This is a genomic window from Gluconobacter vitians (assembly GCF_015244565.1).
Taxonomy (GTDB): domain Bacteria; phylum Pseudomonadota; class Alphaproteobacteria; order Acetobacterales; family Acetobacteraceae; genus Gluconobacter; species Gluconobacter vitians.
The window spans coordinates 57,672-173,014 of record NZ_JABCQG010000002.1; the positions used below are offsets into that span (position 1 = coordinate 57,672).

At 60.3% G+C, this 115,343-nt stretch carries 107 protein-coding genes and 4 tRNA genes (2 of these 111 cut by a window edge); 30 read left to right on the top strand and 81 right to left on the bottom strand.

All coding sequences use genetic code 11. From position 1 onward, the window contains the following. Positions 1–134: the 3' portion of a glycosyltransferase family 2 protein gene (locus tag HKD24_RS01885; RefSeq protein WP_194258774.1), read on the top strand. It extends 736 nt beyond the left edge of the window; only the last 134 of its 870 coding nucleotides appear in the window; its start codon lies beyond the left edge, outside the window; it ends in the stop codon at positions 132–134. A 42-nt stretch (positions 135–176) separates the two neighbouring features. Here the strand turns inward: HKD24_RS01885 and HKD24_RS01890 are convergent, their stop codons facing one another. After that, positions 177–635: a DUF4167 domain-containing protein gene (locus HKD24_RS01890; RefSeq protein WP_228124118.1), complete on the bottom strand. Its 459-nt coding sequence runs from the start codon at positions 633–635 to the stop codon at positions 177–179. 264 nt (positions 636–899) lie between these two features. Next, the gene (gene prmC, locus HKD24_RS01895) at positions 900–1,745 is read right to left on the bottom strand and encodes a peptide chain release factor N(5)-glutamine methyltransferase (RefSeq protein ID WP_194258914.1); all 846 of its coding nucleotides are present in this window, start codon (positions 1,743–1,745) and stop codon (positions 900–902) included. 30 nt (positions 1,746–1,775) lie between these two features. Between prmC and HKD24_RS01900 the strand changes: the two genes are divergently transcribed. Further along, positions 1,776–2,246 carry a hypothetical protein gene (locus HKD24_RS01900; RefSeq protein ID WP_194258776.1) on the top strand — a complete coding sequence of 157 codons (471 nt, stop codon included), beginning with the start codon at positions 1,776–1,778 and terminating at the stop codon, positions 2,244–2,246. A 3-nt stretch (positions 2,247–2,249) separates the two neighbouring features. On the opposite strand, the gene prfA is transcribed toward HKD24_RS01900, so the two are convergent. The 6 genes from prfA to HKD24_RS01930 all read right to left on the bottom strand — a co-directional run bounded on the left by prfA (position 2,250) and on the right by HKD24_RS01930 (position 9,434). Next, the gene (prfA, locus tag HKD24_RS01905; RefSeq protein WP_194258777.1) at positions 2,250–3,311 is read right to left on the bottom strand and encodes a peptide chain release factor 1; all 1,062 of its coding nucleotides are present in this window, start codon (positions 3,309–3,311) and stop codon (positions 2,250–2,252) included. 4 nt (positions 3,312–3,315) lie between these two features. After that, entirely contained in the window at positions 3,316–4,563 is a 1,248-nt protein-coding gene (hisS, locus tag HKD24_RS01910; RefSeq protein ID WP_194258778.1) for a histidine--tRNA ligase, read from the bottom strand. Further along, positions 4,563–5,708: a flavodoxin-dependent (E)-4-hydroxy-3-methylbut-2-enyl-diphosphate synthase gene (gene ispG / locus HKD24_RS01915; protein ID WP_011251636.1), complete on the bottom strand. Its 1,146-nt coding sequence runs from the start codon at positions 5,706–5,708 to the stop codon at positions 4,563–4,565. Before ispG ends, hisS begins: the two co-directional genes overlap by 1 nt. A 91-nt stretch (positions 5,709–5,799) precedes the next feature. Then, positions 5,800–7,056, bottom strand: coding sequence for a helix-turn-helix domain-containing protein (locus HKD24_RS01920; protein ID WP_194258779.1), 1,257 nt, complete (start codon positions 7,054–7,056; stop codon positions 5,800–5,802). A gap of 12 nt (positions 7,057–7,068) precedes the next feature. Then, positions 7,069–8,112: an NAD(P)H-dependent flavin oxidoreductase gene (locus tag HKD24_RS01925; protein WP_194258780.1), complete on the bottom strand. Its 1,044-nt coding sequence runs from the start codon at positions 8,110–8,112 to the stop codon at positions 7,069–7,071. Then, on the bottom strand, positions 8,109–9,434 hold the full coding sequence (locus HKD24_RS01930) for an aspartate kinase (protein ID WP_194258781.1): 1,326 nt from the start codon (positions 9,432–9,434) through the stop codon (positions 8,109–8,111). The genes HKD24_RS01925 and HKD24_RS01930 overlap by 4 nt, the downstream gene beginning before the upstream one ends. 174 nt (positions 9,435–9,608) lie before the next feature. Between HKD24_RS01930 and ubiG the strand changes: the two genes are divergently transcribed. Then, positions 9,609–10,364 carry a bifunctional 2-polyprenyl-6-hydroxyphenol methylase/3-demethylubiquinol 3-O-methyltransferase UbiG gene (gene ubiG, locus HKD24_RS01935; RefSeq protein WP_194258782.1) on the top strand — a complete coding sequence of 252 codons (756 nt, stop codon included), beginning with the start codon at positions 9,609–9,611 and terminating at the stop codon, positions 10,362–10,364. 64 nt (positions 10,365–10,428) lie between these two features. On the opposite strand, the gene HKD24_RS01940 is transcribed toward ubiG, so the two are convergent. The 8 genes from HKD24_RS01940 to HKD24_RS01975 form a co-directional block, all read right to left on the bottom strand. Next, a complete protein-coding gene (locus HKD24_RS01940; RefSeq protein ID WP_194258783.1) occupies positions 10,429–11,700 on the bottom strand; it encodes a lactonase family protein in 1,272 nt (423 codons plus the stop codon). A 97-nt stretch (positions 11,701–11,797) separates the two neighbouring features. After that, positions 11,798–12,229 (bottom strand): DUF2147 domain-containing protein, encoded by a 432-nt coding sequence (locus tag HKD24_RS01945; protein ID WP_407646342.1) that lies wholly within the window; start codon positions 12,227–12,229, stop codon positions 11,798–11,800. A 39-nt stretch (positions 12,230–12,268) separates the two neighbouring features. Then, positions 12,269–12,526, bottom strand: coding sequence for a glutaredoxin 3 (gene grxC / locus HKD24_RS01950; RefSeq protein WP_194258785.1), 258 nt, complete (start codon positions 12,524–12,526; stop codon positions 12,269–12,271). A gap of 7 nt (positions 12,527–12,533) precedes the next feature. Beyond that, positions 12,534–13,304 (bottom strand): ComF family protein, encoded by a 771-nt coding sequence (locus HKD24_RS01955; RefSeq protein ID WP_228124106.1) that lies wholly within the window; start codon positions 13,302–13,304, stop codon positions 12,534–12,536. Position 13,305: 1 nt separating this feature from the next. After that, positions 13,306–13,494, bottom strand: a complete 189-nt coding sequence (locus HKD24_RS01960; RefSeq protein WP_228124120.1) for a DUF3553 domain-containing protein — start codon at positions 13,492–13,494, stop codon at positions 13,306–13,308. Between the two features lie 30 nt (positions 13,495–13,524). Then, the gene (pgmG, locus tag HKD24_RS01965) at positions 13,525–14,931 is read right to left on the bottom strand and encodes a phosphoglucomutase/phosphomannomutase PgmG (protein WP_194258787.1); all 1,407 of its coding nucleotides are present in this window, start codon (positions 14,929–14,931) and stop codon (positions 13,525–13,527) included. Further along, positions 14,931–15,815, bottom strand: coding sequence for a UTP--glucose-1-phosphate uridylyltransferase GalU (gene galU / locus HKD24_RS01970; RefSeq protein WP_194258788.1), 885 nt, complete (start codon positions 15,813–15,815; stop codon positions 14,931–14,933). The genes pgmG and galU overlap by 1 nt, the downstream gene beginning before the upstream one ends. 212 nt (positions 15,816–16,027) lie before the next feature. After that, a tRNA-Leu gene (locus HKD24_RS01975) sits at positions 16,028–16,113 on the bottom strand. 77 nt (positions 16,114–16,190) lie between these two features. Between HKD24_RS01975 and lipB the strand changes: the two genes are divergently transcribed. Beyond that, positions 16,191–16,874 (top strand): lipoyl(octanoyl) transferase LipB, encoded by a 684-nt coding sequence (gene lipB / locus HKD24_RS01980; protein ID WP_194258789.1) that lies wholly within the window; start codon positions 16,191–16,193, stop codon positions 16,872–16,874. On the opposite strand, the gene HKD24_RS01985 is transcribed toward lipB, so the two are convergent. Beyond that, positions 16,855–17,448: a LolA family protein gene (locus tag HKD24_RS01985; protein ID WP_194258790.1), complete on the bottom strand. Its 594-nt coding sequence runs from the start codon at positions 17,446–17,448 to the stop codon at positions 16,855–16,857. The genes lipB and HKD24_RS01985 overlap by 20 nt on opposite strands. Next, a complete protein-coding gene (locus HKD24_RS01990) occupies positions 17,445–17,759 on the bottom strand; it encodes a BolA family protein (RefSeq protein WP_194258791.1) in 315 nt (104 codons plus the stop codon). Before HKD24_RS01990 ends, HKD24_RS01985 begins: the two co-directional genes overlap by 4 nt. Before the next feature lie 68 nt (positions 17,760–17,827). Between HKD24_RS01990 and HKD24_RS01995 the strand changes: the two genes are divergently transcribed. From HKD24_RS01995 to HKD24_RS02005, 3 genes are all read left to right on the top strand, one after another. Then, the gene (locus tag HKD24_RS01995; RefSeq protein ID WP_194258792.1) at positions 17,828–18,448 is read left to right on the top strand and encodes a DnaJ domain-containing protein; all 621 of its coding nucleotides are present in this window, start codon (positions 17,828–17,830) and stop codon (positions 18,446–18,448) included. Between the two features lie 84 nt (positions 18,449–18,532). After that, positions 18,533–19,549 carry a cobaltochelatase subunit CobS gene (gene cobS, locus HKD24_RS02000; RefSeq protein WP_194258793.1) on the top strand — a complete coding sequence of 339 codons (1,017 nt, stop codon included), beginning with the start codon at positions 18,533–18,535 and terminating at the stop codon, positions 19,547–19,549. A gap of 4 nt (positions 19,550–19,553) precedes the next feature. Continuing rightward, complete coding sequence (locus HKD24_RS02005; RefSeq protein WP_194258794.1) at positions 19,554–21,428, top strand: cobaltochelatase CobT-related protein; 1,875 nt, start codon at positions 19,554–19,556, stop codon at positions 21,426–21,428. Here HKD24_RS02005 and HKD24_RS02010 read toward each other — a convergent pair. Both HKD24_RS02010 and HKD24_RS02015 read right to left on the bottom strand, forming a co-directional pair. Then, positions 21,382–22,809, bottom strand: a complete 1,428-nt coding sequence (locus tag HKD24_RS02010) for a pyridoxal phosphate-dependent decarboxylase family protein (protein ID WP_194258795.1) — start codon at positions 22,807–22,809, stop codon at positions 21,382–21,384. The two genes, HKD24_RS02005 and HKD24_RS02010, sit on opposite strands and share 47 nt — an antisense overlap. 76 nt (positions 22,810–22,885) lie before the next feature. Further along, positions 22,886–23,707 carry a DUF1217 domain-containing protein gene (locus HKD24_RS02015; protein WP_194258796.1) on the bottom strand — a complete coding sequence of 274 codons (822 nt, stop codon included), beginning with the start codon at positions 23,705–23,707 and terminating at the stop codon, positions 22,886–22,888. 104 nt (positions 23,708–23,811) lie between these two features. Between HKD24_RS02015 and HKD24_RS02020 the strand changes: the two genes are divergently transcribed. Continuing rightward, entirely contained in the window at positions 23,812–24,675 is an 864-nt protein-coding gene (locus HKD24_RS02020; protein WP_194258797.1) for a DUF2125 domain-containing protein, read from the top strand. Here the strand turns inward: HKD24_RS02020 and mfd are convergent. Next, complete coding sequence (gene mfd, locus HKD24_RS02025) at positions 24,664–28,185, bottom strand: transcription-repair coupling factor (RefSeq protein WP_194258798.1); 3,522 nt, start codon at positions 28,183–28,185, stop codon at positions 24,664–24,666. The genes HKD24_RS02020 and mfd overlap by 12 nt on opposite strands. 72 nt (positions 28,186–28,257) lie before the next feature. Here mfd and recG point away from each other — a divergent pair, with 72 nt between their 5' ends. Together recG and HKD24_RS02035 are read left to right on the top strand one after the other, a co-directional pair. Continuing rightward, positions 28,258–30,408 (top strand): ATP-dependent DNA helicase RecG, encoded by a 2,151-nt coding sequence (recG, locus tag HKD24_RS02030; RefSeq protein WP_194258799.1) that lies wholly within the window; start codon positions 28,258–28,260, stop codon positions 30,406–30,408. Between the two features lie 76 nt (positions 30,409–30,484). Beyond that, positions 30,485–32,179 carry a putative bifunctional diguanylate cyclase/phosphodiesterase gene (locus HKD24_RS02035; RefSeq protein ID WP_194258800.1) on the top strand — a complete coding sequence of 565 codons (1,695 nt, stop codon included), beginning with the start codon at positions 30,485–30,487 and terminating at the stop codon, positions 32,177–32,179. Positions 32,180–32,235: 56 nt separating this feature from the next. On the opposite strand, the gene HKD24_RS02040 is transcribed toward HKD24_RS02035, so the two are convergent. Next, a complete protein-coding gene (locus HKD24_RS02040; RefSeq protein ID WP_194258801.1) occupies positions 32,236–33,237 on the bottom strand; it encodes a lipid A deacylase LpxR family protein in 1,002 nt (333 codons plus the stop codon). Between the two features lie 277 nt (positions 33,238–33,514). Here HKD24_RS02040 and HKD24_RS15520 point away from each other — a divergent pair, with 277 nt between their 5' ends. Further along, on the top strand, positions 33,515–34,201 hold the full coding sequence (locus tag HKD24_RS15520) for a cold-shock protein (protein WP_011251660.1): 687 nt from the start codon (positions 33,515–33,517) through the stop codon (positions 34,199–34,201). 147 nt (positions 34,202–34,348) lie between these two features. Here HKD24_RS15520 and smpB read toward each other — a convergent pair whose 3' ends face one another. Genes smpB through HKD24_RS02065 form a run of 4 tightly spaced genes read right to left on the bottom strand, consistent with a single transcriptional unit; the run spans position 34,349 to position 37,345 of the window. Further along, positions 34,349–34,843, bottom strand: a complete 495-nt coding sequence (gene smpB, locus HKD24_RS02050) for an SsrA-binding protein SmpB (protein WP_011251661.1) — start codon at positions 34,841–34,843, stop codon at positions 34,349–34,351. 8 nt (positions 34,844–34,851) lie between these two features. Beyond that, positions 34,852–35,745, bottom strand: a complete 894-nt coding sequence (gene dapA / locus HKD24_RS02055) for a 4-hydroxy-tetrahydrodipicolinate synthase (RefSeq protein WP_194258802.1) — start codon at positions 35,743–35,745, stop codon at positions 34,852–34,854. A 38-nt stretch (positions 35,746–35,783) separates the two neighbouring features. Next, a complete protein-coding gene (locus tag HKD24_RS02060) occupies positions 35,784–36,620 on the bottom strand; it encodes a prephenate dehydratase (RefSeq protein WP_194258803.1) in 837 nt (278 codons plus the stop codon). Further along, a complete protein-coding gene (locus tag HKD24_RS02065; protein WP_194258916.1) occupies positions 36,620–37,345 on the bottom strand; it encodes a 3-deoxy-manno-octulosonate cytidylyltransferase in 726 nt (241 codons plus the stop codon). The genes HKD24_RS02060 and HKD24_RS02065 overlap by 1 nt, the downstream gene beginning before the upstream one ends. Positions 37,346–37,420: 75 nt before the next feature. On the opposite strand from HKD24_RS02065, the gene HKD24_RS02070 reads away from it, so the two are divergent. From HKD24_RS02070 to HKD24_RS02080, 3 genes are all read left to right on the top strand, one after another. After that, positions 37,421–38,209 (top strand): inositol monophosphatase family protein, encoded by a 789-nt coding sequence (locus tag HKD24_RS02070; RefSeq protein WP_194258804.1) that lies wholly within the window; start codon positions 37,421–37,423, stop codon positions 38,207–38,209. 142 nt (positions 38,210–38,351) lie between these two features. Beyond that, entirely contained in the window at positions 38,352–39,602 is a 1,251-nt protein-coding gene (gene serA, locus HKD24_RS02075; protein ID WP_194258805.1) for a phosphoglycerate dehydrogenase, read from the top strand. Between the two features lie 49 nt (positions 39,603–39,651). Next, complete coding sequence (locus HKD24_RS02080) at positions 39,652–41,154, top strand: YifB family Mg chelatase-like AAA ATPase (RefSeq protein WP_194258806.1); 1,503 nt, start codon at positions 39,652–39,654, stop codon at positions 41,152–41,154. Positions 41,155–41,157: 3 nt separating this feature from the next. Here HKD24_RS02080 and metC read toward each other — a convergent pair whose 3' ends face one another. Beyond that, positions 41,158–42,369, bottom strand: coding sequence for a cystathionine beta-lyase (gene metC, locus HKD24_RS02085; RefSeq protein WP_194258807.1), 1,212 nt, complete (start codon positions 42,367–42,369; stop codon positions 41,158–41,160). Positions 42,370–42,371: 2 nt separating this feature from the next. After that, complete coding sequence (locus HKD24_RS02090) at positions 42,372–43,268, bottom strand: sulfurtransferase (RefSeq protein ID WP_407646343.1); 897 nt, start codon at positions 43,266–43,268, stop codon at positions 42,372–42,374. Between the two features lie 69 nt (positions 43,269–43,337). On the opposite strand from HKD24_RS02090, the gene HKD24_RS02095 reads away from it, so the two are divergent. After that, positions 43,338–44,417 (top strand): AI-2E family transporter, encoded by a 1,080-nt coding sequence (locus tag HKD24_RS02095; RefSeq protein WP_194258808.1) that lies wholly within the window; start codon positions 43,338–43,340, stop codon positions 44,415–44,417. After that, positions 44,414–45,040, top strand: coding sequence for an endonuclease/exonuclease/phosphatase family protein (locus tag HKD24_RS02100; protein ID WP_194258809.1), 627 nt, complete (start codon positions 44,414–44,416; stop codon positions 45,038–45,040). Before HKD24_RS02095 ends, HKD24_RS02100 begins: the two co-directional genes overlap by 4 nt. A gap of 5 nt (positions 45,041–45,045) precedes the next feature. Here the strand turns inward: HKD24_RS02100 and cls are convergent, their stop codons facing one another. Further along, positions 45,046–46,458, bottom strand: coding sequence for a cardiolipin synthase (gene cls / locus HKD24_RS02105; RefSeq protein ID WP_194258810.1), 1,413 nt, complete (start codon positions 46,456–46,458; stop codon positions 45,046–45,048). Between the two features lie 155 nt (positions 46,459–46,613). Here cls and HKD24_RS02110 point away from each other — a divergent pair, with 155 nt between their 5' ends. After that, entirely contained in the window at positions 46,614–47,336 is a 723-nt protein-coding gene (locus tag HKD24_RS02110; protein ID WP_194258811.1) for an arginyltransferase, read from the top strand. 2 nt (positions 47,337–47,338) lie between these two features. Here the strand turns inward: HKD24_RS02110 and parC are convergent, their stop codons facing one another. Next, a complete protein-coding gene (gene parC, locus HKD24_RS02115) occupies positions 47,339–49,546 on the bottom strand; it encodes a DNA topoisomerase IV subunit A (RefSeq protein ID WP_194258812.1) in 2,208 nt (735 codons plus the stop codon). Between parC and HKD24_RS02120 the strand changes: the two genes are divergently transcribed. Beyond that, positions 49,523–49,999 (top strand): hypothetical protein, encoded by a 477-nt coding sequence (locus HKD24_RS02120; RefSeq protein ID WP_194258813.1) that lies wholly within the window; start codon positions 49,523–49,525, stop codon positions 49,997–49,999. The two genes, parC and HKD24_RS02120, sit on opposite strands and share 24 nt — an antisense overlap. Here HKD24_RS02120 and recO read toward each other — a convergent pair. The 18 genes from recO to HKD24_RS02210 all read right to left on the bottom strand — a co-directional run bounded on the left by recO (position 49,993) and on the right by HKD24_RS02210 (position 71,478). Then, positions 49,993–50,757: a DNA repair protein RecO gene (recO, locus tag HKD24_RS02125; RefSeq protein WP_194258814.1), complete on the bottom strand. Its 765-nt coding sequence runs from the start codon at positions 50,755–50,757 to the stop codon at positions 49,993–49,995. The two genes, HKD24_RS02120 and recO, sit on opposite strands and share 7 nt — an antisense overlap. 132 nt (positions 50,758–50,889) lie before the next feature. Continuing rightward, positions 50,890–51,798 (bottom strand): translation elongation factor Ts, encoded by a 909-nt coding sequence (tsf, locus tag HKD24_RS02130; protein ID WP_062502315.1) that lies wholly within the window; start codon positions 51,796–51,798, stop codon positions 50,890–50,892. 101 nt (positions 51,799–51,899) lie between these two features. Further along, positions 51,900–52,697 carry a 30S ribosomal protein S2 gene (gene rpsB, locus HKD24_RS02135; RefSeq protein ID WP_011251676.1) on the bottom strand — a complete coding sequence of 266 codons (798 nt, stop codon included), beginning with the start codon at positions 52,695–52,697 and terminating at the stop codon, positions 51,900–51,902. Positions 52,698–52,889: 192 nt separating this feature from the next. Beyond that, positions 52,890–56,312 (bottom strand): DNA polymerase III subunit alpha, encoded by a 3,423-nt coding sequence (gene dnaE / locus HKD24_RS02140; RefSeq protein ID WP_194258815.1) that lies wholly within the window; start codon positions 56,310–56,312, stop codon positions 52,890–52,892. Between the two features lie 68 nt (positions 56,313–56,380). Further along, positions 56,381–57,076 (bottom strand): ABC transporter ATP-binding protein, encoded by a 696-nt coding sequence (locus HKD24_RS02145; RefSeq protein WP_194258816.1) that lies wholly within the window; start codon positions 57,074–57,076, stop codon positions 56,381–56,383. Then, positions 57,069–58,319, bottom strand: a complete 1,251-nt coding sequence (locus HKD24_RS02150) for a lipoprotein-releasing ABC transporter permease subunit (protein WP_194258817.1) — start codon at positions 58,317–58,319, stop codon at positions 57,069–57,071. The genes HKD24_RS02145 and HKD24_RS02150 overlap by 8 nt, the downstream gene beginning before the upstream one ends. Beyond that, entirely contained in the window at positions 58,319–59,635 is a 1,317-nt protein-coding gene (gene proS, locus HKD24_RS02155; protein ID WP_194258818.1) for a proline--tRNA ligase, read from the bottom strand. The genes HKD24_RS02150 and proS overlap by 1 nt, the downstream gene beginning before the upstream one ends. An 11-nt stretch (positions 59,636–59,646) precedes the next feature. Beyond that, complete coding sequence (locus tag HKD24_RS02160) at positions 59,647–61,305, bottom strand: ribonuclease J (protein WP_194258819.1); 1,659 nt, start codon at positions 61,303–61,305, stop codon at positions 59,647–59,649. 40 nt (positions 61,306–61,345) lie between these two features. After that, entirely contained in the window at positions 61,346–62,158 is an 813-nt protein-coding gene (locus HKD24_RS02165; RefSeq protein ID WP_194258820.1) for a type III pantothenate kinase, read from the bottom strand. A gap of 16 nt (positions 62,159–62,174) precedes the next feature. Continuing rightward, positions 62,175–62,906 carry a biotin--[acetyl-CoA-carboxylase] ligase gene (locus HKD24_RS02170; protein WP_194258821.1) on the bottom strand — a complete coding sequence of 244 codons (732 nt, stop codon included), beginning with the start codon at positions 62,904–62,906 and terminating at the stop codon, positions 62,175–62,177. 19 nt (positions 62,907–62,925) lie between these two features. Next, positions 62,926–63,000: transfer RNA gene (locus HKD24_RS02175), tRNA-Val, on the bottom strand. A 75-nt stretch (positions 63,001–63,075) separates the two neighbouring features. After that, entirely contained in the window at positions 63,076–63,360 is a 285-nt protein-coding gene (locus HKD24_RS02180) for an HU family DNA-binding protein (protein WP_011251684.1), read from the bottom strand. A gap of 141 nt (positions 63,361–63,501) precedes the next feature. Next, positions 63,502–66,066, bottom strand: coding sequence for an endopeptidase La (lon, locus tag HKD24_RS02185; RefSeq protein ID WP_194258822.1), 2,565 nt, complete (start codon positions 66,064–66,066; stop codon positions 63,502–63,504). A 153-nt stretch (positions 66,067–66,219) separates the two neighbouring features. After that, positions 66,220–67,485, bottom strand: coding sequence for an ATP-dependent Clp protease ATP-binding subunit ClpX (gene clpX, locus HKD24_RS02190; protein ID WP_194258823.1), 1,266 nt, complete (start codon positions 67,483–67,485; stop codon positions 66,220–66,222). Positions 67,486–67,682: 197 nt separating this feature from the next. After that, positions 67,683–68,330, bottom strand: a complete 648-nt coding sequence (locus tag HKD24_RS02195; RefSeq protein ID WP_011251687.1) for an ATP-dependent Clp protease proteolytic subunit — start codon at positions 68,328–68,330, stop codon at positions 67,683–67,685. A gap of 134 nt (positions 68,331–68,464) precedes the next feature. Beyond that, complete coding sequence (gene tig / locus HKD24_RS02200) at positions 68,465–69,796, bottom strand: trigger factor (protein ID WP_194258824.1); 1,332 nt, start codon at positions 69,794–69,796, stop codon at positions 68,465–68,467. Positions 69,797–69,855: 59 nt separating this feature from the next. After that, positions 69,856–69,940: transfer RNA gene (locus HKD24_RS02205), tRNA-Leu, on the bottom strand. A 68-nt stretch (positions 69,941–70,008) separates the two neighbouring features. Next, positions 70,009–71,478 carry an NAD(P)H-hydrate dehydratase gene (locus HKD24_RS02210; protein WP_194258825.1) on the bottom strand — a complete coding sequence of 490 codons (1,470 nt, stop codon included), beginning with the start codon at positions 71,476–71,478 and terminating at the stop codon, positions 70,009–70,011. A gap of 191 nt (positions 71,479–71,669) precedes the next feature. Between HKD24_RS02210 and HKD24_RS02215 the strand changes: the two genes are divergently transcribed. The 3 genes from HKD24_RS02215 (at position 71,670) to HKD24_RS02225 (ending at position 75,933) form a co-directional block, all read left to right on the top strand. Next, positions 71,670–72,122: a hypothetical protein gene (locus HKD24_RS02215; protein WP_194258826.1), complete on the top strand. Its 453-nt coding sequence runs from the start codon at positions 71,670–71,672 to the stop codon at positions 72,120–72,122. 156 nt (positions 72,123–72,278) lie between these two features. After that, the gene (locus HKD24_RS02220; RefSeq protein ID WP_228124107.1) at positions 72,279–74,615 is read left to right on the top strand and encodes a DEAD/DEAH box helicase; all 2,337 of its coding nucleotides are present in this window, start codon (positions 72,279–72,281) and stop codon (positions 74,613–74,615) included. Further along, entirely contained in the window at positions 74,608–75,933 is a 1,326-nt protein-coding gene (locus HKD24_RS02225; RefSeq protein WP_228124108.1) for a class I SAM-dependent RNA methyltransferase, read from the top strand. The genes HKD24_RS02220 and HKD24_RS02225 overlap by 8 nt, the downstream gene beginning before the upstream one ends. On the opposite strand, the gene HKD24_RS02230 is transcribed toward HKD24_RS02225, so the two are convergent. The 8 genes from HKD24_RS02230 to HKD24_RS02265 all read right to left on the bottom strand — a co-directional run bounded on the left by HKD24_RS02230 (position 75,878) and on the right by HKD24_RS02265 (position 83,193). Beyond that, positions 75,878–76,234, bottom strand: coding sequence for a HesB/IscA family protein (locus tag HKD24_RS02230; protein ID WP_062510147.1), 357 nt, complete (start codon positions 76,232–76,234; stop codon positions 75,878–75,880). The genes HKD24_RS02225 and HKD24_RS02230 overlap by 56 nt on opposite strands. 16 nt (positions 76,235–76,250) lie before the next feature. After that, a complete protein-coding gene (locus HKD24_RS02235; RefSeq protein WP_371857384.1) occupies positions 76,251–76,607 on the bottom strand; it encodes an SUF system Fe-S cluster assembly protein in 357 nt (118 codons plus the stop codon). An 8-nt stretch (positions 76,608–76,615) separates the two neighbouring features. After that, on the bottom strand, positions 76,616–77,857 hold the full coding sequence (locus HKD24_RS02240; RefSeq protein WP_322783264.1) for an aminotransferase class V-fold PLP-dependent enzyme: 1,242 nt from the start codon (positions 77,855–77,857) through the stop codon (positions 76,616–76,618). After that, a complete protein-coding gene (gene sufD / locus HKD24_RS02245) occupies positions 77,854–79,050 on the bottom strand; it encodes a Fe-S cluster assembly protein SufD (RefSeq protein WP_322783265.1) in 1,197 nt (398 codons plus the stop codon). The genes HKD24_RS02240 and sufD overlap by 4 nt, the downstream gene beginning before the upstream one ends. After that, complete coding sequence (sufC, locus tag HKD24_RS02250) at positions 79,047–79,817, bottom strand: Fe-S cluster assembly ATPase SufC (protein WP_011251696.1); 771 nt, start codon at positions 79,815–79,817, stop codon at positions 79,047–79,049. The genes sufD and sufC overlap by 4 nt, the downstream gene beginning before the upstream one ends. Position 79,818: 1 nt before the next feature. Further along, positions 79,819–81,300 (bottom strand): Fe-S cluster assembly protein SufB, encoded by a 1,482-nt coding sequence (gene sufB, locus HKD24_RS02255; protein ID WP_194258827.1) that lies wholly within the window; start codon positions 81,298–81,300, stop codon positions 79,819–79,821. A 12-nt stretch (positions 81,301–81,312) separates the two neighbouring features. Beyond that, positions 81,313–81,795 (bottom strand): SUF system Fe-S cluster assembly regulator, encoded by a 483-nt coding sequence (locus HKD24_RS02260; protein WP_194258828.1) that lies wholly within the window; start codon positions 81,793–81,795, stop codon positions 81,313–81,315. Between the two features lie 120 nt (positions 81,796–81,915). After that, complete coding sequence (locus tag HKD24_RS02265) at positions 81,916–83,193, bottom strand: DUF445 domain-containing protein (RefSeq protein ID WP_228124109.1); 1,278 nt, start codon at positions 83,191–83,193, stop codon at positions 81,916–81,918. A 146-nt stretch (positions 83,194–83,339) separates the two neighbouring features. Here HKD24_RS02265 and HKD24_RS02270 point away from each other — a divergent pair, with 146 nt between their 5' ends. Both HKD24_RS02270 and HKD24_RS02275 read left to right on the top strand, forming a co-directional pair. Continuing rightward, positions 83,340–86,117 (top strand): phosphoenolpyruvate carboxylase, encoded by a 2,778-nt coding sequence (locus HKD24_RS02270; RefSeq protein WP_194258830.1) that lies wholly within the window; start codon positions 83,340–83,342, stop codon positions 86,115–86,117. 88 nt (positions 86,118–86,205) lie between these two features. Continuing rightward, a complete protein-coding gene (locus HKD24_RS02275; protein ID WP_194258831.1) occupies positions 86,206–87,789 on the top strand; it encodes a S10 family peptidase in 1,584 nt (527 codons plus the stop codon). A 76-nt stretch (positions 87,790–87,865) separates the two neighbouring features. Here the strand turns inward: HKD24_RS02275 and HKD24_RS02280 are convergent, their stop codons facing one another. From HKD24_RS02280 to HKD24_RS02295, 4 genes are all read right to left on the bottom strand, one after another. Continuing rightward, positions 87,866–88,237 carry a VOC family protein gene (locus HKD24_RS02280; RefSeq protein ID WP_194258832.1) on the bottom strand — a complete coding sequence of 124 codons (372 nt, stop codon included), beginning with the start codon at positions 88,235–88,237 and terminating at the stop codon, positions 87,866–87,868. Positions 88,238–88,322: 85 nt separating this feature from the next. After that, positions 88,323–90,425 (bottom strand): elongation factor G, encoded by a 2,103-nt coding sequence (gene fusA, locus HKD24_RS02285; protein ID WP_194258833.1) that lies wholly within the window; start codon positions 90,423–90,425, stop codon positions 88,323–88,325. Positions 90,426–90,596: 171 nt separating this feature from the next. After that, positions 90,597–90,899 (bottom strand): 50S ribosomal protein L28, encoded by a 303-nt coding sequence (gene rpmB / locus HKD24_RS02290; RefSeq protein WP_062510124.1) that lies wholly within the window; start codon positions 90,897–90,899, stop codon positions 90,597–90,599. Between the two features lie 96 nt (positions 90,900–90,995). Then, on the bottom strand, positions 90,996–92,798 hold the full coding sequence (locus tag HKD24_RS02295) for an ABCB family ABC transporter ATP-binding protein/permease (protein ID WP_194258834.1): 1,803 nt from the start codon (positions 92,796–92,798) through the stop codon (positions 90,996–90,998). Between the two features lie 65 nt (positions 92,799–92,863). Between HKD24_RS02295 and HKD24_RS02300 the strand changes: the two genes are divergently transcribed. The 3 genes from HKD24_RS02300 (at position 92,864) to HKD24_RS02310 (ending at position 95,395) form a co-directional block, all read left to right on the top strand. Further along, entirely contained in the window at positions 92,864–93,706 is an 843-nt protein-coding gene (locus HKD24_RS02300; RefSeq protein ID WP_322783266.1) for an NUDIX hydrolase, read from the top strand. Beyond that, on the top strand, positions 93,703–94,149 hold the full coding sequence (locus HKD24_RS02305) for a DUF3574 domain-containing protein (RefSeq protein ID WP_194258835.1): 447 nt from the start codon (positions 93,703–93,705) through the stop codon (positions 94,147–94,149). Before HKD24_RS02300 ends, HKD24_RS02305 begins: the two co-directional genes overlap by 4 nt. Before the next feature lie 121 nt (positions 94,150–94,270). Further along, positions 94,271–95,395: an AI-2E family transporter gene (locus HKD24_RS02310; RefSeq protein WP_194258836.1), complete on the top strand. Its 1,125-nt coding sequence runs from the start codon at positions 94,271–94,273 to the stop codon at positions 95,393–95,395. 23 nt (positions 95,396–95,418) lie between these two features. Here HKD24_RS02310 and HKD24_RS02315 read toward each other — a convergent pair. The 7 genes from HKD24_RS02315 to HKD24_RS02345 all read right to left on the bottom strand — a co-directional run bounded on the left by HKD24_RS02315 (position 95,419) and on the right by HKD24_RS02345 (position 99,939). Next, a tRNA-Pro gene (locus tag HKD24_RS02315) sits at positions 95,419–95,495 on the bottom strand. Positions 95,496–95,555: 60 nt separating this feature from the next. Next, positions 95,556–96,437: a MerR family transcriptional regulator gene (locus HKD24_RS02320; RefSeq protein WP_194258837.1), complete on the bottom strand. Its 882-nt coding sequence runs from the start codon at positions 96,435–96,437 to the stop codon at positions 95,556–95,558. Continuing rightward, positions 96,427–96,753: an integration host factor subunit alpha gene (locus HKD24_RS02325; RefSeq protein WP_062510114.1), complete on the bottom strand. Its 327-nt coding sequence runs from the start codon at positions 96,751–96,753 to the stop codon at positions 96,427–96,429. The genes HKD24_RS02320 and HKD24_RS02325 overlap by 11 nt, the downstream gene beginning before the upstream one ends. Before the next feature lie 74 nt (positions 96,754–96,827). Then, on the bottom strand, positions 96,828–97,802 hold the full coding sequence (locus tag HKD24_RS02330) for a beta-ketoacyl-ACP synthase III (protein WP_194258838.1): 975 nt from the start codon (positions 97,800–97,802) through the stop codon (positions 96,828–96,830). A gap of 6 nt (positions 97,803–97,808) precedes the next feature. Next, complete coding sequence (plsX, locus tag HKD24_RS02335) at positions 97,809–98,918, bottom strand: phosphate acyltransferase PlsX (protein ID WP_194258839.1); 1,110 nt, start codon at positions 98,916–98,918, stop codon at positions 97,809–97,811. A 72-nt stretch (positions 98,919–98,990) separates the two neighbouring features. Then, positions 98,991–99,203, bottom strand: coding sequence for a 50S ribosomal protein L32 (gene rpmF / locus HKD24_RS02340; protein WP_062510111.1), 213 nt, complete (start codon positions 99,201–99,203; stop codon positions 98,991–98,993). 154 nt (positions 99,204–99,357) lie between these two features. Then, complete coding sequence (locus HKD24_RS02345) at positions 99,358–99,939, bottom strand: DUF177 domain-containing protein (RefSeq protein WP_194258840.1); 582 nt, start codon at positions 99,937–99,939, stop codon at positions 99,358–99,360. 107 nt (positions 99,940–100,046) lie between these two features. Between HKD24_RS02345 and HKD24_RS02350 the strand changes: the two genes are divergently transcribed. Then, positions 100,047–100,619: an outer membrane protein assembly factor BamE gene (locus HKD24_RS02350; RefSeq protein WP_062510109.1), complete on the top strand. Its 573-nt coding sequence runs from the start codon at positions 100,047–100,049 to the stop codon at positions 100,617–100,619. A 16-nt stretch (positions 100,620–100,635) separates the two neighbouring features. Here HKD24_RS02350 and HKD24_RS02355 read toward each other — a convergent pair whose 3' ends face one another. The 4 genes from HKD24_RS02355 to def are packed head-to-tail and all read right to left on the bottom strand — an operon-like array spanning position 100,636 to position 103,697. After that, entirely contained in the window at positions 100,636–102,027 is a 1,392-nt protein-coding gene (locus tag HKD24_RS02355) for an ATP-binding protein (protein ID WP_194258841.1), read from the bottom strand. Beyond that, positions 102,005–102,703 (bottom strand): response regulator, encoded by a 699-nt coding sequence (locus HKD24_RS02360; protein ID WP_062510107.1) that lies wholly within the window; start codon positions 102,701–102,703, stop codon positions 102,005–102,007. The genes HKD24_RS02355 and HKD24_RS02360 overlap by 23 nt, the downstream gene beginning before the upstream one ends. Beyond that, positions 102,700–103,188: a MarR family winged helix-turn-helix transcriptional regulator gene (locus HKD24_RS02365; protein ID WP_194258842.1), complete on the bottom strand. Its 489-nt coding sequence runs from the start codon at positions 103,186–103,188 to the stop codon at positions 102,700–102,702. Before HKD24_RS02365 ends, HKD24_RS02360 begins: the two co-directional genes overlap by 4 nt. After that, positions 103,185–103,697 carry a peptide deformylase gene (gene def / locus HKD24_RS02370; RefSeq protein ID WP_194258843.1) on the bottom strand — a complete coding sequence of 171 codons (513 nt, stop codon included), beginning with the start codon at positions 103,695–103,697 and terminating at the stop codon, positions 103,185–103,187. The genes HKD24_RS02365 and def overlap by 4 nt, the downstream gene beginning before the upstream one ends. A gap of 188 nt (positions 103,698–103,885) precedes the next feature. On the opposite strand from def, the gene rpsU reads away from it, so the two are divergent. Next, positions 103,886–104,089, top strand: a complete 204-nt coding sequence (gene rpsU, locus HKD24_RS02375; protein ID WP_011251722.1) for a 30S ribosomal protein S21 — start codon at positions 103,886–103,888, stop codon at positions 104,087–104,089. A gap of 115 nt (positions 104,090–104,204) precedes the next feature. Here rpsU and HKD24_RS02380 read toward each other — a convergent pair whose 3' ends face one another. The 6 genes from HKD24_RS02380 to HKD24_RS02405 are packed head-to-tail and all read right to left on the bottom strand — an operon-like array spanning position 104,205 to position 111,264. Beyond that, a complete protein-coding gene (locus HKD24_RS02380; protein ID WP_194258844.1) occupies positions 104,205–106,322 on the bottom strand; it encodes a prolyl oligopeptidase family serine peptidase in 2,118 nt (705 codons plus the stop codon). Between the two features lie 52 nt (positions 106,323–106,374). Continuing rightward, positions 106,375–107,241 carry a flagellar motor stator protein MotA gene (motA, locus tag HKD24_RS02385; protein ID WP_194258845.1) on the bottom strand — a complete coding sequence of 289 codons (867 nt, stop codon included), beginning with the start codon at positions 107,239–107,241 and terminating at the stop codon, positions 106,375–106,377. A gap of 26 nt (positions 107,242–107,267) precedes the next feature. Beyond that, positions 107,268–108,203, bottom strand: coding sequence for a flagellar motor protein MotB (locus tag HKD24_RS02390; protein ID WP_194258846.1), 936 nt, complete (start codon positions 108,201–108,203; stop codon positions 107,268–107,270). Between the two features lie 49 nt (positions 108,204–108,252). After that, a complete protein-coding gene (locus tag HKD24_RS02395) occupies positions 108,253–109,659 on the bottom strand; it encodes an ArnT family glycosyltransferase (protein WP_322783267.1) in 1,407 nt (468 codons plus the stop codon). 4 nt (positions 109,660–109,663) lie between these two features. Then, a complete protein-coding gene (locus tag HKD24_RS02400) occupies positions 109,664–110,770 on the bottom strand; it encodes a glycosyltransferase (RefSeq protein ID WP_194258848.1) in 1,107 nt (368 codons plus the stop codon). Between the two features lie 11 nt (positions 110,771–110,781). Next, the gene (locus HKD24_RS02405) at positions 110,782–111,264 is read right to left on the bottom strand and encodes an Lrp/AsnC family transcriptional regulator (RefSeq protein WP_011251728.1); all 483 of its coding nucleotides are present in this window, start codon (positions 111,262–111,264) and stop codon (positions 110,782–110,784) included. Between the two features lie 98 nt (positions 111,265–111,362). Here HKD24_RS02405 and trxB point away from each other — a divergent pair, with 98 nt between their 5' ends. Both trxB and HKD24_RS02415 read left to right on the top strand, forming a co-directional pair. Next, positions 111,363–112,337, top strand: coding sequence for a thioredoxin-disulfide reductase (trxB, locus tag HKD24_RS02410; RefSeq protein WP_194258849.1), 975 nt, complete (start codon positions 111,363–111,365; stop codon positions 112,335–112,337). A 118-nt stretch (positions 112,338–112,455) separates the two neighbouring features. Beyond that, positions 112,456–113,355, top strand: coding sequence for a LysR family transcriptional regulator (locus tag HKD24_RS02415; protein WP_194258923.1), 900 nt, complete (start codon positions 112,456–112,458; stop codon positions 113,353–113,355). 21 nt (positions 113,356–113,376) lie between these two features. Here the strand turns inward: HKD24_RS02415 and HKD24_RS02420 are convergent, their stop codons facing one another. The 4 genes from HKD24_RS02420 to HKD24_RS02435 all read right to left on the bottom strand — a co-directional run. After that, positions 113,377–113,703: a hypothetical protein gene (locus tag HKD24_RS02420; RefSeq protein ID WP_194258925.1), complete on the bottom strand. Its 327-nt coding sequence runs from the start codon at positions 113,701–113,703 to the stop codon at positions 113,377–113,379. Between the two features lie 97 nt (positions 113,704–113,800). Beyond that, on the bottom strand, positions 113,801–114,106 hold the full coding sequence (locus HKD24_RS02425) for an integration host factor subunit beta (RefSeq protein WP_194258850.1): 306 nt from the start codon (positions 114,104–114,106) through the stop codon (positions 113,801–113,803). A gap of 40 nt (positions 114,107–114,146) precedes the next feature. Then, the gene (gene sppA / locus HKD24_RS02430) at positions 114,147–115,037 is read right to left on the bottom strand and encodes a signal peptide peptidase SppA (RefSeq protein ID WP_194258851.1); all 891 of its coding nucleotides are present in this window, start codon (positions 115,035–115,037) and stop codon (positions 114,147–114,149) included. Between the two features lie 143 nt (positions 115,038–115,180). Next, positions 115,181–115,343, bottom strand: partial view of a MucR family transcriptional regulator gene (locus tag HKD24_RS02435; protein WP_194258852.1) — the end only. It continues 305 nt past the right edge of the window; 163 of the gene's 468 nt are visible here — the last part of the coding sequence; its start codon lies off the right edge, out of view — the gene reads right to left on this strand; its stop codon occupies positions 115,181–115,183.

The window sequence follows — 115,343 nt, forward strand, 5'->3', positions numbered from 1 at the left end:
AACGCCTGACCCAGTGGCGCCAGCAGGTGGAAGACAGCGCCCAGTCACGCCTGCACGACCGCTATCGCCTCGACCTGCATTTGAGCGGAACCGAACTCTGGCGCCTGCCCGACCGCTTCGTGGGGCGTGTCTGAGGCATAAAAAAACCGGCTCCTTATAGAGCCGGTTTTTTCGTTTCAGTCCGCTTCGGCTTCAGCCGTGCGACGGTCCTGATCTTCATCCGAAGACCGCTCGGACCCGTATTCCGCGTCCTGTTCCTGTGAGGGCTGCTCGTCCTCATTCCGCTCGCCACGCGGCTCCCTGCGATCTTCATAGGCGCGCTGACGCTGCTGCTGGCGCTCGTTGCGTTCCTGCTGGCTCTTCTCGGCAGCCTGGTTCATGGCGTTGAGAATACGGAAGTAGTGCTCCGCATGCTGAAAATACGCTTCTGCAAGAATGCGGTCGCCAGTTCCGGTCGCGTCGCGGCCGAGCTGGAGATACTTCTCGAACAGCTGCTGCGCCGTACCGCGGACCCGCAGATCGGGTCCGTTACTGTCAAACACATGGTTGCGGTTCAGAGGTGTCTGGGCATTGCTGCTGCGTGATGGCCCACTGCCCGCACGATGATGCCGGCCTCTTATGCGCTTCATATTCATCGACCCGTGATGCACTTTCATGATGACGTGGACCGTTCTGCAACCGCAGAAAGTTCCGACCGCCGCTGTCGAAAAAGACGTCTGTCTGTTCCGCTATGGCTGAACCCGGCTCAGCCAGTCTTCCATCGTCAGTGCATGATGACATGAACGATGGGCAAAGATACGCCTGACAGTGCTGATAAAACACCCTCAAATCGCATGCATTGGCTTTAGCAATACCAAGTTCCGTCAGTCAAGCCAACGGTTTTTCGCCACGATCCGCCCTCACCCGTCCGATTGCAGGACCAGGGCCCTGTCCACGCCACCCAGATCAGCCCTGCGCGCGACTTTCCGCAATCCATTTTCCGCCCCAAGCGTGGACACCGCATCAATCTGGCCAATGCCCATTTCCAGGATCGCGTGACCACGCGGCACCAAAAGGTCTGGCAGAGCCCTGCACAGGATACGGTAGGCTTCCAGCCCGTCCGTGCCACCATCCAGAGCCCTAGCGGGCTCGTACTGCACGACTTCCGGCATCAGCCCGGCCAGATCCCCGGTCTCGATGTAAGGGGGATTGGACAGAACGACGTCAAATCGGGCGTTCAGCGCATCCGCCCAGCTTCCGGCCAGAAAGGCACTGCGCTTCTCCAGTCCTGTGCGAATGGAATTACGCCGTGCCAGTGCCGCCGCCTGCGGAGACAGATCCACGCCGATACCCCTCGCCTGCGGATATTCGGACAGGGCCGCCAGCAGCAGGCAGCCTGTTCCGGTTCCAAGATCGAGAATGGAGAGCGGCGCGCTGCGATCCGGACAGACATCCAGCAGGGCTTCGATCAGGGCTTCACTGTCGGCACGGGGAATGAGCGTGTCACGCCCCGTCTCCAGATCCAGGGTCCAGAAGCCCGTCTCTCCGGTAATGAATGCCAACGGCTCCCGTTTCAAACGCCGCTTCAGAGCCTCTGCGAATCGCGATTCCTGTGCAGGTTTTACACCATCCAGAGACAGCAGACCGCCCAGATCCCGCCCTGTCGCCCAGCACAGCAGAAGCCGGGCTTCACGGCGCGCATCATCGATCCCGGCCTGCTCCAGCGCCTGTGAGGCCTCGCGCAAAAGATCATCTTTGGCCATCATCATTCAAGCGAACCTGTTATAGTTGGTGTCATGAAGCCCAAACGCGCCTTCCTCTATTCCGCCCTGCTGCTTGGCTGCACGCTCAATCCTGTTCACGCCCAGTCGGAACTGTCCACGGAGCTGCCCCCGTCCTTTACAGTGACGGACGAGCGCGCGCCCGAAGAAATTTCGGAAGTCTCACGCCTCTATCTGGACGGCAATCTGGTTGCGACCTTCAGGCTGGGCCTGTCCAAGGCGCACGAGACGCAGACGATCCCGCTTCCAGTCGGCCGCTTCGATGTCGATTATGCCCTGTGTGGCGAAATCACCATCGTCCATAACGGTCATCAGGAAACCCATCAGGTCAGCAGCGAAGGCCAGCTCCACCATCCCGAAGGCCATTCGCTCGACGCCGTGGGGACCAACAACTTCACTGATTTCTTTCTGGTCGATTACGACGATGCCGCTGTCGCCACACACCGGCATGGCCGTGCCGCCGTCTGCGCGACACCGAATACCTGAGGCTCAGAACCCTTCGGCGGCGAGCAGTTCCGTCTGCTCTTCGCGGGTTAGAGCATCGATGATCTCGTCGAACTCGCCGCCCATGATCCGGTCGATCTTGTAGAGCGTCAGGTTGATCCGATGATCCGTCACGCGCCCCTGCGGGAAATTATACGTCCGGATGCGCTCCGAACGATCGCCCGTCCCGACCTGTGATTTCCGGTCAGCAGCCCGGGTGGCATGAAGCTGCGCGAGTTCCCGCTCATAGAGCCGGGCCCGCAGGATCTTCATGGCCTTGGCCTTGTTCTTGTGCTGGCTTTTCTCTTCCTGCATCGCCACGACAATGCCACTGGGCATATGTGTGATGCGGACCGCACTCTCCGTCTTGTTGACATGCTGGCCGCCCGCGCCAGAAGCCCGGTAGACGTCGATCCGCAGATCATCGTCATTGACCGTCACATCGACTTCTTCGGCTTCAGGCAGTACGGCCACGGTCACGGTCGAGGTATGAATCCGTCCCTGACTTTCCGTCGCCGGAACACGCTGCACCCGGTGCACACCGGATTCGTATTTCAGCCGCGCGAAAACAGATCGGCCGGAAATGGTCGCCATGCCTTCCTTGAGGCCGGCTACCTCGTTCTCGGCATATTCCATGACTTCAAAACGCCAGCCATTCTGCTCGGAAAAGCGGCGATAGGCATCGAACAGTTCCGCTGCGAACAGGCCTGCCTCATCGCCACCCGCTGCGGGACGGATTTCAAGAATGGCGCTGCGTTCATCTGCCGCATCTTTCGGCAGAAGCGCAAGCCGCAGGGCATGCTGAAGATCGGGCAGCGTCGCCTCGATCTCCGCCAGCTCCATCTGGGCGAGTTCACGCATTTCCGGGTCATCAAGCAGGGCCTGCGCCCCGGCTTTCTGTTCCTCAGCGCTTTTCCACGCCTGAATGGATGCGACCACAGGCTCCAGCTCGGCATATTCCTGCGACAGACGGGTGAAATCCTCACCCGTCAGCTCGCCGGAAGACATCAAGGCCTGGACTTCCTCCGAACGCGCGACAATCCGCTCAAGCCTGTCGTCAAAGGCCATCTGTTCAGGCGCGTCCTGCGCTCAGAATCCGCGCCAGATCCGCAACCGGCACTTCCTGCTGCTCGCGGCTGGAGAGGTCACGAAGCTGCACGATATTCTTGGCGATTTCCTTATCGCCCAGAACAATCGCATGGGATGCACCGGACTTCACCACACGCTCCATGCGCTTCTTCATGTTGCCGCGGGTCTCGATCTCCGCTCGCAGACCAGCAGAGCGCAGAGCGCGAGCAATGGACGCGGCTTTGAGGACGGCTTCATCTCCCATCGGAACCAGCGCAATACCGGCCGGAAGTTCGGGAACGGAATCCAGCAGCATCGCCAGACGCTCGATCCCGCCAGCCCAGCCGATCGCCGGAATAGCCGGACCACCCATCTGTTCTACAAGACCTTCATACCGGCCACCGGCCAGCACCGTGCCCTGAGCGCCAAGCTTCGAGGTCACGAACTCGAACGCCGTGTGGCTGTAATAATCAAGGCCACGAACGATGCGCGGGTTTTCCACGAAATCCACGCCAAACGCCTGGAGGCTGGAGCGCAACCCGTCCCAGAACTGGCGGGAGGCGTCGTTCAGATAGTCTGCAAATGCCGGAGCATCGTCGAGCAATTTGCGGTCCTGTTCAGACTTGCTGTCCAGAATCCGTAGCGGATTGGCTTCGAGACGGACACGGCTTTCTTCCGACAGCGCATCCGCATGATCGCGGAAATACGCCACCAGAGCCTCACGCCAGGCCTGACGGCTGGCCAGATCGCCAAGCGTGTTGAGCTCCAGCGTAACGTGATCGCCCAGACCCAGCTCGCGCAGAATGTCCTGCGCCATGGCAATCGTCTCGGCGTCCCGCAGAGGGCTCTCTGCACCGATCAGTTCCGCACCAATCTGATGGAACTGCCGGTAACGCCCCTTCTGCGGACGCTCGTAGCGGAACATCGGCCCGTGATAGAACACCTTCTGCGGCAGGGACTGCGTCAGGCCATTCGTAACCAGTGCCCGGCAGATCGCCGCCGTGCCTTCGGGGCGCAGAGTGATGCTCTCACCGCCGCGATCCTCGAACGTGTACATCTCCTTGGACACGACATCGGACGTCTCACCGAGCGTGCGCGAAAAGACGCGCGTATCCTCGAAGATCGGTGTGCTCCATTCCTCGAAACCATAGGTCCGCAGCACCCTGCGGGCCGTCTCCACGACATGGTGGTGACGACGCATGGTCTCGCCGATGAGGTCATGGGTGCCGCGTGGGGGCTGAAGTCCTGACATCAGCTGGCTGCCGGGTCCATCTGCTTGGCCGTGGAGGCCTCGACCTTGCCTGCCTCGATGTCCGAAACCTTCTTTTCCACCAGTTCGACGATATGCTCGATCATGTCGCCAGCCGGCATCGTGTGGTCCTGACGGCCCGCGGCATAGACCATGTGACGGCCATTGCCGCCGCCGGTCACACCGATATCGGTCATCAGAGCCTCACCGGGGCCATTCACCACGCAGCCGATGATGGACAGCGTCAGCGGCGTCTTGATGTGCTGCAGGCGGTCTTCCAGCGTCTGCACTGTCTCGACGACGTTGAAGCCCTGACGCGCACAGGACGGGCAGGAAATAATCTTCACGCCACGATGACGCAGGCCAAGGGACTTCAGGATGTCCCAGCCAACCAGCACTTCTTCTTCCGGAGCGGCGGAAAGCGAAACACGCATCGTATCGCCCACACCGGCCCAGAGCAAATTGCCCAGACCAATGGAGGACTTCACGGTGCCCGCACGCTTGGAGCCGGCTTCGGTGATGCCGATATGCAGCGGATGATCACAGCAATCCGCAAGCTGCTGATAGGCTGCGACCGCCATAAACACGTCGGAGGCCTTCACACTAATCTTGAACTCATGGAAGTCGTGATCCTCGAGGATCTTCGCGTGTTCCAGAGCGCTTTCGACCAGAGCTTCCGGGTTGGGCTCACCGTATTTTTCGAGCAGGTGCTTTTCGAGCGAGCCGGCATTCACGCCGATCCGGATGGAGCAGCCATAATCCCTGGCGGCGTTGACGACTTCACGCACACGCTCGGCGCTGCCGATATTGCCCGGGTTGATACGCAGGCAGGCCGCACCGGCCTTCGCGGCTTCGATGGCGCGCTTGTAGTGGAAGTGAATGTCCGCGACGATCGGAACATTCACCTCACGCACGATTTCTTCCAGAGCAGCCGTGCTGGCTTCGTCAGGGCACGATACGCGCACGATGTCCACGCCCGCCAGTTCGGCGCGGCGGATCTGCTCGATCGTGGCCTGCGCATCGGATGTCAAGGTGTTGGTCATGGTCTGCACGGAGATCGGGGCATCACCACCGACCGCAACCTTGCCGACATGGATCTGGCGCGACTTGCGACGCTCGATGTGCTGATAGGGACGGTAGCTGCTCATGATTTACCTCTTCGTGCCCGGAAAGGACCGGGAGCTCTGACCCAGTGGGCTCTATTCAGGGGCATTGAGCCCCCCTGACTGATATAAGGGTTTAATGCGATGGCGACGATTGTTCCAGCGGCTGATGTTCAAGCTGCCGGGCATTCAGGTCATCTGCCGAAACATCATGTGACGGCGGCGATATTTTCCGCGGAGCCGGAGGCGGTTTCACAGTCACAGGGGCTGGCGGTCCAGCCTGCGGTGCAGGACCAGCCGGTGCGGGAGACGGCGTGCTGGGCTGAACCGGCAGAGCGACCCCTGATCCGAACATACCAGACCGGATGGCGTCCGCCGTCACCTCAACATTGCGGCGGACCTGCCCTTCCCGGCCGAGCGGCGCACTGGTCGCCCCGGCCGTGGTGAGGACAACACCGCCGGCATTGCCGAAAGACATTTTGAACGGTGCACCAGCAGGATCGCCCTGCCAGCTCTCACCAGGCTGCATCACGCGCGACATCAGGACGTGACCATCCCGGTCCCGGATCTGCGTCCAGACGGGTGACAGCGTCCTGACAACAACAGCTCCTTCGGGAACCGCAGGCGGCAGATCCGTTGCAGGTTCGCCGTTTGGCGTGTTCTGCGCAGACGCGGCCGTATCCGCTGGAGGCGCTTCTGCATTGTCATCTGCCCCGGATGCAGGAGTCTCCGGAGCCTGATTCGGAACCGGCGCGGATGGCGACGTCTGGGTCGTTTCCGGCGCAGGCGATGTAGGTGCTGGAACCGGCACGGCTGTGGGGGCAACCGGAGCTGGCGTTACGACCGCGGGAGCATGAGGCTCCGGCGTCGGCGCACGCCCCGGCATCACGGAGGCAACCTGCGGTGATGTGGTGGCCGGCGTTGCGGCGCCCGGCATCAGTTCTGCTACCGCTGGCACCTGCCGCTGTGCCGGCGTGTCATGATCCGTAAAGCGGTACCAGCCCACATAGGCCGCTGCCACAACCACGAGCCCTGCCCCGACCAGAACACCGATCGGCAGCCCCCGGTCGCCTTCCGGCTGGGGAAACACCAGATCCGGTTTGCGGGTGACAGCACCGCGCGTGTCGCGGCGGAAACGCTCGACCAGCGCATCTGCATCAAGCTGCATGGCATGAGCATAGGTCCGCAGGAAACCCACGGCATAGGCTACGCCCGGAAGCCGTGCCAGGTCATCGGCTTCAAGTGCGGCCAGAAGCTTCGGCCGGATCCGCAGCCATTCCGCCACGTCTTCAAGCCTCCAACCCAGTTCCTCGCGGCGCTCACGCAGCACCGTTCCGACACTTGGCTGGTCGGAAGGCTGCGAAAACGGGCGATTTGAGGATGGAGGAGACATGACCGAAATCCGTTAGCCTGGAGCGTGGATACGGGTTTCGCGCTGTTTGATGGCATCCACAGCCTGTTCAACCAGCGTTGCAATGATTTCGGCGACCGGACGGACTTCCTTGACCATGCCTACGGACTGCCCGGCCATGACCGAACCTGTTTCCACGTCACCCTCGATGACCGCACGACGCAGGGCACCGGCCCAGTAATGTTCGATCGAAAGCTGGGCTTCTTCCTTCGTCAGCTCACCGCTCTGGAACTTCTGGAGCGCTTCGCCCTGAAGCCGCGCATACCGGCGCCCGCCTTCGTTCGAAAGACCCCGCACCGGGATGACGGGGAACAGCTCGTCGAGCTGTACGGTCGTCACGGCATCACGGGCATTGGCACGCAGGAAGGCCTTCTTGAAGTTCTCATGCGCGATGCTCTCCTCAGACGCAGCAAAGAGCGTTCCAAGCTGAGCACCAGCTGCACCCTGCTCCAGATAAGACAGGATCGCGTCGCCACGGCCCAGACCACCCGCAACGAAAACGGGAACATCACGGATATGCGGCAGGATTTCCTGCGCCAGCACCGTCAGGGAGACCGGGCCGACATGGCCGCCCGCTTCCGAGCCTTCAATGATCAGGGCCTCAATCCCCATCCGCACCAGACGCTTGCCCAGAGCCAGCGCCGGGGCAAAGCCGATCGCCCGCGCCCCGCCATCGCGCACCTTGCGGATCGTGGCACTGTTCGGAACGCCGCCTGCGAGCACAATATGCGAGACATCATGCGCCAGACAGACATCCACCAGCCGGTCCAGTTCGGGGTGCATGGTGATGAGATTCACGCCAAACGGGCGCTTCGTCATTGCCTGCGTGGCAACGATTTCTTCTTCCAAACGCTCGGGTGACATCGCACCACAAGCGATGACGCCGAATCCACCGGCATTGGAAATCGCGGAAACCAGATGCCGCTCGCTGACCCAGGACATAGCGCCCCCGAGGATGGCGACTTCGCTCCCGAGGAAATCACAGCCCGGCTTCCACAGCCGGTCCAGCGTCGCGCGGGCGTTCAGGGTTTCGCTCACGCGTCGGCTCCTTCTTTGGCATCAAGGCCATAAGCCGTATGCAGTGCGCGCATGGCCAGTTCGGTATATTCGGAATCAATCAGCACGGAGATCTTGATCTCGCTCGTGGAGATGACCTGCACGTTGATGCCACGATCGGCCAGCGTGCGGAACATTCGCGCGGCCAGACCGGCATTCGAGCGCATGCCGATACCCACAACACTGATCTTCACCACGTTGTGGGACGTGATCAGTTCGCCATACTGGATATATTCGCGGGCCTTCTCCAGCACGGCGCGGGCCGCGGCTTCGTCAGACTTGCTGACCGTGAAGGTCATGTTCGTCATGTTATCCACGCCGACGCTCTGGACGATCATGTCAACATTGATGTTCGCGGCTGCCAGCGGGTCGAAAATCGCAGCGGCGATGCCCGGACGGTCCGGAATGTTCCGCACGGAGATTTTCGCTTCGTCATGCGAGTTGGCAATCCCCGCAACCAGTTCCTTCTCCATGATCTCGTCCTCATCAACCACAATCGAACCGCTGTCGTCATCCGTCTCGGCGAATGATGACAGCACCCGCACCCGGACGCCCTCGCGCATGGCGAGACCGACACTGCGGGTCTGAAGTACCTTGGCGCCTACGGAAGCCAGTTCAAGCATCTCCTCATAGGTGATGCGATCCAGCTTCTTGGCGCGTTTCACGATGCGCGGATCGGTCGTGTAGATCCCGTCCACATCGGTATAGATATCACACTGATCGGCATTGATGGCAGCCGCGACGGCCACGGCGGACGTATCCGATCCTCCGCGTCCCAGAGTCGCAATGCGACCATCGGGGCCGACACCCTGGAAGCCGGCCACAACGGGCACGACATCATCATCCAGACAGGCCAGCAGCGCCGTGCCGTCCACGCTCTCGATGGCGGCCTTGCCATGCGCGTCATCCGTCACGAGCGGGATCTGCCAGCCCTGGAACGACCGTGCCTTCACGCCGAGCGCCTGAAGCGCGATGGACACAAGCCCGCTCGTCACCTGCTCGCCGGCGGCGACAACGGCATCATATTCTTTCGGATCGGCCAGCGGATCCAGTTCGGCACAGTAGCCGACCATCCGGTTCGTAACACCGGCCATGGCGGACACCACGACCGCAACCCGGCGCCCGCGGTCATGTTCTGCTTTCACGCGTTTCGCAACGTTCCGGATACGCTCGATATTTCCGACGGATGTCCCGCCGAATTTCATGACAACCGTCTTCCGTTTCCCGTTTTCGCCCTGGACGGCGGCATGGGGATCGGCACGACCGGAAAGCTGGTCGCGGACGGGAGTATCGGGCATGGACATCGCGGATTGGGCTCCAGTACGTGTCTGGCGTTGCGCGCTCGGGTCTGGCATCGGGTAGGGCAACGACATGCAAACCGCCCGGCACCTGAACAGACTCTGCCGGTCCACATACTCGTCTCGCTCCGTCACGTCCAGATGACGCGCAGCAGACAGGCACACAGAAGGACAGTTCCGATGCCTACAGATACGTCTTCAGGACAGGATTCCAGACGCTCCTCCGTCTCTGAATCCGAAATCGCCCATTTCAGCGCCCTGGCCGAAGACTGGTGGAATCCACGCGGCCCCATGGCCCCGCTTCACGCCATGAACCCCCTGCGTACCGAATGGGTCAGCCGCCATGTGGCTCCGCTGCGCAAAACATCCGAGCAGCCCCTGACCCTGCTCGATATCGGCTGTGGCGCCGGTCTGGCCAGCGAGGCCTATGCCAAGCTTGGCTTTGACACGATTGGAATCGACGCCAGCGCTGCGGGCATCCTCGCAGCAGAAACCCATCTGGCCGAGCATCCCCTTCCGTCAGAGGCAGCTTTGCTGTCCTACCGCAATGGCAGCGCGGAAGACCTTGTGGCGGAGGGCGCGCAGTTTGATGTCGTCAACGCCCTTGAGGTCATCGAGCACGTCAACGATCCGCAGGACTTCCTGATCATGCTGGCCACGCTGACGAAGCCGGGTGGCATGGTCGCGGTGTCCACCCTGAACCGGACCCCGCGCTCCTTTGCCGTCGCCAAGCTTGGTGCGGAGTACCTTCTGCGGATGCTGCCTGTGGGTACGCATGACTGGAAGAAATTCATCAAGCCTGACGAACTGGCTGCCATGGCCCGTCGTGCAGGCCTGCGCATGCTGGACATCGCGGGGATGAGCTATGTGCCGTTCGAATGGCGTGAAACCCGCGACACTGGCATCAATTACATCGCGATCTTCCGCAAGGACTGAACAAAAAAGGACGGTTGCAGCGAAATGTCCCGCTGCAACCGCCCTTTCCCGGAACAGTGCTCGATCAGACCTGCGTGTTCATGAACGCAAAGGTCGTCGGGCTGCCGACGGGCGTGAAATTGTTCGTAAACGCAATTTCGCCCGTCTTCTTGTCCACTTTGAAAGACGTGACCGCATCCGAGCGCTGGTTGGCGCAGAACAGGAACGCGCCGGACGGATCGAACATCAGCGCGCGGCCGTAATCCGCGTGCATCCAGACCTCGTCCTGAAGCGTCAGGGTTCCGTCCGTCCCGATGGCGAACACGGCCAGCGAATCACCCAGGCGGTTGGAGACGTAAACGAACTTGCCACTGGCGGAGATCAGGATTTCTGCTGCCAGCGTCGAGCCGCGGAAATGCGACGTGACGGTGCTGACGGTCTGGATATCGTCTATTGCGCCTGTTGCCGGATCGAAATTGGAAACGACCACCTTCGAATCCTGCTCGCACAGATTGTACAGGATGCGGCCGGAATGATTGAACTGGAAGTGGCGCGGCGCCGAACCCGGTTCCATATCGTAATAGGGCGTCTTGGCCGGGATCAGCTTGCCGGTATCGATATTCAGCGTCCAGACATACACCCGGTCCAGCCCTGCATCATCCGACAGCACGAACTTGCCGCTCGGGTCAGAATGGATCATATGCGGATGCGAGCCCGAATGGTCGGACACGGCAAAATTGCCCTGTGGATTGTCCGAAGCCCGCTCCGGCTGGCGCGGTCCCGTGTTGTGCACGACGTCTGACGCCTCACCCAGCGACCCGTCAGAGCGGATCGGCAGAACGGCAACACAGCCACCAACATAGTTGGCCACCAGCACATAGCGACCCGAATGATGGATGCTCAGATGCGCCGGAACAGCGCCTTTCGAGCTGACAACGTTCAGCTTGCGCAGCGAACCCGTCTTGGGATCGATCGCAAACGCCGTGACGGACCCGTCACCATCCTTGTTGAAATCGTCGATCTCGCTGAGCGCATACAGGAAGCGCTGGTCCTTCGAGATGGCAAGGAAGGAGGGGCTTGCGATGTCGGTGAACGTCGTGATCGGTGTCAGAACACCCGTATCCCGATCCATGTCGAAGACGGAGATGCCCTGCCCGTTTCCGGCCCCGCCTCCTGGCGGCCCGTGTTTCGTATATCCGCCGACAAAGCAGATCGTCCTGGACACAGGCTTCGGTGGGGGCGGAGGCGTCGGGACGGTCTTTTCAGGGTCAGCGGCGCCGGCAACGCCGGTACCGGCTGCAGCAACGCCTGCAACCAGCCCGACCGCAAAGCTGCGACGGGAAACAGGGTGGGACATGATGGGTCTGCATTCCTTTCGGTGTGGCGGAGTTAAAACGCCGCTGCCAGGGTAAAGGCGCATTCCCGACCCGGACGCCGTTTTCCCGGTGACAGACTCAGTGAGCATCCTTCGGCAGTTTGCATTGTGGCCCAACGGGCGGACCATTATAGCGGCTCCAGGTCTGGGTTTCACCCAGAAGAGGCATCCCCAGAACGAATCCGCGCAGTTTCAGAATATTGGGCTGGGATACCCATATCCGCGCCTGATAGACTCGTCCGGTCCGCGGATCAAGAATATGGCCCTGCCACTTGCGGTCCTCAATTGGGACAAAGTCTGTCAGCATGCGGATTCCACACTGTGACCGTCCCCAGACGTCCTTGGGAACCGCGCCGTCATACGCCATGCCAATCAATTGTCCGCAGAGCATGTGACCACAGGGCTCAATGGAAAAGAGACCGTCATGCTCTTCGGACAGCCACAGACCTTCTTCCGGAATATCGGACGGAGGTGGAGCGGACTGGGCGTACGCACCGGTGAGAGATGTCACAGCCAGCAGGACAGCTGCAAAAAAGCCTGCTCCCCGCATTCAGACCTTGCCCAGCAGGGCATCAAGGCGCCCCGCACGATCAAGTGCCATCAGATCGTCACACCCCCCCAGACCCTTACCGTCCACAAATGTCTGCGGCACGGTCCGGCTGCCGGAGCGGCGAATGGAGTCTTCTCGCTCGACTGATCCATGTGGCGCGTTGATTTCCTGAAACGCCACACCCTTGGAGCGAAGCAGGCTCACGGCATGCACACAATACGGACATCCAGGCTGGGTAAAAATCTCGATTTTCGGCATAGGATCCTCATTCCTGGACAAAGCGCGGGTTCTGTTCATCCACTCTCCCGGTCCGTGCTGCAACCAAAATATCCACGCTCGCCGCACCAGCCTTCATCAAAGCCGCCGTGCAGGCCGTTGCGGTAGAGCCTGTCGTCAGCACATCATCAACCAGCAGAACGGCCTGGCCCTGTATCCGAACGTCACGGCCTTTCCGCATCCGGACCGCCTGTTCCATCTCCTGCTCACGTTCACCGGCGGGCAACCGGGCCAGTGCCCTTGTGGGCCGGACACGCTGCAGAGCATCCACCACACAGGGCAGACCCGCAAGCCGGGAAATGGCCTGCGCCATCAATGCAGCCTGATTGTAGCGCCGCTTCCACAATCGGGTGCGATACAGAGGCACAGGCACAACCACCGTGGCGTTCTTCAGCAGTTCTGCGCCTGAAGCGGCCATCTGACGGGCCAGCACTGCGGCATTTTCAGTATGATCGGAATATTTGAGTGGGAGGATCAGGCGGCGTGACCAGGCATCATAGACGAAGGCCGCCCTCGCCGAGCGCCATAATGGCGGATGGGCCTGACAGGCCGCGCAGCAGTTCTGCGCCCCTCCCAGCCCTTCGTTTTCCAGCGGAACACTGCACCGGTGACAGCATGGCGCAACAATCCGCCGTGCCGCCTGAAAGCACGTCCCGCAGAACGCCCCTTCCGTCATGACTTCCGTACCGCAGGCGGCGCAGGTCGGAGGCAGGAGCGTATTCAGAACAAGACGCGCGCCGCGGGTCAGAAGCTTTGGCATCCTATCGCGGCAGCAGCCTGAGCGTGACAAGGGATGCGTCGATCAGGACCTTGCCCTGATGCTGGAAATTGACGGTTACCCGCTCTCCCACAGCAGACTGCACCTGCCCCCAGCCCCATTCGGGATAATCGGGATGTTCAACGATCTGGCCGGGCTCGAGGAAAGACTGGAACGGTCCGGTCACTGGCAAACCTGCCAACTGACCGGAGCCGATCCCGTTTCAGTGCCCTGCATTCTCGCCAGAGAAATCAGGAGCTTCAAGGCCGGATGCTTCAAGCTGGGACGCCAGAGCGCTTTTCAGGCGATCCAGCCCTGCTTCGTCGCGGGCCTCGGCGCGCGCCACCAGCACCGCCTGCGTGTTGGACGCCCGAAGCAGCCACCAGCCATCCTGCGTCTTGACGCGAACGCCGTCGATCTCGGACACATCAGCGCCTTCGGTGCGCAGACGTGCGGCCACTTCCCTGATGACCTCGAACTTACGCGTATCATCGCAGTTAAAGCGCAGTTCAGGCGTCGTGACCGTCACCGGCAGGCTGTCACGGAAGTCCGAGAGCGGTCCCGGCAGACGTGAGACGATCCCAAGTACCCGTACGGCGGCATAAAGCGCATCATCAAAGCCGTACCATTTGTCGGCAAAGAAGATATGGCCGGACATCTCACCTGCAAGCGGAGAGCCGGTTTCAGCCATCTTGGTCTTGATGAGAGAATGGCCGGTCTTCCACATCAGCGGCTGACCACCGGCCTTTGCGACTTCATCGAACAGGATCTGGCTGGCTTTCACATCCGCGATGATCGTCGCACCCGGATGACGGCTCAGAACATCCTGCGCCAGAAGAACCAGCATCTGGTCGCCCCAGAAGATCTGCCCCCGGTTATCGACAATACCGATCCGGTCCGCATCACCATCAAAAGCGATCCCCAGATCAGCCTGCTTTTCGTCAACAGTCCGGATCAGGTCCTGCAGGTTTTTCTCAACCGTCGGATCCGGATGATGGTTGGGGAAATGCCCATCAATATCCCCGAAAAGAATGGTATGCTCTCCGGGCAGACGCTCGACCAGACGTTTCAGGACATCGCCCGCTGCCGAATTGCCATTATCCCAGACAACCCGCAGCGGCCTGACACCGTCATAATCCTGCACAAGACGATCAATATACCGGGCAGAAATATCAACGAAGGCAGACGATCCTTCCGTTTCCGGCAGAACATCACCCGAAGCGGACAGGCGGCCCAGTTCACGGATCTGATCACCGTAGAAGGGCTTGCCGCCCATCATCATCTTGAAGCCGTTGTAATCGGGCGGATTATGGCTGCCCGTGACCATGACGGCGCCATCAGCATCATCAACTACGGATGCGAAATAGAGCATGGGCGTTGGCCCACACCCGATCCGTGTAACCTCTGCTCCGGACTCGACAGCGCCGCGAACCAGCGCCTCTTCCAGAGCCGGTGAAGACAGGCGCCCGTCATATCCAACCACGATCCGCTTCCCACCGGCGCGGATCACCATGCTCGCGAATGTGCGACCAATGGCAAAGGCGTCGGCGGGATGCAGCGTCTTGCCGACGATCCCGCGGATGTCATATTCCCGCAGGCTCGTCGGATCAAAATCATGCCGAAATGGCATCAGGCGGCGTCCACGTACTGTTTGTACTTCTTGAGGAAGGACTTCACGGAAGCGCCAAGATCCTCGCGATCGATCGAGAACGCGATCTGAGCTTCAAGGAAGCCTGCCTTGTCACCGCAGTCATAGCGCGTGCCTTCGTAGCGCAGACCATGGAACGGTACTTCACCGATCGTCTTGGCCATTGCATCCGTAAGCTGCACTTCATTGCCTGCGCCACGTTCCAGCTTCGCCAGATACTTCATGACGTCGGGTGTCAGCACATAGCGGCCGATGATGGACAGGTTCGACGGTGCGTCTTCCGGAGCAGGCTTCTCGACCAGTCCCTTGACCTCGACGAGCTTGCCGTCATCGCTGCCGACATCGAGGATACCGTAGCGGTTTGTATGCTCGGGCGGGACTTCCGTCACGGCCACGACGTTACCACCGGTCTTGTTGTATGCCTCAACCAGCTGACCAATGCAGCTGCGGCCCTTGACGATATCGTCCGGCAGCAGGATGGCGAACGGGTCATCCCCGATGAAAGAGCGCGCACACCAGATGGCATGCCCCAGGCCCAGCGGTTCCTGCTGACGCACGGCCACGAGGGAGCCCGCTTCCACACTGCTGGGTGCAAGCGCTTCAAGTGCACTTTTCTTGCCGCGCTCCTTGAGCGTTGCCTCAAGCTCATAGGCAATATCGAAATAATCGATCAGGCTGTCCTTGCCCCGCCCGGTGACCAGGCAGAACTCTTCAATTCCTGCTTCGCGCGCTTCATCGATCGCATACTGGATCAGCGGCTTGTCGACAACAGGAAGCATCTCCTTCGGCATGGCCTTGGTCGCGGGCAGAAACCGCGTTCCGAGACCGGCAACAGGAAGAACAGCTTTTTTCAGTGGCTTGATCACGAAACCTCACACATCAGCCGAAAATGACGCCCGACCGCCGAACCGGAAGTCCAGACGCTCTCAAGGACGCAACGAGGAATAACTCTGTCTCAGTAGTCTGGCAACAAGATGGCACAGACCAGAGAACTGCTTAGCAACTTTTCAGTCCTTAACAGGGTTTAATTTTTATGATGTGTGATTTGTACTGGGATACACTGACATCAAAATGTCAGTGGTGCGGCCGAGAAGACTCGAACTTCCACGGGGTTGCCCCCACAAGCACCTCAAGCTTGCGCGTCTACCATTCCGCCACGGCCGCCCCGTGACAAACGGTCCTGCGTGGTGCATGACCGTCCGGTGTGGGAGGGGCTATAGCCGATGCCGGAAACGAGGGCAATGACCCGGAATGAGATTTGTGAAGAAATTTTGTGGAAATCCACGCCGGGGCTGACGCCCTATCCCGAAGCGCTCGCCTTCATGGAAGCGCGCGCAAAGGAGATCCATCAGGAAACGTCAGCACCCCTGGTCTGGCTGCTGGAGCACCCGCCTGTCTTTACAGCCGGCACGTCCGCCAAAGATGCTGATCTCTATAATCCGCATGGATACCCGACTTACGCGGCCGGGCGCGGAGGCCAGTGGACCTATCATGGGCCGGGACAGCGCCTTGGCTATGTCATGCTGGACCTGACGCACCAGAACGGTACCGTCCCTCCCCGCGATTTGCGGGCTTTCGTGGCGGGACTGGAAGGATGGATGATCGATTCACTTGCCCGGCTGGGCGTTGAAGCGTTTACGCGGGAAGGACGAATCGGTGTCTGGACGATTGATCCCCTCACCGGCCTGGAAGCCAAGATCGGCGCACTGGGCATCCGTGTCAGCCGCTGGGTGAGCTGGCATGGCGTTTCGATCAATGTCAGTCCGGATCTGAACGACTTTGACGGCATCGTTCCCTGCGGCATCCGCGAATTCGGCGTCACCAGTCTCCAGCGATTCGACAGCAGCCTGACGATGAAGGATCTCGATGACGCCTTGGCGGCGTCATGGCTGGAGCGCTTTGGCTCTATCCCGCGGGCGGCGTAAAGACGGAGGGTACGATCATCACGCCCTGCCGTACGTCGGAGAGCAGGACACCGAAATGATGTTGCCGGGCATCCACACCCTGTAATCCGATCAGGCTGAGCTGGCCGTTCACGTCCGAAAACTGGATCGTCAGCAGTCCCTGGGACGGATTATCCGCCTGCGCCACGGAAACCTGAAGCGATCCGTTTCCGTGGCGGACATCCGTCACCTGAACGTCGCCATCAAATCGGATCGGATATTTCAGCAGCAGCCCGAGCGGATTATGCCTCAGCGACAGATGCGTCACAGCACCTGTTCCCTGATCGGCCAGCACGAGATGTCCCTCTCCGGCCACCAGCTCCATCGGGTGTGGCACGATGTAATCCAGCCTCAGATGCCCCGGAACATACGAAAACCGCCCTTCGCTCTGTCCGGCATCCGGCCCACGCTGCACGAAAGCGGCTTGCAGTCCCCGGATGCCGTTCAGATAGGCCTCGATGCGACGCACATCGCTTTGTTCCGACTGAGGCAGGTTCCCATAACCGCTCGTCGCACAGCCAGACAGCAGCAGAAGAGCCAGCAGGGCGCGTTTCATGGTGTTTTCTCTCCGTGCAGGACCAGTGACAGTGCATGAAGGCCCGAACTGAACTCTCCGGCCAGAAGTCCATTGACCAGCCGGTGACGGGCCACCCGGTTCAGGCCATCGAAACGGGCGCTCGTGATGGCAACATTGAAATGCGTCTCTCCGCCACCGCCAAGCGCCTTTGCACCGGCATGATGGGCGTGCCGTGCACTGTCATCATGAATTTCGAGCTTGCTCGGTGCAAGTTCACGCTGAAGGATTTCCGTGATCCGGTCCCGTCGGCTGCCCGGCTGGGTAGAGGAACGTGAAGCTGTTTCAGACATAGTAAAATCGTCCGGCTTGAGGAATGCCCGCTTGCATAGGGCCACTGTGATTGCCCATATCAGACACCATGCAGCGCAAATCCACCAGACACCGGGCTTTCGATCCCGATCCTGACGCGCCGGAACAGGTCTGTGACCATCCGGGCTGCAATGAACCTGCCGGCTATCGGGCGCCGCGCGGACGCGATGCCCTGCGCTCTTATTTCTGGTTCTGCCTCGACCATGTCCGCGAATACAACTCCCGCTGGGATTTCTATCGCGGCATGACGCCAGGCCAGATTGAGGCGCATCTGCGGGCAGACGTGTCCTGGCAGCGGCCGTCATGGAAGCTTGGCACGGGAACAGCCAACAAGGCGGAGTTCAACGAGGAGGACATCCTTGATCCGCTGGACATTCTCGGGGCGACCCGTCACAGCCGCGCCGAACGTGCGAAAGATGCCGCGCGCCAGCGTGCATCCGCCCAGGCCGCCGGGATACCCGAGCCCCTGCGCCAGCCTCTGGCAACGCTGGATCTGACATGGCCGGTCTCGTTCGATGAGGTAAAGAGCCGTTACCGCGCCCTCGCCCGCCAGCATCATCCGGATGCCAATATCGGCGATGCGAAATCCGAAGAGCGGTTCAAGGCCATCGGATCGGCCTATGCGGTTCTGAAAGTTCATTTCACGCGTCAGGACGATTTCGTTTCCTGAATTTTTAGACTGGAACAGAGACCGCCAAGGCTCCATCTTCTCCAGAACGTCCTGATCCAAAGCCAGAGAAAGCCTAAGAGCACCATGAGCGATTTCGCAACGATCGAAACCCCGGAAGCCGTGACCACCGCTGAAAACGCTGCCGTCCCGACCAGCGTTCTTGGGGCTCCGGACCGCATGGTGTCGTCGGCCGAGGTTTTCGGTATCCGCACGGACATGCAGGTTCCGGCCTATTCGGTCCGCACCGAGCATGTTCCTGACATCGACCCGTCCTACAAGTTCGACGAAGACACGACCCGCGCCATCCTCGCAGGCTTTGCTTTCAACCGTCGCGTCATGATCCAAGGCTTTCACGGCACCGGCAAATCGTCCCATATCGAACAGATCGCTGCCCGCCTGAACTGGCCCTGCGTCCGGATCAACCTCGACAGCCATGTCTCGCGGATCGATCTGATCGGCAAGGATGCGATCGTGCTCAAGGACGGCAAGCAGGTTACCGAATTCCGCGAGGGCCTGTTGCCCTGGTGCCTCCAGCATCCCTGCGCCCTGATCTTTGATGAATATGACGCGGGACGCCCGGATGTGATGTTCGTGATCCAGCGTGTGCTCGAAGCCGAGGGGCATCTGACGCTTCTGGACCAGAACCGCGTGATCCGGCCCAACCCTGCTTTCCGCCTGTTTGCTACTGCGAATACGGTCGGTCTGGGCGATACGACAGGTCTGTATCACGGCACCCAGCAGATCAATCAGGGCCAGATGGACCGCTGGAATATCGTCGCCACCCTGAATTACCTGCCGCTGGAACAGGAAGTCAGCATCGTGACGTCCAAGCTGAAGATTCCGGCAGAAGATAAGGATGCCACGACATTGGTCGAGCATATGGTCGCTCTGGCGAACCTGACGCGTGCGGGATTCATGGCCGGTGACATCTCCACCGTCATGTCCCCGCGTTCCGTCATTGCCTGGGCCGAAAACAACCGTATTTTCAATGACGTGGCGTTTTCTTTCCGGCTGACCTTCCTCAATAAGTGCGATGAAGCCGAGCGTGGCATTGTGGCTGAGTACTATCAGCGCTGCTTCAACGCCTCGCCGCTGGCCTGATCCCTTGTCCGCTCCCAAGAATCCCCTGACTGACGAACAAAAGCAGGAACGCTTCCGGCAGGCGACTGTCGCCACCCTGCGCGCCATAGGTGGGGCGCCGGAACAGGGTGTGGATTTCCAGGGCGCCGTCAAAGGAAGCCAGCAGAACCAGTCCGGCGCCGACAGCGTGGAACTTCCGCATCTGTCGCGCCACATGCACGACTGGGAAATCCGCAAGATCCGTGGGGCTGCGGATGCTGCTGCGCTGCGGATGCGGTACCACGCTGAAAAAACTGCCAGCGCGCCGTCAGAGCCTCTGGCCCGACAGGCTTTCGATACGCTCGAACAGGCCCGTTGCGAGGTCTATGGGTCACGCCACATGGCCGGTGTTCGTGCCAATCTGGAACAGCGCGTCGCCCAGCATTGTGCCGAAATGGGCTGCAATCGCATGAAAACGCGCGAGGACATGCCGGCTCCTGTTGCGCTCGATCTCCTTGCCCGCGAGGCCATGAGCGGCCATCCCATGCCGGTGCAGGCCGGTCCGGCGCTGGATGAATGGCGTGCTTCCCTGACCCCGGCCGCCAAGGCCGCTCTGGAAGACATGGCCCGTACCCAGAGCGATCAGGCTGCGTTTGCGCGTGCGACAACCCGCTTCCTCGGTGCCTGCCATCTGACCAGCGTGCCCGATGAGGACGAGGAGCAGATGGCACCGTCTGATCTGCCGTCTGACGAAGAGGAAACAACGGACAGCGACGCTCCCGAAGCGGATGGTCAGGACCAACAGGCTCCTGCTGCAACGGAAGAGGAAGAAGAAGGCTATCAGCCTGAGAGTGGCGAAACCGGTCTGTCAGGCGAAAGCGACGCCAGTGAAGCCGCCGAGATGTCCGAAGATGGCACCGAGGAAGCGGCAGGCCCTTCGGATCAGCAGGCCGATGCTGGCCCGTCGGAAGTCCTCAACAGCTACAAAGCCTATACGACTGATTTTGACGAAGAGGTCAGCGCCTCGGATCTGTGCGATCCGGACGAACTGGAGCGTCTGCGCCAGAAGCTTGACCAGCAGATGTCCCAGTTGCACGGTCTCGTCTCCCGTCTGGCGCACCGGCTGCAGCGCCGCCTCATGGCCCAGCAGCAGCGTCGGTGGGAGTTCGATCAGGAAGAAGGCATCATTGACGCCGGGCGCCTGTCCCGTGTCGTGACCAACCCGACGATGCCACTGTCCTGCAAGCATGAATGCGAGACAGAGTTCCGCGATACGGTCGTCACCCTTCTGATCGACAATTCCGGCTCCATGCGTGGGCGGCCGATCGGCACGGCGGCCATCTGCGGCGACATTCTGGCCCGTACGCTTGAGCGTTGTGGCGTGAAGGTCGAAGTTCTGGGCTTCACGACCCGCCAGTGGAAAGGTGGCCAGAGCCGTGAGCGCTGGCTGAAGGCCGGTCGACCGGCTGAACCGGGACGACTGAATGATCTGCGCCATATCATCTACAAGGATGCGGATACGCCCTTACGGCGCGCCCGGCGTAATCTGGGCCTGATGCTACGCGATGGTCTGCTCAAGGAAAACATCGACGGCGAAGCCCTGCTCTGGGCCTGGAAACGCCTGCGCCGTCGCTCGGAGCATCGCCATATTCTGATGGTGATTTCCGATGGTGCGCCTGTGGATGACAGTACGTTCTCCGCCAATCCGCACAACTATCTGGAAGACCATCTCCGGCAGGTGATCGCCCGGATCGAAGCGGACCAGAGCACGGAACTGCTGGCCATCGGCATCGGCCATGACGTGACGCGCTATTACCGCAACAGCGTCACCATCAGTTCCGCCGAAGATCTCGGCGGAACCATGATGTCCCAGCTCAGCGCACTGTTCGCGCCCGCAGGCGCTCGTCGCGCAACGCGATAACCGCTTCCAGCATCCGGTTGGTATGGACGGTTGTGGTCCGGTGATTGACGATCGCCGCCCGCACCGCCAACTGGCCGTTGATTCGTGTCGTGGACGGTGCAGCGATCCCGCTTTCGTGCAGGTCCTGCACCAGTTCCGAGACTTCGGCATCATCAAGCCCATCAAGACCAAAGCAGACGATATTCAGCGTGACAGGGGCCAGCAGGACTAGTCCTTCCGTCCGCTCAACCCGCTCGGCCAGATCCGCCGCGACATCGCAGCATGTCTCGACCATCTGCCCCATGCGCTCCGATCCGTAGTGCCCGAGCGTCATCCAGACCTTGAGCGCCCGGAACCCGCGGGACAGATCCGGCCCGAAATCACAGAACCAAGGCGCGCCGGCAGCCAGCCCGCGTTCCTCGCGCGTCAGGTAATCCAGAGACTGCGCAAAGGCCGCCGCGTGTTTATGGCTGTCACGCACAAGCACACAGCCCGCGTCATAGGGAACCTGCGCCCATTTGTGGAAGTCGAACGCCAGACTATCCGCTTTCTCAATTCCGGAAAGCCGAGCCTGAAACCGGTCTGACAGGCAGGCCAGCGCGCCGAAAGCCGCATCGACATGAAACCAGAGGCCAGCCTCGCGGGCGACGGCCTCGATTGCCGCCAGATCATCAATCGCGCCACAATCAACCGTCCCGGCCGTGCCGGCCACCATGAATGGCACCAGACCAGCTTCACGGTCAGCCGCGATCATATCCCGCAGGGCCAAGACATCCATGCAATGATCCGCCAGAACCGGAACGCGGCGAAGTGCATCGCTACCCAGCCCTGCGAGATCAAAGGCGCGCGGCAGGCATCCATGAGCAGTCGTCGCAGCATAGCCCACAAAGCCACGGCCACCGACACCTTCCCGCCGCATGGACAGATCCTGCGCCCGGCTTGCGGTAATCACGCTGATGAAATTGGCCATGGACGATCCGGTCACCAGACAGCCAGACCCGTCCCGCGGCATTCCGACCATTTGGAGCGCCCAGCGGATCACCTCACGCTCGACCTCAATCGGTGCATGATCCCGACCGCCGCAATTGGCGTTCAGTCCGCCCGCCAGCATTTCAGCCAGCATCCCGACCGGCGTACCCGCGCCATGTACCCATCCCATGAAACCGGGATGCGTGTTTCCCACGCCATAAGGTACGACCAGTTCAAGGTATCGCCCATACAGTTCATCGAGCGAATGTCCCTTTTCTGGAAGACCTTCCTTCATGGCCTGACGCGCATCAGGCGGCATGGGACGCCAGACCGGTCCCTCGCCCACATGTTCCATGCGGTCGAAAACCTCATCCAGCATCCGGTGCCCGATCTCCCGGATACCGCGCCAGTCGGTGGGGTCCAGTCCGGCCATGATTATCCCTTCACCTGAAATCCATCAGGTGTTTGCGATACAGGGCCATTCCCGCAATGTCACGTCAGCAAAAGGCTTAGAGCAGAGCGGAATACAGCGAGGAACTGCTGTCACTGCTTGAGTTTCCCGTGAAGAGGGAAAGAATATCGGTCGTGGATCCGTCCCCACCATACAGGGTCAGCATGCTTGCGGGTGTTGTGGTCGCCGTGGGATGGATCTGCAGCAAAGCAAGATACTGCTGCGCAAACTGCTGGATCCCCTTGGTGGTGCTGAGCTTGGACATATCCAGCTTCGATCCCAGCAGACGGACCTGCTGGTCGTAATCCAATGCACCGAACTGCGTGGTATCAAAACCGGAGACAACCTCGGCCACCTTCAGGAGCTTCGGATCCGACATGACATTGGCAAGAGTCATGTCCGTCGTGGCTGTACGGGTGAAATACAGCGCATCCCCAAGGCCCGGCGTCTCTGTCTGCAGGCTGTCTTCATAGCTGTTGGTCAGATAGCTCTGGGTAATGCTCTGCACCGTGTCAGGAGAGGACAGCGGCGAGGTCGTCCAGTCGGAAAAGGCATTTGCAAAGGCCTTCCAGGAGGAGTTCCCGCTGGTCTGTGCAAGGGATGTCGAGGATGTCGGGTCCTGCGTCATAAGTTTCTGGATGACCGCAGTCTCACCAATTGCCGAGGACATTCCGTAAGCCCCCAGCACAACCTTGAGCGCCTTGTAGTTTTTCAGAAGCTGCTCCGGTGTCTTGATCGTAGCCGCATCCTGCTTGAAAGCCGCAACAGCCTGCTGGGTGGAGACGCTTGTTTTTTCCCACTTGTTCGCCGAAGAGTCTTCATCCTTGATGATGGAGACATACTGAGGGATTGCGGGCATGGCGGAGATGGAAGAAGACACGCGCATTTCTCCGAAACAGGGAGCGGGTGCGTCACCCTATCCCGCCATTCCCTAATACAATCTTAACGTCTCTTGCCCTTCTCCCCAGCCTCCGGAGATTTCTCATGTTCGCCCGACTTACGCTGCTTGCTGCGACTGCGGCATTAGTAATACCTGCCGTTGCCAGCGCGTCCACACTGCCCGACATGCCTGCCTCCTGCTTCACCTATGAGCTTGCCGGAACCCAGAGTGGTGCGCATGGCCTGACGGCCAGAACACTTCATGCCACGCTGACCGGGACTAACATCACGCTGGATATTCATGGCATCAGCCTGTCCGATCCATCCGGCCACGTGCAGGGCGCAACCCTGGAGCGTTTCAATGCCGTGGCAGCCTATGCCGCGCTCAGTGCTTTCAGGGGCGGCATCAGCGATGCCTGCAAGGATCAGGGCCTTGGAATCAACAGCAGCGATCTCCGGCCCGGAACGCCGCAGGCGGCATGGACAGATGTCAAACTGGCTCGCCCCGGTCATGACATGACGATCCGCAAGGCCTCGATCCAGGCCGTCCAGACGACACCGGACCTGCATCTGAAAGTCGAGGGCACCGGTATCCACGACACCAAGCAGCCCCTCATGCCGACACAGCTTTCAGCCGATCTGACGGTCCAGGGTCTCGATACGGCGCGCCAGCAGATCACGATCAATGCCCTGCACGCTGTTTCCGGTACCAGCACCATCGACGGCAAAGGCACGATTGAGCCCGGCGCCACCGCATCGACATCGGCAGCAGACCTGCAGGTCGGTGTCACGAATGTTGAGACCCTGATTGGCCAGATCCGCGACACGGCACCGAAGAAGGTCGTGGCCGCCCTGACGATCGCCCGGCTGATGGGCCGTCAGAGCGGTGATGCGACATTGTGGGACATCGGGCTGAGTGGCGGTGTCGTGACCGTCAACCGCATCCCGCTGCCGTTCTCAGTCCCCTGATTTTGACGCTTCAAGCTTGCGGATCATCTTGCACAGAACGGTCGTGACCTTCTTGGCGTAGCCGATGCGGGTCGCGTTCGTCATTTCGCGGATGACCGCAAGCTTGTGGTCGGGGCGGATCTTCACGCCCGATTCCTTCTTGCGCGTTACCCAGTCGATCAGCGCGGCCGGATTGCGGAAACGGTTCCGGCGGAACTGGATCACCATGCCCTTCGGCCCCGTCTCCAGACGCTCGACGCCAGCCTCACGACACAGACGCTTGATCAGAACCACATCGAGCAGATTGCCGACTTCCAGCGGAAGCGATCCGAAGCGGTCCACGAGCTCGGCGCGCATGGCCTCGACCTCGGCCTCATTCGTCAGCGATGCAATGCGCCGGTACAGCCCCAGGCGTACCGGCAGATCCGGCACATAAGTTTCGGGGATCAGCACCGGCAGGCCGAGAATGATGGTCGGGGTCCAGCTGTCCTCGTCTTCCTGACGCTTGCCGCGCTCACGGCGCATATCAATCACGGCGTCTTCGAGCATCTGCTGATACAGCTCGATTCCGACTTCCTTGATATGCCCGGACTGCTCGTCGCCCAGCAGGTTGCCCGCACCACGCAGATCAAGGTCGTGGGACGCCAGCGTGAAGCCTGCCCCCAGCGAGTCCAGCGTCTGCATGACCTCAAGCCGCTTTTCCGATGCGGGAGACAGCGGGCGCGTCTGCGGCCAAGTCAGGTAGGCGTAACCACGCTGCTTGCCACGCCCGACACGTCCACGAAGCTGATAGAGCTGCCCCAGACCGAACATGTCCGCACGGTGGATGATGATCGTATTCACGCTCGGCATATCCAGCCCGCTTTCCACGATATTGGTGGAGAGCAGGATGTCGTATTTTCCGTCCGCGAACTCCGTCATGACACGTTCGAGTTCCGTGGGCGTCAGACGTCCATGGGCCTGAACGGTCTTGGCGTCCGGGACGATTTCGATCAGGCGCTCGGCCATCCGGTCCATATCTGCCAGACGCGGCACGACGCAGAAGATCTGACCACCGCGGAACCGCTCACGCTGGATCGCCTCGCGGATCATGACGCTGTCGAACGGCGTGATGAAGGTGCGCACCGCCAGACGGTCTGTCGGTGGCGTTGCGATCAGGCTCATTTCGCGCACACCGGACAACGAAAGCTGAAGCGTTCTGGGCAGCGGCGTGGCCGACAGGGTCAGGACATGCACGTCCTCACGCAACGCCTTCAGACGCTCCTTATGCGCCACACCGAAATGCTGCTCCTCGTCGATGATCAGCAAACCCAGACGCTCGAAGGACACGGTCTTGGCCAGCAGTGCATGGGTGCCGACCACGATATCCACCGTGCCATCCGCCATGCCTTCGCGGACCTTCGTAGCTTCCTTGGGCGTGATCAGGCGGGAAAGCTGCGCCACATTGACCGGAAAGCCCTCGAAGCGCGTCGAGAAGCTGCGGAAATGCTGACGGGCCAGCAGCGTCGTCGGCACCACGACCGCGACCTGCATCCCCGAAAGTGCGGCGACGAACGCTGCCCGCAGCGCCACTTCCGTCTTGCCGAAGCCCACGTCGCCACAGACCAGACGATCCATCGGCCGCCCGGCGCTCATGTCTTCCAGCACATCCGCAATCGCGCGAGACTGGTCCTCCGTTTCCACGAACGGGAAGCGCGCACAGAACTCGTCCCACAGCCCTTCAGCCGGCGCGAGCGTCGGCGCATCCTTGAGCGCACGGGCCGCGGCTGTCTTGATCAGCTCACCCGCCATGACGCGGATGCGGGACTTCATCTTGGCCTTGCGCGCCTGCCAGGCGGTTCCGCCCAGCTTGTCGAGCTGCACTCCGGCCTGTTCCGAGCCAAACCGGCTCAGAAGTTCGATATTCTCAACCGGCAGGAGAAGCCGCTGTTCCCCGTCATAGAGGATCGACAGGTAATCGTGTGCAACGCGGCCTTCGACGACTGTCTCAAGCCCGACATAGCGCCCGATCCCGTAATCGGAATGAACGACCAGATCCCCTTCCGCGATCTCGCCGACCTGCGAGATGAATTGCTCGCCACGCTTGCGACGGCGCGGCGGCCGGGAAATCCGCTCGCCCAGAAGATCCTGCTCGGAGACGAAACACAGACGGTCCGAAACAAACCCGCGCTCCAGACCCAGCGTCAGCAGGCCGGTCGTGCCCTTCGGCATTCCCGATGCATCCGGCCAGTCTTCATAGGACGTCGTCGTGACACCATGCTCGGCCAGAAGATGCGAGATCCGTTCCCGTGATCCGCGGCTCCAGGCCGTGACATAGGTCCGCCGTCCTGCCTCGGCCCAGGTCTTCACCTGCTGTCCGAAGGCTTCGAACATCCCGGCCCGGCTTCCATCCTTGGCGCGCGCGAACAGCGGTCCGGGGCGATAGCCTGCGTCCACGCCCTGAGCCGTATCCGGCATGGCAAATGCATTGAGAATGACGGACGGGACATCCGCCAGCATCGACTCCCAGCCGTGAGCATCCAGATACAGCCGGTGCGGCGGCAGCGGACGGTACGGGATCTCGCCCTCGCGGGTCGGTACACGGCGGGCCTGATAATGATCGGCGATCATGTCCAGCCGGGCCTTGAGGATTTCCGGCGCATGTTGATCGAAGCTGACCGCCCCGCCCGGCAAGTAATCCAGCAGCGTTTCCATCTGGTGCCCGTCACCGTCATGAAACAGCGGCAGGTAATGCTCCAGCCCCGGATAACGCCGTCCGTCGGAGACGTTCTCGTAGATCGTATCGGATGTCGCAGCAGGGCCGAACGAATCGCGCCAGCCTGTCCGGAAGCGGCTGATGCTGTCCGGGCCCAGCGAGAATTCGGATACCGGGCGCAGCTCAAAACGCTTCAGGGTCTCGGTGGAACGCTGCGTGCCAACGTCAAACGCGCGGATGTTCTCCACCTCGTCCCCGAACAGGTCCAGCCGGATCGGATCGCTCTCGCCGGCCGGAAACAGATCGAAGATCCCGCCCCTTGTCGCGAATTCGCCCGCTTCCATGACCGTATCGGTCCGGGTGTAGCCGTTGGCGATCAGCAGTTCGATCAGCATGGCCTGATCGAGGCTCTCGCCCGTCTTCACGCTGATGGACTGCCCCCGGAACGCCGAGCGCGGGGGCACGCGCTGCACCAGGCTGTGCACGGTCGTCAGAACGATCCGCCGTGCCTTCGTGGGCTCCAGCAGGCGACACAGCGTCCCGGCCCGTTCGGCAATCAGAACCGGATTGGGCGAGACGCGGTCATAAGGCAGGCAGTCCCAGGCAGGCAGACGCAGAACTTCCACTTCCGGCATGAGCCAGGCCAGCATGTCGGCCAGCGCGGCCACGGCAGCGTCATCGCGCGCAACGTGAAGCAGAGGTCCGTCATGCTCGGCAAGGCGCTGGCGGAGAAGAAAGGCCACACTGCCATCCGGCACGCCCCAGACGGTTGGTCCGAAAGACCTGCCGAAGGAGGCTGTGGACATTTCACGGGTCATGGTTTCGTTTTGTTCCATCCTGCTAATGCCCTATACCTGCCGTTCCATCGCCTGTCAGCCCGAGGAGCACGGGAAGCGCCCGTTGTCACGATGCCGTCCGAACAGTTCCCGCAGTCTCTTCCATCCCATTCCGACAAAGAACAGCGCAACGAAGCCTGGGACGACCGTCTCGCTCCCCTCTTCGCACCGCTGACGAGCCTGCCCGGTATCGGCCCCCGGCACGCTAGCCTGCTGGAAAAGATCGCGGGCGGTCGACGCGTGCTGGACCTGCTGTTCACCCTGCCCGAACGGGTTGTTGAACGGCGCATTCTGCGCACAGTCGCGGACGGACACAATCTCGCGCCCGGCGAAATCCTGACAGCCCATGTCCGCGTCCTCACCCTGCGCAAGGCCGGTCGCCCCGGACAGCCTTCCATCATCCGCACCGAGGACGATACCGGAAAGCTGGATCTGGTGTTTTTCCAGACGCGCAACATGCCCAGTCCCACGGTCGGCGCCGAGCTTCTCGTCTCCGGCAAGACCGGCACGTTTCAGGGCGAACTGACGATGCCCCAGCCCGATCATGTCGTAAGCTGGGCCAAACGTGACAGTTTCCCCTCGCTCGAACCCGTGTGGCCCCTGACCGCGGGCCTGTTTCCCTATACGGTCCGCAAGGCCATGCGTGCTGCTCTGGCGCTCCTGCCCGATCTCCCGGAATGGCTGGATCCGGCCCTCGTCACCCAGCGGAAATGGCCGTCTTTCACGCAGGCGCTGCGCCTGATGCAGTCCCCCGAAATCATCCCGCCGGAAGTCGCATGGGAGCCTGTCCGCAACCGCGCCCTGTCCCGCCTCGCCGCCGACGAGCTTCTGGCTGATCAGCTCTGCTTTGGCCTTGCCCGCCTCAAGGCCCGTGAGCGGCATGGACGCAGCTTCCCCGGCACTGGCGAACTTCAGGCCGAAATGCTGCGCCGCTTCGGCCACAAACCCACCCACGCCCAGACACTGGCCATTGCCGAAATCGCTGCCGATCTTTCGGCTTCAACGCCTATGATGCGTCTTCTTCAGGGCGATGTCGGTGCAGGCAAGACCTTCGTCGCCATGAACGCCATGCTTCAGACCGTCGAGTCCAGCGCGCAGGCTGCCCTCATGGCGCCCACCGAAATTCTCGCGCGCCAGCATTTTGAAACGCTTTCCCGTCTCTGCCCGACGGAATGCGTCTATCTGAGCGGCACCATCAAGGGCGCAGCCCGGCGCAAGACCCTCGCCGCCATCGCGGATGGAACTGCAAAGATTGTCGTCGGCACCCACGCCCTGTTTCAGGACGGCGTAACTTTCCACGACCTTGGCCTTGCCGTCATCGACGAGCAGCACCGATTCGGCGTCCGCCAGCGCATGAATCTGAGCGCCAAGGGAGAAGCGACCGACATTCTCGTCATGACGGCGACCCCCATTCCCCGCACGCTCCAGCTTATGGAGTGGGGTGAAATGAGCGTCAGCCGTCTGGACTCGAAACCGCCGGGCCGTCAGCCGATCCGCACGACCCTGCACAGCATGGACTCGCTCGACAGCGTGCTCGCCGGCATCAGCCGTGCCCTGCGCGATGGCGTGCAGGTCTTCTGGGTCTGCCCCCTCATCGAAAACAGCGAGACACAGGCCGCAGCAGCGGCTGAAGAGCGCTGGGCCTCACTGGAGCAGCGGTTTGAAGGGCTCGTTGGTCTTGCCCACGGCAAGCAGGACATCACCGTCCGTCAGGACGCCCTGGACACGTTCCGCCTGGGCAAAACGCGCCTTCTCGTCGCCACCACGGTTATCGAGGTCGGCGTGGACATTCCCGCTGCCTCCGTCATGGTCATCGAACAGGCCGAGCGCTTCGGTCTGGCCCAGCTTCACCAGCTTCGCGGGCGCGTCGGGCGTGGCTCGAAACAGTCCTTCTGTCTCCTCCTCCATGATCGCGCTGCAACACCCACCGCCGTTCGGCGCCTCAGCCTGCTGCGCGACACGAATGACGGTTTCCTGATCGCCGACGAGGACTACAGAATCCGTGGCGGCGGCGACATTGCGGGGGACAGGCAGTCCGGACTTCCCGGCTTCCGTCTGGCTCAGGGTGCGCGCCTCAGCCTACTACTGACGGCCATGCAGCAGGACAGCGAGCGTGAAATCGCCCGTAACCCGCATCTGCAGGGTCCCCGGGGCCATGCACTCAGACTCCTGCTGGAAATATTTGACCGGAATGATCCCGACAGGCTTCTGATTTCCGGTTAGACAGAAAAGCTCACGCAGATATAATGCTCCGCATTGAAATAACACATTCAACTGAGTTTTACGGAGTACACGCGTGATGAGCAGTCCTGCCAGAGACGCTCAGAAAGAGACCCCATATGAATACTCTGGCACCTCTTCGGATAGCCGATCGCTTCTCTTTCGCCTGCTTCTGCCCGCGACGGGTGCTTCTGCTGTCGTTCTGCTGAAAATTATTAAAACCGGGACAACCACTGTTCTTCAGTATGCAGGAGATCTGCCAGCGTCACTGCGTAAGATAATTGCTGGTGAAACCGTTCTTGCCGCAGATCGCGCCCAGAACAGCGAGGGCTCTTTTCGTGGACAGTTCTCCGAAGACTGGTCATTTCTTGGATGTCCTGTTCCTCCCCATCATGACAGCCGGACGAACCAGTTCCTGGTCGCTCTCTATCCGGCAGGAAAAAGCCTCCATTCTGCCGCTCACAGCGCCCTGCAGGATGTCGCAGGGCAGATTGCAGGCCAGCCGGAACATCACGGAAAATCGTCCCTCCCCGACCGCGAGGAAAGTCTCCATGTTCTGCATCAGTTCATCGAGAGAACGGGCAAACTTTCACGGCGTGCCGTCTTCAGTCTGATCCATCTCAATCTGGATCATCTGTCACTCATCAACGAACGTTACGGATGGGATACGGCCGATCTGATCCTTGCTGAAATGATCTGCCGTCTTAAAGCCGTTCTTCCGGAAGGCTGTTTTCTGAGTTCCGTTGGTGGCGGCCATTTCATGGTTCTCACCCCGCCCGGCACAACAGCCGTGACGACACGCTCCCTCGTCAACGCAATCCTGAAAATCTCCAGCACGCCCGTCTCTCTGGACATGGGCGCCATTCCCTTCTCGATTTCCGCAGGCTGGAGCGTCTATCCGCAGGATGCCGAGGACGCGAACCAGCTCATCCTCGCAGCCCGCGCGGCACTGACTGAAGCCAATCGCACCGGCGGCGGACATGAGCGCCGTGCCAGCGCGGAACTGACCAATGCCTACGCCATTACATCCAATCTGGAACAGGATCTTCTCAAGGCCGTCGAAGGCGATGCCCTTTTCCTGAAATGGATGCCCATCGTCGATACGGCATCCCAGAAAATTGTCGGGCATGAGGCTCTTCTGCGCTGGACCCGCCCCGGACATGGCGAAGTCGCTCCAAACCTGTTCATTCGCTATGCCGAGGAAGTCGGCATGATCGAAGCGCTGGACAGCTGGAGTCTGCGTAACGCCTGCCAGGCAGCCCTGCACTGGCCCATTCCCTTGCGAGTCTGCGTGAATGTCTCACCCGTATGGCTGGTGAATGAACGGCTTGCGGCCCTTGTCGATGCCGTGCTGACAGAAACCGGTCTGGCGCCCGAACGTCTCCAGATCGAACTATCGGAATGCAGACCTTTCGGTCCATCAGATATCGCCTTCCGCGAACTCTCCCGCGTCCGTGCACTCGGTGTGCGCCTTGCCATTGACGATTTCGGAGCAGGATACTCCTCGCTGGAACGGTTGCGAATCTATCCGCTGGACCAGATCAAGCTTGATCGCGCCTTCGTTCAGTACCTTGGTGAGGACATGCGGGCCGACGAGATCATGTATGCCATCCTCTCTCTTGCGCGCTCCCTGAACATTACATGCTGCGCAAAAGGTGTGGAGACAGAACACCAGATGGCCATTCTTGATGCCAATGGGTGCGAGGAAGTTCAGGGCTATCTGCTGGGCACGCCCATCCGGGACAGTCACGTCCCACACCTTGCCCAGGCATAAAAAAAGCCGCTCCCCATCAGGGAAGCGGCTTTTTTAACTTATCGCCTGCGGACAGATCAGAATTTGACCGAAAGCTTGAGCGATCCGTAGTTGAACAGACCGGCTTTCTGGGTCTGGAACTGCGCCGTCTGCCAGTTCTGGCTGTAGGACAGACGCACCCCGTGCCACATGACCGCCACACCGGCATGGATCTCGCCCACATCCCAGACCTTGTCGACATGCGGCGCATTGGGACGAACCGTGCTGCCCTGCAGCGTCACGTCATAACCCACGGCCTGCCCTTCGACACCGCCGTAGAAGTACCAAGCAAAAGGACGAGTCGCGCGGAACGCATCCGTGCCATCCAGCCCCGGCCCAATCGTCGCATTGCCGAAATCGCTGTCCAGCCCCTGCCCGATGCGGAACGTTGTCGCCACGTCAGCGTAAGTCCGGTAGTCACCGGCCGCGCCTGAAATCGCCGGCAGAACATCCGCATGGATGCCATAGACATTCAGGACTGGCACACGCCAGATCCGTCCGGCCTGGACCTGGAAGATCGGCTGGTTTGCAAGCTGATGGCCCCAGCCTGTGCTCGGCGTATCGCTGATGGCCTTGTGAAATCCGTTCTGGACCTGGCGCCCGAGTCCAGACGGACCAAGCATGCCGAACTGGATTCCCATTACGGTTCGGGAAAGATCGGTATCGTTGATGAGGTTGACCGTTCCCAGCAGCAGGCCGGCATAAGGCCGGTCACCCTGCGGCGGGTTGTCAGCCTGCGTGTCACGCGGCGTATCAATGATCTGCTGCAGGCCGATGCTGATACGCTGCACGCCGTCTCCCATCAGAGTGCGGTTCAGCTTCGCGATCGGACGGGGAAGATTATCCGTCCCTGACGTCCAGTTGATGCGCAGGCCAGACGTATAATACTGATCCGACGTTCCTTTCAGGGTGGAAATGGCGTCGTTCTCGCCCTGGACGGTCCAGGTTCCGTACGGATCCTGTAACGGTGTGGCCATAGCAGAAGAAGACAGCGCCAGCACGGCAGTGGCTCCAATGGAAAAAGTCAGTCGGCTTCGCATGGGCACCTCTGTTACGCGCGGGGTCCGGAACCACCAAGTACTGGAGAACGTGTGTATGTCATTTCCGTACGCCGAATCAAAGTCTCCACGAGACTCATCTCAATCTTAAAATTAGCGCGAGTTATGTTTCAGCCCCATATTCCCTGTGGCAGAGAAGGAAAAAAGCGTGCTAGTGATTGCTGCAGGAAAGAAACAGCGTCGTTTTTTTCCAAATTTTTGAAATTACGTCACGGCAGGCCCAGCCCTACCATGACACCCCAGTCTCGGGATTAGACCGTTGAGAAACAACAGAACCGACCGCAGCAGCTTCAACTCACCTCGCCGCGGCGGGTTTGACGACACATACTCGTCCCAGCCGTCCTATGGCGACCGTGGAGGCTTTGGTGGTGGCAATGGTGGTGGTGGCTACGGCGCCCCCCGCCGCAACAGCTTCGTCGCAGCTTCAGGCCCGGAAATCAGCTCCCGCGTGAAGTGGTTCAACACCGAGAAGGGTTTCGGTTTCGTTGAACTGTCCGACGGCTCGGGCGACATCTTCCTGCACGCCAACGCCCTGACGAACGCTGGTGTCAGCAACGTCAATCCGGGCGCAACGGTTGTGGTCCGCATCGGCCAGGGCCCCAAGGGCCGTCAGGTCGCTGAAGTTCTCTCCGTTGACGAGAGCACGGCAGAAGCACCGCGTCCCCGCGCTGCTTTCGGTGACCAGCCCCGCTTCGGTGGCGCACGTCCGGGCCGTCCGGCTCCGGATCTGTCCCGCGCTGAAGACATGCGTGGCACGGTCAAGTGGTACAACGCCACGAAGGGCTTCGGCTTCATCACGCCGGAATCCGGCGGCAAGGACATCTTCGTCCACGCCTCCGCTCTCGAGCGTTCGGGCCTGCCGACGCTTGACGAAGGCCAGACGATCAACGTCAAGGTTGTTCAGGGCCAGAAGGGTCCGGAAGCTGCTGAAATCAGCGCTGACTGAATGACCCGGACTTCGGTCTGAGTAAAAAAGCCGCTGCCAGCTTTTGCTGCAGCGGCTTTTTTCATGCGCGGATCTGCAGATTTCAGGCAAATAAAAAAGGCCGGAAAACTCCGGCCTTTTTTATGATGATTCATAAGGATTTATGCGTCAGTAATCTTTGCCGCTGCTGCGTACCAGACGGGCCTTGTCACGTTTCCAGTCACGTTCAGCGATCGCGTGGCGCTTGTCTTCCTTGCGGCGTCCCTGCCCCAGACCCAGCGTGACTTTCGCCATACCGCGGGCATTGAAGTGAATATCCAGCGGCACCAGACTGGCGCCCGCACGGCTGACAGCGCCCAGAAAATGCGCGATCTGCTTGCGATGCATCAGAAGCTTGCGCGGAGCACGCGGCTCAAACCGGGAGAGGACACCGCCCTGATATTCCGGAATGTAGGAATTGAAGAGCCAGATTTCGCCATCACGTTCAGCCGCATAAGCTTCCGTAATGGTCGCCCGACCGAGACGCAGACTTTTCACCTCCGGCCCCTTCAGCACGATTCCTGCTTCTGTTGTCTCCAGAATGGTGTAATCGAACCGCCCTTTGCGATTCTGTGCGGCCATTCCATGAGAAATCATACCGCTCTTGGTTTTCTTTCCCGCCATACCTGCAATCAGTCCAGAAGCTCGAGAGAACGCAGAGCCTCGTCAATAGCCAGACGCGTTGCGTCCTGCGGCTCTGCAAGAGGCAGGCGCAGCGTCGCGTTGCACAGCCCCAGTCTGGACAGAGCGTATTTCACCGGCCCAGGGTTGCTTTCCATGAACATGGCATCATGCAGCGGCGTTAGGTGATCCTGGATGGCGATCGCATCCTCGATCCGCCCTTCCTGCCAAGCCAGATGCATGTCGGCACAGAGATGCGGCACGACATTGGATGTCACGCCAATGCATCCGTCGCCACCCGCAGCAAGAAAAGACAGGACGCTGTTGTCGTCGCCGGAAAGCTGGTTGAACGGCTTGTTCACGGCACGACGCACTGCAATCGGGCGGGCCATATTGGCCGTCGCATCCTTGGTTCCAACGATATTCGGGTGCTCGCCAAGACGCGCCATGGTCGCAACCGAGATATCCACGACTGACCGGCCAGGGATGCAGTACAGGAACATTGGCAGCGGCGTTGCATCGGCAATCGTCATGAAATGACGATACAACCCTTCCTGCGATGGCTTGTTGTAATACGGCACAACCACCAGCAGGCTGTCAGCACCGACCGAATGGGCGTGCTTTGCCATGAGAACGGCTTCGGACGTGCTGTTGGAGCCTGCGCCTGCCATGACGCGCACACGGCCATTCGCGGTCTCGACGCAGTGCGCCACAACGCGTCCGTGCTCCTCATGGGACAGCGTTGGACTCTCGCCTGTCGTGCCGGCCGGGATCAGGGCCGTCGTGCCCGCTTCGATCTGACGCTCGATCAGCTTTGCCGAAACGTCGAAATCAATCCGTCCATCCGTATGCATCGGTGTGACCAGAGCCGTCAGCGACCCCTGATACATGCTCGTATCCGTCATTATTCCGCCTTCTGTCATGGGCTCTGCCTGTCCTGCCGTCACGCTGAACGGCGCGAAAGGCTGCTTGGGTACACACCCAGAATTCTGAGATCGTCGCTGACCTGCTCCAGTTCCGCGAGCGCCGCCGCCAGAGGGGCCTGTTCCGGATGTCCCTCGACATCCATCAGGAACTGCGTCGCCGTGAACGAGCCGTCCAGCATGTAGCTTTCGATCCGCGTCATGTTGATACCATGCCGGGAAAATCCACCCAATGCCGCATAGAGCGCACCCGGGCAGTTTCCGACGCGCATCAGCAGTGTTGTGAGCACATCTTTGCGCTCGGGTGAAGGAATGCAAGGTTTGCGTGCCACACGATAGAAGCGTGTGGTGTTATGCGAGGCGTCTTCGACATTGCTGCGCAACACCGTCAAACCGTTCAGTTCGGCCGCCAGAGACGACGCGATTGCCGCATCCTCCCTGCGTCCCCACTGTGCGACCATTTCCGCAGCCCCTGCCGTATCGAACTGCACCACCGGCTCCACGCCCAGTTCGCTGATCAGCTTGCGGACCTGGCCCAGCGCGACCGGATGTGTGTGAATCCGGCGCACGTCTTCGATCCTGGCGCCCGGTACGCCCAGAAGGCAGTGCTCGACGCGCTGGAAATATTCTCCGACAATGTGAAGCCCGGCGTCCGGCAGAAGCGAGTGAATGTCCGGCACACGCCCGGCCAGCGTATTTTCGCAGGCCAGCAGCGCTTCATCGGCCCGCCCGTCATGCACGGCATCAATCGCATCGGCAAATGTCGGACACGGCAGCGTGGTCCAGCCGGGACGCGCCTGACGGCAGGCTAGATCGGAATAGGCGCCGGGACGGCCCTGAAATGCAATGACCGGCATCAGACCAACCCTCTCACATGTTCCAGATCAGCAGGCGTATCCACGCCCTGAGGCGCATGGTCAATCCTTGCACAGCCGATCGTCATGCCTGCCTCGAGCGCGCGAAGCTGCTCCAGACTTTCCCGACGTTCCAGTGCAGACGGTGCAAGGGCTACGAAACGCCCCAGCGCTTCCCGGCGCCAGGCATAGACGCCCACATGATGCCAGTGCGGCCCCTCTCCCCACGGAATAGGCAGTCGCGAGAAATACAGTGCCCGCGTCACGTCCTTCTCACCAAATGCACAGGCAATCTTTACAACCTGCGAGGCGTCGCGTTCAGCCTCACTCGTCACCGGAGCCGCCAGCGTGCCGATATCGAATGCCGGATTTTCCAGCGGTTTCAGAACAGCGGTCAGGCTGGAGGGCTCGATCAGGGGCAGATCGCCCTGAAGATTGATGACCACATCATGCTCGCCTTCCGGGTCCACTTCCGCCAAGGCCGCGTGAACCCGGTCCGAACCACTCGCCAGTGCCGAGTCGGTCAGCACGCCGCGAACACCGGGAATATCCCTGATGGCGTCGAGGATCTCTGCATCTCCTGCCGCCACGACCACTGGGCCGGTCTTTGCCGCAAGCGCCCGGCGGACAACCCGGACGATCATGGGAACGCCACCAATATCAGCGAGGGGCTTGCGCGGCAGGCGGGACGAAGCAAGTCTGGACGGAATGACGATGATCGGATGCATGGCCCCTCTGATGCCGCCCGCCAGAACGGGCGTCAATCTCAGGTCATGCTCAAGCGACGGGAATAGACGAAAATCATGAGTGAAACGGTTCTGCAGACTGCCATCGACGCTGCGACAGCCTGCGCGGACATCGCCCGCCGGACCGTCCTGCCCCATTTCCGGACCTCCCTTCGCGCCGATGCCAAATCCGATGACAGTCCCGTCACCATTGCGGATCGTCAGGCCGAACAGGCCATGCGCGCCATTCTCGAAGAGCGTCTGCCCGAACATGCCATTCTTGGCGAGGAGAACGGCATAAGCGGCGCCAGCAGTGACTGGCTCTGGGTGCTGGATCCCATTGATGGCACACGTGCGTTTCTGACCGGTCGTCCGACGTTCGGCACGCTTATCGCGCTCTTCCACAAAGGCAGTCCTGTCCTTGGCCTGATCGACCAACCCGTTACCGGCGAGCGCTGGATTGGTGTTTCTGGCCGTCCGACCCGCTTCGTGTCCGATCGCCTGCCCGGCACTGTCGGAACGCGTCCCTGCCCGCAGGCAGCCGAGGCCGAACTCTCCTGTACGGCTCCCGAAATCATGACCGCCGCGCATGCCCCGCGCTTTGCCAATCTGCAAAAACATACCCGCCGTACATCCTGGGGCGGAGACTGCTATGCCTACGGCCTCCTCGCCCTTGGCCAGATCGACGTCATTGCCGAATGCACGATGAAGCCCTGGGACTGGGGGGCTCTTGTTCCGGTTGTTGAAGGCGCAGGCGGCCGGATCACGGACTGGCAGGGACAGCCTCTGACACTTGAAAGCGATGGCACTGTTCTGGCCTGCGGAGACGCAACCTTGTTACCCGAAATCGTCCGCCACCTTTCCTGAATCCCGCCAATCGGCTAGGGAATGGGCCCCGGCGGACGTGGCGGCAGGCATGAGCCGGGACTGGTCTGGCCACGGCCAGGCCTCTGATGGAACCAGTTTGAATTGAAACCGGAGCCTTCCGGTTCATGACCGGGACGGATTTATGGAAACGCAGTTCTCTCTCCCCAAGAACAAGATCCGCATTCTTCTTCTGGAAGGCATTCATGAGAGTGCCGTGGCCCATTTCGCCGCGCAGGGCTACACCGAGGTTACACGCGTTAAGGGCGCGCTCGAAGGTGACGCGCTTAAAGAGGCCCTTCAAGGCGTGCATATGGTCGGCATCCGCAGCCGTACGCAGCTGACCCGCGAAGTTCTTGAAGGCGCAGACCGCCTCATGGCCATTGGCTGCTTCTGCATTGGCACCAACCAGGTCGATCTGAACGCTGCACGCATGCTCGGAATACCCGTGTTCAACGCACCGTTCAGCAACACGCGCTCCGTGGCCGAACTGGTCATGGGCGAAGTGGTCATGCTGCTCCGTCGCATCCCGTCACGCTCGGAAGCCTGCCACAAGGGCGGCTGGGACAAATCCGCCACCAACGCCTGGGAAGTCCGCGGCAAGACGCTTGGTATTGTCGGTTACGGCTCCATCGGCTCGCAGCTTTCCGTCCTGGCCGAGGCCTTTGGCATGCGCGTCGTATATTTCGACGTGATGCCCCGCCTGCCACATGGCAATGCCATTGCCGTCTCCAGCCTGAATGAACTGCTGGCCCAGTCCGATATCGTCAGCCTGCACGTTCCGCAGACCCCGGAAACCGACCTGCTGATCGGCGAAGCGGAAATCCGGGCCATGAAGCCCAATTCCATCCTGCTCAACAACGCACGCGGCAATGTCGTGGACCTTGAGGCCCTGGCTGCTGCCCTGAAGGACGGCCATCTCATGGGTGCGGGTGTGGACGTGTTCCCGGTCGAACCCAAGAAGGCTGGCGAAGAGTTCAAGACGCCGCTGCAGGGGCTCGAAAACGTCATCCTCACACCGCATATCGGCGGTTCCACCATGGAAGCGCAGGAACGCATTGGCGTCGAAGTCTCCCGCAAGCTGGTGGATTATTCCGACGTGGGGTCCACGATCGGGGCCGTCAACTTTCCCAGCGTCCAGCTCCCCGAGCGCCCCCGCGGCACGCGCTTCATGCACGTCCATGCCAACCGCCCCGGCATCATGCGCCAGATCAATGACCTGTTCGCATCGGAGAACTGCAACGTGACCGCCCAGTATCTCCAGACGGATGGTGAAGTCGGTTATGTCGTGGTGGAAGCCGAGTCGGAAAGCTCTGACATGGATATGAAGCTTCTGGACGGACTCAAAGCTCTCGACGGCACCCTTCGTGCCCGCCTGCTGTACCAGCGTTCCTGACACCTTTCCGTTAACCAACTGGAAATAATTTCGGCCTAGGATTTGCCTTATGACGAGTCCCAGCCCGCACACACCTGCCCTCGCCCGCATCCAGAGCTTCGCCTTCTCCGGAATCGAAGCTGTTCCGGTCAAAGTCGAGGTGCAGGTCTCCAGCGGCCTCCCGGCGTTTCTCGTGGTGGGGCTAGCGGATAAATCCGTCGGTGAAGCCCGCGAACGTGTCCGCGCTGCCCTGACAGCCATGGGACTGGCGCTTCCACCAAAACGCATCCTGGTTAATCTCGTACCCGCCGATCTTCTCAAGGAAGGCGCGCATTTTGATCTTCCCATTGCGCTCGGCCTACTCTGCGCCATGGGGATTCTATCGTTTGAGGCAGTCTCGGCCTATGCCGCTGTCGGCGAACTCTCACTGGATGGACGCATCAATCCCGTCGCAGGCGTTCTGTCCGCTGCCATCGGTGCCGTCGAGGATAAGCTCGGACTGATCTGCCCGGCCGCACAGGCGATTGAAGCACGCTGGGGGAATGGCAGCACGGACGTTCTTGGCGCGCCCACACTTGCGGCCCTCGTCTCCCATTTTCAGGGTCAGCAGATCCTGTCCCCGACGCCGCTCCCAACCGAACATTTTATCGAGTATGGACCTGATCTCGCAGACGTCAAAGGGATGGCAATCGGACGACGGGCTCTGGAAATTGCCGCGGCCGGGGCGCATTCCATGCTCATGAGCGGTCCGCCAGGTGCTGGAAAATCCATGCTCGCCAGCCGCCTGCCCGGTATTCTGCCCAACCTGACACGGGAAGAAGCTCTGGAAACCAGTCGGATTCACAGCGTTTCTGGCATTCTGCAGAACGGGAGACTGGTTGTCCGACCACCCTACCGCGCGCCGCATCACAGTGCGAGCCTTCCTGCCATCGTAGGTGGCGGTGCAAAAGCCCGGCCCGGCGAGGTCAGCCTCGCCAATAATGGCGTGCTGTTCCTCGATGAACTGCCCGAATTTTCGCGATCCTGTCTGGAATCCCTGCGCCAGCCGATTGAAACCGGCAGCATTTCCATCGCCCGTGCGGCCCACCACACGACGTATCCCGCACGTTTCCAGTTCATTGCAGCCATGAATCCGTGCCGCTGCGGCTACTTAGGTGATCTGGAACGGAGCTGTCGCAAGGCTCCCCGCTGCGGCGAGGACTACACGGCCAAGATTTCCGGCCCAATGCTCGATCGCATGGATCTGTGCGTGCAGATCGAGCCGTTATCTCCCATCGAGATCAGCCGTGCGCCGAAAGGCGAGAGCAGCGCCAAGGTTCGGGCCCGCGTGGAAGTTGCCCGCCAACGCCAGATTGACCGTCAGGGCGTTCCCAATTCGCAGGTTTCCCCCGATGCCCTTGAAATGGACGATGATGCCCGCTCGCTTGCCGAGCAGGCCGCCGAAAGACTGCGCCTATCCAATCGCGGCATCACACGTCTGATCCGGGTCTCCCGCACCATCGCCGATCTGGAAGGGACACAGAGCATCCAGCGCCATCACGTCGCTGAAGCCCTGACTTTTCGTCGCCGTTAAGATTCAGAACTGAAGGCTGTCCAGACCTCGGGCCAGATCGATTTTCAGGTCCTCAACATCTTCCAGACCAATATGCAGGCGGAAGGTTGCGGAAGTTGGCCCACCGTCCCCTGTCACGCGCCGGATATGCCCTGTGGTCGGCAGAACCAGACTTTCGTAGCCGCCCCAGGACGCGCCAATCCCGAACAGACTCAGCCCGTCGATCATACGCTCGACGGCCTCAACGGAAATTTCCGGCTGAAGCTCCACCCCGAACAGGCCGCACGCCCCCGTAAAATCGCGCTTCCAGAACTCGTGCCCCGGACAGTCTACCAGCGCCGGATGCAGGACCCGTGCGACCTCGGGACGCGTCTTCAGCCACTGCGCGATTTGCAGTGCCGAACGCGACTGATGTGCCAACCGCACACCCATCGTCCGCAGTCCGCGCAAAGTCAGCCAGCAGTCATCCGGCCCGGCGCATAGTCCAAGCTGGATTGCGGCATCCCGCAGCGTCTTCCAGTGCGCCTCATTATTGACCGTAACCGATCCCATAATCACGTCAGAATGCCCGGCGGGATATTTCGACAGCGCCTGGATCGACACGTCCACACCATGGGTAAAGGGCTGGAACACACCGATCCCCCAGGTGTTATCCAGCATTAGAAGCGCTCCGGCCTCATGTGCGATCCCAGCCAGCATCGGGACGTCCTGCACTTCAAAGGTGTGGCTGCCCGGACTTTCCGCAAAAAGTACCTTCGTCTCCGGTCGCATGAGCGCCAGAACTTCATCTCGGGATGCCGTGGGAGGATAATAGCTCGTCGTCACGACCATGCGCTGAAGCATGGTTTCCGCAAAGCGCCGCGTCGGTCCGTACACCGAGTCGGGAAGCAGAAGATGGTCTCCGCAGCCCAGAAACCCCAGAAGCGGCAATGCGCAGGCAGCGAGGCCCGAGCCAACAACCTGTGTATGGGTTCCGCCCTCGATCCGGCTGAGCATTTCTTCAAGCTGATGCTGGATCGGTGAGCCCATGGCCCCGTAGACCACCTTATGGGCATGGCTGCGACCATCCGTCCTGTTCATGGCTTCCAGCGACGGGAACAGGACCGTCGATCCCCGGCTCACCGGCGCATTCACGAATATTCCCGATTCCGGAAGCTCGTGTGGACGTCCCTCACGCACCAGCATGGAGGCCATCCGGCTCCATCCCGCGCTGACCTGCTTTTCAAGATCGCTCATGCTCATCCTTCCCCCGTCACGACCGGGGCATCGGGGTCACTGCCCCATTCCGCCCAGGATCCATCATACAAAGCCGCATCGCCATATCCTGCGATCGCCACCGCCGCCACGATTGTCGCGGCTGTCAGTCCGGACCCGCAGGTTGCGATTACCGACTGGCCTTTTGCGGCGCCCAGAATCTGCTTTAGTTCGTGTGGCGGCAGAAAACAGCCGTTCCCGTCCACGAGCCGCGTCCAGTCCATGCTCATTGCGCCGGGCATGTGGCCGCTCCGTACACCCGGGCGCGGTTCAGGCACTGTTGCAGCAAACCGGCCCACGCTCCTGGCATCAAGGACAAGGCTGTCTTCGCGCCCTAGCGCAAGCCGAACATCGCCGGCACCTGCCAGAAGCCCGTAGCGGGGACGAGGACGGAACACTGCCGGTTCAGTCTCAGCAGGAGCACTGTTTTCAACCGGACCGCCTGCCTTCAGCCAGGCTTCCAGTCCACCATCGAGTATCCGCGCGTTCCGGTGCCCGAACAGCCGTGCAAGCCACCAACCCCGGCAGGCACCGACACTTCCGCGCCCGTCATAAAACACGACCGGCACATCCTCACTCACACCCAGCGCGCCCATCAGCCTCGCAAACCGCGCAGCACCGGGAACCGTGTGTGGAAGCGAGCTGTCCGGATCTGCAAACACATCGATATCGAATCGCTGTGCATCAGGCAGATGGCGTTCAGTAAACGCAGCGTCGGGATCGCCCTTCTGCCCCGGCAAAAGCACGCTGGCATCAAGAGGAATGAACCGGCCGACCTCGGAGATCAGGGTCGCGGCATCAACAAGTGGCGAGATCGTCATATCCTTACCATAGGTCGAGGGATGCGCCGGACGCCAGAGCGTGCCAAAGTAGCACTCCATGAACACGCAGCGCACAGAGTCATGCGAGCCGGGGTACGTCTCCGGCCCCCGTCAGGACCATGCTCCCGCATGACGACCGAGCGGATCCTTCTCGGCCTGATCCTGGCCGGAATCGCTTATGGCTGCGGCATCATCCTGTGGCCGTTTCTGTCGGCCATTCTGTGGGCCGCAATCCTCGCCTTCACGACCTGGCCGATCTACCGCCGCATGCGCCGCCATGTCCGCCCTGTGCTGGCGGCCCTCGCCATGATGGCGTTGAGCGCGCTGTTCATTGTCGTCCCACTTGCTGTGCTGACCAGCGCGGGGATCAGCGACATTCCCGGTACGATCTCGGAAATCGACGCCCTGATCGTGCATGTCACCAGCGCGAACCCGCCTCCCGCCTGGCTGAACCGTATCCCGATGGCCGGTCCCCATCTCGTAAATGCCTGGCATCATTTCAGCCATGACGTCGGCGCTTTCGCGACCGAGGTGCTCCGCCCCTATGCCGGACAGATTGCCCATCTGACGCTGACGGTCCTGCTCCGCCTCGCCGGAGGCCTCGCCGAGCTGATCATGGCGCTGTTCGTCGCTTTCTTCCTGTGGCTCAACGGCGACACACTGGGGAACACCATCACGGCCCTGATCGACCGCATTGCCGGGCCCCGCACGACGCCCCGTCTTATCAACATCATCGGTCGCACGGTCCGTGGCACAGTTTACGGCATCCTCGGGACGGCCCTAATCCAAGGTGTGCTAACCGGGATTGGCCTTATGCTCGCGGGTGTGCCGTCTCCCGTCCTGCTGGCAGGCATTACCGCTTTCGTGGCTGTCTTTCCTATCGGCGCCCCGCTGGTCTGGGTGCCGGCCGCCATCTGGCTGGGCATGACCCATCATTTTGGACACGGGCTATTCCTGGCCATCTACGGCATCCTCATCATCTCGGGTGCCGATCACGTTATCCGCCCGGCCTTCATCGCCCGCGGTGCCCAGCTTCCCTATCTGCTGACCGTCCTTGGTGTGCTTGGCGGCATCGTGACCTTTGGCGGCGTGGGGATCTTCCTCGGCCCCGTTCTGCTGGCTGTCGGCTACACACTGACCAGCGAATTTGCCGCCGGTCCCCATCACCGCGAACGCAATCCCCTCTACCTTCCGGAGCCTCCGAAATGACGACGTCCCTTCTGTCCGGAGCCTCTTTCAAGATCCTGAGCTGGAACCTCTACCGATGGGATGGTGCCTCGCTGGAAGATGTCCTGACGGTCATACGTGCGGAAGATCCCGACATTGTCGTCATGCAGGAAGCGCAGGAGGCGGTGGACCAGCTTCCTGAAATCCTTGGGGGTTACTACGACCGTATTCCGCTTCCCGGGCGCCCTCATGGAACAGCCTGCTGGAGCCGCCTGCCGTTTACGCGCCCGCCGTCATTCTGCCGCCTGCCCCGTGGCCTTCTGGTCAAGCGCACGGCCCAGCTTATCGATTTCGGCAGTTTCTCGCTCGCCAACGTGCATCTGTCCCATGGCCAGATCCTCAACCGGCGCCAGCTTCGCAGCATCAGCGCCAATATGCGCCACCGCGCCGTCATCATGGGGGATTTCAATCTTGTTGGTCCCGTCCTGCTTCCCGGTTTTCTGGATGTCGGACCCAAAGAAAAGACCCACCGGATGCTGAACCATGTTCCGCTGAGGCTGGACCGCTGCCTCGTGCGTGGCCTGTCCCGTCTGGAGGCCCGTGCTCTGCCGCGCTTCGGCTCCGATCACCGCCCAATCTCCGTCACCCTCAGACTGGGCGCGTAACAGCCTTACAGATACGGCAGCAGGAGCCTGATTGCGGAATTCCGCATCCGGATCGGGAATGGCATGCTGTCCAGATCATGGTGCGTCAGCCGGTTGCGCCGATGGGTCTTCATGAACGTGGAAAGGTCTTTGGCCACACCCCGGTCGTAGATTTCCAGATTGATTTCGAAGTTCAGCCTCAGGGAGCGCATGTCGATATTTGCACTTCCCACGAAGCTCCATTCATCATCCACGACCATCAGCTTGGAATGATTGAACGGCGGATCGGCCATCCACACCCGGCAACCCGCATCCAGAAACGGCCGCAGATTGGCATCCCGCGCATGGTCGATCAGCGCATGATTGCTGCTCTTGGGCACGACAATATCAATTGTCACACCCCGCAGGGCCGCAAGAATAAGTTCTGTCGAGAACCGGTCATCCGGCAGGAAATACGGCGTCATGACCCAGATATGCGAGCGGGCCAGCGAAAAGGCCTGCAGCATTCCGTATTCGATCTTTTCCAGATCCGTATCCGGGCCTGACGTCACGATCCGCATCGGCACGTCTCCCACCGGAGACGGCTCGGGCAGATAACGCTCGCCTTCGAGTTCTTCTCCCGTCGTGAATGACCAGTCCCAGGCAAAAGACACGGCGAGCTGATGCACGATCGGCCCCTGAAGGCGGAAATGCGTGTCCGCAACTGGCAGCTTCGTCCGCAGCCGGAGCATGTTCTCCTCGCCGATGTTCAGACCGCCCATGAAACCGACTGTCCCGTCGACCACCAGGATTTTGCGGTGATTGCGCAGATTGATGAACGGCATGCGCCAGGGCCAGACCGAGTGCATGAACCGCGCGCAGGCCACGCCCTCTCGCCGCAGCCGGCGTTCGATTCCGCAACGGAAATATCCGCTCCCGATTCCGTCCACCAGAACCCGGACCGCAACCCCGCGCCGCTTTGCGGCCACCAGAGCCTCTGCAAAACGCTGACCAACCTCATCATCCCTGAAAATATAGGAACACAGGATGATCGATTTCTTTGCCTGACCGATCGCCTCCAGCATCACCGGATAGGCATTGTCCCCGTCATGCAGACAGGTGACTGAATTACCCCGCATCAGCGGCCGTTCCGTTAGCCGTCCCAGCATTTTTGACAGCGGTGCCAGATTGCCTTCCACCGTCTGCCGGTACTGGGCCAGTGGATCGCGCCCCTCCCACAGATGCTGGTTGACCATCTTCTGGGCCCGGCGCCGGACACGATTGATCCCAAACATCAGATACAGCACCGTCCCCAGCAGCGGTGCGATCCAGCAGATGCCGATCCATCCTGTGCAGGATGCCGTGTCACGTTTGTGAATGAGAGCATGGACCGTCACGAAAACAGGAAGGATCCAGCGCAAAATCTGCGTGAGGATATGGAAAACGGTCCAGTGCGTCATAAATCTCCCTGTAGCGAACACCCCGCGCCTGAAAACAGCACACAGGCCTCCAGGTGTTCACGCTTCATCCTTTCGCAAAGATGAAGGATGCGCCACCCCCCGTCATTGCGATAAGATCATTGACCGGTCCGGTTTTTTAAAAAGGAGAGCGTTCCATGCAGCATCGCCCACAGCTCTTCTACACGACGGCCCCGGCCCCATGCCCCTATCTGCCGAACCGTACCGAGCGCAAGGTTCTCACCGAGCTCGCCGGTCCTGAAGCGGTCGCCCTCCACAATCGCCTTTCCCAGGCCGGCTTCCGCCGCAGTCATACCATAGCCTACGCACCGGTCTGTGTCGGCTGCCGTGCCTGCACGCCCATGCGCATCCCTGCCGCGACCTTTGCGCCGACCCGGACCCAGAGGAAAATCCGCAACCGCCATGCGGACCTTGTTGTCAGCATGGTTCCTCCAGTCCCAACGGACGAACAGTTCCGACTGTTCGAAATGTATCAGGCCGTCCGCCATGCTGATGGCGACATGGCCCATATGTGCTGGCGTGACTATGTGGATCTGATCGCCAATACCCCGGTTGAGACCTTCCTGGCCGAGTTCCGGCGCCCTGACGGGACGCTCGTCTGCGTCAGTCTGGTCGACCGCCTTTCAGATGGTCTGTCTGCCGTTTACACCTTCTATGACGTCAACGACCTGACGGCCTCATGGGGTACGTTCTCGATCCTTTGGCTGATCGAGGAGACCGCCCGGATGGGGCTGGATCATCTGTATCTGGGCTATTACGTCCCCGGCAGCCCCAAGATGGCTTACAAAGCCGCCTTTGGACCCGCCGAAATTTTCCGCGATGGCCACTGGGGCCTGCTGCCGGGTCTTTTTCCTGCCTGACGTCAGCTCTTGCGCAGCATCCACTGCGGCGCTGCTCGACCTACAGCGCCCCGACGTCCCTCAAGTGGCACCAGGTCCGCAGTCTGACGGATGCGCTGCCCTTCCTGCCACAGCAGCCCTTCGGACAGGGTGAGCGTTCGGATATCCCGCAGCGTGCTGTCGCCCAGTTTCTGGAACGCCACACCAGCACCACGCGTCATTTCCGGCACCTGTTCCAGCGGGAAGATCAGCGCGCGTTTGTTCTGCCCCAGGGTCAGCACATGGGTGCCGCCAACCGGAATACAGGCAAAGACCTCGTCGCCATCCTTGACGTTGAAAACCTGTTTGCCCGTCCGCTTCTCGGCCACCAGCCCCGCTTCGGACACGATCATGCCACGCCCGGCCGCCGAAGCGATCAGACGGCGCCCCTCATCCGAAACCGGGAACAGCGTCACCACACGGTCTTCCTGCGGTACCTCTACCACGGTCCGGAACGGCTGGCCGAAACCGCGTCCACGCGGCAGATCCGCTGCCTTGATCGTATAGGCCTTGCCGCTGCTGGAGATCAGGCACAGACGATCCGTGCTCTGGCATTCAACCGACAGCCAGCCTTCATCACCTTCCTTGAAGCGATGCCCCTGCGGATCGAGCCCATGACCCTTCATGGCCCGGATCCAACCTTCGCGGGACAGAAGGACCGTCAGTGGCTCACGGTCGATTTCCAGTGCCGCCGAAATATCAACCGGCTCCGGCGCAGCAGCGATCAACGTCCGCCGGTCTCCCAGCGGGCCAGAACCGTATTTCTTGATGGTCGCGTCTAGATCCTTGCCAATCCGGGTCCAGCGGCGGCGCTCTGAGCCCAGCAGCGTCTCAAGGGCTTTCTGCTCATCCGCAAGCTTGTCCCGCTCGCGCCGGATTTCCATTTCCTCAAGTCGCCGCAGGGAGCGGAGCCGCATGTTCAGCACCGCTTCGGCCTGAAGGTCCGTCAGGCTGAATGTCGCCATCAGGCTGACCTTGGGCTCGTCCTCTTCACGGATGATCCGGATCACTTCATCGAGGTTCAGATAAACCGCAAGGAAGCCTTCAAGGATCTCCAGCCGCCGCAGGACCGCTGCGAGGCGATGGTTCGAGCGCCGCACGAGCACTTCATGAACGTGATCCAGCCAAGCCCGCAGAACCTGCTTCAGCGACAGCACACCCGGAACACGGTCTCCACCCAGAACATTCATGTTCAGGCTGAAACGGTTCTCAAGCGCCGTGTTGCGGAACAGTGTCTCCATCAGGACTTCAGGCTCGACACCCTTGGTCTTGGGCTCCAGCACAAGGCGAATATCGGTCGTACTCTCATCACGCACATCGCCCAGAAGCGGTAGCTTGCGCTGCTCCATCAGGTCGGCGATCTGCTCGATCAAGCGGGATTTCTGCACCTGATATGGGATCTCGGTAACGATGATTACCCAAGTGCCAAACCGCCCCTGCTCGACTTCCCAACGGGCCCGCGTCCGGAAACTGCCACGGCCGGTTTCGTAGGAGCGGATAATGGAGTCGCGCTCTTCCACCAGAATGCCGCCCGTCGGAAAATCCGGCCCGGGCATGAGATCTACCAGTTCGGCGATCGTCACATCCGGTTTTTCGATCAGAAGCTTCGCGGCCCGGCAGATCTCGGCAGCATTATGCGGCGGGATGCTCGTCGCCATGCCCACGGCAATGCCTGCCGCACCATTGGCCAGCAGATTCGGGAACGTGCCTGGCAGTACGATCGGCTCGTGATCTTCATTGTCATAGGTCGCGCGGAAATCGACCGCATCGTCCTGAATCCCGTCCAGCAACGCCTGCGCAACTTCCGTCAGGCGGCTTTCGGTGTATCGCATGGCAGCCGCACCATCACCGTCGATGGAGCCGAAATTGCCCTGCCCCTCGACCAGCGGATAACGGACCGCAAAATCCTGTGCCAGACGCACCAGCGCCTCGTACACGGACGCATCGCCATGCGGATGGAACTTACCGATCACATCACCGACGACACGTGCACACTTTTTAAACCCTGATGTGGGATCAAGGCGAAGCTGCTGCATCGCATAAAGGAGGCGGCGGTGTACCGGCTTCAGGCCATCACGCACGTCCGGAAGGGACCGCGACATGATTGTCGACATCGCATACGCAATATATCGCTCGCTCAGAGCCTCAGCGAGCTTGGTATCCTCGATATGACCAGCCAGATCCGTTCCCATGCATCTCCCCTCTTTCGTGCAGGACTTAGACACTGGCGTGCCATCCTGTCCAGCGCTCTCCTCATCGGCACGGCCGCCTGTTCACCCTACCGCCCGGTTCAGAAGGCGGAAGTCTCGTTCGCGCTGGCCGGGTTCAGGGCACACCCTGCCGATACGACCGCACGCTGGGCCATGATGAACCTCCTGCCCCCCAACACCCTGACCTACCGTATGCAGAATGGGCAGCCAGTCCTGCTCTATGCCGATCCGATCGCCTGCGGCTGCGTCTATATGGGCGACAAGACGGCCTATGCTGCCTACAAGGCCAGTCATCCGATCGATATCGCGCAGGAGCAGCGCATGACGGCCGAGATCAACCAGCATCCGGGCTGGGACTGGTCCGTCTGGGACAGCACGGCCGATGTGGACGTCGTCAACGGTTTGCGCCCCGGCCCCAGCCACGTTTTCTACTGATCGGACTCCGCATCAGCGTCCGGTGCAGGCTGAAGCCGCTGCACATACTCCACCAGCCGCTCCCGCGCTGCGGGCAGCGGCTGGTGCCGCACGCCAAAGACCCAACGCGACAGGAAATGTCCCGTCAGCGCCAGGCCATTTTTCCAGTCCTCGGGTGTTCCGTCCTGTGTCTCGTCCGTCATCAGTGCGGGTAGCGGAAGAAGCCTGTCCCGCCATTCACCGGCACCTTCCCGGCTCACCGCCCGTCCCGACCGCGGCGACACATAAATCAGATCCTCCCGCGCGCCCGTCACCGCACATTCCGACAGATCCAGCCCATAACCGAGCCCAGCCAGAAGCTGGGCTTCCCAGCGCAGATAGGCCCCCATCGGCGCAGGCTCGGGCGCCACGCTGATCAGTGTCAGAAGGCGGACCAGCCGCATGAAAAGCTCCGGATGTGGCTCGCCCTGCGGTAACGCCCCATCGACCAGCGCACAAGCGCTGCTCACCATTTCAAGCTGCAACGGAGCATCCAGAATACGCCCTGCCACGCACTGAACCGGCTCGGCCGTCAGAGTCCCGAGCTGATCTGCGAGCCGCGCGCGCCAGCGCGCCATGACCAGATTGCCGGTCTGCCACAGGGAAGCCTGACGGCGGGACGCTCCCCCGCGCGCCATGCCATGTGAGACCCCGTGCTCTTCGCTGAACAGATGAACAAGCGCGCTTCCCTCACCATAAGGTCGGACTGACAGAACCAGCGCAGCCGCTTCCCATTCCATCGTCCATCCTCCCTGATCCGCACGCCAAAACGCAGAAAGCCCCTGCACGCCGGAGCGCACAGGGGCCTTTCTACAGACTTTCGAGCCCGACCTGAACCGGGCAGACCCGGCTCAGGACAGGAACGGAAAATCTTACTTGGTGCCGGCAGCAGCAGCGACTTCAGCAGCGAAGTCGTTCTCTTCCTTTTCGATGCCTTCACCGAGCTGGAAGCGCTCGAAACCGACCAGCTTTGCACCAGCCTTGTCGACGATCTTGGACACGCGGCTCTCGCCGTCCAGAACCCACACCTGCTCCAGAAGAACGACTTCTTCATAGAACTTGCGGATACGGCCTTCGACCATCTTTTCGATGATGGCTTCCGGCTTGCCGGACTCACGGGCCTGCTCGATCAGAACGGCGCGCTCGCGCTCCAGGGACTCCGGATCGACGCTGGCAACGTCCAGAGCAGCCGGACGGGTTGCGGCAACGTGCATGCCGATCTGGCGACCCAGCGTCAGCAGGGCGTCGGACTCGGACGGAGCTTCCAGAGCGGCCAGAACGCCGATCTTGCCAATGCCCGGACGCAGTGCGCTGTGGACGTAGCTGGCAACAACGCCGGACTCGACCGACAGGACCTTGGCGCGACGGATGGCCATGTTCTCGCCGATCGTGGCGATCAGGTGCGTCAGCTCGTCAGCAACCGTACGGCCCGACGGAACCTTGCCAGCCTTGATGGCGTCCAGATCGTCGCCGACTTCCAGAGCAACATGAGCGACCTGCTCCACGAATGCCTGGAATGCCTCGTTACGGCCCACGAAGTCCGTCTCGGCGTTCACTTCGACCATGGCAGCGCGGTTCTTGGCGGACACAACGCCGACCAGACCTTCAGCCGTCGTACGGCCGGACTTCTTCGCAGCCTGGGACAGACCCTTCGTGCGCAGCCAGTCGATGGCAGCTTCCATGTCGCCGGCAGCTTCCGTCAGGGCCTTCTTGCAATCCATCATGCCCGCGCCGGTCTTCTCGCGCAGTTCGCGGACCAGGGCTGCTGTGATTTCTGCCATTTATCTCATCCCTCAAAAAAGATCATGCGGCCGGACGATTTCGCCCGGCCGCATGCCGTGTTTCAGTTGCCGTTTTCCATGACCGGACCCCGGCAGTCTGTTCAGCCGGCGGAAGCGGGAGCTTCTGCGCCTTCAGCAGCGGCGGCTTCCAGAACAGCCGTCTCAGCCGGCAGTTCTTCAGCAGCACCGATGTCCTGACCCGAAGCAGCCAGCTCGGCAGAAATACCGTCGAGAACCGCACCGGAGACCAGATCGCAATACAGGGTGATGGCGCGGATGGCGTCATCGTTGCCCGGGATCGGATAGGTCACGCCAGCAGGATTGGAGTTGCTGTCGAGGACGCCGATGACCGGAATGCCAAGCTTCGTGGCTTCTTCGATCGCCAGCTTTTCCTTGTTCGTGTCGATCACGAACAGCAGGTCGGGCAGACCACCCATTTCCTTGATGCCACCAAGGGAGCGCTCGAGCTTCTCGCGGTCACGCGTGATGTCGAGAACTTCCTTCTTCGTCAGACCAGCCGTGTCACCGGACAGCATCTCGTCGATCTGGCGCAGACGCTTGATGGAACCCGTGATGGTCTTCCAGTTGGTCAGCATGCCGCCGAGCCAGCGGTGGTTGACGTAGTACTGGCCGCAACGCTGTGCAGCTTCAGCAACATGGTCAGCCGCAGCGCGCTTGGTGCCGACGAACAGGACGCGGCCACCGTTGGCGACCGTGTCACGGACAACCTTCAGGGCGCGGTCCAGCATCGGAACCGTCTGCTGCAGGTCGATGATGTGAACCTGGTTACGCACACCGAAGAGGTACGGCGCCATGGCCGGGTTCCAGCGACGGGTGTGGTGACCGAAATGAACGCCGGCTTCAAGGAGCTGGCGCATGGTGAAATCAGGCATTGCCATGATTCAGAATTCCTTGCGTCTGGTTGAACCTCCGCATGGCAACGTCCCCGAAGGGACACCAGAAAACCCTAGAGCCATGCGTGCGGATTGCTCTCATCGGGAGAAAACTCCGTAGAAGAACGGTCGCGATATGGCGGAAAAGGCCTGCAGACGCAAGACCTGTCAGCAGAGTTTCACACAATACTGCCCCGGTCAGACCTGTAAGGCCTTCTCAACCCCCCGCAATGTCCGCAACCGCTCTGCAAGACGTGGCGTCACCCGGTAATGTCCCGGAATGGAGATTTCGACATCCTGCGTCTCCTCAACAGAAGGCAGCAGTTTCACACGCCCGAAGCCACCCTGAACCTCTTCCAGCAGGGAGGCCAGATCCGGCACGGACGCATCCTCATTCAGCCAGACACGGATTTCCGAACGCTCGGCCGCAGCCGCGACCTCCAGATCCATGACATTCTGCGCCGTAATCCGCAGCGCATCGCCATCCACCTTGAGCTCCGCCGTCACCAGAATGGCCTGTCCCGCCACCAGCAGATCCCGGCAGGACGTCAGCGTCTCGGAAAACAGCGTAACCTCACATCCGCCACCACTGTCTGACAGATTGACCCAGGCCATTTTCTTGCCGGTCCGTGTCGGCCGTTCCTTGCGATCCACAACACAGCCGGCGATCTTGACGCGCGTCGTCCCTGTTTTTGCAGCATTTTCCAGCGCATTCGATGGCGTTACACCCAGTCGCCTCAGGACGCTGCGATACGCATCCAGCGGATGCGCACTCATGTGGAACCCGATAGCCGAAGCTTCCAGCGAGAGACGTTCAAAGTCGGGCCAGGGCCGACCTTCGTTCAGACGCAGAATCTCACGTTCCTGACCCGCACCTCCGAACAGTCCGGCCTGGCCCATCTGCTGCTCCTGCGCCCGCGCCTGCGCCCGGCGCAACAGAATGTCGGCACTCGAAAAAACAATATGCCGCTCCTTGAGAAGACTGTCGAAAGCCCCTGCTTTTGCAAGACTTTCCAGCTGGATCTTGTTCAGGCTCTTCGGGTCACAGCGCTCCGCAAAATCCGTAAGATCCTGAAACGGTCTGTCCCCACGGCAAGCCACGACACTCTGCATCGCGGCCGCGCCCACACGTTTGATGGCCGACAACGCATAACGGATCCCCTGACGCCCGTCTTCCAGTGTTTCAATGGAAAAATCTGCCAGAGATTTATTAATATCAACGGGTAACACGGGAATCTTCATTCGTCGTGCTTCCTGACACAGAGCCGCCAGCTTGTCCGTTTTTTCCCGTGCCAGAGACATGCAACCCGCAAGGAATGCGACCGGATGGTTCGCCTTCATCCAGGCCGTCTGATAGGACACCAGCGCATAGGCTGCGGCATGTGACTTGTTAAAGCCGTAATCCGCAAAACGAGCCATAAGATCAAAGACTTCGACCGCTTTTTCCTGAGGAATACCACGCGCGGTCGCCCCCTCAGTGAAGATTGCGCGCTGCTTCTCCATTTCCGCTGCGATCTTCTTGCCCATCGCACGCCGCAGCAGATCCGCGCCACCCAGACTGTAGCCCGCCATCTTCTGGGCGATCTGCATGACCTGCTCCTGATAGACCATGATCCCATAGGTCTCTTCAAGAATATCGCGGATTTCCTCGTGCGGTGGCTCCCATGGCTCGCCATGCTTGCGTCGGCAGTAATCCGGAATGTTGGCCATCGGTCCCGGACGATACAGCGACACGCCCGCAATCAGATCCTCCAGCCGACTGGCCGCCATCTGCTTGAGCATGTCCCGCATGCCCGCGCCTTCGAACTGGAACACGCCGGCCGTATCGCCCTTGGCCAGCATCTCGAACGTCTTTGCGTCATCCAGCGGAATACGTGAGAGATCGACTGTAATCCCTTGTTCTTTAAGGAAATCCAGTCCCCGCTTGAGAATTGTAAGGGTTGTCAGGCCAAGGAAATCGAACTTCACCAGACCGGCCTGTTCGACATATTTCATGTTGTACTGCGTCACGAGCATGTCGCTCTTCGGATCGCGGTACAGCGGCACTAACTCCACCAGTTCACGATCACCGATCACCACACCCGCAGCATGGGTAGAAGCATGACGGTACAGGCCCTCGAGCTGCAACGCGATTTCCATGAGACGCTTAAGCGACTCATCGCTGTCCCGCATTTCCTGAAGCCGCGGCTCCCCATCAATCGCATCCGACAGCGAAACAGGCTTGGCCGGATTGTTCGGGATCAGTTCGGCGACGCGGTTAACCATGCCATAAGGCAGCCCCAACACACGCCCGACATCGCGCACAGCCGCCTTGGCCTGAAGCTTTCCGAATGTGATGATCTGCGCCACACGGCTCCCGCCATATTCCTTGCGCACATACCGGATCACTTCATCACGACGGTCCTGACAGAAATCGATATCGAAATCCGGCATGGAGACACGCTCAGGATTCAGGAAGCGCTCGAACAGCAGTCCGAACGGAATGGGATCGATATCCGTAATCGTCAGTGCATACGCCACCAGCGAACCTGCACCCGATCCACGCCCCGGCCCGACCGGAATATCATGCGCTTTTGCCCACTGGATAAAGTCGGCAACGATCAGGAAGTAGCCGGGGAAGCCCATCCGCGCGATGATATCGAGCTCCACCTGAAGGCGCTCCGAGTAAAGCTTGCGCTTCTCCTCATCCGCGCTGATCGCTTCAAGACGCTTTTCCAGCCCTTCCCAGGCCATGGCCCGCAGCGTTTCCTCTTCCGTCGAGCCTTCGCGGACCTTGGGGCAGATCGGCAGAAGCGGCTTGCGCGTGCAGGCCGCCACCGCGCATTTCCGGGCAATAATCAGTGTGTTGTCACAGGCTTCCGGAAGATCATGAAAGACGGCCCGCATTTCGGCAGGCGTCTTGAACCAGGCCTGCGGAGACACATGCCAGCGGTCTTCTTCCGCAATCGTCCGGCCCTGCGCGATACACAGCAGCGCATCATGGGCCTCATGCATTTCAGGCTTGGGAAAAAAGCTTTCATTGGTGGCGACCAACGGAATGTCCATCTGATCCGCCATCGGGATCAGAACACTTTCGACTTCCTGCTCCCCTGCCTCGCCAAGCCGGTTCAACTCGACCGCAATATTCCCCCGGAAAGCGTCTTCGAGACGGCTCAGTAGAGCCTGCGCCTCGGATTTCTGTTCTTCAAGAATCAGCTTGTTGATCGGCCCGCGATTGCCGCCTGTCAGCAGAAACAGCCCAGCAGCGTGCTGGCACAGAAAGTCGATCGCAACCGAAGGATCAGCCGGATCTCCGTTCAGAAAGCCTTCTGATGACAGGATCTGGAGATTTGCCAGCCCTTCCTCATTTCGCGCCAGAACCACCAGCGGCTCAGACATCGCTCCGGGTTTTGTGCTGCGCGGTGGGAGTGAAATCTGGCAGCCGACAATCGGCTGAACGCCATTGCTGCGACAGTACAGCGAGAATTCGAGCGCACCGAACAGATTGCCGCTATCGGTCAGGGCGACGGCCGGCATTCCGTTCTTGGCAGCTAGGCTTACGAGTTCCGGAATTCGGATCGCGCCCTGACTTAGCGAGTAAGCGGAATGATTTCTGAGATGAACAAAATCGGCATGAGACATGCCGTCATTCTATCAGGGACGGGCAGCGGATACAGGAGATTTTGATATTCCCTGCTCTATATCCTGCCTCAGAACGGAACCAGCTTTCCATCCCGCAGCGTCACGGTCCGGTCCATGCGGGAAGCCAGTTCGTCATTATGCGTGGCGATCAGCGCTGCCGCGCCCTCTTCCCGCACCACACGCAGAAGTTCGCCAAACACATGATCAGCCGTGCCGATATCCAGATTGCCGGTTGGTTCGTCCGCCAGAAGCAGCTTGGGCTGGTTGGCAAGTGCACGCGCAATTGCCGTCCGCTGCTGCTCGCCACCCGACAGCCGCCCCGGTAGCGAATCAAGACGATGCGACAGTCCGAAGCGGTTCAGCAGATCACGCGCCCGTTCCCGTGCCTTGCGCGGTGATACACCTGCGATCAACTGCGGCAGCATGACGTTCTCGCATGCTGTGAACTCACCAAGCAGATGATGGAACTGGTACACGAACCCGATCTGATCGCGCCGGATCGCCGTTCGGACCGTATCGCTCAGCCCACTGGCCGGCCGATCCGCCACGAACACCGTGCCCTCCGAAGGCGCTTCCAGCAGGCCTGCCAGATGCAGGAGCGTAGATTTCCCGGTTCCGCTCGGCGCCACCAGCGCCACGATCTCGCCGGACCGGAGTTCGAATTCCGCTCCGCTCAGAATTTCTAGCGTTTCTTCGCCCGACCGGAAACGGCGTATCAGACCTTCAAGACGCAGGGCACTCGCGCCCGTTGAAATTTCATTCATGACGCAGCGCCTCGATCGGATCGGTTCTCGCCGCCCGCCAGGACGGATACAGCGTCGCCAGCAGCGACAGGATCAGTGACATCCCGATCACTTCCCAGACCTGCGACCACACCAGCTTCGCTGGCAGACGCTCCAGAAAATAGACTTCCGGATTAAACAGGTTTGTCCCCGTGAGCGACTGGAGCCACTGGCGGATCCGCTCAATGTTCAGCGCAAACGCAATTCCGAGCGCCGAGCCCGCCACAGTCCCCACAATCCCGACGGATGCACCGCACATGAGGAAAATCCGCATGATTGCACCCCGGCTCGCACCAAGCGTCCGCAGCACGGCGATATCCCGCGTCTTGTCCTTCACCATCATGATGAGGGACGAAATGACGTTGAACGCTGCCACAAGGATGATCAGCGTCAGGATCAGGAACATCACGTTCTGTTCGACCGTTACGGCGTCCAGAAAGCCATTGGCGCTCTGCGTCCAGTCCAGCACACGCAAACGCGGATCTTCCAGACGTGCGGCAATGGCCTTGCGCGTCGGCTGCACATTCGACGGATCAGCCGTCGAGACCTGAATGAGTGAAACGGCAGACGGTCCCAGCATTAGGAACTTCTGCGCTGCAGGCAGCGGCACCAGGACAATGCTGGAATTGTAATCATTCCAGTTGGCGTCAAAAATGACCGCAACATGATAGGTCTTCACCCGCGGCATCGTTCCGAATGGCGTCGCCTGCCCGTCCGGAGACAGCAGCGTGATCGGAGACCCGATCGTCAGCCCGGCCCGGTCTGCCATCGTCGTGCCGATCGCAACCGCATTATCGCCGGTAAAGTCGTTCAGACTTCCCGCGATGATCCCGCTGCTCAGCGCTGTCCAGTCCCGGAGCGACTGCTGGGACACGCCCTGCATTTCCGCTCCCGACGAGAAGCGTCCTGCCTCCACCAACACAGTGCCCTGCGCCATGGGGATGACAGATTTTACGCCCGGAACCTGCCGGATTGCCGCAACATCGTTTTCGTAAGCCTCGATGGGACGCCCGTAGCCATACACGGTCAGATCGCCGTGCAGCCCCAGGATGCGCCCCATCAAATCGGCCTTGAACCCGTTCATCACCGACATAACGATGATGAGCGTTGCCACTCCAAGCGCAATCCCGATCAGGGAAAAAATGGCAATGATCGAGGCGAAACGTTCGCCACGGCGGGCGCGGAGATACCGCCCCGCCACCATGCGCTCAAAGCGGCCAAACATCAGGCAGCTCCGATTTTCGCCAGAGCGTCCTCGACCGACAGCTCGAACCGCTCGCCCGTGGCGCGCTGCTTGAGCTCGACCTTGCCTTCCTTGGCGCCACGCGGTCCGACGATGATCTGCCAGGGATGACCCATCAGATCCGCATCGTTGAACTTCACGCCGGCCCTCTCGGAACGATCATCATACAGCAGGTTCTCGGGATCGGTCCCGTAGATGCGGTCACAGATCGCATCGCATGCTTCGTCACCCTGACGCAGGTTCAGGATTGCAGCGCGATAAGGTGCGACGGAAGCCGGCCAGATGATGCCCGCATCGTCATGCGATGCTTCAATGATGGCACCGACCAGACGCGACACGCCCACACCATAAGAGCCCATGTGCGGATGGAACGGCGCACCGTCCGGACCGCTCACTTCGATCCCCATGGAGGCGGTGTATTTGGTTCCGAAATAGAAGATGTGACCGACTTCGATGCCACGCCCTTCCCGCTTGCGCTCGGCCGGAACCTTGGCCCATTCGGCCTCGTCGTGCTTCTCATCCGTCGCCGCATAGTGATCGGTCACGGTCGCAAAGAACGTGGCCAAGCTCTTGGCATCGTCACAATCCACCGGACGGCTCAGCCAGTCCTGTTCTTCAAGCGCTGCATCGAAAAACACGCCACTTTCACCCGTCGGCGCCAGCACCAGGAACTCGTGGCTCAGGTCGCCGCCGATCGGACCGGTATCGGCCACCATCGGGACAGCCCGCACGCCCAGACGCTGGAAGATGCGCAGATAGGACAGCATCATCCGGCGGTAGCTGGCGACGGCACCTTCGTAGGACGCATCAAAGGAATACGCGTCCTTCATCAGGAATTCACGTCCGCGCATCACGCCGAAACGCGGACGCACCTCGTCACGGAACTTCCACTGGATGTGATAGAGCGCCTTGGGCAGCTCCTTGTAGGACTTCACGGACGATCCGAAGATGTCCGTGATCATTTCCTCGTTCGTCGGCCCGTAAAGCAGATCACGGCCATGACGGTCCTGAATCCGGAGCATTTCCGGACCATAAGCGTCATAGCGGCCCGACCGGCGCCACAGTTCGGCCGACTGCAGCGTCGGCATCAGGACTTCCTGCGCCCCGATGGCGTCCTGTTCTTCACGGATGATCTGCTCGATATTGCGCAGAACCCGCAGCCCGGCCGGCAACCAGGCATAGATGCCCGAAGCGGTCTGGCGCACAAGGCCAGCCCGCAGCATCAGACGGTGAGACGCAATCTGCGCCTCGGCCGGAACTTCCTTCAGCGTCGGCTGGAAGGCTTTCGTCAAACGCATGTGTATTTCTCTCAGACGCGCAGCAGATGGACATCAACAAGCGGACGCTTCTGGAGCTTGCGCCCCAGAGCACGGCGCAGGGCCGTCTTGGCCGCATCCCGGAACGCCGCATCGTCCTGACGCAGTTCGTCGGGGATCTGGTCGATGGCATCGGCGAATTCTTCCTGAATCCGCACGCTTTCCGGATCATCCGATTCCAGCAGACCCGGCGCACTGATCTTCGGATCGCCGATGACATAACCTTCGTCATCAACGGCAAAGCTCGCCAGGACGATACCGTTGAACAGCATCTTGCGACGCGCTGCGAGAACGCCACCCGTCATCGGCAGCAGACGACCACCATCCAGAGCCAGACGGCCCGTCGGCGCCGTATCCACGACCTTCACCTCACCCGGAGACAAGTTCAGGATATCGCCATCTTCCAGCAGGATCGGCTCGGCACCCATTTCATGCGCCAGAGCGGCATGTGCCGTCAGGTGACGCCATTCGCCATGGGTCGGGATGCTGTATTTCGGACGGACAATCCGATACAGCGTGCGAATGTCCTCGCTGGTCGCATGACCGGACGTATGGACCTTCGCATCCTTGTCCGTCAGAACCGTTACGCCGCGACGCGACAGATTGTCCTGCACGGCCATGACGGCCTGTTCGTTGCCCGGGATCATCCGCGAGCTGTAGATCACCGTATCTCCCTCACCGAGGGCGATGTTCGGATGTGTATCGGACGCAATGCGCGACAGGGCCGAGCGCGGTTCACCCTGGCTGCCGGTGATGATCATCAGCAGGTTGTCGTCTTCGACGTCCCGGGCATCCTGCTCGGTCAGGAACGGCGGCAGATCTTGGAAATAGCCACACTCACGCGCCGCCGTCTCAAGATTGCGCAGCGAACGCCCAACGATCATGACCACACGACCGGAAGCCTGCGCTGCCTTTGCGATGCTCTCAACGCGCGCCACGTTACTGGCGAAGCACGTCACGGCAATCCGGCCTTCCAGCCCCGCGATCAGCTCCGTCAGGCCCGTACGCACATCGGCTTCTGACTCCGACTTGCCGGGCTTGAGCACGTTCGTGCTGTCACCGACCATGGCGAGCACGCCCTCGTCGCCAAGCTTGCCGAACGTTTCCAGATCCGTGACCGGACCGACCAGCGGGTTCTCGTCCAGCTTCCAGTCGCCCGTATGAACGATCAGCCCATGCGGCGTCCGCAGAGCCACGGCCTGCGCCTCGGCGACGGAATGCGTCACGGATACGAACTGCAGATCGAACGGCCCCACGTCAAAGCGCGAGCCCGGGCGAATGACGTGGATCTTCACCTGGTTGTTCAGATGCGCTTCCTGCAGCTTGCGGCGCAGAACCGCAGCCGCAAACGGCGTGGCGTAGACCGGGCAGCGCAGATACGGCCACAGATGCGCCACCGCACCCAGATGGTCTTCATGCGCATGCGTGATCACAAGACCGCACAGGTCCCGCGCACGGTCGGCAATGAAGGTCGGGTCCGGCATCAGCACTTCGGCTTCAGGCGTATCATTGCCCGAGAAGCCGATGCCGCAATCGATGGCAAGCCAGGTATCGTGACCGTTCTTCGTCAGGCAGTAGAGATTGAAATTCATGCCGATCTCGCCCGTCCCGCCCAAGGGCAGGAAAGACAGACCGTCCGGTTTTTCTGTCATGATGGTTCCTTGCAGTTATGACATATAATCAGAGTGATATTCATTGCCCGATGCCTTGTGAGCGTTCGGGGGAATAGGAAAGCGGCGGTCCCGTATTGCGGTCCGCCAGAAGACGCAGGCCATCCAGTGTCAGATCAGGCGCCAGCACATCAAAAAGCGGCGTTCCTTCAGAGAACAGCGGGGCCAGACCGCCTGTTGCAATCACGGTGGGTTTTGCATCCATTTCATCGGAAATACGGCGGATCAGTCCTTCGACGAGCCCGACATACCCCCAGAACAGTCCTGAACGCATCGCCACGCTCGTATTACGGCCAATTGCCGTGGTGGGGCGGCCAATGCTCATGCGTGGCAGGCGCGCGGCGGCACGGTGCAGCGCATCAATCGACAGGTTCACACCCGGAGCAATCGCGCCACCACTGAACTGCCCGGCACTGTTCACAACATCGAAAGTTGTCGCGGTACCGAAATCAACAACGATCAGTGGGGCTCCGTAGAGTTCACGTCCCGCCAGACCATTCAGGCGCCGGTCAGCCCCAAGCTCGTTCGGATTATCGACCAGAACATCGATACCCCAGTCCAGCCTTGCATTGGCGACAAGAGGCACGACATTCAGCCACTCACGGCAGAAACGACGCAGTTCATACAGCGCCACAGGCACGACTGTGCCGATGATGGCCCGGGTGATGCCCGTCGCATCCAGCCCCAGGCGGTCGAAGAGCGTTAGCAGCCAGGCTGCATATTCATCCGCCGTCCGTGCTTCATTCGTCGAGATGCGCCACTGCCCCAGCCACGACTCTCCATCGTGTACAGCGAACACGATGTTGGTGTTTCCGGCATCTATGACGAGAAGCACGTTGCGGTCCGGTCCTTCAGTCCAGCAGGATATCGCCGGTTACAACCGGAATGGTCTCACCGTTGGGCAGGGCAAGCAGCAGGCGTCCCTGTGCATCAAGCCCTGAAAACGAACCTGTAATATAGGTTTCACATCCCTGAACCGCAAGCGGAGACCCGACCGGATGCGCCCGCGCAAGCCAGGCAGCCCTGACAGGCGCAAATCCCTCCCGTTCCTGAACGGCATTCCATCGATCGATCTGCGCCACAAGGGCCTTTCCAAAGACTTCTGCAGAGGGTGCATCGGTTTTTTCGGAAAGCGCGGCGAGACGCCGGCCCGGGACCTCCGGGACCTGTCGCAGATTGGCGCCGATTCCAACAACAACCCATGGGTTATCCTGCGGACCACCCGTCTCGATCAGTACACCTGCCATCTTCCGGCCATCCAGCAAAAGATCGTTCGGCCATTTCACCATAAAAGGAGATGGGCCTGTCGCCGTCGGGCAGAAATGGGTCGCCGTCTCGAAGAGGGAGACGGCCACAACAAAAGGCAGGGCTGCAATGAAGGCTGTCGGATCGGCTGGACGGAAAAGCAGCGAGATTGCAAGATTGCCGCCCGGATCAGTCCAAGTTCGCCCGCGGGTACCGCGCCCTGATGTCTGGGAAAAGGCCTGAATGGCCAAGTGATCGGGTTCCCCTGCTTCGGCTCTGGCTTTGCACAGATCAGAAGTGGACCCGAGCGTTTCATGATATTCGAAACGCCAGCTCATGGCTGCATAGTATTCTTTATGGTGGGCGATGACGGGATTGAACCGCCGACCCTCTCGGTGTAAACGAGACGCTCTACCGCTGAGCTAATCGCCCTCAGACTGTGTATGCGGTCTATATACACGGTTCCGGATAGCGGTAAAGCCACCCGAAACCGTTTTGTGAGCTTTTTCAGCTCACGGCGTCCTTCAGACCCTTGCCCGGCTTGAAGCGGACAGAGGTGGAAGCCGGAATGTCGATCTCTTCGCCCGTACGCGGGTTGCGGCCCTTGGCAGCCTTACGCGTGGCAGTCACGAAGCTGCCGAAACCGACGAGACGGACTTCCTGCTTCTTGGCAAGCGTCGCCTCGATCGTGCTGAACACCGCATCGACAACTTCGCTGGCCTTGGCCTTCGGAAGATCGGCAGCGTCTGCAACGGCGGCGATCAGTTCCTGCTTGTTGAGGGGCTTCTCCATGATGTGCCTTTCTGGTGTTAGAGCGCCTGAGCCGGGCTCTGGTGAGTCCCTTCTGGCTCAGGCGCCTTGTTCGATCTGCGGCCGCACTATGAAGCGGATTTTGCCCGCGTCAACTGCTAGAATCGCAGAAGCGTGTCAGTGTCAGTGTGGAAGTGCCTGCGGAGCCGTCTTATCCACCGTTATTTCACCCATCGGGTCGACATTTTCGTCCCATTCGATGGCTTCCGGCATACGAGTCAGGGCGATCTTGAGCACCTCATCCACATGGCTCACGGGAATGATCTTGAGCGCGTGACGGACATTATCCGGCACCTCCGCGAGATCCTTTTCGTTGTCCTTGGGGATCAGGACGGTCTTGATGCCGGCCCGCAAAGCCGCCAGCAGCTTCTCCTTCAGCCCACCGATCTCCAGAACACGGCCACGCAGGGTGATCTCACCCGTCATGGCCACATCCTTGCGGATGGAGATCTGGGTCATGATGCTCACAAGAGACGTCGCAAGCGCAATACCGGCGGACGGACCATCCTTGGGGGTCGCACCTTCGGGAAGATGGATATGAATATCCCGCTTTTCGAACAGCGGCGGCCGGATCCCGAAATCCTGGGCTCGGGAGCGGACATAGGACAGCGCGGCCGAAATGCTCTCCTGCATGACTTCGCCGAGCTTGCCGGTCTGCTTGACCTGCCCCTTGCCCGGAACCATCACGCTCTCGATCGTCAGGATCTCACCACCGACCGTAGTCCAGGCAAGCCCTGTTACCACGCCGATCATATCCTCCTTCTCGGTCTCGCCATGACGGTAGCGACGGACACCCGCATATTTCTCTAGGTTTTCGGGCGTGATCTCGACATGCTTGACGCCGGTCGTGATGATTTCCTTGACCGTCTTGCGGGCGAGCTTGGCCAGTTCGCGCTCAAGGTTTCGGACGCCGGCCTCGCGGGTATAGGACCGGATCAGTTCGCGGATCGTCTCATCCGTGACTGTCCATTCATCCGGCTTGAGATTATGCGCCTCAGCCTGCTTGCCCAGAAGATGACGGCGCGCGATCTGCACCTTCTCGTCTTCCGTATAGCCGGACAGGTTGATGATCTCCATGCGGTCCAGCAGCGGCTGGGGCATGTTCAGGCTGTTGGCCGTCGTGACGAACATCACATCCGAAAGATCGTAATCCACTTCCAGATAATGATCGGCAAACGTGGCGTTCTGTTCCGGATCCAGCACTTCCAGCAGCGCGGATGACGGATCGCCGCGCCAGTCGGCACCCAGCTTGTCGATTTCGTCGAGCAGGAACAACGGATTGGACGTCCGTGCCTTTTTCATGCCCTGGATGATCTTGCCCGGCATGGAGCCGATATAGGTCCGGCGATGGCCGCGGATCTCGGATTCATCGCGCACGCCACCCAGCGACATGCGGATGTAGTTCCGCCCCGTCGCCTTGGCGATCGAACGCGCCAGAGAGGTCTTGCCCACACCCGGTGGCCCGACAAGACACAGGATCGGTCCCTTGAGCTTCTGCGAGCGCGTCTGCACCGCCAGATACTCGAGGATCCGCTCCTTGACCTTCTCCAAACCGTAATGCTCGGCTTCGAGAACGTCCTCGGCGTGCTGGAACTCCCGCGTGATCTTGGAGCGCTTCTTCCAGGGAATCCCAAGCAGCCAGTCAAGATAGTTGCGCACAACCGTGCTCTCGGCCGACATCGGGCTCATGCCACGGAGCTTCTTCAGCTCGGCATGGGCCTTTTCCTTGGCCTCACGGCTCAGACGGGTCTTGTTGATCTTCTCTTCAAGCTCGGAGTTTTCGTCCTTGCCGTCTTCGCCTTCGCCGAGTTCTTTCTGAATCGCCTTGAGCTGCTCGTTCAGATAGTACTCGCGCTGGGTCTTCTCCATCTGCCGCTTCACGCGGTTACGGATGCGCTTTTCGACCTGCAGAACGCCGATTTCCGTCTCGATATGAGCGAAAACCTGCTCCAGACGGCGGGCGGCCGAAGGTGTCTCGAGAATTTCCTGCTTTTCGGAAATCTTGAGGTTCAGATGGCTTGCGATCGTGTCAGCCAGCTTGGAAATGTCCTCGATCTGATTGATCGAGACCATCACTTCCGGCGGGATCTTCTTGTTGAGCTTGATATACTGCTCGAACTGGGAAACCGTGGACCGGCTCAGAGCCTCGATCTCGCTTCCCGGTGCCGCATTGACGGCTTCCTCGGGAATTTCCTCGATCTCTGCTTCGAAATGCCCATCCACGTCGAACAGACGCGTAATGTGTACACGCCGCGTTCCTTCAACCAGAACCTTTACGGTCCCGTCGGGCAGCTTCAGCAGCTGCAGGATCGTCGAAACCGTCCCGTAGCGGTAGATGTCATCGACAGACGGATCGTCCAGCGAGACATCCTTTTGCGCCACAAGCAGGATCTGCTTGCTCTCACGCGTTACGGTCTCAAGCGCCTTCACCGACTTCTCGCGCCCGACAAACAGCGGCACGATCATGTGCGGGAAGACGACAATGTTCCGAAGCGGCAGAACCGCCATCACATCATGACGCACAGTCTCCTGCACTACCGGCGCGGCAGCTTCAGGATCTGCCTTGCGCGCTGCGGCACGCGGCTTGCGTGTCACTTTCTTCGGGGCAGCCGCAGTTTTTTCGGAAGCGGTTACATCATCCGTCTTCTTGGTACGGCGACGGGTTTTCGGCTTGGTATCGTCAGTCATTCACTTGATCTCCAGAGGGACGATCTTGCGATACCGACCTGCCTCGCAGCGCCGGCATCGCATCTCTTTCATGCTTGAACCGCATGAATTCGGACAACCTCAGTCAGTTATGTCGAAACCCGACGGGTCCGGCGCAAGAGCCAGCCCCTTTTTTCACGCAGACTGTTCCGCGGGTTCGGTCTTTCCCTTCCCATAAACATAGACCGGCTGCGCCTTGTTTTCGGCCACGTCCTTGTTGATGACGACTTCCTCGACACCTTCAAGTCCTGGCAGATCGAACATTGTTCCCAACAGGATGTTTTCCATAATCGAGCGCAGACCGCGGGCACCGGTCTTGCGTTCGATGGCACGCTTGGCGATGGCCGCGAGGGCATCTTCCGTGAAGGTCAGCTTGACGCCTTCCATTTCAAACAGACGGCCATACTGCTTGACCAGCGCGTTCTTGGGCTTGCTGAGAATCTGAATCAGAGCGGCTTCATCTAGATCATTCAGCGCCGCAATGACAGGCAGACGTCCGATGAATTCGGGGATAAGACCGAATTTCAGCAGATCTTCCGGCTCAACGCTCTGAAGGATCGCACCAAGACGACGCTCGTCATCCGAACGGACATCTGCACCGAAACCAATGCCAGACCCCTTGCCGCGGGCCGAAATGATCTTGTCCAGTCCGGCAAAGGCACCACCGCAGATGAAGAGCATGTTGGTCGTGTCAACCTGCAGGAACTCCTGCTGCGGATGCTTGCGACCACCCTGCGGCGGCACGGAGGCCACTGTACCTTCCATGAGCTTCAGCAGGGCCTGCTGCACGCCCTCACCCGAGACGTCACGCGTGATGGACGGGTTGTCGGACTTGCGGGAAATCTTGTCGATCTCATCGATATAGACAATGCCGCGCTGGGCCCGGTCCACATTGTAGTCAGCAGACTGAAGCAGCTTGAGGATGATGTTTTCCACATCCTCACCGACATAACCGGCTTCGGTCAGGGTTGTGGCATCGGCCATCGTGAACGGGACATCCAGGATGCGGGCCAGCGTCTGGGCGAGCAGCGTCTTGCCCGAACCCGTCGGACCAATCAGCAGGATGTTGGACTTTGCGATCTCGATGTCATTGCTCTTGGCGGCATGGGCGAGACGCTTGTAGTGGTTGTGAACCGCCACGGAGAGCGCGCGCTTGGCCTCGAACTGACCGATCACGTAATCGTCAAGGACCTTGCAGATTTCCTTGGGAGTCGGCACGCCGTCACGGGACTTCACGAGATGGGTCTTGTGCTCTTCACGGATGATATCCATGCAGAGCTCGACACATTCATCGCAGATGAAGACCGTGGGGCCAGCGATCAGTTTGCGGACTTCGTGCTGGGACTTCCCACAGAACGAGCAATACAGGGTGTTTTTGGAATCGCCGGATTTGTTGCTCATCGCTGTTCCCTTTCCCTTGCGCACGACCTGACCGCATTCACGCAGCAGACATGCGAAAGAACTTTAACTGTAGGCCGAGGTCAAAGCCTTCGGCAACCCCGGAGCCAGAACGCCCCAAGACACGAAAAGCGGCATATCGGGATGCCGCTTTTCCATTCCAAGGGGAGTAGCCTCACTCCCCCTGCCTCAGAGACGTCTCAACTCGGGTCGGGCGTGGTCTCATGCGGATTGCGTTCAACGACCTTGTCGATCAGGCCGAACTCACGGGCTTCGTTGGCCGAGAGATAACTGTCACGCTCGAGCTTCTGCTCGATCTGCTCCAGCGTCTGGCCGGTATGTTCGCGATAGATCTCGTTCAGGCGCTGACGGATAATCAGGATTTCACGGGCCTGGATCTCGATGTCCGAGGCCTGTCCCTGCGCGCCGCCAGACGGCTGGTGAACCATCACGCGGGCATTCGGAAGGGCGTAACGGTGCCCCTTCTCGCCGCCTGCCAGAAGCAGGGATCCCATCGACGCAGCCTGACCGATGCAAACGGTGCTGACGGGGCAGCGGATGTACTGCATGGTGTCATAGATCGCGAGACCGGCGGAGACGACGCCGCCCGGGCTGTTGATGTAGAACGAGATTTCCTTGGTGGGGTTCACGCTCTCCAGATAGAGAAGCTGTGCGCAGATCAGAGACGAGACCTGATCATAGACGGGTCCGGTCAGGAAAATGATGCGCTCCTGAAGGAGACGCGAAAAGATGTCGAAAGAGCGCTCTCCGCGGGCAGTCTGCTCGACCACCATCGGCACCAGAGAGTTGCTAAACACCTCGAGGGGATCACGATCCCTAATGGTCATGCTGTCTGTTCCTCAATGCCCGATGGGCTTTCTTCTGTTCCCTAACATGGACCCGACATGGCGTTCCGTCAAAGGGAGCAGGCAGGAAAAAACGGGCACCCCGAAGAGTGCCCGCTGGTTCCCGCGCCGAAAGATCAGAGTTCGGCGGGCGGAATTTCGGCCAGTTCTTCCGGCGTCACTTCCTTGTCGGTGACGTCGGCCAGCTCGATCAGGTAATCGACGACCTTGTTTTCCAGGATCGGGCCACGGAGCCCTTCGACAGCCTGCGGGTTCTTGGAGAAGAACTCGAAAACCATCTGTTCCTGACCCGGATAACGCTGCGCTTCCTGCTGCATCGCACCAAGGAGTTCCTCGCGGGAAACCTGGATTTCCTGCTTGCGGCCGATTTCAGCCAGCAGCAGGCCAAGCTTTACGCGACGCTCTGCAATGCGACGGTAGTCAGCCTTGAGGGTCTCTTCGTCCTTGCCGGCATCTTCCTCGTCCAGACGACCGGCCTTGCGGTCTTCCTCGACGCGGGCCCAGATCTGGTTGAACTCGGCGTCAACCATGCTGGACGGAGCTTCGAAGTCCGTCTTCTCGGACAGGGCGTCCAGAAGGTCACGCTTGATGCGCAGACGCGACAGCTGCTGGTATTCACCTTCAGCCTGCTCGGTGATGATCTTGCGGATCTGCTCGAGGTTCTCGAAACCGATCGTCTTGGCCAGTTCGTCGTCGATGGCCGGATCAACAGCTTTCTTCAGGGACTTCGCCTTGACGTCGAAGGTCACGGCCTTGCCGGCCAGTTCGGCAGCCTGGTAGTCGGCCGGGAACGTCACGTTGATGACACGCTCTTCGCCAGCCTTCATGCCTTCCATCTGCTCGGCGAAGCCGGGGATGAAGCCTTCGCCGCCGATTTCGACGTTCACGTCATCAGCCGTGCCACCGTCGAACGGCGTACCGTCCAGCTTGCCCACGAAATCGACGCACAGGACATCGCCCTTGGCGGCCGGACGGTCTTCTTCGATCGTCTCGAACTTGCGGCTGCGACGGGCAACGTCGTTCAGAGCCTTGTCGACAGTCTCTTCGCTGACCTTGGCGCCAAGGCGCGTCAGCTTCAGGCCGGACAGGTCGGGAACTTCGATTTCCGGGAGAACTTCGGTCTCAACCTTGAATTCGAGATCCTTGCCGTCTTCGATGGCGGAGACCACGTCGACCTTCGGCTGCATGGCCGGACGGATCTTCTGCTCTTCGAACAGCTTGGCCGTGGCGTCGTTGACGGCTTCTTCAAGCAGTTCCGCATTCACGGACGCGCCATAGCGCTGCTTGACGAGGGAGGCCGGCACCTTGCCCGGACGGAAGCCCGGAAGCTTGATCGTCTTGGCGACTTCAGCGAGTCGCGCATCGCGGCGGGCCTGCAGGTCAGCAGACGGGACAACGACGGTGAAGGCGCGCTTAAGTCCTTCGTTGAGCGTGGGCGTAACCTGCATGAGCCAGGCGATCCTCTCGGTCGGTAGGTTGGTCAAATCTCTTTCTCGGGAAGCCGGGTTGGTGCGGGCGGAGGGACTTGAACCCCCACGACTTGCGCCACCAGAACCTAAATCTGGCGTGTCTACCAATTTCACCACGCCCGCAGCGCCTGGCTTCCAGGTTCGTGTTACCGAACCTCGGAAGCGCGGCCTTTAGCGCATGAAACGCCACTTCACAACAGGGAGGTGTCCGGCTTTTTGTTCAAAGCCTCATGCGCAAGACGCGTGGCAGCCGCACGCGCAGGCCCCAGTGGCAGGTCCAGATCCTCGGCAACAGGCCATCCGCCATGGGCCTTTCCGGCCTGGATCCCGGCTTCCCCATGCAGCCAGACACCCGCGCAGCAGCCTTCCCAGACATCCATTCCCGCAGCAAGCAACGTCCCGATCACACCCGTCAGGGTGTCACCGGAGCCTGCGGTCGCAAGCGCCGAAGAGGCATGAGTATTGATGGCAAGACGGCCATCGGGCGCTGCAATAATGGTATCCGGCCCTTTCATGACCACAACCGCATTGATGCGTTTTGCGGCTGACAGAGCAGCATCAAGCCGGCTGCCTTCGACCGGACCGAAGAGTTTGCGGAACTCCCCGATATGGGGCGTGATGGCTGCGACACCTTTCAGGCGGGACAGATCCTGCGCGCCCCATAACAGGGCACCGGCATCCGCAAGGACAGTGCGCTCCGCCTTCAGAAGCTGCGGAAGCGTGTCTGCAACTTCGTCCTCGGTGAGACCCGGGCCGCAGATCCAGACCTTGCGACGGGCATCTTCAAGGAGTTTGGACAACGGCGCATCGTCCACGATCAGGCCGGGATCGCCGAGTCGATAGGCCGGAGCCCCCTCACCTGCGGAAATCCGGACGAGCCCTGCCCCGCTGCGACGGGCACCGCGCGCCGAAAGACGCGTCGCTCCGGGCATTTCGGCACCCCCGCACAGACTGACGACGCCACGGCGGTATTTGTAGTCACCATCGCCAGAGACAGGCGGGGTCCACAGACCAGGCTGATTGTGCTGCACGACAGGCGTAATGCCTTCCCAGGCCTGTTCAGGCATGCCGATATCCGCGCAGATCACCTCGCCACACAGATCAGAGCCGGGTTGCAGGACATGGCCGGGGCGCGGGCGGACGAACGTAACCGTCAGAACGCAGTCGCGCGCTTTGCCCAGAATTTCCCCTGAAGCGCCGGCGACACCGCTTGGCATGTCGATTGCGACAACCTGACGGGCCGCCGCCAGAACCGACGCGACATCGTCGCTGACAGGGCGCTTCAGTCCGGAACCGAACACCGCATCCACGACCAGATCGGCACTGACCAGCTCTTCCGCGGCAAACGGCACCATCGGGCCTGTCCAGCAGGCGGCCATTGCGGCGGCGGGCGTACCGGGTTTCGGACTGGCAAGAGCCGCCACACGGACCGACCAACCCCAACGCGCCAGATTGCAGGCAACGACATAGCCGTCTCCGCCATTGTTTCCCGGACCGCACGCCACCGTTACGCGACAGGGTGAAAAGCGGTTGCGGATAACGCGAGCGACGGCCCATCCGGCATTTTCCATAAGCCGCGTGGATGGGAGAATGGCCGCAGCTGCGCGATCCATACGGTCGCTTTCCTCGGGGAGCAGCAATGCGAAGGGATGACTGGACATGACGGGGCGTTCTCCTGCTGTGTCTCATGACAGAAAGCATGACCGGCTTCTGCGTTGCTTTATCGTGATGGCCAGCCACGATGTGCCTGACGCGTTCCCTCTGGCGTTCATGGGGCCGCGTCGGGTATTCAGGGAAATGCTTCGGGAATGTTTTTCCCCTCTTTTCCAATTTTCAACCATGACGAGGATCAATGACAGGATCGATCATCTGGAGCCTCGTGCTCGCAATTCATGTGCTGTGCATGACTTACTGGGTCGGCGGGTCGATCTATTCGACGCTCGTCGTCCGCTCCACCGTCGGGCTGCTTGATCCGGGGCCACGGAACTCCGTCCTGCTTCAGGGCTATACGCGGTTTTTCCGTGGGCTCTATCAGGTCGTACCGTTCTCGTTGCTGAGCGGCTGGGCCCTGATTTTTCATGAAGGCGGTTTTGCGGCCGTGCCCTGGACCGTCAATGCGATGCAGCTTCTCGGCCTGGTCATGGCAGTGATCTTCATCCTGACCGTTCAGGGCCCGTTCCGTCGTGCACGACGCGCCATGCGTCCCCAGCCCGCCCTGTTCGACACCCTGCGCAGCCGGACGGCCATGATGGCAGGGCTGGGTGTGTTGACTATTCTTGTCGCAGCAATGGCACGCGGCATCTGAAATCGTATGCGATACGGCGCTTTTCGGGCCGTATCGCTTGCCATTCCTGCCATTTACCGATAACGCACCAGTTATAGCTGCGGGTAATTATCCCGCCCTCAACTCCGGCCCACGCCCGTCCGGGTGTGCACCGTCAACGAGAGTCTCGAGAGTCATTTGAGCGCGAAAACGACCTCCGGTCCTTCCAAGCCCCGTACGACTGCCCCCTCCAGACGCGGACGCACTTCTGCTTCGCGGACCGCTGCAGCCGAAACTTCCCCGAATATTGCAGAGACAGGCGAGACGCCTCCGGCCGCTGAAACTCCAGTCGCCAAGGCTCCGCGTACGCGCCGCTCGAAGACCGCCACCCCGGTCGCAGAAGAAGCAGGGGCAGCGAAGGCCACCACACGTCGTCCGCGCAAAACGGCATCGCCTGCGGTCGAGCCTGCTGCTGAGGACGCGGCTCCCGTTGCAAAGACCGCCGGACGTCGCCGGAAGGCTGCGGCAGCACCGGAAGTGACCGAAGATGCTGCTCCGGCGATTCCGGCTCCCCGTCGCCGCCGTACCGCGAAGGCGACAGAGGACGTGGCCGAGGTTACAGAAACCGCCGCTCCCAAACGCCGTGGTCGTCCCCGCAAGACGCCCGTTGTGGAAGAACAGCCTGTCGCAAAAGCGGTGACCGAAGACGTTGCCGAGACTCCTGCGGCGCCGCGTCGGCGTGGTCGTCCCCGCAAGGCGGATGCCGCTGCTGCCGCAACTCCCGTGGAGGCACCGGTAGAAAAGAAAACACGCTCGCCCCGTCGCAAGGCGGCTGCTCCAGTCAAAGAGCCTGCTGCCCCTGCCGCGGAAGAAACGCCTGCCGTTCAGGTCGAGCCGGCCAAAAAAGAAAAGGCTCCTTCACGTCGCCGTCGCGCCAAACCGGCTGCAGAAGAACCGGTTGCAATCGTCGAAGAGACCGTTGAGACGCCGGCCGTGGTCGAAACCGTGGCCGTTGTTGAAGCTGAAGACGCTTCCGACAAGCCGCGGTTCGCTGATCTTGGGCTGGGCGAGCCAATCATGCGCGCCATTGAGGAGCTGGGTTACGAACACCCTACTCCCATCCAAGCCCAGGCCATTCCCGAAGTCCTGAAGGGCCATGACGTTCTGGGCGTGGCCCAGACCGGAACCGGCAAGACGGCATCCTTCACGCTGCCAATGCTCCAGAAGCTGGCCGGCTCCCGCGCCCGCGCCCGGATGCCGCGCTCGCTGATCCTGGAGCCGACGCGCGAACTGGCACTGCAGGTTGCCGAGAACTTCAAGCTCTATGGCAAATATCTGCGCCTGACGCATGCGCTGCTGATCGGCGGCGAAAGCATGGCCGAACAGCGCGACGTGCTGAACCGTGGCGTCGATGTGCTGATCGCGACTCCGGGCCGCCTGCTGGATCTGTTTGGACGCGGTGGCGTGCTTCTGACGCAGACCAGCACGCTCGTGATCGATGAAGCCGACCGCATGCTGGACATGGGCTTCATTCCGGATATCGAAAAAATCGTGGGTCTCCTGCCCGCCCATCGCCAGACGCTGTTCTTCTCCGCCACTATGGCGCCGGAAATCCGCCGTCTGGCTGATGCCTTCCTCAGGCATCCGGTTGAAATCACGGTCTCCCGTCAGTCCTCCGTAGCCACGACGATTGAAGAAGCGCTGGTTATCGTGCCGGAAGACGAAAAGCGTCGTACGCTCAAGAAGCTGCTGCGCCGCGAAAACGTTCAGAGCGCGATCATATTCTGCAATCGCAAGCGCGATGTGGACATGATCCAGCAGTATCTGACCAAGCACGGAATCGAGGCCGGCCATCTTCATGGTGATCTGGCCCAGTCGCTTCGTTTCTCGACGCTGGAGCGTTTCCGGTCCGGGGAACTCAAATTCCTCGTATGCTCGGATGTGGCGGCACGCGGAATCGACATCGGCGGCCTGTCGCATGTTTTCAATTACGATCTGCCGTTCAACGCGGAAGACTATGTCCATCGCATCGGACGCACCGGCCGCGCGGGCAAGGAAGGCCATGCCTTCAGTCTGGCCACGCCGCGCGACCGCAAGCTGCTTGAAGCCATTGAAGCCCTGACAGGCAAGGTCATTGCACGTCCGGCCCTCGAAGGCATCACAACCGTGGACTGGGCTCCGGAAGAAGGCGAGCGTCGTCCGACGGAAGCTGCTCCTGCTGCATCGCAGGAGCCTGCGGAAGACGGAGAGCAGCGGGGACGCAAGCGTCGCCGTGGTGGCCGCAAGCGCAACCGTGGGGATCGCGAGGAGCATGAGACCGTTCAGGTGGCTTCGGTTGCCGTGGTCGAGGCGCCTGTCAGCCACCGTTCGGTTGAACTGGCTCCCGCCTTTGAAAACGATGGACCGAAGACCGGCTTTGGCGGTGACACGCCTGCGTTCATGCTGGTCCCACGCCGCAGGAAAGTGACGGTGTCCGCCAGCACCGATCCTGCCGCTCCTGTTCAGCATGATGGGCGCCATTACGGTAATGAATGAGACCCTGACCGGAGTTGCAGAACTCCGGATTGAAGGACTGGGTGCAGCAGGCGACGGCGTTGCGCATGTTGATGGTCAGAGCGTTTTCATTCCGGGTGCATTGCCCGGTGAAGACGTTCGGGCCCGCCTTGTTCCCGGCCATCCTGAACTGATCGAAGTCGTTCACCCTTCCCCTGAGCGTGTGACGCCTCCGTGCAGCCTGTTTGGTGAGTGCGGAGGCTGTGCATTGCAGCATCTTTCCCTTCCGGCTCTGCTGGACTGGAAGGCCCAGCGCGTCATGCGCGCCCTGACGGCGGCCGGATTTACTGATCTTCCGCCTGCTACGCTGTACCAGACGAAGCCACTGACGCGGCGACGCATGGACTTTGCAGTCCAGCGCGTTCCGGGCGGTGTGGTGATCGGACTGCATCGCCGGAATGGTGATCCGGTGGACATGACGGAATGTCACGTCCTGCATCCCGATCTTTTTGCACTCCTGCAGCCTCTGCGTGAGGTTCTGGGAAGTCTGGGCGCACTGACGGGGCGTGGAAGCCTGATGGTCAACCTGCTCGACAGCGGACCTGACCTGACGCTTCAGACTCCTGCTCCCCTGACGAGTGCCGACCGCCTTAAGCTGGCAGCATTTGCCCGCGAGCATAACCTGTCACGGATTTCCTGGCAGGATCCGAAAGATCTGGGCATTGAAACGGTGGCCCAGTCCGGTGCCGTCCGGGAAGATTTTGGTGGCGTGATCGTCTCACCGCCTCCTTCCGCTTTTCTTCAGGCCACTGCGGATGCCGAGAAGGCCATTGTTACCGCTGTTGTGGACGGATTGCCGTCGCTCAACAAAAAGGACGTGACGGTCGAACTGTTTGCCGGATGTGGCACGCTGACCTTTCCGATGTCCGAAAAAGGCCGGGTCATGGCCTATGAAGGCAATCTGGCAGCCGCGAACTGCCTGAAGGCTGCCTCCGGCGGACGCCGTGTGGATGGATTTCATCGGGACCTGGGGCGTCAGCCGCTTCTGCCGCATGATCTGAAATCGACGCGGGCCGTGGTTCTTGATCCGCCTTATGCAGGCGCCGGCGCGCAGACCATGCCTCTGGCCAAATCGGCCGTGCCAGACATCGTTTATGTGAGCTGCAATCCGGCTGCGCTTGAAAAAGACGGCAAGGCTCTGTGGAACGCAGGCTTTTCGGTCATCGGCCTGACGATCGTAGACCAGTTCCTGTGGTCCACGGAAGTCGAGGCCGTGGTCGTGCTGTCACGTGACGCGAAGCGGATCAGACGTGAAAACTCTCGCCGCAGCCGCAGCGACCTTTCTCGTTCGGATTCCTGAAAGTAAAACCGGATTCGAGGTCCTTGACCTCGTAATCCATGACAGTCCCGGTCAGGAACAGGGTCGCCTTGCGATCCACCAGCAGGGTGACATCCTGATCCTCGACCCGTTCATCAGTCGGCTGCGGGGCTGTCACGAAGTTCATTTCGTAAGACAGTCCCGAGCACCCGCGCGTTCCCACGCTGATGCGCAGGAGTTGGCCCTGATGGGAGCCTGCGTAAAGAGCTTTCAGGCGCTTGGCTGCCTGATCGGACAGGGTCATGAGGGCGGGCAGCGGGCGGCGCGTTGCGACGTCGGACATGAAGGTTTTTTCCGGATCAGAACATGTTGAGGGCAAGACGGGCATCGTCGCTCATGCGGCTCATGTCCCAGGGTGGATCCCAGACGATTTCGACCGTGGCCTGGGTAACACCCGGAACATGGGAGACAGCATCACGCACCATTTCCGGCAGTTCCTGCGCACTGGGACAGTTGGGCGCCGTCAGCGTCATCTCGATATGCACGCGGCCGTCATCATGCAGATCGATCGCGTAGATCAGGCCAAGCTCGTAGATGTTGACCGGGATTTCAGGGTCATACACCGTCGCGATGGCCGCGATGACCGCTTCCTGATCGGGCGCCGTCCCTGTTGCGGGGACAGCAGCTGTGTCTTCACTGGTTGTGATATCGGTCATGGCTTCACTCATGTGAGCATCATCCGGGCCCGTTCAAGGCCTTCGATCAGCGCATCGATCTCTTCAGTCGTGGTGTAGATGCCAAAGCTGGCGCGCGCCGTGGCATGAACGCCAAGACGACGCACCAGAGGTTCGGCACAATGCTGTCCGGCGCGGATGGCAATTCCAAGTTGATCGAGCAGGGTTGCCAGATCATGCGGATGCGCCCCGTCCATAATGAAGGAGATTACGCCCCCGCGCTCTTCCGGCTCGCCCAGAATGCGCAGACTATTGATCCCACGCATCTTTTCCAGAGCATAAGCGGTCAGCTCAGATTCATGGCGTGAAATGGCGTCATAGCCGATCTCTTCCACGAAGCGGACGGCCGCCCCAAGACCGATCGTCTCCAGAATGGCGGGCGTACCGGCCTCGAACTTGTGCGGAACATGCGCCCAGGTGGCACGCTCGAAGGACACGTTCTGGATCATGTCACCACCGCCCATGAAAGGCGGCATGATGTCCAGCAGCTCCATCTTTCCCCAGAGCGCCCCGATCCCCGTGGGACCGTAGAGCTTATGCCCGGTGAAGGTGAAGAAATCTGCTCCGATGGCCTGCACGTCGATCTTGCGATGAACCACCGACTGCGAACCGTCCAGCAGGATGCGCGCACCGTAAGCGTGGGCGATTTCCGTTAGTTTCCGGGCCGGTGTGATCGTTCCCAGCACATTGGACATGTGCGTGACTGCAACAAGCGCCACCTTGCCATCCGACAGGAGCGCTTCGTAAGCGTCCAGATCGATATCGCCGGTGTCATTGATGGGCGCGACCCGCAGCTCGATCCCAACACGATCCCGCAGCATGAGCCAGGGCACGATATTGGCGTGATGCTCAAGCTCGGAAATCAGAACTGCCTGCCCCGGCTTCAGCATGCTACCGAAACTGTGCGCCACGAGGTTGATGGCCTCGGTGCTGTTACGGGTGAAGACGATTTCCCGATGATCAGGCGCATTCAGAAGACGGGCCACGTCATGACGGGCCCGTTCATAGGCTTCCGTCGTGCGTTCGCTCATCCAGTGCAGGCCACGATGGATATTGGCATACTGGTGATACGCCGCATCCCGCATGGCCTCGATCACGACATCCGGCTTCTGGGATGAAGCCGCGCTGTCGAGAAAGACCAGAGGCCGACCATGAACGGTTTCGTTCAGGATCGGGAAATGGGCGCGGATTTCCGACATATCCATCCCGGTACGGCTGTCAGCGACGGTCATGATGTCATGCTCCGCAACAGCAGATCACGCAGACCTTCATCGGCAACGAGATCCAGCGCGTCGATCAGAAAGGCACGAACCAGAATGTCACGCGCCTCTGCTTCCGGAATACCGCGGGAGCGCAGATAGAAAAGCTGCTCGTCATCAAGCGCGCCAACAGTGGCTCCATGGCTGCACTTGACGTCGTCCGCGTAGATTTCAAGCTCGGGCTTGCTGTTGATCTGCGCCCGTTCGGACAGCAGCAGCGCCTGATTCATCTGGTAGCCATCGGTTTTCTGGGCCACGCGATCAACGAGGATTTTGCCTTGGAAAACACCCTGCCCCGCTTCGGACAGGACCGTCTTGACGGTCTGACGCGAGCTGCCATCGGGAGCGGCATGATGGATCATGGATGTCAGGTCGTTCAGACGCTGACCGTCGACGATCTGCACACCATTCACATGCGCCATGGCGTGAGGTGCGCCCAGTGTCACGACAGCTTCGTGACGCGCAAGGCTACTGCCCTGGTTCAGGGTAAAGCTGTCATATTCGCCCTTCTCCGCCACATCGGCCGAGACAATGGCGAGATGCGTGCCGGTCAGGCTCTCACGCTGTACCTTGACGTGACGCAGGGTCGCTCCCTTGCCCACGACGATGTCAAAGCGGGGATTGGCGATATAACGCCCCTCACCTGCGCTGACATCGTACAGTGTCAGGGACGCGCCGTCTTCCAGCACGATGCGGTGCTGAAGATGCGTCGAAACATCCTGCCCATCGGAGAGGCTGACAAGCGTCAGAAGACCGGCATCCGTTCCGGCGGGAACACGAATGTCGAGACCTCTTTCGCCAAGCGCCGTATTCAGCGTCGCGGAAAACACTCCCTTGAGTGTAGAGACATTTTCCGAAGCCTGCCGGACGGCTTCCGGCAGAGCCGACAACGCGTCCAGCAGCTCGCCATTGCCATAGACCACGCGGGCGCCCGTTTCAGGCAGAACCAGACGCTCCAGCAGCGCAGTGGCGGTTTCGGTCGTCAGGGGCGCAGCCTTCTGCCACGCCGTATCCGCGATCGAACGCAGCGGCGTATAACGCCAGGCTTCGACGCGGCGCGTCGGCAGGCCCGTTTCAGCCAGAGCCGCACCGTGCCCGGCGGCACGCGCAACGAACGCCTCCAGAGCCGGAGCAGCGTTCTGCGTCACGGTTGGGGCTCCGCTCACGCTGCCGCCTCGAGGAACTGGGTATAGCCCTGCTTCTCAAGCGTCTTGGCGATGTCGGGGCCTCCGCTGTGAATGATGCGGCCATGCGCCATGACATGCACGCGATCCGGCACGATGTAATCGAGCAGGCGCTGGTGATGGGTGATGACCAGAGCAGAGAAATCCGGGCTGCGCAGGGAGTTCACGCCTTCAGCGACAATACGCAGGGCGTCGATGTCCAGACCGCTGTCCGTCTCGTCAAGAATGGCGAAAGACGGCTGGAGCAGACGCATCTGGAGCACTTCGTTGCGCTTCTTCTCACCGCCCGAAAAGCCGACATTGACCGCACGCTTGAGCATGTCATCGGACATGGACAGGTGCTTGGTCTCGGCACGGACAGCCTTGAGGAAGGCCACGGCATCCAGCTCCGCTTCACCACGCGCCCGGCGAACGGCGTTGACGGCCGTGCGCAGGAAGTTCGCGTTGTTCACACCCGGCAGTTCAACCGGGGACTGGAACGCCAGGAACAGGCCCAGAGCAGCGCGCTCTTCAGGTTCAAGAGCCAGAAGATCCTGCCCCTTGAACGTAGCCGATCCACCTGTAACTTCGTAGTCATCACGACCGGCGAGCACATAGGACAGCGTGGATTTACCCGAACCGTTCGGGCCCATGATGGCATGGACTTCACCCTTGGGGACTTCGAGATCGAGCCCCTTGAGGATATCCTTGGGGGTACCGTCGGCGTCGATGCGGGCCTGGAGACCCTGAATTTTCAGAAAATCGCTCATATTAACCCACACTTCCTTCGAGGCTGATCTGCAGAAGCTTCTGCGCCTCGACCGCGAATTCCATCGGGAGCTCTTTGAGCACCTCGCGGCAGAAACCATTGACGATCAGACCGACTGCATCTTCTTCCGACAGGCCGCGCGAACGGCAGTAGAAGAGCTGGTCTTCGGAGATTTTGGACGTGGTCGCTTCATGCTCCACGCGCGCCGTCATGTTACGGCTTTCGATATAGGGCACCGTATGCGCGCCGCACTGGTCGCCAATCAGGAGGCTGTCACACTGCGTGAAATTGCGTGCGTTCCGCGCCTTCGGCTGCATGCGGACCAGACCGCGATAGGTGCTGTCAGAGTGCCCGGCGGAAATGGTCTTGGCGATGATCGTCGAACGCGTATTCGGCGCCAGATGGATCATCTTCGTGCCCGTATCGGCCTGCTGGTGATTATTGGTCACCGCAACCGAATAGAACTCGCCAACCGAGCCTTCGCCAGCAAGAACGCAGGACGGATATTTCCATGTGATGGCAGATCCGGTTTCGACCTGCGTCCAGGAAATCTTGGAGCGCGCGCCACGGCAGATGCCACGCTTGGTGACGAAGTTGTAGATGCCGCCACGGCCTTCATCATCGCCCGGATACCAGTTCTGGACGGTGGAATACTTGATTGAGGCGTCTTCCATCGCGATCAGCTCGACCACTGCCGCATGAAGCTGGTTTTCGTCACGCTGTGGTGCCGTGCAGCCTTCCAGATAGGAGACGGTGGCACGGTCTTCCGCGATGATGAGCGTACGCTCGAACTGTCCCGTATTGCGCGCATTGATGCGGAAATAGGTGGACAGTTCCATCGGGCAGCGCACACCTTCAGGGATGTAGACGAACGAGCCATCGGTAAAGACAGCCGAATTCAGCGCCGCGAAGAAATTGTCTCCGGCCGGGACGACAGTGCCCAGATATTTCCGGACCAGTTCGGGATATTCACGAATGGCGTCGGAAATCGGGCAGAAGATCACACCGGCTTCGGCAAGCGTCTTGCGGAAGGTCGTTGCAACGGACACGCTGTCGAAAACGGCATCCACGGCGACAGGCAGACGCTCCTCGGCACCTTCGACACCCGCAAGCAAAGCCTGCTCATGCAGGGGAATACCCAGCTTGGCATAGGTTTTGAGCAGCTCGGGATCGACTTCCTCGAGGCTCTTGGGGCCGGGCTTCTTCTTGGGCTGTGCGAAGTAATGCGCGTCCTGGTAGTCGATCGGCGGGTGATGGATATGGGCCCAGGTTGGCTCTTCCATTTCCAGCCAGGCACGGAAGGCCTTCAGACGCCAGTCCAGCATCCACTGCGGCTCACCCTTGCGCTCGGAGATCAGGCGCACCGTCTCTTCGTTGAGGCCCTTGGGCGCGATATCCATCTCGATATCGGTCTCGAAACCCCATTCGTAGCTGGATTTCGCGAGTTTTCCGACTGTCTCGCGGGTTTCCGTCACGGCTGGCATGGTATGTTGTCCTTAACTGACCGCGTCGGTCACAGAGGAGGTCTCCGCTCCAACGGGGGCGACAGGTGCAGTTGCGGGACCACGCTTTGGCAGGCGCTCCGCGCGACGGCCCATATCCGCCAGTGTGATGCTGTTGAGTGTATTGAGAATGGCATCGTTCACGACATCCCACTGACCGGAGAGACCGCACAGGGAACTGTGCTCGCACTCGCGACCGTCACAGCAGGCTGTGATGGCAATCGGTCCGTCCACCGCGGCGATAACGGCCGCAACGGTGACTTTTTCAAGCTCACCGGACAGACGGTATCCGCCTCTTGCACCACGATGGGAAAGCACCAGTCCGCTGGAGGCCAGACCCTTGAGAAGCTTGGCGACGGTAGGTTCGGGGACGCCGGTTTCCACCGCAAGAGCTGCTGCTGTTGCCAGTCCTTCGTGACGACCGAGATGGACCAGAAGGACAGTGGCGTAATCGGCCAGTTTTGACAGCCTCAGCATCGCTTGCACACTCACATCTTGTTCTAATTCAAGACTTGCTAAGTCCTGATTTGTTCCAAATGGCCCATACCGGAGCAAAGGTCAAGACTTCTGTGCCCGACCTGCTCCAGACATGGAATGTTACACACCAAAAAACAGTCGGGAAACGCCGTCGAGCGCCGCTCCGGCAAGAAATCCGACGACTGTGCCATTTATGCGGATATAGGCGAGGTCACGCCCGACACGCGACTCCAGCCGGTTAGCAAGGTCAGTTCCGTCCCACCCCGCCATGACGGCCGCGATGAAGCCCGACAGCTTCTCGCGCAGACCCGGGAGGATCCGCTGAACGGTGCTTTCAACGGCCTGATTGACCTTCAGACGCAGGGACGCATTGGAACGCAGGGCACTGGCAAGCTGGACGATGGCAGCATCAATGACGGTGGCACTCCAGCCATCCTCGCGTCCGCTGTCCTCCTCCACCATGCGACGCAGACGGTCCCACAGCTCCGAACTCCAGCCCTTGAGACTGGTATGGGTCAGGACAGACGTGATCGTATCGGCCATGGCCTTGCGACGCGCAGGATCATTTTCGATGCGATCGATCTCGCCACGGACCCAGGTGGTAAACCCATGTCGCAGATCCGAGTCCATTGGATCGACCCGCTCGAACTCGGCATGGAGCGCCATGAGAACACGACTTGCGACCGAGCCGCCGATGGCCCAGCCCAGAAAACGCCCGCCCTGCTCGCGAACGCGCTCTTCCACGAAATGACGCAGATCCGACTCCCGGGAGGTCACGGTCGTTTTGATGCGCTCAAGCAGGAAGGACAGGACTTCCTGATGCATCTCGCTGTCCACCATGGCGCGCATGCCACGCGAGACCAGTGGCGCCATTTCCTCACCGTTCAGCAGGACCGGCAGAGCGCGGGACAGGGCGGCCTTGGCGCGTCCGTCTTCCATGCGATCAAACATCAGGGGAATGGCAGAACGCATGCTGGTGACAAGCGTTTGGCGCGTTGCCGGCTCACTCAGCATGTCGGCAATCAGCCCGGAAAGGTCGATTTTCGACAGAGCCCGTCGCACGTCCTCTTCGGTAAAGAACTGGCCCGAAATAAAGCGGCCCAGCGCCTGCCCGAGGCGTTCCTTCTGGCGCGGCAGAATGGCGGTATGGGGAATGGGAAGGCCCATCGGGTGGCGAAACAGCGCCGTGACAGCGAACCAGTCAGCCAGACCGCCGACAACCCCCGCCCTTGAACCCGCACGCAGCAGACCGAAAGCGAGACTGCCATCACCGATATGACGCGCCGCCGCCAGGGTGGTCCCGGCAGCAAGCACGCCCATACCTACCAGCAGGCCGCCCGCCATGAATCGGGGTGACAGACCTGCAAGGCCGGATTTTCGGGAAACGGGAGGAGACATGTCCGCGTGCATGAGCGCACCGATAGCATTATCCTGACGGGCTGTCGCGTCCAGAGCGCGGTTGCACTCGATGGCTGGGCGTGAAAAGTATTGCAGCCCGTTTTCGTTCCATTTTTCTTTTTTCCGCAGAAGCGAGACTGCTCCCGATGTCTGACTGCGCCTCCCGGCTCGATCCGTCCCTCCATGACCGTATTGACGCCATGACGTCACGGCTTCTCCATGAGCGCGATGGCCTCGCAGACCTGATTGCATCCATCGGACAGGGCCTCTCTGCCGATGACGGGAGCGAAGACAGGACGCAGCTGACCGAGATCGAGAATGTCGTCCGCGCCCTGCGTGACGAACACTTCGTGGAGCGGGCCGCGCATCTGCGCTCTTATGTCGGGCTTGATACGGCCGATCCGCAGAGCCGTCTGGAAGCCGTAGCAAAGCGCCTTGTCGAGCAGGCCCCGGATGCGACCTCCCTGACCGTCCCCAAAATTGCGGCGGTTTTTACGGCTCATCCGACCTTCGCGCTCGCCGATGGCGTCTACGATATCCTCACACATCGTGCCGAAAATCCGGAACTGCCGGTGCCGTGCCTGAAGACGCATCGCCGTCCCGCGCCGCCAACACTGGCGCAGGAGCAGGCTCTGGCGCTGGCAGCCATCCTGCGGGGACGGGACGCTCTGGATGATCTGACGCAAGCGCTGCTCCGCGAAATGGCCGAGCGCTGGTCTGGCGAAGCCGGTCAGATCGATCCCTCCCCTGTCATTCTGGCAAGCTGGGTCGGGTTCGATACTGACGGGCGCAATGACATCGGCTGGTGGGATACGCTGCGCATCCGGCTTGAGCTGAAATTCTCGCAGCTCCACCGTCTGACGGACGGGCTGGAGCGGCTGGGATTGCAGGACAGCGCACTCGCCATGCGCGCACGCCGGGCGATCGAGGCGGTCAAGACGCAGCATGCTGCCTGCCCGACCGGCAAGGATGCGGCTCCGGAAATCATCAAGGATTTTGCGCAGACGCTGATTGCCTTCCGCGAGAAGGCCTTGCTTGATGCCTCCGAGCTTCTACCGCTGTTTCAGGACGCATCGGTCGGGCTGGATGATGAGGCCAAAATGCAACTGCGGACCATCCGTGCCGGGTTCATGAACCACGGCCTCGGGATTGCGCGCATTCATACACGACTGAATGCCGCACAGATCTACAACGTTGCCCGCACCCGGCTGGGCCTGATCGATGACCCGGCCCTGCCCTCGCGTCGGCGCGTTCTGCTGGCCAAGATCGACGAAGCACTGTCAAACCTGCAGCCGCGGGCTGTGGATTTCGGCTCCCTGCTGGTCGAGCCCGCCTCTGCCGCACGGCTGATGATGACAATGGCGCAGATCCTCAAGCACATCGACACGGGATCCCCCATCCGCTTCCTCATTGCCGAGACCGAAAGCGGCTATACGCTGCTGGCCACCCTTTGGCTGGCACGTCTGTTCGGGATCAAGGACCATCAGATCGAGATATCGCCGCTTTTCGAGACCGAAAGCGCGCTCGAAAATGGCGAGACCATCCTTGAAGAAGCCTTCCGCTCCAGCCACTGGCGGGACTACCTGCGGGCGAACGGGCGCCTGTCGCTTCAGTTCGGCTATTCCGATTCGGGCCGTTATGTCGGGCAGCTCGCAGCAACCAATCTGGTCGAGCGCCTGCGGATGCGGACCCTGTCCCTGCTGGCGGAGCATGACCTTGAGGACGTTTCCCTGACGCTGTTCGATACGCATGGCGAGAGCATCGGACGGGGTGCGCATCCGTTCAGCCTGCGCCAGCGTCTGGACTATTTCTCCCCGACCCGCACGCGCCTTGCCATGCGGGAAGCCGGGATTGGCTGCCGCGTCGAGACGGCCTTTCAGGGCGGTGACGGCTACACGCTGTTCGGTACCAAGGCGCTTGCGGCTTCCACGATCGCAACTCTGGCGGAACACACAGCCGAAATCCCGCAGGACACACAGGACCCCGTCTATGAGCGGCCTGACTTCGCGTCGGATTTCTTCTCCACCATCGCACTCGACATGGGCGCGCTTGTGGATGATCCGGGTTATGCGGCACTGCTGAGTGCATTTGGCCCCGCCCTGATTGACAAGACGGGATCCCGCCCTTCTGCACGCCAGTCCGATGCCGCGACCGTCACACGCATCACGCATCCGGGTCAGCTCCGCGCCATTCCCAACAATGCAATCCTCCAGCAGCTCGGCTGGTGGGCAAATGTGTTGCACGGTCTTGGAAACGCGGCACAGCGGCATCCCGAGACATTCGAACATTTCGCCACGGACTCCTCGCGCTTCCGCGAAGCCATGGATTTCGCACGGCAGGCTCTGGCGCATTCCGATCTGGATGTCCTTCGGACCACCATTCATCAGCTTGATCCCGGCACCTGGCTGGATCGCGCGGCAAAAGCACAGAGCGACGAAGAGCGTCAGAGCCTGCTGTGCATTTCACACGGTCTGGAGCTGCTGCGCTTCTGGGCCAGTGGCCCGGCCATGTTCCGCCGCATCCAGACCGATCATATCGCTCTGCGCGCCGCGTGGCCGGACGCACCGCGTATGGACGCCCGCGAGAAGCTCCTTCACGCCATCCGCTTTGCCCTGATCGACAGATTGTGGGAACTTTCAACGCGCATCCCCTATTTCGGCCCCCGCAACAGCCTGACACGCGAAGCGATCACAAACCTGATCCTCTGCCTGGACGTGCCACGTGCACTGCACCTGCTGGAGGATCTGTTCCCGATCACGGCGCCGAGTGTCGCCAATCTCGACTTCGGAGAGCCGGGGGATGCTGCCGAGGCCGCAGGTTTCGCGCGTGAGCATGAAGAGATCTTCGAGCCTCTTTCGCGCTGTTTTGCCCTGCTGCGCGAGGTCGGCGTTGCCATCATGCATGCCAACCGGGCTTTCGGCTGAGGAATGATACGCGAACGGAACTCTTGTTCAGAAAGGCTGCGTGCGTTTAAAAAGCTCGCGTAACAAACCCTAACGAAAGTTCCTCTGCATGCTTCGCAAGGCCCTTCTTCTGGGTGCAGCCATGATGGCTGTGCCGGCTCTGGCCGCAGGTCCCGCAACACCGGCACCCAATGCTGACAGCGTGACGAACGGAACGGTAACGGTCAATGGTGCCACCATCCCCTACCGGGCAGTGGCAGGCACCATTCTGGTTCATGGCGCCGACTATAATGATTCCAGCGATGTGCTGGCGAAGCGTGGCACCAAGCTCGATGCCGGCAAGGATGACGACAGCAAGAATGCGCCGGTCGCCTCCATGTTTTACACCGCCTATTTCAAGGAAGGCGTTCCCGCCGAAAAGCGTCCGATTACCTTCCTTTATAACGGGGGTCCGGGCTCGGCCTCCGTCTGGGTTCACATGGGCACGTTCGGACCCCGCCGGGTAAACACGCCGGGCGATACCCATCTGCCGGCCGCCCCTTACGCGCTCATCAACAACCCGCAATCCCTGCTGGACGTCTCGGACGTCGTCTTCATCGACGCGCCGGGAACAGGCTTCTCGCGGATCGCGGGCAAGGATGCGGCAAAGGAATTTCTGGGCGTCGATGGTGACGGTGAGGCCTTCACGCACTTCATCTCGAAGTTTCTGGCCAAATATCACCGCTACAATTCGCCCAAATACCTGTTCGGCGAGAGCTATGGCACGATGCGCTCGGCCGTGGTCATCAATGACCTCGAGCAGGATGAGAATATCGATTTCAACGGCGTGATCCTGCTGTCGCAGATCCTGAACTACGACAACAGCGATGACAGCCCGCAGTTCAATGCAGGCGTTGACGATCCGTATGTGCTGGCCCTGCCGACCTACGCCGCAACGGCCTGGTATCATCACTGCCTGCCGGCCGAACATCCGGACCTGAAAGCCTTCCTGCATGAGGTCGAGCATTTCGCAATGACCGACTACACGCTGGCCCTGCGTCAGGGTGCGGATCTGCCGGACGATCAGCGTCAGGCCATTGCGGCAAAGCTGCATGACTACACAGGTCTGCCGGTTGATTACATTCTACGGGCAGATCTGCGCGTCAATGGCGGCGAATTCGATCAGCAGCTTCAGGCGAAGACCGGTATGGCCACGGGTCGTCTGGACACGCGCTACTCAAGCCCGACAATCGATCCGATGAGCCAGGAAGTGGATTATGATCCGCAATCCAGCGCCATCAGTTCGGCCTATGTCACGGTCTTCAACGACTACGTTCGCAACACACTCAAATACGGCACGGACGAAGATTATCGCCTCTATAACAGCCAGGGCCACTGGGACAGCCATCATCACCAGCCAGGCCACGGTTATCAGCCCAAGGGCGAGCCAAACGTCATGACGGATCTGGCCATGGCGATGAAGACCAACCCGAACCTGCATGTCATGCTCAATGCCGGCTATTACGATCTCGCGACGCCTTACTTTGAGGGCGTGTACGAGATGAAGCATCTGCCGATGCCGAACAGCCTGCAGAAAAACATCGAATATGCGCAGTACACATCCGGCCACATGGTCTATGTAGACCCGAACACGCTGCAGCAATTGCACGATAACGTCGCGGCTTTCATCCGCCGCACGGACAATCTGCACTGATCCATAGCGCGGTCAGAACAAACACCATGAAAGTCGGCGGTGGGGAAACCTTCCGCCGCCTTTTTTATTTCCGGCGTTACGCCCGGACTGGCCAGCCGATCCGGACAAGCACGTCGTCGGGTCCGTTAACCGCGAACTCATACATTCCCCAGGGCTTCAGGGACGGCCCTTCTTTCTCGATGATCTGATCTGCGAAAGCCTGCGCCAGGGCATCCACGTCCGGTCGGCGGAAATAAAGTCCGAACGGATTGCGCCCCGCTTCGACCCAGCCGGGAACCGCCTGTGTAAGATGAAGTTCCGCACCGTCCGGAGTTTGTAAAATCCGGTACTCCGACACACCACCATCAGGCGCAGAGAACCCCAACAGAGCAAAAAACTGTTCTGCCTGAAGAATATCGTTCACTGGCAGGATGGCAATGACCGCTGTCCGGGCTTCGAAGTCAGACATGACTGTCACCTTTGCATGAAAGAACGCACAAAAAACCCCGCCAGATTGCTCTGGCGGGGTCTGATGTTTCACCGGGGTGAAGAAATCAGGCGGACTTTGCGATGATTTCTTCAGCCACGTTGCGCGGCACCGGATCGTAGTGGTGGAACTGCATGGTGAAGGATGCACGACCCTTCGTTGCAGAACGCAGGTGCGAGATATAGCCGAACATTTCCTTCAGCGGCACCTGTGCACGGATCATGACGGTCGAACCGGCAGTTTCCTGGCTCTGGATGATGCCACGGCGACGGTTAAGATCGCCCACGACGTCGCCGACGTGATCGTTCGGCGTCGTGATTTCCACGTCCATGATCGGCTCGAGGATCACCGGACCGGCGTTCTTCATGCCTTCACGGAAGCAGGCCTTGGCGGCGATTTCGAAGGCCAGAGCCGACGAGTCAACGTCATGGTACTTACCGTCGAGCAGCGTGAACTGGAAGTCCACGGTCGGGAAGCCGGCGAGAACACCCGTGGTGCTCTGCATGCGGATGCCCTTTTCGACGGCCGGGATGTATTCCTTCGGAACCGTACCGCCGACGACCTTGTTCGTGAAGATGATCTCATCCGGCTTGTCAGACGGAGCGAACTCGATCTTGACTTCAGCGAACTGACCCGAACCACCCGACTGCTTCTTGTGGGTGTAGGTCTCGACATGCGGCTTCGTGATCGTCTCACGATAGGCCACCTGCGGTGCACCGATGTTGGCATCGACGCCGTATTCACGACGCAGACGGTCAACGATGATGTCCAAGTGAAGCTCGCCCATGCCGGACAGGATGGTCTGACCCGTTTCCTGATCGGTCTTCAGATGCAGGGACGGATCTTCGGCCGTCAGCTTCTGCAGAGCCAGCGTCATCTTCTCGACGGCGTCCTTGGTCTTCGGCTCGACGGAGATGTCGATGACCGGGACCGGGAACTGCATGCGCTCCAGCACCACCGGATCGGAAGCATCGGCAAGCGTGTCACCCGTGACGGTGTCCTTGAGGCCCACGAATGCGGCGATGTCACCGGCACCAACAGACTTCACTTCCTGACGCTTGTCGGCATGCATCTGGAACATGCGGCCAACGCGTTCCTTGTGACCCTTCGTCGTGTTCAGGATGGTGTCACCGGAGTTCAGGACGCCACGATAGACGCGAACGAAGGTCAGCGTGCCGTACTTGTCGGAGATGATCTTGAACGCCAGGCCAGCGAACTTGCCATCCGGATCGACCGGAACGATCGGCAGGAAGTCTTCATCGACTTCTTCGTCTTCCGGCGGCGCAATACGGATGCCTTCGACTTCGTCAGGAGCCGGCAGGTAGTCGATGACGGCGTCGAGCAGGGGCTGGACACCCTTGTTCTTGAAGGCCGTACCGCACATGACGGGACGGAATTCACCGGAAATCGCACCCTTCTTGATGCACTTCTTGAGGGTTGCGACGTCGACGTCACCTTTCTCGAAGTACTCTTCCATGGCAGCGTCGTCGACGGCAAGAGCCGTGTCGAGCAGCGTCTGGCGGGCTTCCTCGGCCTTTTCCTTCAGGTCAGCCGGGATTTCTTCGTAGTGGAACTTGGCGCCGAGTTCGCCGCCTTCCCACACGATGGCGCGCATTTCGACCAGATCGACCACGCCAACGAAGTTTTCTTCGGCGCCGATCGGGAGCTGCAGCGGCACTGCAACGATGTCGAGCTTCTCCTTCAGCGTGCTGAAGGCGTAGTAGAAGTCCGCACCGGTACGGTCGAGCTTGTTGATGAAGATGATGCGCGGAACGTTGTAACGGTCAGCGAGGCGCCAGTTCGTTTCGGACTGCGGCTGCACGCCGGCCACGCCTTCGATCACGAAGATCGCGCCATCGAGCACGCGGAGCGAACGGTTGACTTCGATGTTGAAGTCGATGTGGCCCGGGGTGTCGATGATGTTGATGCGGTGGTCGTTCCACTCACACGTCACGGCTGCCGAGGTGATCGTGATGCCACGCTCACGCTCCTGCGCCATGTAGTCGGTCGTGGTGTTGCCTTCGTGGACCTCACCGATCTTGTGAGAGACACCCGTGTAATACAGGATACGCTCGGTCGTCGTGGTCTTACCGGCATCGATATGCGCGGTAATACCGATGTTGCGAATCTTCGAGAGAGCCGATTTGGCTTCCTGAACGCTTTCGGACACGGAGAACCTCCAAAATACAATGAAAGGTGTTTCAGCCTGAACCGAAACACCTCCGCTGCGGCCCTGTGAAAGGGCCGAACCTGATTTATCCCAGTGGCGGCTGAATGACGCAGACCGCCATGGTTTTCAAGAGCAATCTTGTGACCAAACCTAAAGTTCGGCAAAAATTCCTCAGGCGGTCTGGGCAGCCTTGCGTTCCTGAGCGCGCAGGATACGGCGCTTGATGACCTGGGCTTCCGTCGGGAGCTTGCGGTTCGGCGTACCCAGCAGGAACGAATCCAGCCCACCGTTGTGCTCGACCGTGCGGATACCGTTGGTGGACAGGCGCATGCGCACAGAAGCACCGAGAATATCGGAGATCAGCGTGGTCTCCTGCAGGTTCGGGAGAAAACGACGGCGGGACTTGTTATTGGCGTGGCTGACGTTGTTGCCCGTCAGCACGCCCTTGCCCGTGATCTGGCAACGGCGAGACATGGTGGTACTTTCCTCGATGCTGGATGACGCAGGACAGCGAGGTCCGGCGTGTTCCGTAAATCAGGCGCGGCTTATGACGTAAGGTTGGGGCCTTCGTCAACCCCTGACTACGCTTTCTCCGGCCTGTGCGGCCCACATTGCGGCATAATGGCCACCTGCGGACAGCAGTTCCATGTGGCTTCCCTGCTCCACCACGCGCCCCGCGTCAAGCACCACAATGCGATCAGCATCCTGAACGGTGGAGAGACGATGCGCCACGATGATCGTCGTGCGCGCCTGCGAAAGCACCGCCAGTTCTTTCTGGATGGCGACTTCCGTGCGGGTATCGAGCGCGCTTGTGGCTTCGTCCAGAAGCAGGATGCGCGGGTCTTTAAGAATAACGCGGGCGATGGCTACCCGCTGCTTCTCGCCACCGGAGAGCTTGAGTCCCCGCTCCCCCACAACAGTCTCGTAGCCGTCGGGTAATTCCCGAATGAAGGCATCGATCTGGGCGCTGCGAGCGGCTCTTTCAATATCCTCGGGTGACGCAGACAGATCACCATAGGCAATGTTTTCGCCGATGCTGGAATTGAAGAGCACCGTATCCTGCGGGACCGTACCGATGATGTTCTGGATGTCGGTCGGTGCAATGTCGCGCAGATCATGGCCGTCAATGCAGACCGCACCTTCCGTCGGATCATAGGCACGGGTCAGCAGGCGACCCAGAGTAGATTTACCCGAGCCCGTATGCCCGACGATGGCCAGAGAGGTTCCTGCGGGGACATTTATGGAAACGTCATGCAGGATCTGTCGGGCCGGGCTGTAGCCGAAGGAAACATGCCTGAACTCGACAGCTGCCGCACCCGCTTCCGACAGCTTGCCGGGAAGATGCACCGGCTGGGGGGCATGGGTGATTTCGGAGCGGACGGCGAGCAGTTCGAGATAGTTTTCCAGATCGACGCGCGCATTGCGCCAACCTGCACTCACATAGTTCAGGGCGCCTACGGATGAATAAAGGCCGCTCAGATAGCTGCCGATCAGGACGAACTGGGCCACGGCCAAACGATGCGCCACGATGTCATGGGCGGCCATCGCGAGAAGGGTTGTTGTCGTGGCGGCGATCAGGATGCCACGGCTGACTTGGGACAGGCTGACATAACGCTGGAGGCTGATCTCGGCCTGACGGAGGTCTCTACGCGCAGCATCATAACGGGCAATTTCATGCGGTTCGTTGGCGAAGCTGCGGACCGTCTCAAAGTTCAGGATGCTGTCCACAAGCTGGTGCTGGGCTTCATTGCTGGCACGGTTACGGGCGCGTCTCGCCGTCATCCGAAGGCGGGTGAACACGTAAGAGACGGCAGAATACAGTCCCAGCGCGACCAAAAGCAGGCAGACATAACGCCAGTCAAAGATCTTCAGAATGACCGTCAGCGTCATGATGAGTTCGATGACGTTGGGCAGGACGTTGAACAGCGCCAGGGACAGCAGCGTTCCGACAGCATCGGCACCACGGTCAAGCGTGCGGGTCAGCGAACCCGTCTGACGATCCAGATGGAAGCGGACGCTCAGATCATGCAGATGCCGCAGGCCGAGCACGGCGACACGGCGCTGGAGATCCGTTTCAACAGGTTTGACCAGAAGTTCCCGTAACGGGGTCGCCAGCCCGGAAATGATACGGATGACGGCATACTGGGCGATCAGCCAGACCGGAACGGCCAGAAGCGTTTCCGGACGCGACAGGCTGCTGACCATGCGGCTGAAGAGCCAGGGCGTGGCGACGGCCGTGCCGCTCTCGACCAGAAGAATGACGAGTGCAAAACCGATGCGTGTAGCGTCAGGCCAGAGCTTTTCGGGCCGGATCATGGGCCACAGAACCCGCAGGGAAAGAGCTTCGGAGGTCGAATCGGTTTTCTTGAACATGTGCAGACTATGGGAAGTGCAGGCGATGCTTTGCAAATGGCTGCCTGCATGCGACATATTGGACTGTGTCTGACAAATCCTTATCCCCTGTCCTCGAACCCTTTCTCCGCCATATCGCGGCCTGCAACAGCGCGGTCCTGCCAGGTGGTCGTCTCCCGTTTTTCTGTGGGACGGAGCAGATCGGCTGGATCAGCCCTTTAACAGCGCAGGCGCTTGAAACACTCGGCCTTCAGCAGGATCGGGGTTTCGGGGTAAAGACTGGTGCGGAGCTGTTCCCGCTCTCCCGGACGCTTTGCGAAATGGGACTTTATGCCTCCCATGACGAAGCTTTTGACGTTCGCAACGACAATGGCCTCGTGCTGGGACAGGTGGACCGCGGCGCCATTCCCGTTCTGGGGCTGGCGGCCGAAGGTGTGCATCTGAACGGACTGGTTGAACGCGCAGACGGACTTTTCCTGTGGGTAGCCCGCCGCAGCATGAGCAAGCGGCTGGACCCGGGAAAGCTGGACCATCTGGTGGCAGGCGGCATGAGCACGGGTCTCGATCCGCAGACGACGGTCGTCAAGGAAGCACAGGAAGAGGCTGGTATTCCGGCCGAACTGGCGGCAACGGCCCGGCCCGTCAGCCGGATCGAATATGCGCTGGAGCGTCCTGAAGGGCTGCGGCGCGATGTCCTGCACTGTTACGATCTGCTTTTACCGGAGAAGTTCGTGCCGGTCGCGGAAGACGGCGAAGTGGAAAGCTTTCACCTCATGCCAATTCAGGACGTCATGGCGCTGGTACGAGACACTGATTCATTCAAGTTCAACGTCAATCTTGTCCTGATCGACCTGTTCATTCGCCGGGGCCTGTTCGCACCTGCAGAGGCTGACATTCTTCGGAATTCCCTGGCAGGACAGCCTCGGTGAAAAAGGGACTGCCTTTGCTGGCTCTCACGGCTCCGCTGCTCGGCGGCTGCATCGTGCCGGTCAGTGTCACACCCAATCTGTGCCGAGAAATCCAGACCCATGACGGCATGCAGATCCGGCTGATGTTCGGCCTGACGCGGCCGGATGGCAGCATCGTAGATGGTGACGAGTGGCAGACTTTCGTGGACAGCGAGATCACACCACGCTTTCCGACAGGATTTACCGTCTTTGATGGTCAGGGACAGTGGTATGATGCAGCCGGGCATAGGGTAATCCATGAAACCTCCCGAATCGTCTGGATCGTGGCCCCCTCCTCGGACCGCAATCTTCAGCCTTATCTGAAAGCCATCCGCCAGGCCTATCAGAAGCGTTTCAGCCAGCAGGCCGTTGGACTGGCCATTCAGTCCGGCTGCTCTTCATTCGAAAGCGTTCCCGTGGAATAGTTCCCGTGTACGGAACAGCGTTTCTCAGGTTTCACATCTGTTTTCATCCGGACTTCTCTCGTCGGGACAGGTTTCCCTGCACAGGACGACAGTTCAGGCATGTTTTCATTCCGGAATTCTCATGACCGATCTTTCTCCGCCGCCTTCCCCTGACACCATCACGGTCGAGGCCTCAGACTCCACAGGCACCATCCAGCGGCGCGCACGGGGCTTTCTGGCCCTCTTCTTCGTGGCAATAGGCCTTTACACGCTCAAGGGCTTCCTGCCGGCTCTGCTGTGGGGCTGCGTGTTCGCCATTTCGATCTGGCCGCTTTATCGTCGGGCAGAGCTGCGTTTCGGCCGAAGCGACTGGCTTCCACTGGTCTTTACACTGGCCGTCGCACTGATCTTTCTGGTTCCGGTCTCGCTGGTGGGCGTCAAGGTTGCGGACGAAGCGCGGAGTGCGCTCGAATGGATTGATGACGTGCGGAACAACGGCATTCCGATGCCGGAATGGGTGCCGCATCTGCCGTTCCTGTCCGCTCAGGCCACCAACTGGTGGCAGAACCACATGACAAGCCCGCAACGCCTGTCCCATCTGCTCCATTCGGTGGATGTCGGACATGGCATGCAGATGACCAAACAGGTCGGATCGCAGCTTGCACGCCGCGGCACGCTGTTCGCATTCTCGCTCCTGACGCTGTTCTTCCTGCTGAAGGACGGGGACAGTGTCATCCGCAAGTGTCTTCTGGGGTCTCAGCGCCTGTTTGGTGAACAGGGCGAAAGTCTGGCCAAGCAAATGATTTCGTCCGTGCATGGCACGCTGGCCGGGCTTGTTCTGGTAGGGCTGGGCGAAGGTGCCATCATGGGCATCGTCTATATGGCTACAGGCGCGCCACAGCCCCTGCTGTTCGCAATGGTGACAGCCGTAGCCGCGATGATTCCGTTTCTCGCCTGGCCGACCGTCGGGCTTGTAGCCCTGCTTCTGCTGGCCAAGAGCAGCATGATCGGTGCGATTGTGGTAATGGCGATCGGATCAGTCGTGATTTTCATTGCGGATCATTTCATCCGCCCTGCCCTGATTGGTGGCAGCACGAAAATGCCGTTCCTCTGGGTTCTGCTGGGAATTCTGGGAGGCGCCGAGACCTGGGGTCTGCTGGGCCTGTTCCTCGGTCCGGCCATCATGGCCGCACTGCATCTGCTGTGGACCATCTGGACAGAGGTCAATCCGCGCAAAGGGATCTATGCACCGGATACAGGATCTTAAAGGAAGGGATTTTACCGCAGGACTGGTCGGGCAGGCGGGATTCGAACCCACGACCCCCAGTCCCCCAGACTGGTGCGCTACCAGGCTGCGCTACTGCCCGTCGTCCTGCGGTGGCGGTGGTTTAGCAGTGTCCCGCCGTCACCGCAATGGGGCATTGTGACTAGACGGGCAGAAGATTTCGCAAATTCTGCAGCTCTTCGAGAATTTCGCGAAGTTCCGAGCGCAGAAGACCGTTCTCGGCCTCGGTCTTTTCCAACGTACTGAAAAGCTGTTCGTTTTCATCACGCAGCGTCATCAGGAGCGCAGAATCGGGCGCTTCGGCTTCGGCTTCGGCTTCGGCTTCGGCTTCGGCTTCGGCTTCGGCTTCGGCTTCGGCTTCGGCTTCGGCTTCGGCTTCGGCTTCGGCTTCGGCTTCGGCTTCGGCTTCGGGGCTCTCATTTTCTGCCGTGATGTCAACTGTTTCCTTCACGGTGACGTCATGAGCCGATGCCGGAAGCTCCGGAAAAATGATATCATCGACAGGATCGGCAGCGGGAACGGCAGAAATGTCTTCGCTTTCCACAGCTACGACAACCGGCAACGCCTCTTCGGAAGGCACGCTGTGGTCTTCAACCGCGTCAACAATGACAACCGGAACGTGAGCCGGGGCTTCAGATTCGACTGCCGCTTCCGGCACCGTCTCGACAGCAGTTTCCGGAGAAGTTTTCTGACCTGCACGGGCCTTCTGGCTACGACGTTCACGCAGAACCCGCAGCACCCCCTGCCCTTTGTAGCCCTGCACATAAAGCAGGTCCGAAATCAGCCGCAGGGTCTCGATATGCTCGGGGCTGTAATAACGACGGCCACTTTCGCCACGGAACGGCTTTACGCCCGGATAGATCGTCTCCCAGGAACGCAGGCGATGCTGCGGGATATGCAGCTCGTCGGCGACTTCACTGATGGTCCGATAGGCTTCCGGAGCTTTTCTGACCTTCTCCGGTCCGGTTGAAAGCTCATCATTCGGCGAAACCATGACGGCATTGGTGGCGGAATTATCTGTCATGGGAAGAGGTCTCGGCCGCTGCGGCATTTTCGGAACCGTTCATGCGGTCCCTCAGCAGTTGGGAAGGTCTGAACACCAGCACGGCCCGTGGCAGGATAGGCACTTCTACGCCGGTCTTGGGATTGCGTCCGATGCGCTCCCCCTTCTGGCGGACGGAAAATGTCCCGAATCCACTGAGCTTCACGGATTCACCCGCTTCCAGCCTATCCGAGATTACGCCCAGAAGACTTTCGAGAATCATGGAGGAGTCGTGCCGGGAAAGACCGACACGGCTGTAGAGATGCTCAACAAGATTCGCGCGCGTGACTGTGCTCATGACACTTGCGTATCATGACGTTCAGAACAGTCAAAGGAATCAATCATTAACCTGCTCTCTGGCAAAGAGCAGACTTACATCCGGATCAGCGCGGAGCCCCAGGTCAGGCCGCCGCCAAGGGCTTCCATCAGCACAAGATCACCCTTCTGGATGCGCCCGTCGCGGACAGCTTCGTTCAGGGCCAGCGGAATCGAAGCGGCGGACGTGTTGGCATGACGATCCACGGTCACAACCACCCGATCCGACGGCAGCGCAAGTTTCTTGGCCATCCCGTCAATGATCCGCAGATTGGCCTGATGCGGCACCATCCACTGGATGTCCTGCCCGGTCAGACCATTGGCTTCCAGCGCTTCATCCACAGCCTGCGACAGCTTGACAACGGCGTGACGGAAAACCTCCCGTCCCTGCATGCGCAGATGCTGTGTCGTGGACGCGCAGCCTACGGCGCCATCCACGTAAAGGATGTCGCCCGTGCGACCATCCGAGTGCAGATGGGTGGAGAGAATGCCTTCGCCTACCGCGCCACCAGCTTCCAGCAGCACCGCACCCGCGCCGTCTCCGAAGAGAACGCAGGTGGCTCGGTCATTCCAGTCCAGCAGACGGGAGAAGACCTCACTCCCGATCACCAGAACCTTTTTGGCCTGACCGGACTGCACAAAAGCACGCGCCGTGGCCAGAGCATACACGAAGCCCGAGCAGGCTGCGCTGATATCGAACCCGAACCCTGTCGTCATGCCCAGCAGGGCCTGGACCTGCACGGCAACGGCTGGGAAAACCTGATCCGGCGTCGAGGTCGCAACCAGAACGGCATCCACGTCCGACGCGTCCACGCCGGCATACTCAAGAGCCTGCCGCGCAGCTTCCGCCGCCATACTGGCCGTCGTTTCGTCACCAGAAACGATATGCCGCTGGGTGATACCGGTGCGGGTCCTGATCCATTCGTCCGAAGTCTCGATACCATACTTGCTGGCAAGATCGTCATTAGAGATGACGTCGCGCGGCAGATAGCCCCCGACACCCGTCAGGCGGACACGAATGGGATCGGACATTTCTTTTCAGCTCACAGGTTCAGGGGCGGCCTTGGCGGATACAGGAGCAGCCGGCTCGACAACTCCCATCCCCAGCTGCTCCAGACGGTCGCGGATCTTGTCGTTCAGATGGTGTGTGACGGCGTCCATGGCAACATCAAGGGCCGCAGCAAAGCTTTCGCCATCCGCGCCGCCATGGGACTTCACGACGATGCCGTTCAGACCGACAAACAGCGCCCCGTTATAGCGCCGGGGATCGATCCATTCCCGCATCCGCTCAAGACCCGGCTTGACCAGAAGATAGCCCAGACGGGTCAGCAGATTGGTCTGGAACACACGCTTCAGAAGGCTGAAGGCCAGCTTGAGGGCACCTTCACCGGTTTTCAGGGCAACATTCCCCGTAAAACCATCCGTCACCACCACATCAGTTGTCCCGGCGGTGATGTCATGACCTTCCACAAAGCCGTGGAACTGGGGGGCCAGCGGGCTGGCACGCAACCGTTCAGACGCCTGACGCAGACGGTCATCGCCTTTCAGCTCTTCCGAACCGACATTGAGAAGACCAATCGTGGGAGACGGAAGACCAAGAGCCGCCTGTGCAAAGGCTTCGCCCATGATGGCGAACTCAACTAGGTTTCGGGCATCGCAGGCAATGTTCGCCCCGAGATCCAGCATCACGATATCACCGCGCGCGGAAGGCTCAACGGCCACCATGGCGGGACGGGAAATTCCCGGAAGGGCTTTGACGATGATCTTGGCCAGCGCCAGCATCGCTCCGCTGTTGCCCGCAGAAACGACACCACGGGCTTCACCGGCGGCGACAGCTTCCATGGCCATGCGCATGGACGATCCACGGACGCGCAGCGCCGAAGTCGGTTTCATGTCCATAGGGATACTTGCCGCAGAATGGCGGATATCACACAGACGGGCAGCTTTGGGATATTTTGCCAGAGCCGGCTTGAGAAGGGCTTCGTCTCCGATCAGGAGAATCCGGGCCTTCGGGTGCCGGTCGGCGGCCAGATCGAGTCCGGCAAGGACGATATCCGGGGCACTGTCACCGCCCATTGCATCGACGGCGAGGGCGTAAGGCCCGGAGGCCGCGATGTCACGTTCGGGCGTGACAGGCGCTTTGGTCATTGAGACAGTTTCCCGGACAGCATCACAGATGCGGGCCGCGCTATCTGGAAGCTACGGACCCGCAGGTAGGGATCAGGCGCGGACGGCGGTCTTCAGGCCCTTGCCGCTGTTTCCAGCAGCGACCACTTCGCGGCCGTCATAATGACCACAGTGGCTGCAAACGTGGTGCGGACGCTTCATTTCGCCGCAGTTCGAGCACTCTGCATGAGCTTCGACACCCAGGGCGTGGTGGCTGCGACGCATGCCACGACGGGACGGCGTAGTCTTTCTTTTAGGGACGGCCATGGCTTTTATGCCTCTTTCTGCTTCAGTGTCGGCACCCCTGCTCCGCTCCCCGCGGCATCCGGTGCCCTGTTGTTCGTCGTCTCGTAATTACGTCGAGTTCAGGCGGGGGGCTCTAGCAGAGCCAGGGGCAACCCGCAAGTCAGACGTGGGATTTTTATTCTTTCCTGCCCCCGTTTTTCAGCGCTGAAAGCGCCGAAAACGGATTGGGACGGCGCGGACCATCCGGCCCCTCGCCAGACAGCTGTGCCCCTTCTTCCCCTTCTGCAGGCGCCACGTCAACTGCATTTTCCAGACCGGCGCCGGGTTTGCGAGGATACGGGTCCAGCATCAGGGCCAGCTGTTCGGCCGCCGCCTCACCGATATCGACAGCCTTGCCATCATGCGGAACCTCGTCCGGCCCCTCCAGATCAATGGAATCGATGTCGAATTCGTCTTCCGGCATATCGGCTGCAGGAATGAATTTCAGGAAGAAGGTCTCGGCCAGCACATCGTCGAAAGGTTCGGACGTGATGACACAGACCTGCGTGACCCTGGCCGAAAGATGCCCCTCTGCAAGGACACTCCGGTTCTCGGACGGTGTCAGACGAAAGCGGCAGGTCAGAGCCTCAATTACGGGGATTCCGAAGCGTGCAGCCAGTGCCTTGCACTCGGCAGGCGAAGCCTCGATCGTCTCTTCCAGTCCCGATCCCAGCCGATTGAAAGGGATGCGTCGGGAAAATTCGGGTGAATGGGACATTCAGGCACTCCAGCCCCCGGAATATGGGGGAAATCGTTGACATGCAGGCGCCGTTCGGGCACGCGCTCATTTGAGCGGTTCTCTTGCACAGGATAGTTTCCGGATCCATGAATAACGCATCTTCCCCGACGCCCCAAAGCAGAACACGCCTTCTTCGCCGTTTCGCACAGGCCGGCGTGGCATGTGTTCCGCTGCTGCTCGGCGGATGCTCGTTCTTCTCCCCGATTCCCGAGCCGCGTGGCTCCCTGATCGAGAAGACGGATTACGCACAGCTTGTCCCCGGAACCAGCACCCGCTCTGATGTGCTCGATCTGCTCGGTTCGCCGACCGCGCACGCGACCTTTGACGACAATACATGGATCTACGTCTCCATGATCACGTCCCCGACGCCGCTGACCTTCCCCAGCGTGAAGAAGCAGCAGGTCGTGGTCCTGAACTTTGATAACGGTGGCGTCCTGCGCAAGATGGACACGCTGAGCAAGAAGAACGCGATGTATGTTGGCATGGTGGGTGCAAAGACCCCGACGCCGGGTACCAGCTCGTCCATCCTGCAGGAACTGTTGGGCAATGTCGGCCGCTACAACCCGATGAGCGGCATGAGCAGCCAGTTTGGTGGCAGCACCGGCCCGATGGGCGGTCAGGGCACCGGCAATGGTGGCGCCGGCAACTCGCTGCCCTAAGCTTCCGGACGCATGATCATTTCGGGAGGCTGAGCAGAACGCCCAGACCTCCCAGAGGGCTGTCCATCAGACGGATGGAGCCGCCATGGGCGTGAATGATGTCACGGACGATCGTCAGTCCCAGCCCCCCCTTGCCATCCTGACTGCCGCTTGCGGCATTGAGTTCCGAAATCGCGGCGCGTCGGCTTGCCGACAGACCGGGCCCGTTATCTTCAACCGCAATTTCGATATTCCGCTCACCCTCACGCAGGGAAAAGCGCATGGCCCCTCCATGCCGCCGGGCATTTTCCGCCAGATTCGTCAGAACGCGGCGCAAGGCATCCGGGCGAACGACCGCTTCCACACCCTCGCGCCCCTCAACGCCAAGAACCTGCCCCCCTGCCCGCACAGTGGCGGCAGCAACATCATCCAGCATCCCTCTGAGATCGATCGCAACCGGCTCCTCCGCCCCTTCTCCACGGGCAAATGACAGATAGCTTCCAATCAGGCGCTCCATGTCCTCAATGTCTGTCACCATGTCAGACAGGTCCGGCTTAAGTGCTTCGGCGCGAATCAGACCCGTGGTCGGGATCATGGCAACTGTCAGGCGCAACCGGGTCAGAGGTGTGCGCAGATCATGCGAAACACCGGCCAGAACAGCGGTTCTCTGCGCGACAAAGCGGTTGACGCGCGCCTGCATGCGATTGAAGGCAATGGCAGCCTGACGGACCTCACGGGCGCCCTGTGGACGGATGGGCCCCTGATCCCGCCCCATGCCAAACAGTTCGGCGGCATGACCAAGACGACGGATCGCGCGGACCTGATTGCGCATGAACAGACCGGCAATCAGGAACAGCAGGATGGAACTGCTTACCGCCCAGACAACGAACAGCCAGATTGGCCCGATATTCAGGCGCTTGACCGGCACCATGACCACCAGCACACCATCGGGAAGCTGGATGGAAGCGCGCACGGTCTGGGGATCTTCAGACCAGTCCACATCATAGGGACGACCAAGGTTCTGCCGGATGGAACGAGCGAAGTCATCGTCCATCGGTCCCAGCACATGATTGGTGCCCTGTCGAGTCAGCCTTTCACCAGCGTGAAATGAAAAGCCCAGCTGCGTGCGGGATGCCGCGTCCTGAAGAGTAAGCGCACGTTCAGCCTCGGACGACGTATGCTCGATCATGGCCATGACCAGCGAGACTTCACCCGTAACGCCGTCTGAAAGGCGTCGGGACACCACGTTCAGATAGGTGCCGTAGAACAGACCCAGCGCAATGGCCTGCGTCACGAGCAGCGGAATGAGGACGATCAGCATGGACCGCCCCATCAGGGAACGCGGCAGAATACGCCTCAGGGGGCGATCCAGCTTCTGCCAGGCGTCGTCCCGCTCGATCGCCGGATCAGCGTCCCGGTTTGAGAACATAGCCCTTCCCGCGCACGGTATGGAGAAAACGGGGCTCCTTGGGGTCAGGCTCGATACGACGGCGCAGGCGGGTGACCTGAACATCAACCGCCCGCTCGCCGATCTCATCCATTTCAAGGGCTCTAGCGATGGCTTCACGGGAGAGAACCGTCCCGGGCTGAGCCGTCAGAACACCCAGCAGGGCCGCTTCACCACCCGTCAGATGTACCGGACCATGAGGGCCGCTGAGCAGCCCACGCTTGACGTCAAATTCCAGCTCTCCCAGCCGCAGCATATCAGGCACTTCATCAACGACCGGCAAAGCAGGTACGACACGGCGCAGATGGGCGCGCAGGCGAAGCAGCAGTTCCCGCGGCTCGAAGGGCTTGCCCAGATAGTCATCTGCACCGGCTTCCAGTCCACCGATCCGGTCCGCAGGCTCCCCACGCGCCGTCAGAAGCAAGATGGGAAGCGACAGCCCGTCTTTCCGAAGACTGTTTGTCAGGGACAGACCGTCTTCGCCGGGCATCGTGACATCCAGAACAAGCGCATCGGGCTGGATGCGCTCGAGAACCTGACGTGCCGCCAGAGCATCAAGGGCCGTGCTGACACGATAGCCGTTCTCAGAAAGGTAGCGCTGAAGCAGCCGCAGGAGGCGCGGATCATCATCGACGACAAGAATATGTTCGTCGCTCATCGTGCAGGGCTTTCAGTTGGAACCTGAAGAGGGGCGAGGACACGGCGGAAGCCTTCAACAGCCGTCATTCCGGCTTCACGATAGGCCCGGGTCATGACCTCGCGGATCATGAGAAACAGTTCACGCTCAAGCGCTTCTCCAGCTTCCGTCAGCCGCAGGGGACGTTTGCGCCGGTCGTGACGGTCCTCTTCCTGTACAAGCAGTCTGCGCTCCCGCAGATCACCCAGAGCCCGCCCGAGCGACTGCTTGGTAATGCCGAGACTGTTCAGGAGCGCACCAGGCGTAATTCCCGGATGGGCAGCCGTCAGGAAAAGAATGCGATGATGGGCCGGCCCCAACCCCTTTTCGCGCAGCAGCGTCTCGCAGTCGGCATTCAGCGTCCGCCAGGCCAGCATCATGGCTTCATAGGACTGCCGGATCCGGTCTTCACGCAGGTAAAGATGCGCCGTCGCGGAGGATGGCGCTTCCATAAGTCGGGAGGTCACCGGAAAATTTCCTCCACATATCCGAAGCGGTTAAAATCGGTAATACGCTGCGGATAGAGAATGCCGTTCAGATGATCGTTTTCGTGCTGGAGGACATTGGCATGAAAACCCGTAGCCTCGCCTTCGACCACGTCACCATTTTCGTCCAGCCCCGAGTAACGCACACGGGCGTAGCGCGGCACATCAGCGCGCAAACCCGGAATCGACAGGCATCCCTCGCTGCAGATGATCATCTCGTCACCGACAGGCGTGATTTCCGGATTGATGAGAACGCGGGGCAGCAATGCGTCTTCAGGATTCGCCACACGGTTCGTCGGAACGTGATAAACGAAAAGCCTCAGAAGCTGGTGAACCTGCGGAGCCGCCAGTCCCGCACCGCGCGCATCCGCCATCGTTTCCATCATATCCGCGATGAGAGACTGGATTTCCGGGGCTTTCGGGTCAGAAACAGCCTGTGCCACCTGATGCAGGACGGGGTTACCCATGCGGGCGATCTTGAGCAGGGCCATGAAATTGTCTGTCCTTCGAAAGAGGGTGGCATCCGGTCAGCCCAGAGTGCGCGTTGGGAAGAATCCATTCAAGCGCGGCTGAATGAATTGCGTTCCCGGCGGAAGGTGTGTTAAGGGCACCATCCTTAGTTGGAATGCCATATCACGGGTGGCGCTGAAGAGCGGGCCCATAAGGAGTTGACGGCACCGTGCAGGTTCTCGTTCGTGACAACAATGTTGACCAGGCGCTTAAGGCGCTCAAGAAGAAGATGCAGCGCGAAGGCGTGTTTCGTGAGATGAAGCTGCGTCGCCACTTCGAAAAGCCCTCCGAGAAGCGCGCCCGCGAAGCAGCTGAAGCTGTTCGTCGCGCCCGCAAGATGGAGCGTAAGCGTCTGGAGCGTGAAGGCTTCTAAGTCTTCCCGTCATCCGAACGGAAAAAAGGCCGCGTCCTCAGGGATAGCGGCTTTTTTTGTGTCCGGTTTTGTGACTGCTCCCTGCCCGCGTCAAGCAGACAGGGAATGGATAGCCTCAAGGCGCATCCATCAGTTTGCGGCTGAGATAGATCGCCTCAAGAGCGCGCTCATGTGCGACTTCCACAGCGTTGACCGTACCGGCATGGCCACCTTCCACATCTTCATAATACAGGAAGGGCAGATGCAGGCTCTCCAGCCGCGCTGCGAACCGCCGGGCATGGATCGGACCGACCCGGTCATCCCGTGTCGATGTGAAGATGAACGGCTCCGGATAGGACACACCGACTTTCAGGTTCTGCAGAGGCGACATCTTTTCCCAGAAAGCACGCGGCCCCGGATCCGAGATGCTGCCATATTCCGCGGCCCACGAGGCACCAGCCGCCATCTGCTCGTAGTTCATCATATCCAGAAGCGGCACACCGATGATCGCTGCATTCCACAGATCCGGATGCTGGGTGAACTCCACGCCCGCCAGCAGCCCGCCATTGGACCGACCGCGCAACCCCAGATTCCTGGGAGATGTAATATGCCGTGCCGTCAGATCACGCGCCACGGCGGCAAAGTCGTCATACGCCTTCTGCCGCCCTTCCCGACGTGCAACCTCGTGCCATGCAGGACCAAACTCTCCGCCACCGCGGATATTGGCCATGACATACACGCCCCCCCGATCGAACCAGGTAATCCCGAGGTCAGGGTGATAGACAGGCAGATAGGACAATCCAAAACCGCCATAGGCCGTCATCAGCGTGGGTCGGGCTCCATCCTTTTGCCAGTCCTTCGCATGAACAATGAAATATGGAATGGCCGTACCATCCGGACTGGTCGCGAACATCTGCTCCACGACCAGACCAGACGCATCAAACAGATCCGGCTGACGATATAAAAGTTGTGTGCTCTGCGATGCCGTATCCAGTCCCCACAGCTGGGGCGGCTGAATGAACCCTTCAAGCTGCAGGTAAGCCTGCGAGAGCTTCGGATCAGACGAGACAATTTCTGCTGCCATATTGCGCGGCAACGCAATGGAACGAGAGGTCCAGCCGTTCTTTGCCTCATGGCGGAAAAGCTTCAGAACAGGCTGGACGTTATCGTACAGAACAACAACCAGACCATTTCTGGTCACGGCGAGCGCGTTCCCCATCCCGTCTCCAATGGTCTGGCGGGATGTAGGTGACAGGATAAGCTCCGGGGCCGCCAATCTTTTCAGGTCCAGAGCAACAATGCTGTCCGCATGAAACGTCTGGCTGGGCAGCACCCAATCCTGCAGCAGGTGAAAGACCAGCTGGCCATTCAGATAAGACAGGCTGTCATATTTTTCAGGAAGCGACAGCCGGGTCAGCTGATGTGTCTTCGGACTGAGGGCACTGAGTTCCGTATGAAAGAAATCCCGGTGACGGCTGATGAGAAAAAGCTGCTGTCCCTTTTCATCACGCAGAGTTTCCGGCGACACATCCATATCCGAAGTCTGCCCGCGATAGACTTCGGTAGCCTGAGCCAACGATTGTCCTCGGTGCAGCAATCGGACGGAATACGGATAGCCTGACTTGGTAAGCCCTGCGTCACCAGCCCCCCAGTCACGGGAAACGAGAAGGGTATCAACATCAACCCATGTGACGGTCTGTTTGCCAGAAGGAAGAACAAAACCATTCTTTACGAAAGCACCCTTCTGCGTGTCGTATTCCCGGACCACATGCGCGTCTTCACCCGCCCGGGACAGGGACATGAGACAGAAACGCTCCTCCGGAACAAGACAATCCAGACCTTCCATGACCCAGTTTTCATGTTCCGTCCGAGCCAGGGCATCGAGATCGAAACGCGTCTTCCAATCCGGGTGACCTGAATTGTAAGACGCGGTCGAAGCACTGCGCCATATCCCGCGGACATGGACATCATCCTGCCAGAAGTTCCAGATTTCCCCTCCCTGCTGGTGCGGTACGGCAAGACGCGCCGGGGACTGCTCTGCGGTCAGGATTTTCTGGTAGAGAGGCCTGTAGCGCGGATCTGAAGCAAGCATTGCTTCAGTATGAGCATTCTGTGCCCTGACCCACTGCAGGGCTTTGGCGCCGTCCGTCTGGCTTAACTCGGCTGGAGACGGCAGAGAGGATGTGCCTGCATAAGCCGCCAGAGGCAGGATGGAGAGAGACAGGCACAGCGCTCTCGCAAGAACAGGAAACATGAAGACCCTTTACGATACCGACAATATCGGCATCGTAAAGAACTCTGACATATCAGGCCACAGCTGCTGCGCTGACGGCTTCCTCAACCTCCTGAAAGCTCGGCATCAGGTCGGAAGGAATGCTCTTCCGGCCGATTTCCACGCTGACCTGAGGTGCATTGCCCTGCAGATGCGCGACGATCACGGAGCGTACGAGATCAAGATAGGACGCCTCTTCCTCGACAACCCCACCAAGCCGACTGGCGATTGGTGCTACAATTCCATAGGCCAGCAAAATACCGAGGAATGTTCCGACAAGCGCGCCTGCAATCATTTCACCCAGAATGATCGGGGGCTTGCTGATGGACGCCATGGTCTTGATCACGCCCAGCACCGCAGCCACGATCCCCAGAGCAGGTAGTGCATCGGAGACAGATTGAAGCGCGTGGGGAAGATGCATTTCCTCACGCATGTTCTTCTTGAGTTCATTCCCCATCACTTCATCCATCTGATACGGATCAGTGACATTCATGCCTGCCATACGCAGATAATCGCAGATGAAGGAGCAGACATGAGGGTTGTCCCGGATTTTTGGAAAAGCACCGAAAACCGTACTGCCCTGCGGATCCTCGATATGGGATTCAAGCGCCATGAATCCCTTGGAAGATGCCAGTTTCGCGATATGGAATAGCAGGCTCAGGAGATCAACATAATCGGCCCGGCTGTACTGGGACCCCTTCATGGCCTTCTTGACACCAGCCGGAAGATGCTTCACGGCCGCGATGGAATTGGCCATCAGGAAGGTTCCGACTGCAGCACCAAGAATGGTCAGCAGTTCGAAGGGCATGGAGGAGACAAGAGGACCGATGGCTCCCCCGGATGCCACGAACGATCCGAAAACACAGCCCAGAACAACAACCAGACCGATAATAATGAACATCCGAAAATTTCCTAACTGACTTGAATTTATTGAGAAATATCGGGCGACAGCACCAGAACGATGCGGCGGTTCCGGGGGCTGAGCGGCTGGGCAGGATCAAACAGGTTTCTGTCAGCATATCCACTGACGGATTTCAGCCGTCCGTCAGGAAAACCACTCTGAACAACGAGATCCCGTACTGCGACAGCACGCGCGCTCGACAGGCTCCAGTTACTGAGCTGTCCGGGGCGATAGGGCGTGGCATCGGTATATCCGGCAATGGACAGTTTGCCGGGCAGTTTTTCGAGATAGGGTACAATAGCCTTGATCAGCTTTACCGCATGAGGGTCAGGCGCAGACTGCCCCATCGCGAACATCGGCAGATGGTCTGAATCCGCAATCTGAATGTGCAGTCCGTCGTCCCCAACCGTAACCGAGACCTGTGACCGTATATCCGCGAGTTCAGGCATATTACTGACGAGCGCCTGGATCTTTCTTGCTGCGGCAATCCTGGCTTCCTGCGTGGCTTTTGCGGAAGCAGGAGCAACGGGAGGCTCACCCGGCTGGATCTGGTTGTCATGCAGCACGACAATCTGCGCCGTATGAACACTGGGAGCCGTTGCGGGATCTGTCTTTTGCTGGGCTGTGGGGCCCTGGGGCAGTTTTCCGGCCTGGTCCTTTCCCGGCTTTACTGCAACAGGTTTCGTTTCCAGCGATACGGGTTCCGGTGCTGCGGGCAGAACATTATCCATTGGCGGTGGCATGTCTTTCCAGACCGCCATCGGATTGAAGAAATTGGCGATGCCCTTGCGCTGTTCTTCCGTGGTGGCGTTGATGAGCCACATGACCAGAAAGAACGCCATCATGGCCGTTACGAAATCGGCATAGGCGATTTTCCATGCGCCGCCGTGATGGCCACCTTCGACCACATCAAAACGCTTGATGATGATCTTTCGAGCTTCTTTGCCGTTCTGGTTGGACATCCCGCCTCCTGAGTGATTTCAGTATGGCAGGCGAGTCTTAAGGAGAGGTTTAAGAACGCCCTGGAAGCTGCACGCCGGAAACGAAATCCGGCGAACTCATGGTGTAGCAGCGGATGGCCTGCCCCCGGACCTGCCGGCAAAGTGTGCCAGCTTTATCCGGCTGTGAACCGTGTCGCTGCTCTTCGATTTTCACCGCTTTTGCAGAAGTCTCGGCGGGAAGACGAAAAAGATGCCAGCGCGGATCAGTCCCCAGAACCGGCAGGATATCCTGCGTAAACGCCAGTCTGGCGGCCAGACCGTAGTCTTCAGCCGCGAGCGCCGTCGCGCCTTCTGCCTTGGCCTGCAAGGCAAGCTGACGGGAAAACTCGGCCCAGCCCCCCGTCAGGCGCAGTACCGGGTCCCGGTGCGGAATCAGATGCAGGGGTGAAAAAACGGCCTGAATGCAGACAATGAAAGTCAGGATCAGCCCGGTGATGACCGGCCAGCGGATGCGCCAGCCTGCTTCAAGTGCGGCAAGAGCAAGCACCGGATAGATCACAGCGGGCCAGTTAGGCTGAACCCTGTCCCCGAACGCATGCGTGATGAACACGATCATCGGCACAAGCGCCAGCCATGCCAGAAGCCGGTTGCGTTTCAGACACCCCCAGAGCCCTGCTGCAAACAGCACAAAAATGAAAGGCGTGGCCAGGCCGATCTGTCCGCCCAGCAGTTCCCCAATGAACTGGACGGCCCGCGCCGGATGCCAGTCCCCTGCCCGACCGCCCTGCCGCACAAAGCTGGCCCAGTGGTGATGCGCATTCCACAGGATAACAGGAGACATCGACGCGAAAAGCGCCGGAATTGCGAGCCATGGCCCAGGCTGTCGACGCAAACGGGACGTTGTAAGAACAGCCCCTCCCAGTCCAACGCCGATCAGGACAGCAGTGTATTTTGAGTCAAACGCCAGTCCCAGCAGAACACCTGTGCCAATCCACCATGGCAGAGCCTCACGTGACGTCTGATCGGGATCGATTGCGCGGCTCAGCGTGTAGAGAAACAGCGTGATGAAAAACAGCAGCGGCGTATCGGGCGTCATGGTGGCTGAACCTAGCCCCAGCATGAGCGTCGCATTCAGTACGAGCGCCGCTTTGAAACCGGATTGTGGCCATGGATGTGCCGGCAGCAATCGGCGGGCCGCATGATACAGCGCCCAGCTCCCCGGCAGAACCGAGAGCGGACCGAGCAGACGCACACCCAGCGGCGTATTTCCCGCAATCCATGTGCCGGCGCGGATCCACAGCGCCACCATAAACGGATGATCCAGATAGCCTGACTGAAGATTACGGGACCAGACCCAGTAATAGGCCTCATCTGGCGTCAGCGGAACACTGGCAGCAAGGACAAGCCGCACGACCGTCAGGACGCCGAGAAGTCCCCAGAACAGCCGGATTGAACGACCCGTTTCAGTATCAGTCACGGGTTCAGCGCCAGACGAGCGTCGAAGAGACCGCATAATTCCAGACAACTCCGACGACCGCGCCAGCGGCGGAGGAACGGTCCCAATGCCCATGCCCGGCACTCCCCAGCATCATGCGGGCAATGCCGATATTGGCGACCGCGCCCAGCGAGCAGACGGTCACAAAAATGACCAGGCCTCTCCAGAGTTTCGGCCCTCTGAGGCGCCGGTCATGATAGGTAAAACGGTTGTTGAGCAGGAAATTCGTCAGGATTGCGACAGCCGTTCCAGCCAGCTGGGCCCAGGAAAAACTCAGGCCACAGGCGCCGGCAAGGTTCAGAACGCTTACATTGACGACCACGCCGATCAGTCCGACCAACGCAAAAGCCATAAAGCGTGTCGGCAGCCAGCCATGGGCCAGCTTGTCGAGCAGCATCGTCGCAAACTGGAGCAGCACCACAACGTCGAGCTTGCTTTCGCCTGCCAGCCGCGGACGGAAAACGAACGGCACTTCAACAATGCGCACGCTTTTTGGTGCGGACATGACCAGATCAAGCAGAATCTTGAATCCGGTTCCAGACAGACGGGGCAGCAGGGCCTCAAAGAGGTCCCGTCGCATCGCGAAAAAGCCGCTCATCGGATCACTCAGCGGATGCGGCATGATGGCCTGCGCGGCCTTGATTCCGGCATCGGAAAGCAGATGCCGCCACTGCCCGGCCAGCCCTGCGCTGTCTCCTCCTGCGACATGCCGGCTCGCCACGACGATATCTGCGCCGTCCTGCAGTTCCGAGAGCATAGTGCGCAGGACGGACTCATCATGTTGCAGATCGCCATCCATGACGGCGACCCAAGGCGCGCTGGAGGAGAGGATCCCTTCGATGACCGCCGAGGACAGGCCACGGCGTCCGACACGGCACAGGACCCTAACCCGCGGATCCAGACGTGCAATCCGGGACACCTCCGCCGCCGTGCCATCCGGCGAGCTGTCATCGACAAAGATGACTTCCCACTTCCGGCCTTCGAGCGCGCTATCCAGTGCGGCGACCATGGGCGCCACATTGGCGACCTCGTTGTAACACGGGACGATGACGCTCAGTTCGGCCGGAAGAGGCAGCAGCCGGGAAGCGGTCATGGGATCAGCCGTCAGATCGGCACGCCGGCGAGGTCACGGCTTGTATGGATGGTCTGGAGGGTCTGGACGCGGACGACATGCGGGCTGTCGGTCAGCAGGCGCGTCAGGGCGTTCTGGTGGGCGGCATCGCGGGCGACAAGGCGCACGAGGAAATCGCCGCCGCCACGGATCATGTGGCATTCCCGCGTTTCGGGCCAGGCGCCGACCTGCGCCTCAAAGGCTTCCAGCACGCTGCCTTTCTGGCTCTCGAGGCCGATCAGGGCATAGAAATTCAGGGACCAGCCCAGCAGGGCCGCGTCCACTTCCGCGTGGTAGCCCTTGATGATCCCCAGTTCTTCGAGCCGCCGGACACGTCGCAGGCAGGGCGGCGCGGAAATGCCGGTCCGACGGGCGAGTTCCACGTTGGTCATGCGTCCATCGGCCTGGAGTTCGGCAATGATCTGCCGGTCGATGGCGTCCAGTTCAATCGGTGCGGGGTGTGGCGGTACGTTCATTTCACTCTGACGTATATGGCAGGTGACATGATCCGCAAAGATGGCAGATGCGTCGGAAGTCTTTATATGGGGGACCAGATACCTACCGAGGACCCATCATGCCCGAAATCCATCATACGGATCTGCTGGTCGTTGGCGCCGGCCCCGCTGGCTATACGGCAGCAATCTACGCGGCCCGCGCAAGTCTGAAACCGATTCTCGTCACTGGCATGCAACCCGGCGGCCAGCTTACCATCACAACGGATGTTGAAAACTATCCCGGCTTTGCGACTCCTGTGCAGGGTCCCTGGCTGATGGAGCAAATGCGCGCCCAGGCCGAGCATGTCGGGACGCGGCTGATCTACGATCTGATCGTACAGGCCGATCTGAAGAACGGCCCGGGTCCGGATGGATATTTCCGGCTGACCGGAGATTCGGGAGACGAGTTCCGGGCCCGGACGGTCGTGATCGCAACCGGCGCACAGGCGAAATGGCTTGGTCTCGAATCGGAAAAGCGTCTCCAGCGCGGCGGCGTTTCGGCCTGTGCGACCTGTGACGGCTTCTTCTATCGCGGCAAAACAGTCGCCGTGATCGGCGGCGGCAACACGGCAGTCGAGGAAGCGCTGTACCTGACGCATCACGCGGACAAGGTGCATCTGATCCACCGCAGGGACAGTCTGCGGGCCGAGCGCATCCTGCAGGAGCGCCTCTTCTCCAATCCGAAAGTCGAGGTGCACTGGAACAAGGCCGTCGAAGAAGTTCTGGGAGCCGGAGAGCCGGAAGTCGTCTGCGGGGTTGAACTGAAAGACACACGGACGGGCGCGCTGTCGAAGCTTGATCTGGATGGCGTTTTCGTAGCCATCGGCCATACGCCGAATGCTGGTCCGTTCCGCCATGAAGTCGCCTGTGACGAAGACGGATACATCCGGACGGAAAGCGGCGGAACACAAACATCGGTCAGAGGCGTGTTTGCCGCTGGTGACATTCAGGACCGCGTTTTCCGTCAGGCAGTGACAGCTGCCGGTACGGGTTGCATGGCTGCGCTGGAAGCCGAACGATATCTTTCTGGCATACCTGCCATGACAAAAACTTGACCCTCGCCTGCGCTTCAGACAGTTTCGTCCATTCAACGACATATCTTGACGGATAACGCCGGGACATATGGGTAAGAAGGACGAAGACCGTCGCATCGGCGAACGGGGAGAAAACCAGATGGACTGGGACAAGCTGCGGATTTTTCATGCTGTGGCAGAAGCCGGGTCCTTCACCCATGCCGGTGACCGGCTGGGACTGAGCCAGTCAGCGGTCTCACGTCAGATCTCGGCACTTGAAGATGTCCTGCGCGTGCCGCTGTTTCACCGGCATGCGCGTGGACTGATCCTGACGGAACAGGGCGATGTCCTGAACCGTACGGTCCGGGAAGTCTTCTCAAAGCTAGCGCTGACCCAGGCCTTTCTGAGCGAAAGCAAGGAACGCGCGGCCGGAAAGATCAAGATCACCACGACAACCGGCTTCGGACTGTCCTGGCTATCTCCGCGACTGAACCGGTTTCTGGAACTGCATCCCGATATCGAAGTCACGCTTCTGCTCGAGGATGCGGATCTGGATCTGGGGATGCGGGAGGCTGATGTTGCAATCAGGCTGCACCCACCAACACAGCCCGATCTGGTCCAGCGGCATCTCGCGAACTTCCCCATGCCGATCTATGCCAGCGCTGAATATCTTGAGCGTCATGGCACACCGCAATGCCTGGCAGATCTTGCCGATCACCAGATCATTACCTTCGCAGGCTGGCATCTGCCGCTGCCGAACGTGAACTGGCTGCTTGACCTGCTGCGGCAGGAAGGCGTGGCACGACAGGGTAGCCGTCGGCTGGCGATCAACAATATTTCTGCGGTTGCAAATGCCATTGCCGCCGGCACAGGCATCGGGTCCCTGCCCCTTTATGCCGCGACAGGTTATCCTGGGCTTGTCAGGATCCTGCCTAATCAGCAGGTCCCGCTGGTGGAAGCATACTTCGTCTATCCGGAAGAACTGCGCACTTCAAAGCGGATCGCGGTATTCCGGGATTTCCTTCTTTCCGAGATCAGCAACCTCAAGGGACATGACTAGGACCGGAGGCTGACCCGCCTCCTAACCCCGGCGTCCATGTCCCGAAGAACAGGCATGTGCCCGATTGTTGGAGCGGAATACTGCTTCGCCAATCGGGGCAAAACCGCTTCCCCGCCCCAGACGCCCGGCATTATTCGGCATCTGTTCAAGCACGATGACACCTGACGCCAGCCGATAACAGACTTTCGCCTGCGCGGAACGCGCTTTTGCAGCGTGCTGAGATGTGGATTTTCCCGATTTCATTCCCCCATGGGCCAGCGCCACCGACGGAGCCATTATAGGCAATCCGCTCAGGGACAGGCTGGCAGCCCAGAGAATGACAGCCATGGAACGGGAAACAGATTTCATGGCCTCAGGATACCGCAAAACCGGCTTACTGAACCAGTCCCCACCATTCTGCATGACATTCTCGCCAGCGCCTGATGCAGCGACGACACAGGCCGGTTTAATCGCTGGACTTCCGGGAAGACAAACGCTGGTTGACGCGCTCCCTCAGTTCCTTGCCTACCTTAAAGAACGGAACACTTTTTTCCTCGACCGGAACAATATCTCCGGTCCGGGGATTACGCCCCGTTCTGGCGGCCCGTTCGCGGGGAAGAAAAGCCCCGAAACCCCGCAGTTCGACACGGTCTCCACGCGCCAGCGCCGCACCGATCTCGTCAAAAACGGCATGGACAATGCGTTCAATATCACGGGTAAGAAGATGCGGATAAGCAGTCGCCAGTTCCGCAATGAGTTCGGATCGGGTCATGACAGTTCTTCCACCTGACTCCGCCTTCTGAAACAGACGGTCAGAGTTGCAAAATCGCAACGGCTCCGTCAAGGCCCTCGCGATCAATCGCACTGGAGAAAGCCCCTCCCAGCAGGCTTTTGAGCAACGCTTTTTTTCCGGGCCACCAGGACCAGGATCGGTTGTGTCCCGAGATCAGCGGCAGGACGGGATAGGACGCATTCCCGATTTTCAACTGTTTTCTAAGCCAAAGCCGCGCAGCGTCTTCGTCGCCCAGTTCATCCACTAATCCGAGGGCAATGGCCTGCCTTCCCGTATAGGCGCGTCCATCCGCCAGTGAGCGGACTTTTTCTTCGCTCATATGACGTCCAGTGGCCACCATGGAAACGAACTGTCCGAACAGGTCATTCACGAGTCCCTGCAGCATCTGGCGACCTTCCGGCGTCAGGGTACTCGTCGGGTCCGTCTGGTCTTTCATGGGACCTGACGTAATGGCATCCATCCCGATTCCAAGGCGACCCAGTCCAGCCGAGACGTCTGGTCGCTGGAAGATCACGCCGATCGATCCAGTCAGCGTCGACGGTAACGCAACAATATGCTGGGCGGGAACGGATAGCATATACGCCGCGGACGCCCCCATATCCCCCATCGAAACAGCAACCGGTTTAACCGCGGCAAAGCGCCTGACAGCCTCATGCAGGCGCTCTCCCCCGGTAACACCGCCGCCCGGGCTGTCAACGACGAGCAGCAGACCCGTTACGTCAGGCGAAGTCTGGGCCTGTTTGAGAGCCCGCACCGTATCTGAAACATCATTCTGGACGATGCCGGTAATAACAAGCCGGACAATATGTGGCCTGTGCCCGAAACCGGCCGCAGCAGGTCGGCCATAGCCTGCCATACAGACAGCGATGGCCGTAAAGACGGCAACAAGAGCACCGATACGCCAGAACATCAGTTGTCGATGTTTTAACTGGACCGCCAAAAAGGCATTCAGTTCAGTATTGATGGAACTGCTCCTGTTCCTGCCGCCTGAATTGGATCAGTTGATGAAAAATCCACATCAGAGAGCTTTTCATCAACTGAATCCAAAAACTTTCAGTCTTCCTTTTTGGTGCGGCGCGCACGAGCAGTTTCTTTCTTACCCTCGGCACCTGCAGCACTGATCTTGCGTCCCAGACCGATCTCGCGGGCCAGAGCCGAACGGCGCTGGGCATAGTTCGGTGCAACCAGCGGATAATCCGAAGGCAGACCCCAGCGC

Coding starts and splice junctions, on each gene's coding strand:
- HKD24_RS01890 (WP_228124118.1), bottom strand. CDS start 635: ATGAATATGAAGCGCATAAGAGGCCGGCATCATCGTGCGGGCAGTGGG.
- prmC (WP_194258914.1), bottom strand. CDS start 1,745: ATGATGGCCAAAGATGATCTTTTGCGCGAGGCCTCACAGGCGCTGGAG.
- HKD24_RS01900 (WP_194258776.1), top strand. CDS start 1,776: ATGAAGCCCAAACGCGCCTTCCTCTATTCCGCCCTGCTGCTTGGCTGC.
- prfA (WP_194258777.1), bottom strand. CDS start 3,311: ATGGCCTTTGACGACAGGCTTGAGCGGATTGTCGCGCGTTCGGAGGAA.
- hisS (WP_194258778.1), bottom strand. CDS start 4,563: ATGTCAGGACTTCAGCCCCCACGCGGCACCCATGACCTCATCGGCGAG.
- ispG (WP_011251636.1), bottom strand. CDS start 5,708: ATGAGCAGCTACCGTCCCTATCAGCACATCGAGCGTCGCAAGTCGCGC.
- HKD24_RS01920 (WP_194258779.1), bottom strand. CDS start 7,056: ATGTCTCCTCCATCCTCAAATCGCCCGTTTTCGCAGCCTTCCGACCAG.
- HKD24_RS01930 (WP_194258781.1), bottom strand. CDS start 9,434: ATGTCCATGCCCGATACTCCCGTCCGCGACCAGCTTTCCGGTCGTGCC.
- ubiG (WP_194258782.1), top strand. CDS start 9,609: ATGCCTACAGATACGTCTTCAGGACAGGATTCCAGACGCTCCTCCGTC.
- HKD24_RS01940 (WP_194258783.1), bottom strand. CDS start 11,700: ATGTCCCACCCTGTTTCCCGTCGCAGCTTTGCGGTCGGGCTGGTTGCA.
- grxC (WP_194258785.1), bottom strand. CDS start 12,526: ATGCCGAAAATCGAGATTTTTACCCAGCCTGGATGTCCGTATTGTGTG.
- HKD24_RS01955 (WP_228124106.1), bottom strand. CDS start 13,304: ATGCCAAAGCTTCTGACCCGCGGCGCGCGTCTTGTTCTGAATACGCTC.
- pgmG (WP_194258787.1), bottom strand. CDS start 14,931: ATGCCATTTCGGCATGATTTTGATCCGACGAGCCTGCGGGAATATGAC.
- lipB (WP_194258789.1), top strand. CDS start 16,191: ATGACCCGGAATGAGATTTGTGAAGAAATTTTGTGGAAATCCACGCCG.
- HKD24_RS01985 (WP_194258790.1), bottom strand. CDS start 17,448: ATGAAACGCGCCCTGCTGGCTCTTCTGCTGCTGTCTGGCTGTGCGACG.
- HKD24_RS01990 (WP_194258791.1), bottom strand. CDS start 17,759: ATGTCTGAAACAGCTTCACGTTCCTCTACCCAGCCGGGCAGCCGACGG.
- HKD24_RS01995 (WP_194258792.1), top strand. CDS start 17,828: ATGCAGCGCAAATCCACCAGACACCGGGCTTTCGATCCCGATCCTGAC.
- cobS (WP_194258793.1), top strand. CDS start 18,533: ATGAGCGATTTCGCAACGATCGAAACCCCGGAAGCCGTGACCACCGCT.
- HKD24_RS02010 (WP_194258795.1), bottom strand. CDS start 22,809: ATGGCCGGACTGGACCCCACCGACTGGCGCGGTATCCGGGAGATCGGG.
- HKD24_RS02020 (WP_194258797.1), top strand. CDS start 23,812: ATGTTCGCCCGACTTACGCTGCTTGCTGCGACTGCGGCATTAGTAATA.
- mfd (WP_194258798.1), bottom strand. CDS start 28,185: ATGGAACAAAACGAAACCATGACCCGTGAAATGTCCACAGCCTCCTTC.
- recG (WP_194258799.1), top strand. CDS start 28,258: ATGCCGTCCGAACAGTTCCCGCAGTCTCTTCCATCCCATTCCGACAAA.
- HKD24_RS02035 (WP_194258800.1), top strand. CDS start 30,485: ATGAGCAGTCCTGCCAGAGACGCTCAGAAAGAGACCCCATATGAATAC.
- HKD24_RS02040 (WP_194258801.1), bottom strand. CDS start 33,237: ATGCGAAGCCGACTGACTTTTTCCATTGGAGCCACTGCCGTGCTGGCG.
- smpB (WP_011251661.1), bottom strand. CDS start 34,843: ATGGCGGGAAAGAAAACCAAGAGCGGTATGATTTCTCATGGAATGGCC.
- dapA (WP_194258802.1), bottom strand. CDS start 35,745: ATGACGGATACGAGCATGTATCAGGGGTCGCTGACGGCTCTGGTCACA.
- HKD24_RS02060 (WP_194258803.1), bottom strand. CDS start 36,620: ATGCCGGTCATTGCATTTCAGGGCCGTCCCGGCGCCTATTCCGATCTA.
- HKD24_RS02065 (WP_194258916.1), bottom strand. CDS start 37,345: ATGCATCCGATCATCGTCATTCCGTCCAGACTTGCTTCGTCCCGCCTG.
- HKD24_RS02070 (WP_194258804.1), top strand. CDS start 37,421: ATGAGTGAAACGGTTCTGCAGACTGCCATCGACGCTGCGACAGCCTGC.
- serA (WP_194258805.1), top strand. CDS start 38,352: ATGGAAACGCAGTTCTCTCTCCCCAAGAACAAGATCCGCATTCTTCTT.
- HKD24_RS02080 (WP_194258806.1), top strand. CDS start 39,652: ATGACGAGTCCCAGCCCGCACACACCTGCCCTCGCCCGCATCCAGAGC.
- metC (WP_194258807.1), bottom strand. CDS start 42,369: ATGAGCGATCTTGAAAAGCAGGTCAGCGCGGGATGGAGCCGGATGGCC.
- HKD24_RS02090 (WP_407646343.1), bottom strand. CDS start 43,268: ATGGAGTGCTACTTTGGCACGCTCTGGCGTCCGGCGCATCCCTCGACC.
- HKD24_RS02095 (WP_194258808.1), top strand. CDS start 43,338: ATGACGACCGAGCGGATCCTTCTCGGCCTGATCCTGGCCGGAATCGCT.
- HKD24_RS02100 (WP_194258809.1), top strand. CDS start 44,414: ATGACGACGTCCCTTCTGTCCGGAGCCTCTTTCAAGATCCTGAGCTGG.
- cls (WP_194258810.1), bottom strand. CDS start 46,458: ATGACGCACTGGACCGTTTTCCATATCCTCACGCAGATTTTGCGCTGG.
- HKD24_RS02110 (WP_194258811.1), top strand. CDS start 46,614: ATGCAGCATCGCCCACAGCTCTTCTACACGACGGCCCCGGCCCCATGC.
- HKD24_RS02120 (WP_194258813.1), top strand. CDS start 49,523: ATGACCAGCCAGATCCGTTCCCATGCATCTCCCCTCTTTCGTGCAGGA.
- parC (WP_194258812.1), bottom strand. CDS start 49,546: ATGGGAACGGATCTGGCTGGTCATATCGAGGATACCAAGCTCGCTGAG.
- recO (WP_194258814.1), bottom strand. CDS start 50,757: ATGGAATGGGAAGCGGCTGCGCTGGTTCTGTCAGTCCGACCTTATGGT.
- tsf (WP_062502315.1), bottom strand. CDS start 51,798: ATGGCAGAAATCACAGCAGCCCTGGTCCGCGAACTGCGCGAGAAGACC.
- rpsB (WP_011251676.1), bottom strand. CDS start 52,697: ATGGCAATGCCTGATTTCACCATGCGCCAGCTCCTTGAAGCCGGCGTT.
- dnaE (WP_194258815.1), bottom strand. CDS start 56,312: ATGTCTCATGCCGATTTTGTTCATCTCAGAAATCATTCCGCTTACTCG.
- HKD24_RS02145 (WP_194258816.1), bottom strand. CDS start 57,076: ATGAATGAAATTTCAACGGGCGCGAGTGCCCTGCGTCTTGAAGGTCTG.
- HKD24_RS02150 (WP_194258817.1), bottom strand. CDS start 58,319: ATGTTTGGCCGCTTTGAGCGCATGGTGGCGGGGCGGTATCTCCGCGCC.
- proS (WP_194258818.1), bottom strand. CDS start 59,635: ATGCGTTTGACGAAAGCCTTCCAGCCGACGCTGAAGGAAGTTCCGGCC.
- HKD24_RS02160 (WP_194258819.1), bottom strand. CDS start 61,305: ATGACAGAAAAACCGGACGGTCTGTCTTTCCTGCCCTTGGGCGGGACG.
- HKD24_RS02170 (WP_194258821.1), bottom strand. CDS start 62,906: ATGAGCTGGCGTTTCGAATATCATGAAACGCTCGGGTCCACTTCTGAT.
- HKD24_RS02180 (WP_011251684.1), bottom strand. CDS start 63,360: ATGGAGAAGCCCCTCAACAAGCAGGAACTGATCGCCGCCGTTGCAGAC.
- lon (WP_194258822.1), bottom strand. CDS start 66,066: ATGACTGACGATACCAAGCCGAAAACCCGTCGCCGTACCAAGAAGACG.
- clpX (WP_194258823.1), bottom strand. CDS start 67,485: ATGAGCAACAAATCCGGCGATTCCAAAAACACCCTGTATTGCTCGTTC.
- HKD24_RS02195 (WP_011251687.1), bottom strand. CDS start 68,330: ATGACCATTAGGGATCGTGATCCCCTCGAGGTGTTTAGCAACTCTCTG.
- tig (WP_194258824.1), bottom strand. CDS start 69,796: ATGCAGGTTACGCCCACGCTCAACGAAGGACTTAAGCGCGCCTTCACC.
- HKD24_RS02210 (WP_194258825.1), bottom strand. CDS start 71,478: ATGTCCAGTCATCCCTTCGCATTGCTGCTCCCCGAGGAAAGCGACCGT.
- HKD24_RS02215 (WP_194258826.1), top strand. CDS start 71,670: ATGACAGGATCGATCATCTGGAGCCTCGTGCTCGCAATTCATGTGCTG.
- HKD24_RS02225 (WP_228124108.1), top strand. CDS start 74,608: ATGAATGAGACCCTGACCGGAGTTGCAGAACTCCGGATTGAAGGACTG.
- HKD24_RS02230 (WP_062510147.1), bottom strand. CDS start 76,234: ATGTCCGACGTCGCAACGCGCCGCCCGCTGCCCGCCCTCATGACCCTG.
- HKD24_RS02235 (WP_371857384.1), bottom strand. CDS start 76,607: ATGACCGATATCACAACCAGTGAAGACACAGCTGCTGTCCCCGCAACA.
- HKD24_RS02240 (WP_322783264.1), bottom strand. CDS start 77,857: ATGACCGTCGCTGACAGCCGTACCGGGATGGATATGTCGGAAATCCGC.
- sufC (WP_011251696.1), bottom strand. CDS start 79,817: ATGAGCGATTTTCTGAAAATTCAGGGTCTCCAGGCCCGCATCGACGCC.
- sufB (WP_194258827.1), bottom strand. CDS start 81,300: ATGCCAGCCGTGACGGAAACCCGCGAGACAGTCGGAAAACTCGCGAAA.
- HKD24_RS02260 (WP_194258828.1), bottom strand. CDS start 81,795: ATGCTGAGGCTGTCAAAACTGGCCGATTACGCCACTGTCCTTCTGGTC.
- HKD24_RS02265 (WP_228124109.1), bottom strand. CDS start 83,193: ATGTCTCCTCCCGTTTCCCGAAAATCCGGCCTTGCAGGTCTGTCACCC.
- HKD24_RS02270 (WP_194258830.1), top strand. CDS start 83,340: ATGTCTGACTGCGCCTCCCGGCTCGATCCGTCCCTCCATGACCGTATT.
- HKD24_RS02275 (WP_194258831.1), top strand. CDS start 86,206: ATGCTTCGCAAGGCCCTTCTTCTGGGTGCAGCCATGATGGCTGTGCCG.
- HKD24_RS02280 (WP_194258832.1), bottom strand. CDS start 88,237: ATGTCTGACTTCGAAGCCCGGACAGCGGTCATTGCCATCCTGCCAGTG.
- rpmB (WP_062510124.1), bottom strand. CDS start 90,899: ATGTCTCGCCGTTGCCAGATCACGGGCAAGGGCGTGCTGACGGGCAAC.
- HKD24_RS02295 (WP_194258834.1), bottom strand. CDS start 92,798: ATGTTCAAGAAAACCGATTCGACCTCCGAAGCTCTTTCCCTGCGGGTT.
- HKD24_RS02310 (WP_194258836.1), top strand. CDS start 94,271: ATGACCGATCTTTCTCCGCCGCCTTCCCCTGACACCATCACGGTCGAG.
- HKD24_RS02320 (WP_194258837.1), bottom strand. CDS start 96,437: ATGACAGATAATTCCGCCACCAATGCCGTCATGGTTTCGCCGAATGAT.
- HKD24_RS02325 (WP_062510114.1), bottom strand. CDS start 96,753: ATGAGCACAGTCACGCGCGCGAATCTTGTTGAGCATCTCTACAGCCGT.
- HKD24_RS02330 (WP_194258838.1), bottom strand. CDS start 97,802: ATGTCCGATCCCATTCGTGTCCGCCTGACGGGTGTCGGGGGCTATCTG.
- plsX (WP_194258839.1), bottom strand. CDS start 98,918: ATGACCAAAGCGCCTGTCACGCCCGAACGTGACATCGCGGCCTCCGGG.
- rpmF (WP_062510111.1), bottom strand. CDS start 99,203: ATGGCCGTCCCTAAAAGAAAGACTACGCCGTCCCGTCGTGGCATGCGT.
- HKD24_RS02345 (WP_194258840.1), bottom strand. CDS start 99,939: ATGTCCCATTCACCCGAATTTTCCCGACGCATCCCTTTCAATCGGCTG.
- HKD24_RS02350 (WP_062510109.1), top strand. CDS start 100,047: ATGAATAACGCATCTTCCCCGACGCCCCAAAGCAGAACACGCCTTCTT.
- HKD24_RS02355 (WP_194258841.1), bottom strand. CDS start 102,027: ATGTTCTCAAACCGGGACGCTGATCCGGCGATCGAGCGGGACGACGCC.
- HKD24_RS02360 (WP_062510107.1), bottom strand. CDS start 102,703: ATGAGCGACGAACATATTCTTGTCGTCGATGATGATCCGCGCCTCCTG.
- def (WP_194258843.1), bottom strand. CDS start 103,697: ATGGCCCTGCTCAAGATCGCCCGCATGGGTAACCCCGTCCTGCATCAG.
- HKD24_RS02380 (WP_194258844.1), bottom strand. CDS start 106,322: ATGTTTCCTGTTCTTGCGAGAGCGCTGTGCCTGTCTCTCTCCATCCTG.
- motA (WP_194258845.1), bottom strand. CDS start 107,241: ATGTTCATTATTATCGGTCTGGTTGTTGTTCTGGGCTGTGTTTTCGGA.
- HKD24_RS02390 (WP_194258846.1), bottom strand. CDS start 108,203: ATGTCCAACCAGAACGGCAAAGAAGCTCGAAAGATCATCATCAAGCGT.
- HKD24_RS02400 (WP_194258848.1), bottom strand. CDS start 110,770: ATGACCGCTTCCCGGCTGCTGCCTCTTCCGGCCGAACTGAGCGTCATC.
- HKD24_RS02405 (WP_011251728.1), bottom strand. CDS start 111,264: ATGAACGTACCGCCACACCCCGCACCGATTGAACTGGACGCCATCGAC.
- trxB (WP_194258849.1), top strand. CDS start 111,363: ATGCCCGAAATCCATCATACGGATCTGCTGGTCGTTGGCGCCGGCCCC.
- HKD24_RS02415 (WP_194258923.1), top strand. CDS start 112,456: ATGGACTGGGACAAGCTGCGGATTTTTCATGCTGTGGCAGAAGCCGGG.
- HKD24_RS02420 (WP_194258925.1), bottom strand. CDS start 113,703: ATGAAATCTGTTTCCCGTTCCATGGCTGTCATTCTCTGGGCTGCCAGC.
- HKD24_RS02425 (WP_194258850.1), bottom strand. CDS start 114,106: ATGACCCGATCCGAACTCATTGCGGAACTGGCGACTGCTTATCCGCAT.
- sppA (WP_194258851.1), bottom strand. CDS start 115,037: ATGTTCTGGCGTATCGGTGCTCTTGTTGCCGTCTTTACGGCCATCGCT.